A 115,343-nucleotide genomic window follows, 5' to 3' on the forward strand; every position below is an offset into this window, starting at 1 on the left:
AGTTTGTCTACAGTCTGAAAGCCCACCTATTAGTGGGCTTTTTTATTTGCGCTATTGTTTTTTTAATCTACTCAAAAAAAGATATTCTATATTTGCAAAGCGTCTTCTCATAGCGATAAGGAGGGCGTTTATATGGATAAAGAAATCATTGAGGATTCAGATAGTTTTGAGAAAAATTATAAACTTTCTGAACTTTAGAGCCAATGTAAGACGAAAAATACCTCTCCAACAATAGATTTTGGCATAGAAGGCAAGAGTCTGATTTAATTTCACTGTTTTGCAATAATTGAAGCAAGACACATTGGTTAGTATTCTTGAAATAATCGCTATTGGAAAAAGTGAATTTCTTAACACCAGAGAAGTTTGCAAAAAAATGGTGTAAATTGATATTATCAAGTTTTAAATATACAACATCAAATAAAAACATTTAATCTGAAAATAAAAAATATAGTTAATAATAGTTAACCTATTTCCAATTATTTAAAAAGAGAGTTTATTATAAAAATAGTTAAAGTATAGGAGGTGTTATATATGGAACAAAAGGATCTATTCGAACTTGAGATTACTCGCGAAAACATGGAAGTTGATTTAGCTGAACTAGATGAAGCTTTATCTCCAACTGACTTCGGAGGCTCTATCAATTTGGTTGATAAAGTTTATTAATTTCAATAAACACGGAGATAGATACTCTGTTTACAGAGTATTTCTATCTCTTATTTTTTATCTGATACTAATAATATTTTGTATATTCGAGGTGCAAATATGGACATAGATTATGATGTGGTAATTATAGGTGGAGGACCTGCTGGGCTCTATTCAAGTATTATTTTACAAAGAGGAATACCAACTCAATCAACTTCAGAAAACTTAAAAATTGCAGTATTTGATTCTGGTCCTATGGGTGGATTAGCAAATTTTGCATTTATACAAATTTCAAAAAAGTGGGCTTTTTCGGGTTCAAATGTAAAAATGAGCTTTGTAGAGGAAGCTAAAAGTATTGGGATAGAGTTGCATGAAAATGTTCATATCAACAAAGTTGAAACAATTGATGATGAGAATAATCCACACTTAGCTCTCTATACAGGTACAAAAAAAATTACTGCTAAGTATGTAATCGTAGCAGTAGGTATAATGAACAATCCATTTGTTTTACGAGATCCTAAAGTAGTCATTGGTTTACATACTCCTCAGCACATGGTAGAAGAACTTGAGTTGAAAAGCATGAAGAAAATTATCATCTATGGGCCTTATGAGGCTTCCTTAGTCGAGTTAAAACATTACTTCGAACTAAATGGCTCTTTTGAAAGCGTATTAGTGAGGACAATGGAGAAAGAAGCATCTGATTTGTTAGGTGGCATTAGTAGTAATGAATATGAAAAAGCGGATTGTATTTTATTAGATTATAACTCTTACAAAGTTATTAACGGGGCAACGCAGCTACTAGAATTAGATGATGTTAAATATAAAAACGGATTTATCTTAACAGATGAATTTGGAAAAACCCATAATGATTTAATCTATGCTGCTGGTACAGTATCAGAGCCAACGACGGGGGTATTAATCTCATTATCCTCAGCAATCTTAGCCTCATTGTCAGTAGGTAGAAAATTAAGAAAAGAACTTATTTCTGAACCATCTGGTCGGTTCCCATGGTTCCCTAGAGAAAACGATTGGGAAGCATCTTGGATGCCATATTTAGAGGATTTAGGGGTAAAAAAAGATGATTGAAAAACTTAGAGACAATTCGTTCTTTGAAAAAATAATTAAGCTGAAGGGACCTTCGATTGTTTATAATCTCGATTTTATCAAATTCACAATCGATTCCATACGGGAGGATATTAGTAATTATGTTGAAAATAAATCTAACATAAAGCTATTTTATTCATGCAAAGCTAATACAAATCTTGAGATTTTGACCTTTTTAAACCCATTGGTAGACGGTTTTGATGTGGCCTCTAAACATGAATTCCAAAAAGTTAAAGAATTTAAAAATAATATAAGCTTTACATCCCCTTATATAGAAGTGGAAACACTCCAAGAGGTATATTCCACCAATAATATCTTCGATTTTAATTCGATTAGTCAATTACAACAATTTGCTCCTCATCTAATAAATAAGGAGATTGGATTACGTATAAATGTTGATTTAGAAGATTCAAATAAAACGATTTTTGGGAAAAAAAGCAGGTTTGGTATTAATTTTAACGATAGAAGACTAGTTGAAATCATAAAAATTTATGCATTAAAAATTAAAAAAATCCACATTCATACTGGTGAAAAGAATATCTCTATAAGCAGGAATTTAGTTAAGTTAATAGAAGAGATACTATCTAATGAACTCTATAATCAATTGGAGATTATAGATATTGGTGGCGGTTTTTTAAACCTTTATAAGAAAAAGGAAGACGTTGAAACTTTTTGGTGTATGATTAATGATTTTTCTAATAATCATCCTGAATTAGATTTAATCATTGAACCAGGAAATTTAATTCTTGCGTTGAGTGGCTACTTAGTTGGTTCAGTAGGAGATATTAGCTTTATTGAAGCTAATAATCAAATCGCCAATCTTACCTTAAATGTTTCAAGACATAATATCTTTACTTGGAATAAGCCAAACCTTATCTTCCCTCCCAAAACTGTAGAAAATGATACTAATGCGGTTTTATGCAATATTCATGGATCTACCTGTTATGAACTTGATTTCTTTGTTAACAATATTTTCTTGGATAAAAATTATCTAAAAATCAATTCTAATTTTATATTTGGTCCAGTTGGTGCATACTCTAAAGCGAATTCCAAGCATCTGCATGATTATCCTTTTCCTAAAGAATATTATTTTATAGCAGGAGATATCATTGAAAGGGTGAAAATATTTAGTGATGTCTACTTTAGTTGATAAGAAAATTGAATTAGAAATTGAGCTTGATGAATTAATTAAATTAAAGCAGAACTTTAATGTCGATCATGTGGAAATACCTAATAATTTAAACTTTAAGGATTTGTTGAAAGTTGAAACGATTTTAGAAGCGATTGCTAATGAGATTAGATTTGAGTGGAAAAAAAAATGTTTTCTTCACACCGAACATGTTTATAAGTCTCCTTCATATCCTCAAAATTTTTGGACCTTAAACAATAGCATGGTTGATTTTAAATACGAGAGAGTTATCAATTATAGATCTTGGGAAGATAAACATTATATTAATATAAACAACTTTAATGGTTTTTCAATGTTCTTTTCTAGTGGAATGAGTGCCATATTTAATGTTTTACATTTATTGAGAATTATGTTTAAAGGGGAACTAAATGGAGTATTCCTGGGAGATTATTATGAAACAAGAACTTTATTAAAAAATTTATCTATAAAAGATATAAACCATGTACATTTAAATGATACAACTTTATTAAATAGCCTTAACAAGGTTGACTTTCTTATAGTAGAACCGGTTAGGTATAACACTACACTAGGCGTAGTTGTCGAAGAAGATATTATCAGTTTTATAAATCATCATAAATCTGTAAAAGCTATTGTTATTGATTTTACTCTCTTATCTAAATTTTTTAATATAGAAAAATTTTTGGATAAGATTGATAAAAATATATTTATATTCTTTATTAAATCGACCCTAAAACTAGATCAATCTGGATTAGAAATCTCTAATAGTGCTCAATTATCTCTGTATATAGAATCGGGTAATACTATACCAGAATATGTTGAGAAATTACGAACTTTATTAGAGGGCCAAAGGGGAGCTTTAGGTAGTTCTCTTTCCTATTATGAGGTTTGTCAGTTAGATTACCCAATGTTTAATACAGATATAAACTATATTAATGAGGTATTAGATAATGTAACATTCTTTGTAAGCTGTTTGAAGAATAGCAATTTAGAAGTTATACATCCTTCTCTATTAAATCCAAAATATAAATCACCATTCTTATTTGTTAAGACAGAAAGTAATGATTACTTTTATAAATTTATGGAGTACCTTGATTCATACTTAGAAAATAATCATATTCATATTCCAACACGTAACAGCTTTGGCTTTCGAAATATTTCTATGGAGGTTGTTCAAATGAATAAAACCGATAATATACTAAAAATTGCTCCAGGTAAAATAGACGGAATAAAGCAACATACCTTAATCGAAGGAATTTTGAAATTTAACAAAAAATAAGAAAATTGAAGGTTTTAGATATGATTATAAATAAGAATTTTTCAAACCTACTTTTTGGTAGGGTTTTTGTTAATATGGGAGATAGTTTATATTTTATTACTATTATGTGGCTAGTTTTTGAATTAACTCGAAATACATTATTTACTGGAATAGCAGGGGCATTATTTATGTTGCCGGAAGTCTTTTCATTTTTTTACGGACCTATTATTGACAGATGTAATAAAAAGAGATTTTTAATTATTTTCACTTTATTACAGGCTTTATTAATGTTAATTTTATATTTACTGTATTCTTCTGGTGGAGATACTGTGGTCTACATTATTTTATTTATTATCCCATTTCTTGCTTTTCTTTCAGAATTTACTTATCCTATTGAAAACTCATTAATTCCTAGATTTGTGGAAAATAAGGATTTAACAAAAGCTAACTCCATTATGGCGATTGCTGCCGATGGGATAGACTTATTTTTTAATGCAGTATCTGGAATTTTAATTGCAGTTACCTCCGTAACTTCAATTTTATTAGGTAATGCTGTTCTATTTTTACTCGCAGCTTTACTTTTCTTTAGACTCAAAATAAATGGAAATCATCAGTATGCCAAAAAGTCAGAACATGAAGAAGAAAACACATACTTTACAGACCTAAAGGAAGGTTTAAAGTTTGTTAAAAAGAAAGAGATACTAGCGTTGATTATTCCGTTTCTTGTATTAAACCTATTGTTAGCAACCTTTACTGTAAATTTACCAGCAATATCAACAACAATTACGGAATCTGCGATTTCTTATGGATTATTGCTAACAGTTTCCGGGCTAGGAAGTGTGGTAGGGGCGTTTATTAGTAATTTCGTTTCTAAAAAGCTGAAAATTGGTTCAATTATCATAAGTACAGTTTTGTTTTATGGGCTATCATGGCTAATTGGAATTTCGATAGGTGGATTTTTTATTTATATTTTTTCTTTTTTAGCTAGTATATTTATTGGAATCATAAATGTTATTTTTACAGTAATTTTTCAAGAACTTCCTCCTGAAAATATGTTAGGTCGAGTGAATACAACTATCAAAACATTAATTACAATTTTTATGCCAATTGGTGCCTTACTAGGAGGATGGCTACCGACTTTTTTAGGTTTAAAAAGTACGATAATAATGAATGCAAGTTTGATTCTTATTCTAGCGTTAGTACTTCTTTGTATTAGTTCTATAAGAAATATGGTTATAGATATAGAAGAATTAGAGAACTAATGAAATCTATCTTATTATCATTGTTTACAAATAGAGATAAATGAACTTGAGGAAACTTATTTCTCAAGTTTTTTTAGATTTAATTAAAAAGCACGGTACACTTACTTGAACAATTAATTAACTTACAAAACAAAGTTGGTCAATTTGTCTATTCTCACAAGAATATTACATCAGTTAAGAGTGTGAGGTTAAAGCATGAAAACTTCAAGTTTAGAAATTTACTTATATAGGTATTGATATAAATGTTGGTAAAAACGAAAACTATTACCCTGTGCTAGAAAACGTTTTCAATAATACCAATATTTTTATGATGTTTGATCTAATTTCTATCTAGCATTAGGCAATACTGTAAAGTGTTTTTACTTTGTTATAAAAACTGAGACACTGATCTTTTTTTGAATCTAATCCTAAGAAGGCAAACATTTCAGTTATATTTAAAACAGCTTCTTCCTGACACTTGCCACCTATTAAATCTAAGATAGCTGTAAAATATTTTATCATTGCTTGTATGTACATGTTATCTACTACATCTAATTTAATTTTGTTCAATTCAGTTAAATAAAATTTAGCTCTACTAATTTTTTTAGATACTATTTTTATTTCTAAAATATTAAACAACATTAATGCGACTTCATTCCGGTATCGTTTTATATTTTTTAGCATAAGAAGTGTGTTCTTTGCTCGTGAATATACCAAATCAATTAACTCGTTAGAATAGAAACTTAAAGTATTGGTAAATAATGTAACCTCATAGTATCCCCAATTATTACAATTCATTAAATAGTTTTGAATGACATCTAAATCTTCGCGATATTCAGTGGTACCGTTCAGATCATCTATTAGAAGTGATACTAAAGCTTGATAATGTCTAAATTTTTCGTTACCAGTTATCAGATAGTCCTTTTTAGCGTCAATTGTTATTTGTTTTAAAGCAGCTAGATCTTTATTATAGTAAGCCTCTATGTATTTTCGAGTGTAAAGTAAATCCTTGTTTCCATCATTTTTATAAATTACTTCAAATTCTTCTAAGGTGATGTTCAGTACATTTATAATTTCAAAAAATTTTTCTACAGTAGTGTCACTTAACCCCTTCTCAAACTTTGCAATTGCAGGTCTGCTTAATATATTTTTATAAACTTTATTAGAAGGGATATTTTTACTTATTCGAATATCCCTTATTACTTTACCTACATACATTTAAATACCTCCCTCAAAAATGTTAGTTAACTATTATTAACATTCTAACATAATTTATATCATTTTTGGAATAATAGTAATATATTTCTAGAAAGGGGCTGGGTAAGTGTATAAACTGTTTGTATCTTCATATTTATTAATGTCTAATGAATCATTAACTTTGTTTAAACCATTAATCTGGGATTTAATCGGGGGATAAGTCAGTTGTTTTCAACTTTTTAACATACTCGGTAGATTCTGCATATTCACTAGCTTAGCAGCACCTTATTAAAGAATGATTTCAAATTTAAATGAGGGTACTTATCAATGTTAAAGCGATGAATAGCTATCTTAACTCAATAGACGAATGTATTTAAGTAAATTTAAGTATGTACAGCAATGCGGGCTAATCCGTTTAGAGAAATGCACATAAATGTTATGGAAAATATAAAAGTACTACATAGCATTTTTGATAATACAAATAGTGTCAAAATGTATGATGAGTTGAGTAGTGTTACAGAATATAGTGAATAAAAAAACTAGTTTGTAGCTAGAAAAGAAAGCCTTTAAATGAAACGCTTCTCATGAGGATTATCACCGGATTTTAAGACGGAGCTTATTTTACAAATAGGTGGATTAGATAAAATTCATTAATTGAGTAATCTATAACAGTATCAAAACGAAGGAAGTTACGTAATTAATAAAGTTATTGTTTCGTATTGTTAAGCTGAAACCTACTAGCGCTTTAAACGCGAAGTCATCCTAAAATATATTCATCCAATTCATAATAAAATAGCTTGTGGTGAGAATATTACATCCACAGAATTTGAAATAATTAAGTCATTAGCTATTGCTAAGCAGGCGTTCAATTTATTTTGTGGGCGAAAAGCTACTACGAAAATGAAGTGGAATTAGTTACTAGAATATTATTATACATATTTTTTACACAGAGGAGCTTGAAATCAATGTTCCAGAAGTATTTATAAGTACTCTAGGGGCGTAACTAGGTTCAGATAGAATAAGTTTAAATTATTCGAAAAGTGCTTCAAACCTTGGATATCTAGGATTTGAAGCGCTTTTTTTATGGATAAGTTAGAAAATAAAAAGTTGCTTCACATTTTTTTTAGTAGGAGAAGGATCATAGAGACGCCAATTGACGGTTATTGCCCTAAGCTAAAAGGGGTAACTATTTGCATATGATTAGCTAAAGTCCTCATTACACCACTATCTTTGAACCCATTCATCTCTTAATAAAATGAAATGGTAGCAAAGTAGATCTGAATGAAATTATTGAAATTTTAATGAAAAACGGAGAAATTTGTTATGGATCGGCACGAATGATTAATGCTGTACAGAAAAAAATAGAAATGAATGTTATCGAATAAAATACGCTCGGCCTTCTATTAATTAAAATGGGTGAATTTAATAGAAATAGAAAAGATAGAATTACATTTAAAATATCCGGTAAATGCTAATTAAAATACTAACATTTACCGGATATTTTTATGACAAAATTTACTATATTCGGGAATTATTATACGAATTGTCTTTTATGGCATCTATCAACTTGACAGAAATATAAATGGGGAGTACTATCTATTAGTCGCTAAAAAAGCTATTGTGACGTAACATTTTTTTGAATGCAATGCAATACTTATAATCTAAGTTAATATACATCTGGATTTAAATTCAATAAGTAAAAGGTAGGTGCAAGAAATGAAAAATCTAGTAAGTAAAAAAGATGACCTATTGAACAACTTTTTTGGAATATATGTAGTAGCTGTTTTAATGTTATGGATTAAAACATATATCTCTCAACAAACACAATTTGACCTAGGCGTGGAAGGAATCATTCAACAATTCCTTTTACTAATCAATCCACTAGGATCAGCAATGCTATTTCTAGGGTTTTCATTTTTATTTAGAGGAAAGAGAAAATATACATCACTAGTTGTAGTTTACACTTTGATGTCTATTGTTTTATATGCCAATATTGTTTATTATCGATTTTTTAGTGATTTTATAACATTACCTACACTTTCCCAAACGCAGAACTTTGGAGATTTAGGTGGTAGTGTTCTTTCTTTATTAAAACCGTATGATATCTTGTTCTTTGTAGATGTATTTGTAATGTTTTACCTACGATTCTCAAGAAAAATACAAAAAAACACCATTCGATTTGGAAATAAAAAAGCAATGGCAATCATTGCAATTGCATTAGCTATATCAATCCTCAATTTAGGATTAGCTGAAACTAATCGTCCACAACTATTAACGCGAGGTTTTGATAGAAACTATATTGTGAAATATCTAGGAATGTATAACTATACGATTTATGATTCAGTAGAAACGATGAAAGCATCTTCACAGAGAGCTTTAGCAGATAGTAGCGATATTACAGAAGTGACTAACTATACAAAATCTAACTACGCCAATCCTAATGAAGAATATTTTGGTGCAGCAAAAGGAATGAACGTTATCTATTTACATTTAGAATCATTCCAAAACTTCCTTATCGACTATAAATTAAACGGTGAAGAAGTTACACCATTTTTAAATTCTTTAACAAAAGATAAGAATACACTGTATTTTGATAATTTCTTCCATCAAACTGGTCAGGGTAAAACGTCCGATGCAGAATTTATGTTGGAAAACTCTTTATTTGGCTTGCCACAAGGTTCTGCTTATATTACCAAAGCACAAAATACGTATCAGGCAGCGCCTAGTATTTTAAAAGATTATGGTTATACATCTGCTGTATTCCATGGTAATAACGGAAGCTTCTGGAATAGAAATGTGATTTATAAATCCTTTGGTTTTGATAAGTTCTATGATGCTAGTTATTATAATACGGGCACTTCAGGTGACATGGCTGAATATGGACTATTAGATAAACCGTTCTTTGAACAATCTCAAAGTCTTTTAAGTTCCTTACCACAACCGTTTTATACGAAATTAATTACGGTAGGGAATCACTATCCATATAAAATGAGCCAAGATCTAGTAACAATAGATAAAGCTAATACTGGAGATGCAAGTGTAGATAATTATTTCCAAACTGCTCGTTATGCAGATGAGGCAATCGAACAAGTTTTCCATCAATTAAAAGAATCAGGCTTATATGATAATTCGATGATTGTTCTTTATGGTGACCATTATGGTATTTCAGATAATCATAATAAAGCGATGAGTCAAGTGATTGGAAAAGAAATTACACCATATGAAAGTACTAATTTACAACGTGTACCATTATTCATCCATGTTCCTGGAATGCAAGGTGGAACCAACCATAATTACGGTGGCCAAATAGACCTTCTTCCAACGCTATTACATTTACTTGGAATTGATACGCAAAAATTTATTCAATTTGGTTCAGACTTATTGTCAGATGAGCATGATGAAATTGTACCATTTAGAAATGGCGATTTTGTTAGCCCTACGATTTATTCAATTAATGAAAAGTTTTATGATAATAAAACAGGTTTACCACTTGATGATAGTCAATTAGAGTCTGCGAAAACTATCAAAAATGAAGTAGATCGTAAATTGCATTTATCTGATAAAGTCGTGAATGGCGACTTATTGAGATTTTATACGCCAACAGGTTATACGCCAGTTGATCCTTCTCAGTATAAGTACGCCAAAGATGACAATGTAGAATCGAAATAATGTTTGCAATTTGCTAGGCAGTTCAAGAGAAATGTGTTTGATATCAAAGAGTTTATGATTCGATTGCTCTTATGATATTTTACCGTTATCTTGAATTGCCTTTTTTATAGGTTATTTTTGGGTAAGAACTAAAAGTTTACCCCAACATTTATAATGCTGGTGAATCAGCTAAGTAGCATATATAAATTAAGCCTTACAGCCACAACTGTAAGGTTTTTTTAGATGTTAAGATATGTTCACCAGTATGAATAACAGGGGAAGATTAGCTTCGAAGGGTGTTTGTGATTAATTGTTCTGTTTTTATTATGTAAAAAAAGCCACTCAGTTGAGTGACAATTTTTGATAAAATAATGACTATAATTGACTCAAGATAGTCTTTTTGTTAATTGATTAGCCGTACTTTTTCTAACAAAGTAAAGAAAAATTAGTTGAATTAGGACAACAACTATTAAGGCAATACCCAAAATAACGAAGGTTATCATTTTTATTTCAGGTGTTTGAACAACCCCTGCTCCATCAACATTTCTTGCACCAATTAATATTGCTAAAGCACCAAAAATAAATAACCATACAATATTGATTGCCCACCATATTTTCATAGACAAAATAAACACCCTCTTTCAATTTATTTTTCCCTTTTATAATATAATAGTACCAATATTTGTCTATATAAGAAACATACTCTAGGCGGTACTTCCTCTCAGCCTTAAGACCGATTGACAACTTTGCTCAGTTGGAGAGATTTTTTTATACAATTCTTCCCTATATCTACAGCTCAATAGTTCCATATTGTTCAATAATCATTTTTTAAACCTTTCATAGGTAATTATGGTGGGCTTTTCTGTCATAAAATAATTCTTTATCTTTTCATTTTACGAATATATGCTAATTGTCCAATATGGTAAGCATTATGAGTCGCGGCATTCGATATTATAGCCCACCATTCCGCTTCCACTGGATATCCATTTACAGGAGATACAAGTTGCTCTTCCTCAATTAGTTTCTGCCATTGCAGTAGTGTCTCCAACAATCTATCTTTTAACTCCAAAAAAGTAACCTTTTCTCGAACAAGAAAAGTATCCGCATTGCTTTGAGTTTGTGGACTAGCATGTACTTGATTTTCCTTATACCTTAATTGCCAAGTTTCATTCCAGTAAATGAGATGTTGGACAATTTCAGCAATACTATGACTGGAATCATCAGGTTTCCAAAATGCTTCTGTTTCGGATAGACCATCAACTGCTTCATGGAATGAAATATACCAGCTACGATCATTTGCATTAGCTAGAAGTTGATCCAACAATATCGTTTTAGCATTGGCCATTCACTTTTCATCTCCTTAATATTTATTTTTTCTTAATAGTATATCATTTCGATGAATAGACTTAGAATTAATGTTAGGCAGAAAATGGGGAAGAGAGCAAATAGATATGTTAGCTAATAGTAAGCACTTGGGGAACTAATATTCACACAAAAGACGGCGATTGGAAGGTTAGGTTGATGAAAAGGAAAATTGTAGCATAAGTAATTTGTGTATATAGATAATACAAACCTTGTCGCTGACGGTTTTGATGAAGAAAAAGGGGGTGTTTTAGATAGAAAAATCTCGCCTTTATGGTTTCTTGTATGTTTGGGCTACGAGGTAATTTTTAAGTTGCTCAATTACATCCGTACCCCTTCAAACGCATGCTAATATCATCGCTGTATGCTAATAAAAATAATTATAAAATAGTTCCTCTTAAATTAAAATACATCGGCAATGAATCTTCCTACTCCTCTAAACATCCAAAAAATTAATCTGAATGGGAATAAGAACAATTCTGGGAACCAAGATAGCCCATCAAGAAAAAAATCTAAAAGGGAGTTACTATTATTTTTGTTTCTTCTCGTTTTGCTATTCTTACTTTGCCACCATTCCTTCATAGGACAAACCTCTTTTCCGATAATTCAGTTGAATACTATAACTTTTCTTAAGTAAATTTACGTTCTAGATTTTATTTAGTTTCATTTTTGTAGTATCTTCATCCATCACTTTGTTAACTCACCTTATACTGTTTACATTTTTGAAAAATATTTATTCACTTCAATCGACCTTTCATCAAATAAGAGCAGTGTGTGGATATAAGGAGATCTAAAAATGGATTTTCATGCATGCCCTTTAGTAGGTTACTTTTTAGTGCCCATCGTACTTTACGGTGCCCATATTACTTTAAAGTGCGTACTTTTTTTTTGAGTTTAGATGCTCCATAATCAATCTTGTTGGTATTCATTCCTACTGACAAATTAATTTTCAATTAGATTGAGCACAGATATTAGGAGGGTTTATATATGAGAAATATATTGCAAGGAAAACTAGGTTTTGGTACTGCACCGCTAGGTAATATGTACCGTAACATCCCGGAAGAAGAAGCTATCGCAACTGTAGATGCAGCTTGGGAGAGTGGCATTCGTTACTTTGACACAGCTCCACTATATGGGTCTGGCTTAGCAGAGATTCGTCTTGGAGAAGCCTTATCAAAAAGAAACCGCGATGATTACGTTTTAAGTACAAAGGTAGGTCGAATTATTTCGGATGAATTGGAAGATCCATCTGCTCGTGATTTAGGTGAAAAAGGCGGGCTTTTCGAATTCGGTCGAAAAAATAAAATTATCAATGATTATAGTGCAGATGCAACCCTTCGCTCGATCGAACAAAGTATGAAACGTTTACAAACAGATCGTCTAGACTTTGTATATATTCATGATTTAGCGCAAGACTTTTATGGCGATGAATGGATTGCCAAATTTGAAACTGCTCGAACAGGGGCATTTCGTGTTCTAACACGTTTACGTGATGAAGGAGTCATTAAAGGGTGGGGACTTGGAGTAAACAAAGTAGAGTCAATTGAACTCATGCTAGACTTGGAAGAAGCAAAGCCTAATGTTTCCTTGTTGGCTGGTCGTTACACTTTATTAGACCATGAGCGTGCATTACAACGAGTAATGCCTGCAGCTGAAAAACATAACATGGACATTGTTGTTGGTGGACCATATAGTTCAGGTGTACTTGCTGGAGGTACGCACTTCGAATACCAAAAAGCGTCACCAGAAATCATGGCGAAAGTGGCGAGAATTAAAAGTATTGCAGATCGTCATCAAATTAGCATTAAAGCGGCTGCTTTACAATTTTCATTGGCGAATCCCGCGGTTGCTGCTGTCATTCCTGGTGCAAGCAAACCCGAGCGCATTGCAGAAGACAAAGCTGCATTGAACACAGTAATCCCAGCAGCATTCTGGGAAGAAATGCGTGAACAAAAATTAATCGCACCTAATGCACCGCTACCAATCAACATTAAATAAAAGGGAGTGAAAGGTATATGGCACATACTACTACATCTATTAACATTTCAGCATCACCTGAGCAGGTATGGCAATTAATTGGAGGCTTTGATTCACTTCCAGACTGGTTACCTTATATACCAAACAGTAAAGTAAGTGAAGGTGGGCGCGTACGTCATCTAGCTAACCCTGATGGTGATACAATTGTAGAGCGCTTAGAAGTATTTAATGATAAGGAGCACTACTACACATATTCAATTATGAAGGCGCCATTTCCGGTTACTGATTATTTATCTACCATCCACGTTAAGAAAGGTACTGATGGGCAATCATCATTGGTAGAGTGGTCTGGCAGTTTCACACCTGTAGATGTTAGTAATCAAGAGGCTATAGAGCTATTCCATGGCATCTATAAAGATGGCTTAAAGGCATTACAACAAGCATTTTAGTTTTCAGTGCTGTAAGCTCTGAAAAGACTGAATGAAGAATTATTATAAGTCATAAACATAATAGCCAGGTGCTCATAATTTGAGAACCTGGCTATTTTTTATATTAAAATACCAATATCTAATTACTCATAGGATTGGGAATTTATAATGGAATATAGATTTTAATGATATGATCATGATTGTTCATAGCCGTTAGATCTTCCCATTGTTCTATATCGAATAGGCGCGGCGCAACATAGTTATTTTCTTCTAACCATTCATTCATAGCGATGTAGGTACTATCTATATTTTCCTCAGGTCCTCGGTGCTTAAATACTAAAAATTCACCGTTAGGAATGGTATGTGTAATCATAGCATTTGGGACAACAGAAAAATCTTTTACTTCTACTGCAACCATATGTGTATAGGGGGTATCCGGTGTCCATTCTTCTTCTTCATATACTTGAATAAGAAAAATGCTATCATTCAACCTATTTTTTATTAATGGAAGTTGAGTTAAAATTTGTTCTCGGAGATTTTTTACAATATTGAATTGAATATCCTCGTTAAGACTAGCCTTTGTAGAAAATCCTATAAACTTCATTTTTTGTTTATGGACCTTTTCAACATCTTTTAATAACATTTGTTCACTACCCTTTCTGCTTTAGAATAATCTAATAAAAAATAGTGGGTTCATCGTCAAAAAGGTCTGTTCCATCATCTTTATCTACTTACTAAACCGTTCATCGACAATTAACCTTGCACTTTCTTTTTTGTAGTAATTAGTGTAAAGCCCAACGATAAATATAGAATACTAGTCCAAATAATGCTAAACAATAATACCGAGATAGAGGTCGGTGCCCACACATTAATAAATGTCCAATTTAAGCCACCAAGTAATACTTTTGGCCCCATAAAAATCGCTATTAACAGTATGGCAACGAGTAATGTGTGGAAAGTTAATAGGATGATTCTCTTGTAAGTTAACTTTGTAACTTGGCGCTGTTTTTTATAAATGCTTGTGGCAGTTTTGATTAATAGATAACAGAAAATAAGGCTGATTCCTAAGATAATAGCAATTATAGTCGTAACGATTTTATCTAGCTTTTGATAGCTGCTAATATGTTGAGCAGGTGTTGTTTTACCTTCCCACAAATCCATGACTCCTTGTCCAATAGCAGTTGTAAAGCTTGTATTCATATTGGCTAAGATCGCAACTCCTATTTGATCATCAGGCTGCATGATGAAATACGATGTAAAGGTTGGATTTTCTCCAGCATGGTAAATATATTGCTTTTGGTCTTTTTCTACTACTGCCCAACCAGTTGCATAATAAGTATTTGCATCAAAAGGTGCTACCGTTTGGTCTGGACTATGTGATTCTTCAATCATGTTAGTATCAATGGAATAAATTTCACTATTACCTAACTGTAATTTTAGCCATTTCGCGATATCATTTGCGTTACTAATGATATAACCAGCAGGGATATTTCCACGGTAGATGGGTGGTGTAAATGGTTGTTCTTTGGTAAGCCCTATTTTATAACCAGCAGCCATATCAGTGGATTGTACTTGACGAATTCCTACAAACGATTGATACATACCAATAGGTTCTAAAATTTTTTGTTGGACGTATTGATCAAATGGCAGTTTAGATACTTGCTCAATGACTAGTCCTAGCACATCGTAATTAATCGTTGCATATTCAAAGGAGCTTCCAGGTTCGCGGTTTAATGATTGATCCAGTAATGTTTCGACCGTTAGTTCAAGGGCGTTATCAGCTGTGCTTTCTGGAATTCGGACAATAGAATTAGAAGGAATCCCACTTGTATGTGACAATAGCTGCTGAATTGTAATGACTTGTCTGTTTCCATTATAGGTTAATGTTAACCATGGGATATATTTTTGGATATCATCCGACCGTTTAATAATCCTTGTTTTTCCAGTTGAAGAATGGCAAGGCCGGTAAAAGCTTTAGACGTGGAGCCTAGCTCAAAAAGAGTTTCAGAAGTGACTGGTGTCTTTGTCTTCATATCCGCAAAGCCAAACCCTTTTTGATAGACTGTTGTCCCCTTATCAACGATGACTACCGAAAGGCCAGGGATTTTACTAATTGCTTGTTGTTCTTCAATAAAATGTTCAATTTTATTAATCGTTTCATTGGATGTTGCATATGCGAGTTCTGGTAGCATCGTACAAAATACTAGCATTATAGCAATCATCGCAGATTTTTTAATAAATAGTGACATGTTCATATTTCTCCTTAACAAATAAATGGTTTGTTACAACATGGATTACTATAACAAGCAAATTTTGGCCAAACCATCGATTAACATGACTATTTAATGGAGAAAATGACAATTTTGTCATGTAAGAGAAAAGGGCTCCTCCTCATATCAGATAGGAGAGCCCCAAGAAAATTATTTCGTTTGTTCTGGAAGTAAATCAGTACCATGAATAGTTAATTTCGATGCGGAAATCAGGATGTCTTTATTTTGCAAATAATAAGGATCTAAAATTTTATAAAAGGCTTCCCACTGAGCAGCAGCTTTTTCATCTTCACCTTTTTGATCAAGAGCAATTGCTTCCTCGTAGTGCTGTTTTAATTTTGTGTAATCTGATTCGCTAATGTCAAATTCAAAATCTGTCATATATTCTTCAAAGGAAACTGGCTTATAATGTGAACTAAGCATTTCATAGAATTGATCCCATAGCTTAATTGCGAGTTCTTCATTTTTATCTTTATCTGCCTTTTGCGCTTCATCGTAGATTGCTTTAAGCTTTGTGAGTTCCTCTTTTGTTATGTCTACTTCCATATCAGCCATATATTGCTCAAAAGTTAGTGGTGGGTATAGTTCTTGGAAGTATGGCTCAAGAATAGTAAATATTTTATCTATTTTTTCTTGTGCCTCATCGGATTTATCTTCTTTTGTGAATTTTACCCAGTCACTATAAAGTGCTTTAAGCTGTTCTTTATCTTGATTTTTTATAGTAATATTTCCCTCTAAAAAAGCAGCTTCATTAATAAAATCTTCAAAAGGCTCAGGCTGCCAGTTTGCTAATTCATAAGGTCTTGTGATTTTATTCATTGCTTCGAAAATCCGTTCCATTTCCTCATAATTCTCTGTTTTTTCTGCTTTTCTCATGTCAGTAAAGAGCTTTTCCAATTGAACTAATTCTTCTTTTGTGACTTCTTTAGGTAAGCTTTTTTTATACACATCAAAAGTATAGAAATCTGAATAACTTTCTACAATGCTACCTTCAACAGCAATTTCTTGCCCTTCCACTAGCTTCAATTGTTCGATCTGCTTGTCAGAGAATTTGTGTAAGCCAATAAAATAATTTTTGCCATCAGATCCTTTAATAGAAATGCCATCGCCATCAAAGTACTTAATAGTACCTTTTATTTTTTGTTCTATTTGTATAGTGACATGATTAGTTGTATCTACTGATGTTGCACCAGCTTGAAGCGGGGTCATTACGGCCATTCCTAGTGTTAGTGCGGATGCTAAAATCCAAGTTTTCTTAAAAGGTTTTTTCATGTTTATCCATTCTCCTTTAGGTTAACTTCTGTTACCAATTATTAGACGTTTTACCAATCGAAAAAGTTTTAACTTCTTAAGAAAAATTTTTTTTAAAAAGAGGCATCCCTAGTTTTAGGGAATGCCTCTTTTACATCTCATCCTGAAAATAAATTTTATAGAATTTTCGATTCGTAGTCTCATCATAGCCAACTTCAATCAGATCGTCTATTTGATCGATATGCTGAATATTTACTTGAATTTCAATATTGGAATCAAGTTTAATTTTGCGTTTATATTTCTTTTCGGCTTTTTCTAGCGCACTATCAGAAATAACTGTTTCATAAGGTTTGACTGAGTTGACGAGGATATCTTTTTGAGTAGCATCCGCTTTTTCAAATACTGTTTCAATATAATGGTCAACTTGAAACTCCTCTTCATTTCTAAAATAATCTAAGGTTTTATTTAAAAATCCTAGCTTCTCTGTGTTCGAATAATTCTCTTCTTTTAAAATATATTTTTTGCATTCATTCAACGCTAAATCTGTTTTATGATAATGTTCATCTGCTGCTTTAATCTTTAAAAATCGTTCCTGCCAATAAACGATATCCTCTTTTCGTTTTGTTTTTATGAATACAGCAGGGGGATGTTCTTGTCCCATATCAACGATGATGGCCATATTATTAATTTTTTTCACGTTAATGCCATCAACACCATTGATGATCATTTTATTGTTGTCATTTTTAACATCTAGAAACATTTCTTTTTCATCAATTTTGACAATGGCAATGACCTTTTTAGCCTCATTTACTAACAAACAATTTTCAAACATGCCAATAAACAGTTCTCCACTTTTAATATTTGGATGCTGAGATACACTATGTAAGTGCTTCGCCATATTTTGAGATTGTTCTAGGAAGCTACTGTCCTGCTCAAATATTTTCTTCGAATAAGCAAAAACTTCATTCAGCGCAATGTCAGTTTCATGGAAAAACTCATATTGCTGCTCTAGCTCTATTTTACTAAATGCAAGCTGTGTAAAGGCAGCTTCTAGCATGACCTCTGGTTGTGTAAATTCCTCTTCTCCTAAAATAAGTGTATCGCTCAAAAAATGAATACTATATTGTGCTAATTTACTTTCACTAACTTCTAGCATAAATGTCACCTTCTAATTTTTCATAGTAGCTAGTATACCATATCTTATTTCATAGATTTCAATTATCCTAAATAATGATAGGGTAAAAAAGGGGTAGGAGGAAGGGAATGGATAAACAAATTATAGATATACAAATGGTACATTTACGATCGATTACTATTGAAGATTTTCCATTTGTTTTAAAGTGGAGTAAAGATCAAAAGTTTTGCTTAGCGAATGGATGGGGCATAAAAAGAAGTCCTGAAGAACTATTTCAATGGTGGCTCAATTGTGTGAGGAATGCCTCCGGGGAATTTATTCGAATGGGTATCGAATATAATGGGGTCCTTTTAGGTTACGCTGATTTATCAAATATGAAGCAGCATACTGCTGAGTTAGGAGTGGCTATTGGGGATAGCTCCTATTGGGGAAAAGGTATTGGTACCCATGCGGCAAGATGTATGCTGACGTTCGCCTGCGAAAATTTTAATCTTAAACAATTACTAGCAGAGACACACGAAACCAATGTCCGAGCAAGATTCATGTTAGAGAAAATAGGGTTTATAGAAATGAGTAGAATAGGTAATGAAGAATATTTAGGGAATAACTGTAAACTCATCCAATATAGCCTTCAATTATAAAACCCAATGCCAGCACTCAATTTCTTTGAGGCTGGTTATTTGTTATGGAAAGATGTTGACGTTTAGAAGTTTAAAATACGGTTGCTTGGATAATGATAAAAACATATAGAGATTCAATTGTTCGATTGTACTAAAGAGGGTGATCAATATGTGGGAAAATTTAATATCCTACATGCCACATTGGCAAGTTTTTATGCAGGGCTTTGTAGCATTTATTATTCCATTTTTGATTTTCAAATTATTTAATGGGTTATTACTTGAAAAAAAGAAAAATGGCAAGATCGAAATGAAAGAATATACGAACCAACAGGAACCAGATCAGCAATTTAGTCAAGAAACAGTTGACCAGTTTATAGGTGATTTCAACAAAGATTTTGAACGGATGAAAAAAGAACTTGGACATAATTGGGATGTCCACTTTAGAGAGTTTCAAATAGGTGCTACTGATATTCGTGCGGCTATCATTTTTCTTGACGGCCTAGCCGATACAGAGCAAATTAATAAACATATTTTGAAATCAATAATGGAGCGCTTTTCGAATACATCAGCTTCTTTTTTTACAGAAGGTGACAAGCTACAGAGTATTATGAAAAACAATATATCCATCAGGGATGTACTAGAGGAATCGACGGTACAAGGAACAGTAGGCAAAGTATTAACTGGATATACAGCTTTATTTGTGGATGGTATGCCTAATGCTTTAATGCTTTGTACGATAAATGGCAAGACGCGTAATATTGAAGAACCTATTTCAGAAGCAGTTGTTAGAGGGCCAAGAGTAGGCTTTACAGAAAAATTAAGTGACAATACAGCCCTCTTAAGACAGCAAGGTGAAAATCAGCAATTGTCTATCCTTCAGATGGGGGTGGGGAAGCGAGTAAAAAAAAGGTTAGTTATTGCCTATATGGATGAGATAGTAGATCCTGAGTTGGTGGAAGAAGTAAAAAAACGAATCCAAACAATAGACCTTGATAACCTATTAGAATCGGGCTATATAGAGCAACTAATTGAAGATAATTATCTGAGCCCTTTTACACAAGTACAGAACACTGAGCGTCCTGACCGTGTGTATGGGGCATTAATGGAGGGGCGGGTTGCCATACTATTAGATGGCACACCTTTTGCTTTAATTGTACCAGTTACGATTAATATGCTATTACAATCGCCAGAAGATTATTATGAACGTTGGTTACCTAGCTCTCTTATTCGCTTACTTCGTTATCTAGCAGCAGGTATTACTTTGTTTGCTCCATCTTTGTATATTGCTTTTGTGTCATTCCACCAGGGGCTTATCCCAACTAAATTAGCACTGTCAATGATGGCGACAAGGGAAGGGGTACCATTCCCGGCATTAATCGAAGCCCTTATTATGGAGGTAGCTATCGAAATTTTACGGGAAGCGGGTCTTCGCTTGCCTAAGCCAATTGGTCCAACAATGGGTATTGTTGGCGGCCTTGTTATAGGAGAAGCAGCTGTCCAAGCTGGAATAGTGAGTCCGATTATGGTTATTGTCGTCGCGTTAACAGCTATCTCGTCCTTTGCTATTCCTCAATATAACGCAGGAATTACGTTGCGTATGCTACGTTTTGTCGCAATGATTTCTGCTGCTTTATTTGGCCTTTATGGAATTATTCTGTTTTTCCTTTTCCTGTGTAGTCATTTAGTGAAGTTGAAGAGTTTTGGTGTCCCTTATGTTAGCCCAACCGTTCCTTATAGAGCGGGGGATTGGAAAGATTTTATGGTGCGTATGCCATTAATGACGATGAAACGCCGACCGAAATTATTACAGCCAAAAGACTCTGTTCGCAAAGGGGAAATACGAGGAAAGGAAAATAACAGCTATGATCACCAGTCCAAAAGATAAAATCACGACGTCCCAAACAATGGTCATTATTATTAATTATATTCTTGCAACGGGCATTCTCACCTTGCCTCGTGCGTCGGTAGAGAAGGTAAAAACACCAGATGTTTGGATCAGTGTTTTTTTAGGTGGTATTGTCGCAATGATTGCAGGTGTAATCATCGTCAAGCTAAGCCAACAATATCCAGACAAAACATTTTATCAATATAATCAAGACATTGTTGGGAAATGGCTAGGTTGGTTGATTAGTTTGTTTGTCATTGTCTATTTCTTTACCATTTCCGCATTTGAGGTTCGAATAATGGCTGAAGTAACCTCCCTTTTTCTATTGGAGGGAACACCCACATGGGCTATTATTCTCCCTTTTTTATGGGTAGGGCTCTATTTGATAAGTGGTGGAATTAATTCGATTGGTCGTTTATTCGAAATTATTTTCCCCATTACCTTTGTGATTTTTTTACTAGTTGCTTTTTTAAGCATAGGAATCTTCGAGATAGATAATCTTAGACCGGTATTAGGTTTAGGCGTAATGCCGATGCTAAAAGGAATAAAAACGGCTACATTGGCCTTTTTAGGTCCTGAAATTATGCTGTTGCTAGTGGCATTTATGTATCCATCTGATAAAAAGAAAGCGGTCAAAGTCGTTTTAGTTGGCATTGCGATTCCATTACTTTTTTATGTCATAACAGTTGTTATGGTGATAGGCGCTTTATCCATCGAAGGGGTAATGACAAGAACATGGCCAACAATTGAACTGATGCGAAGTTTTGAAATTCCAGGATTAATTTTTGAGCGCTTTGAGTCATTTTTACTTGTTATATGGATTATGCAAATTTTTGCTACCTTTACTATTACCTATTATGCGGCTGCTCTAGGATTAGCTCAGCTTTTTAAGAAAAGCATGCATCCTTTCCTCTATGGTTTATTACCGATTATTTACATTATTGCCATGACGCCGAAAAATATTAATGACCTTTTTAAATTTGGCGATAACATAGGTCATGCTGCCTTATTCTTATTTGGTGCACTACCTATTACCTTACTCCTTATATCAAAACTGAAGGGAAATAAAGCATGAAGCGAACTCATCGATATTTGCATCTTTCACTAGTAATAATGGTTTCTCTACTTCTTTCTGGCTGTTGGAGTAGTAAGGAGATAGAAGATTTAGGACTAATTGTAGGTACGTCATTGGACTTAGAAACGGGAGCCATTTCTTCAGAAGAGCAACGAGAGGCTAGATATGCTAATAGAGAGCTGCTAACGGTCACTAATCAACTTGTCACTTCAGAGACAACTGTTACAGGTACAAAAGACGGCACACCCCATCAAAAAGCCTATAAAAATGTTTCTGAAACAGGAGATGCTGTTTTACCGACTTTACGAAATATGCTTTTAAAGTCTGACAAACATTCATTTGCTGAGCATTCCAAAGTCACGATTATTGGCGAGGATCTTGCCAGCGCCATTAACCTACAACAATTATTGGATTTTTTTCTGAGAGAGCTGGAAATACGACCAAGTGGACTTCTCCTTATTGCTCAAGGGAGAGCAAGCCAGACACTTGAAACAAATGAGCCAACTAAAATTCCTGCCTTTCAATTGGTAGAGATGATGAGTGGGCATGAACGGACAACCAAAATTTTACCGCCTATGACCATTGCTAAATTAGAAGGGAAATTATATTCAGATTCAAGTTTTTTACTACAAAACGTTATCGCTGAAGATGGGGAAGTAAAGTTTGTAGGTGCTGCTGTCATTGATGGGAAAACCAAGAAACTTCGAGGTTTTTTAAATGAAAGCGACTTAGAGGGTATTACTTGGATCACTGGTGAAGGAAAAGGTGGTTTAGTCAAAGCTTTTGATGAAAAATCGGGTTCCCCAATCGTTTATGAAATATTATCTATGAACAGTAAGATTATACCTAATGTAGAAGAAGATCGTATTTCATTTACAATTAAAATAAAATCTGAAGGAAGAATAGCTGAGCATTGGGTACTATCAGACAAAACGTTTAATAATGAATTTTTGAAAAAAGCAGAGAAAATCATTGAGAAAGAAATCGAACGTTTAGTGATGAAGACATTGGAAAAGATTCAGCAAGAATATCAAACAGATGTTGCAGGATTTGGTAATAGAATGAGAATTGATTATCCAAAAGTATGGAAAAATGCAAAAAAAGATTGGGATCAAATATTTAGTGAGGTTCCAATTACATGTGAAGTTAACATATCCATCAAGGATTATGGAACGTCAGGTGATTAATATTGTTAATCACCTTTTTTCTGTCTATTCATCTATACTGGAAATAAATCGTATAGTTAAAAATTGGAAAGGTGGAGGATGATAGGGATGCAATATATAATTCAACCAATTGCTACAGTTAGCAACAGTCGAAAAATGATAAAAGATGATCATTGGGAGAGATTATATCAACAATTGAGCTATCCGAAAATTTGCATGAGGCTTCCTTGAAAGGAATAGGAGATTTTTCTCATTTGGAAATCATTTTTTATTTTGATAAGGTTGCAGACGATCAAATCCAGTAAGGAACAGATATTCATGCTTTACTGTCAGTCGTTTCGAAACCAAATTTTAAGAGGTCCTCTGCATAATAGAATGGTCTGTACACAGTAATATCAAAAAAATACTTCTGCAAAAATACATAAGCTAAATTTAGCTATTTTAGATAAAAAAGAATGGGGCTTTTAAAGGCTATTGCAGGCTTGGACCTAACGATGTGACGGAAAAAGAATCGAGCTTTATTACTGAATTGCCAATATCTATAGGGAAAAAGAGATTCTCTTTGAAGCGGCGCAGGATTTTTGAGGGTGTCACAAGGGGGAGTAGTGTACTCCCCTATTGAATAACTCCTTCTTGATATAGAATGCTGATGGCATGCGTGCGATTTTTTGCATGTAATTTTTTAATGGCGGATTTTACATACTGATTGACTGTTAGTTCACTTAAATTCATAAAATCCGCCATTTCCTTTGTGCTATCTCCTAAAGCAACCTGTCTCATCACCTCTAGTTCCCTCTTACTAAGAATACACTCTTTTTTTTGGTCTCTCGCTTGAATGATAAGCTGTCCGATCACGTTGCCAAAGGCTGTAAAATCATCTAGTAGCTTCTCAGTTATTTTGATGTCAATTTCTATTTGTGTACTACAAATATAACCAAAAACATATTGCCCAATGAAAATAGGGACGATTAAAAAGGCATTGTTTTGAGAGGGGATGGAATATTTAATACTGATATTTTTTAAATAGTCCATTCCTGTACAAAATTTAGCTTTTTTCTCGACAATAGCTGAATAGATTATAGGGAAGCTACGGATTTCCTCTCGAATTTCTCCAATATGACTGCCGCCCTCTCCATTTAAAAAAAGAATACCTTCAGCGACAAAACCTATAGGCGAATACCTCAATAAATAGGCATCTTTGATTGGAAAAGAATCTAGATATACCTGCAAAATGTGAATCAACAGCTCTTCGTGATTGGAATAGTTTTGCACAGTGTCGAAACGTTTTTGAATGGTATATAGATTGGACATGACCTATCCCCTTTTTTAAGTATATACTACGCTTAAAATAAGGAATTTTCAATATTTTCTGTAAATAGTAGTATTTATACTAAGAAAAACTATTTTTTTCTTATTTTTCACTAGGGAATCTATTAGTGAGGGGGAACGTCGTGTGAAAAGTCAACCAATTAAAGAGGTAGATGCAGTTATCCTAGGTGCAGGGTTTGCAGGGTTGTATATGTTAAATCAATTAAGGAGTAAAGGGTTCTCAACCATTGTCTATGAGGCAGGAGACGGTGTAGGGGGTGTTTGGTATTGGAATCGATATCCTGGTGCTAGATGTGACATTGAAAGTATTTATTACAATTATACTTTCTCTAAAGAATTATATGAAGAATGGACTTGGACATCAAGATTTCCTGAGCAAGAAGAAATATTACGGTATTTAAATTATGTGGCAGATCGTTTAAAGTTGCGAGCGAATATTCAATTCAACACGCGCGTCAAAGCTGCTCATTTTGATGAGGAACGGAATAAATGGCTGGTACATCTAGACGATGGACATCAAATTTTAGCAAAGTATTTTATTACAGGAATAGGCTGCCTATCTGCTGCGAATGTTCCAAAGTTTCAGGGGTTAGATCAGTTTAATGGAAAATGGTATCATACCGGGCATTGGCCACATGAAAAAGTTGATTTTGCAGGCAAAAGAGTAGGCGTTATTGGGACAGGCTCTAGTGGTATTCAAGCAATCCCAGTGATTGCTAAAGAGGCAAAACATTTAACCGTCTTTCAACGGACGCCACAATACACAATTCCCGCGCGTAATCATCCATATGATGAGGAATTTATACAAGAAACCAAACAAAATTTTGAAACGCTGAAGCATACGATGAGAAATTCTGTTTCAGGTACACCATTTGTCTACAACCATCAATCTGCCATTGAGGATAGTGACCATCATAGACAGGAAGTTTTTGAGGAAGCTTGGGCACAAGGGGGATTTGCCTTTGCATCGACTTATTATGATTTGTTAACGAATGAACAATCCAATGAAAAAGCGGCTGCATTTATTCGCTCCAAAATACGAGAAACTGTACAAGATCCAATCGTTGCAGAAAAGCTATGTCCGAAGTATATGTATGGCACTAAAAGACAAGTTTTAGATAGCGAATATTTTGAAACCTATAACAGAGAGAATGTTTTGCTGGTGGATGTAAAAGAGACACCAATCGAAAAAATCACTGAAACAGGGATCAAAACATCTAACGAACATTTCGATTTAGATATCATCGTTTTTGCTACTGGCTATGACGGTATGACCGGTCCTTTATTTAAAATAGATATTCGAGGAAGAGCTGGTATGACACTAAAAGACAAATGGGAAAATGGCGCAGCTGTTCAAACCTATCTAGGCCTAACTACAGCAGGTTTTCCAAATTTATTTATGATTACAGGCCCCGAGAGCCCTTCTGTTCTTGTGAATATGCCAATTGCTATTGAGCAACACGTAGAATGGATTGCACAATGTATCGATTACTTACGTGAGTGTGATATTGATGTCATGGAGACAAATGCTGAGGCAGAACAAGCATGGAGTAGACATTGCCGAGAGGTTGCGAATGAAACATTATATGTCAAGGGAGATTCGTGGTATACGGGGGCAAATATTGAAGGTAAACCACAGAGCTTTTTAATCTATCTAGGTGGGTTCGATCATTATACTAAACGTTGTCAGGAAGTTGCTCAAAACAATTATGAAGGCTTTAAGTTATTAAAATTAAAATCTATATCATAGTGTATGAGGGAGGAGCATAAATAATATGGAGCAACAAGTAGTAATTATTACTGGTGCAGGAAGCGGAATAGGTAGAGAAACAGCAAAACTACTAGCGACAAAAGACAAGGCATTAGTATTAGTAGATTTTGATGAAAGGAGTGGTCAGGACACATTAAACGCTGTGAAAGAACATCAACAACAGGCAATTTTTGTTCAAGCAGATGTTTCTAAAAGTCAAGATGTAAAGAAGTATGTGGATGCTGCCAAAGAAGCATTTGGTAGAATCGATGCTTTCATTAATAATGCAGGAATTTTAAGTCCACCCTCGTTACTGGGCGATTTAGATGAGGAGACGTTTGATCGTGTAATTTCTGTGAATCTCAAAGGGGCATTTTTAGGTTTAAAGTATGTGCTAAAAGAGATGGAACAACGCCAATCAGGTGTCATTGTGAATACCGCATCAGCTGCTGGAATACAAGGACAACCCCACATGGGAGGCTATTCGGCAAGTAAGCATGGTGTAATCGGGCTAACCAAGACGGCGGCTATAGAATATGGGCCTAGTGGTGTCCGAGTAAATGCTATATGTCCTGGGGGTGTCATCACAAATATGACGAAGGGATTCGAATCGAGTCCTGAGGAGAATGGACCTCTAAGAAGATTAGCAAACCCTACTGAAATTGCAAATGTAATCGCTTTCTTGATTTCGGAAGAGTCTTCCTATGTTAATGGCGCTGTTGTGACTATTGATGGTGGTCTTACATCGTAAAAATTAAAAGAAAAGAGAGGGTGAAGCTTGATGGAACATCGTATTGATCCAGAACTAAAAGAAATGTTAGCTGTGTTTCCACCTTTAGACTTAGACAATGTACAAGCTACAAGAGATGGGATGGCGGCTGTAGCCGAACCAGCAACAATAGACGAACAGATTTTAGTTACCAATAAAATGATTCAAGGGCCTGAAGAAGATGTAGCACTGCGTATTAGAATCTATCAGCCTAAAGAACAATGTGAAATTTACCCGGCATTGCTGTGGATTCATGGTGGTGGCTATGTTTTAGGCGCTCCAGAGGGCGATGATTTGCTTTGTCAGCGCTTTGTTACTGATGCGAAGTGTGTCGTTGTATCGGTAGATTACAGACTTGCACCTGAGCATCCTTATCCAGTTCCGCTCGAAGATTGTTATACAGCGTTAAAATGGGTGGCAGATCACGCAGATGAATTAAGGATTGATTGTCATCGTATAGGTATTGCTGGGGCAAGTGCTGGTGGTGGACTAACAGCCGCTCTTGCACTACTAGCTCGTGATCGTAATTATCCAAAGCTTAGTTTCCAAATGCCTCTATATCCAATGATAGATGATCGTAATAATACTCTATCTTCATTGGAGATTACTGGGCATATGATCTGGAATCATGCACTCAATCAAAAGGGATGGGAAATGTATTTGAATGGAGAAAATGGCAGTGATAATGTGCCACAATATGCTGCTGCTGCAAGAGCCGATGACTTAACGGGGCTACCCTTCACTTACACATGTGTTGGTCAATTAGATCCGTTCCGTGATGAAACGTTACAATATGTAACGAAGCTCTGTCAGGCTGGTGTCGATGTTGAATTTCACTTATATCCAGGATGCTATCATGGCTTTGAAAGTCTAGTGCCAACAGCCACGGTTAGTCAAAGAGCTGTTACAGAGTATGTAGAAGCCGCTAAATATGTGTTAAATCGAACAATCTCAGTTCCCCTATAAATCACTTACAAAAACTCGAGGTCCATGTCAATCAGGGCTTCGAGTTTTTTATGCTAGATGCGAGAAATAGTTTGTAATTCCTCTTTTTAGGATAGACTTTTATCAAGTGAAAGGAGGAGGCTATAAATTGCTACAGTTTGATTCAAAAATAGTCGGAAAAGAGATAAGCTTTGGGTATTTGAGAGATCATATTATTAATCGAGGTTTTACAATTGGCGGGAATTGGGAGTATCATAAAGGAAGCTTCGACGCGGTACTATGGAAAGAGGGTGGCGAAACGATATATTTACGCGTGCCCTTTATCGTAACAGCGGGAGAACTTGACAATGAAGATGCCCAAATTCGTTTTCAAAAGCCGTTTGTCATTAAACATGTTACAAACGTTGGCTTAGATTATGATGAAGGTTCTTTACTGGATGCTACAGGGGCTAGCCAGTTTCAAACCCCGCTTGATAAGGATGGACATATTCATGATAAAAGTAGATGGATTCAGGCGGGTGAACAAGTTGTAGAAGAAAAAGTACTGCCTTTTTTCATAAACTAATTAGATAAATATATATGTTTTTTCGAGAAATCTTATGTCTTTTATCCTTTCGATCATTGGGAACTTATAATCAAAAATAGGAAATAGAATTGTCGTAAGAATTTTCCAACCATATAATGGTGTTAACCTACACTATTATAAGAGGTGAGTTTATGGATAAAATAGCTATCGATGATTTTTATCATTCCTATCAAAAATTACAGCAAGAACGACTCATCCATCGAAAAGAAGCTTATCTTAAGGTGCTAGAGCAAACAAAAGCATTTGGTGAAATAATTATGTTTGAAAGTATAAAAGTAAGTAAAAGAGACGTCTAGGGCCGGACGTCTTTTTCTATTTTCAAAAAATATCATCATTTTTTCAGGTGAAAAAGAAAAGGGGACAAAAGATGAAACGGATGCTTCCATTTTTGCTGCTAACCATTTTTCTGTTTGTTGCTTGTACGACTCCCAAGGAAAAGGGAGGAAGAGAGACAAAACAAGGGGAACCCCCAAAAGCCACTCAAAACGTTGAAATAATAGCGGAACAATTGCAAGCACCATGGTCTATTGAAAAAAGTGATAACACGTTTTATTTAACAGAAAGACCAGGGAATATTGTGAGGATTACAAAAGGTGTAGTTGAAAGACAACAGGTCAATTTAAAGAAGAAGTTGTCAGCAGCACCTGAAGCTGGTCTATTGGGATTTGTGTTAGCCCTTGATTTTACAGCAACAGGTATTGCCTACGCTTACTATACGTATGAGGAAGGATCAGAACAATTTAATCGGATTGTGACATTAACATTAGCTGATAATAAGTGGCAGGAAACTGATTTATTAATTGATCGAATTCAGAGCGGTACATATCATCATGGCGGTCGCTTAAAAATAGGTCCGGATAGTAAATTGTATGCTACAGTAGGTGATGCCACGGAACCTTCTTTAGCACAAAATTTAGATGCGTTAGAAGGTAAAATTTTACGACTCAATATGGATGGTTCTATACCGGGTGATAATCCTTTTCCTCATTCTTATGTGTATAGCTATGGGCACCGAAATCCTCAGGGATTGGCATGGACAACGGATGGAACGATGTTTGCAAGCGAACATGGCAATGCTGCAAATGACGAAATCAATTTTATTGAAAAAGGGAAGAATTATGGATGGCCGTTCATTGAGGGGACAGACAAACGTCAAGGCATGGTAACATCTCTATTTACTTCAGGCGCTACGAAAACATGGGCACCATCCGGTATTACTATGGCTGATCATCAATTATATGTTGCGGCACTAAGAGGTACGGCTGTGCTAACATTTGATATGAAAAAGCACAATCAAGACGTACTACTATCGGAATTTGGTAGAATTCGAGATGTTTTTTGGGATGATGACTATCTTTACTTTATAAGCAATAATACGGATGGACGTGGCAATCCACAACCTCATGACGATAAGCTATACAGAACACCTTTGTGATATAATATTTGAGAAAACATGGAATGGCATGATGAATGGAGAGGACTAACATGGCTAACTATCTTAAAATCGCAGTAGCAATTGATTTCTCAGAACAATCATTGAAAGCTTTGGAAAGAGCGAGTCAATTAGCAATGCAACATAATGCTACTTTGCAATTAGTGAATGTGATTGATACAAAATCTTTCGGAGCGATTTCTGCATATGACTTAAAATATGCAGAGGAATTGAAGAAAGAAAACGAGATCAAAATGGAAAACTTAGAAAAACAAGTGGTCCAGACAGGTGTTCGAAGCGTAGAGTCAGTAGTAGAAACAGGTTCACCAAAAGGGATTTTAACACAACTGTCGAATGTTGATTTAATCATATGTGGGGCAACAGGGTTAAATCGAATGGAAAAAATGATGTTAGGGTCCGTTGCAGAAAAAGTAGTACGTCATGCTCACTGTGATGTATTAATCGTTCGATAATTGGGGAAGGGGCTTCTTCATATTAATATATCGATAAAAATGAAAACAAACCTGCTTGTACTTAGATGACAAGCAGGTTTGTTTTTTTATTCGATTGTTTGGGCGTTATCAATAATGCTTTGAGGAATATCGATTGTTTTAAGATGATTAAAATCAGTATAAGTAACGACTGATTTTGTATTCATTAACAATTCATCGCCTTCTACTGCCATTTTTAAATCAAAGTTCATATCCATTTTATTCGTATCATAAGTCTCTTTATCGATGTGTAGCACGTAGTTGATTTTTTCAATTGTTAATTGATCCATTGGGTTTTCGTCAAGCCCCATGTCCTGCATGGATTTGTTAATCTCAGAATTAATTAACTCTTTAAATTTATCACCTTTTGCTTCCAATGTAAGGACATACTCATCATCTGATTGTTCAAATGTAAAATCATTAATGAATTTTTTAAGTTGTTCTAGTTGTTCCTTAGCGTCAGCAGAAGCAGCCGTTTGATCTAAAATAGCATCAAAATTCTCATCCGGAAGCTTTAACCAGCTGTCTGTAGTCACATCTTTCATGAAAAGGCCAGCATCTTTTTTCATATACATTTCAATAGGCATGTCCGTTGTTTCTTGGCTTTCACTCATCATATCTGGCATCGACATAGAACCTGATAAATGCATGGCAAGTGGATCAACGATAATGTCCATGTCCATTTTAGAGTTGATAGAGAATTCCATAGCTTCTTCACCAGATCCAACCTTCGTTACCTGTGTCATGTCCATATTGGCGCTGGCACTTTTAATGTCGGCTTGGCGATCCACCGCTTTGTCATACACTTGTTCCAAAGTAAGTTTGCTTGTTTTAGTTGTGTCTTTCGTAGGCGTAGCGCTTGAATTACAAGCGGCAAGTGTCAATGCTAGTGTACCAACTGCTAATACTTTAAAAATTTTCTTCATTACTTTCATCTCCTATTCTTGGTAAAAAACACTATCTACTAATATACGCCCTAGAAAAGGAAAAGTTTCGTTATTTTTTAAAATAAATCTAATTTTTTATTAAAAAACAATAATCTTGCAGGACAACGAACAGTGACAAGCGTGAAAATTATTAAAAGAAATGTGATAAAAAAGCTGTCACCTACCAATCGTTTAAAACGAAAGGTTGGGACAGCTTTTTGAAGAGCTTTTTAACAAGCTCGAAAATATCTAAATGTAATTTACTTAGTAACCCCAGATCATGGCGAACAATGTACCAATGATTGTGACAACACCTACGAATACTGAATATAAAATCGTTGTATATAACGTTTTCTTATCTTCAGATTCACCGATGTGCATGAATAGCACTAATTGTACAGTTGCTTGTGCAAGGGCAGTTACAAGTAAAATAGCGAATGCCATTTTATAACTCATATCAAAAGATACAACGGCTAAAGCGACAAGTGTCAGTAATAATGAGAAGCCGAAGCCCATGACATGTTGTTTTGGGAATAATTCCTTCATCAGCTAATCAGTCCTTTCAAGTAGACGAAGCTGAAGATGAAAATCCAAACAACGTCTAGGAAATGCCAGTACAATGAGAAGATAAACGCTTTGTTCGCTGTTTGTGGATTTAAACCACGTTTAGCTACCTGGATAATGATGCCTAGGCCCCAGAAGAAACCAAATGTTACGTGGGCACCGTGTGTTCCAAGTAAAGTCATTAACGACGACAAGAATGCGCTTGTTTGAATTGTCGCACCTTCATGTACATAAGTGACGAATTCATCAATCTCAATAGCTAAGAAGCCTAAGCCTAGTAAAAGGGTAATGATGAAGAATGTCATCATTGCTTTTTTACGACCAATACGCATTGCATGAACACCCAGACCAATTGTGAAACTACTTGTTAATAATAAGAATGTCTCCCATAGAACTGGAGTTAATTCGAAAATTTCAGCACCATCTGGGCCACTACCTGTACGTGTATGGAGTGTGAAATACACAGTAAATAATGTGGCAAATAACACGATCTCGGCGCCAAGGAAAATCCAGAAACCAAATATTTTCAGCCGATTTTCCTCTGTACTATATTCTAATGGAAGTGAAGAATCGATTTTCATATTATTTATCACCTCTCAAGCTTTTCTCAGTTGCCATAACTTCCTCAACTGAAATGTAACGACCATGATCTTTTTCGAAAGAACGATGGATCATAAAGCCAAATACACCAAGCATACTAATGATGGCTGGAATCCATAGATTAAATACAGCAAAGAATGCTGCAAGGAAGAAGAATCCACTCATCCAGAATGGTGTGCCAGTATTATTTGGCATGTGAATTTTTTCAATTGTACCTGCTGTAATATCGCGACCTTCTTTTTTCGCGAACCAGAACTCATCTAAGCGAGTAACAGTTGGAACTACTGCAAAGTTGTATTCTGGTACTGGTGAATGAGTAGCCCATTCAAGTGTACGACCATCCCAAACATCCGCTTTTTCATTGCGAGGCATATGTTTCCAGCTGTAGTAGATGTTATAAACGATCAACGCAAAGCCGACAGCAAGTCCTAAAGCACCAACGAATGATAACATGTTCAATGGTCCATAGCCAGTTGATTCAGAGTAAGTGTACATACGACGAGCATAACCATCTAAACCTAAAATGAATAATGGGAAGAATGTTACGTTGAAGCTGATTGCAATGAACCAGAACGCAGTTTTCCCTAATTTTTCGTTTAAACGGAAACCGAACATTTTTGGCCACCAATAGTGGTATCCTGCAAGTACACCGAATACTGTACCTGGAATTAAAACATAGTGGAAGTGGGCAACTAAGAACATCGTATTATGATATTGATAGTCAGCACTTGCCATCGCTAGCATTACCCCTGTAACCCCACCAATTGTGAAGATTGGAATAAAGCCAAGAGCATAAAGCATCGGGGTTGTAAATTGAATCTTCCCGTTCCTCATTGTTAGTAGCCAGTTAAAGATTTTAACACCAGTAGGAACGGCGATTGCCATAGTTGTAATAGAGAATACACTATTTACCATTACCCCGTGACCCATTGTATAGAAGTGGTGGGCCCAAACTAAGAATGATAGTAAAGAAATGACAACCATACTCATAACCATTGATTTGTAACCGTATAAGTTTTTACGTGCAAATGTTGCAATGATTTCTGAGAAAATACCGAAAGCAGGCAGAATAACGATATAAACTTCAGGATGTCCCCAAACCCAGAATAGGTTGGCCCAAAGCATATCCATACCGCCGTCTTGCATTGCAAAGAATTTTGTACCGAATTGACGGTCAAACATCATAAGTGCAAGCGCTACAGTTAATACTGGGAATGCGAAAACAATAATTACGTTCGTAATTAAAATCGACCAAGTAAACATTGGCATTTTCATTAATTTCATACCAGGTGCACGCATTTTAATAATTGTCGTGATGAAGTTAACACCTGTCATTAATGTACCAATACCTGATAATTGAAGTGCTAAAGAATAATAGTTATTCCCTACAGTCGGACTAAATTCTGTACTTGCAAGTGGGAAGTAGGCTGTCCAACCAGCATCTGGTGAACCACCGATAATGAATGATAAGTTTAATAAACCGGCACCTGCTGCAAATAGCCAAAAGCTGACAGCATTAAGACGTGGGAAAGCAACGTCACGTGCACCAATTTGAAGTGGGATGACAATGTTCATTAAACCAATAACAAATGGCATTGCCATAAATAAAATCATTAATAAACCGTGTGTTGTGAAAATCTCATTATAATGTTGTGCATCAAGAAGTCCGTTATCCGGAACAGCTGTTTGTGCACGCATTAACAGTGCATCGATACCACCGCGGAATAGCATTAATAATGCTACTGCGATATACATAATCCCGATTTTTTTATGGTCAACAGTTGATAGCCAGTTTTTGTAGAAATAGCCCCATTTTTTGAAAAAAGTAAGGCCAGCTACGATAACCACTGCTCCAACTACGATACTAATAGCTGCCGCTAAAATCATCGGTTCTTGCATTGGATGGAATAATTCTTCCATACTCATTGGATGCGCTCCTTTCAAAATTAAAAATTAATAGCATATTCGTTCAAAGTTAAATTTAAATTAATGACCTGAATGTTCATTATTCATGTCTTCTTCAGACATATCACCATGATCCATGCCACCCATATCCATGTTTTTACCATGTTCCATTGGAGCAGGTCTGAATTCTAAGTGTGTAGATGAGAAGCTTTGGCGACCAACATGCTCAGCCTTTAATAACTCATCAAATTTTTCTTCTGTTAATGGTGCTTCTTTTGCTTTAACATCAGCAACCCATTCATCGAAGTCTTTCTGTGTCATAGATTGTGCTTCGAATTCCATTTCTGCAAATCCACGTCCATTGAAGTTAGAGTTACGTCCCATGAATGAACCCACTTCATCTGCTGCAAGGTGAATAGTTGTTAACATATCACTCATGGCATATTTTTGACCTGCTAATTGAGGAATCCAGAAACTTGTAATTGGACCGAATGAGTATAGTTTAAACTCAATTGGACGATCCACTGGAATATTGACATAGTTTACCGTTTCAACGCCTTCTTCAGGGTAACTAAAGTGCCATTTCCAGTTTGATGAAGATGCATAAATTACTAAAGGTTCTTTATCGTCATATCCTGCTGGCTGAGCCTCTACAGTAGATGTTGTTCTTACAGTCACAACAGCCAAGAATGCAACGATAATAATTGGAATTACTGTCCATGTAATTTCTAGAAGATGGCTACCCTCTTCATGAGGTGGCTCATAATCTGCAGATGCTTTTGATGCACGATATTTAGTTAGCATAAAGGCTAAAAGCACATACACGACTAGTAATATAAAGGCCATTGTAATAATGGATAAAATAATTGTGTTTGATAATGTTTCTGCATTTGGTCCTTTAGGATTGAACACTGTTAATGGTTCACATCCAGCAAGAAGTGCAAGAGCACCCAATGTTACAAACATTAAACTTAATTTTTTCTTCATGTTTGACTCCTTTCTATAGAACGGCTATTCATAAAATTCATGAGTTTTTTTTGTCAGTTCACATTTATAAATAGTGGATACTGAGGTCACCTCTTTTATCTTGGCGTACCAATCAACAACTTAAGAATTTACAATGGCATGGTTCAATATGAAACATAAATCTTGAAGTTGATTGGTCTAATGCAAGCGTTAGCAAAATCAAGGATTTGTGCAATCGTTTCACATACGTACATGTTTATTGACGATTGTCACATCTTGTCGTTGTTTGCACATTGGATTATACGCCCTGTTTTTAAGAAAAAACATAATTTTGTTATGAAATTGATAGTAAAGATACATTGAATTTGAACATTTTTTGAACAAAAATCGTTATTTTAGTATTGGTATTTAAAGGTTTTGTTCATTAAACACTGTGGAAACGTTGAAAATACTGGGTTCTTCATGTTTAACTAAGTAAATAGTTTTTTTTATGAAAAATAGTATTTCACATTTTGGACGCTGTTTTGTAATAAAATCAACATCTAATCGGACGTGATAATATTTTTTATTTGCCTTTTTTAAATAAAAGGAGTAGATACAAAGGTATTTCGTGGAAACATAAGGATGAACTATCAATCAAAGGAATGAGTGACAAGGGAATAAATGGGAGGTATTATTAATTATGTTAATATAATAACCGGTTTTCTTTATTATACATATATTTACATATTTATGTTCTATTTGAAAAACAAAAGCAAACTAAGAATAGTCCTAGTTTGCTAGTATGGTAGAAATTTTTTATGATACTGAGCAAGATGTGTATTGAATAAGCATTTTTCACCTTTAAGTCAGTCACCAAGCTTTAGCCATTTGGCTACTTGTCCATAAATCGTATTTTGTAGTTTAAGGGCTTTATTATTCATTTTTAAAGAAAAATACAATGTTTTCATGAAGTTTAATGTACAAGTACGCCCGCTAAAAAAGCTTTTATTATAACCCTGCGTCATTAAATGCATTTCAAATTTATCGAAGGCCTGTTCAACAAATTCAATCAATGCTTCCTCTGAGTAATTTTGTTGCAATAAAGCATCCACTATGTTGATTAAACGCTCCTCTTCATCATTAACATAAACAGTGTCTTTCCAAGTGACAAGCTTCAGTGCATGTAAAATGGAAGGGGCATATTGTAAATCGAATTTTGGATGTTTAATGGTCATGACAGCTAAATCAGCACCGTGTGAAATACTATGAGCCCATCCTTTATCTTGAACGTAACCTCTTGTATCTTGCTCTAACAATAAATAGCGTCCAATTTTTTTAAAGAACTTCTGCAATTCTTCTTCCTTTAAAACAAGCAACTCAGCATCTTTTGCAAGTAGGCCTGCAACAAGCAATGCAGAAAATGATCTTGTAAAGACGCTGTCTGTTGATGTTTCTCCAATATGTAAATATAAGAATTCCTCACTTGTTGCTGTTTCAAATAAAAATTGTAATTGATGCTTGCTCAATAGATTATCGCTCAATAAATCAATAAACGTACGATAAATTAAATGATCACGTAATTCAGCATCAACTGAACCGATGTATGCTAGCATTTCTTGTAATAGCCATTCTCCTTTGTCCAGCATTAATGTCTGACGTTCATGTAGTGTCATTGTAGAAAAAGATTGTAATGTTTCTTTTAAAATCATGTTTGAGTGAGCCTCCATCATAAGGTTTGTTCTATATATTATAGCTCCTTTTCTTAGCAAATCGACAAATTTGCAACCCTAATGCTTGCTGTATAGACAGCCTTTCTAATTCAATCGATTGTACAAACACTTCATTATTAGGTTGTTGTTATAATATTAATTCCAGAAACTATAGAAAGTTGTTATGATAGAAACGCAACAAAATGGAAAAGCTTATATGTGAGTAACAAAAAAGACATACCGTTAAGTATGTCTATCTCTACCTATATTATGACCGCTGATTTTATACCGATGGGCCATTCAATCAATGAGTGCTGGTTTGTCTTTAGCTCGACGAGAATATTGGTATTTTTTATTGCATCAATGAGCCACTCACTATAATGCTGATTTGGCACAGGATGTTGTAAAATTTGATGCATATCTTTTTTATCAACATGTAACAGCTTGTAATTACATTCGATGTTTACTTTTTGAGGAATGATGGAAAGAGTTTCATTTTGATGTCCAAGTGAAATAGAACCAGGAATTGTTCCATGAATACGTAAAAGATAAGTGCTAGCTTCTTGTGTGTATACGTCTATTTTTGTGCGTGTTAAAAATTCAAATTCGATCGGATTATCTTGAATAGGTCCGTCTGTTGTAGAAAATGAAATGACTTTAATCGATAATGCCTCGAATGCAGGTGAGATACAATGATCAAATTCAGTGATTGTATCTAGTAATTGCATGTATTCCACTCCTTGTTAAGAACTTGATTTTCTTGATGCAGACAACTATGGAGAATGTCTGCAAGTTGTAATAAATTTTAGACTATTGTAATTATAATACAATTTATTACAAAATATGAATGTTAAAGCAAAATTTTTTTGTAAAAAATAAGAAACTTGTGGATTTTTTTAGTAAATGAAATGGAAAATAGAACTGAAGAGGTGAGGGAAATGACAAAGCGTAAGCGTCATGTCATTAAACATGACAATATTGTTGTTTTTCCAGGCGCTGTCCAAACTTTAATACGTGAAGGGCATATGTTTGCTGAAAATTATCAATATGAAAAAGCTGTTGCAAGTTTTGAAAAGGCATTTATATATGAAACTGGCGATGAATTTGCGCTTAGTGCCTATGCCTTTGCTTTATATGAATTAAAGGATTATGACAAAGCAAAAAGCATTTGTGAGCAGCTTTTTGCTATGGGCACGACGATGTATGTTGAAGTCATGGAATTGTACATTACAATATGTATGCAGATGAAGGAATACCATCAAGTAGAAACGTTGATCACAACCCTTCTTGAAGAGAGTGTACTGCCAAGTGATCAAGTTGAAAAATTCGAACGTTTAAAAAGTCTCAATAGAGAAGTATCTAAAAACCTTGAAAAAAAAGAAAATGTGCAACAGCTCATAGAAGAGCAGGAATATGAGCTGACAAACTTTTGTGCACTAACAGCCAATGAGCAATCTATTAAATTACATCGTCTTATGGATACTAATGTAAGACAATTAAAAACTGCGTTGCAAGAAATTATTGAAAGTGCAACGATTCACCCTTTTGTCCAAAGTTTGGCTTTAATTTTATTAGTCGAACAAGAAGTTTCAATTGATATTACGATTTCAAAATTAGGGCACTCAAAAAACATAAACCCTGCTCAACTAGTTTTGCCTAATCAGTTACCGCAATATGGTGAAATAAAAAATCTGGTTGAAAATAAGTTGGCACAAGACCCGACCACGTTGGAAATGGTACAATATTTAATGGCGAAACATGCCATTGTCACATATCCTTTTGAATGGCATCCATTTGAAGCCGAAGATGTAGCCTATAGTTATATAGATTTTGTATTATCAATGCTAGGAAATGTGCAAGAAATGGACTATGAAATCGTAGAGTTTTTACAAATGTTAGAAAAGCTAACAGAACTACATTAGGTATGAAATAAGTTGAAACTATACACATCTATGTTATACTAAAATGGTTGTCAAAATCGTAGTTACGAATGAATTGTCTAACATCATAAACTAACTTGATTATTTATTTGGAGGTATTTATACATGTCAGCAAAATGGGAAAAACAAGAAGGTAATATCGGTACTCTTACAATTGAAGTACCTGCTGTGGAAGTAGATGCAGCAATGGACCAAGCGTTCAAAAAAGTTGTAAAACAAATTAATGTACCAGGTTTCCGTAAAGGTAAAATGCCTCGTAAAATGTTTGAACAACGTTTTGGTATCGAATCTTTATACCAAGATGCATTAGAAATTATCGTTCCAGATTCTTATGCAAAAGCAATTGATGAAGCTGGAATTATGCCAGTTGATTATCCAGAAATCTCTGGTACAGAAAACTTTGTACATGGTCAAGATTTCTCATTCACTGCACAAGTAACAGTGAAACCAGAGCCAAAACTGGGTGACTACAAAGGTCTAGAAGTAGCTAAACTTCCAGTTGAAGTAACTGATGAAGAAGTAGATGCACAAATTCAAGATCAATTAGCTCGTAAAGCTGAACTTGAAATTAAAGAAGACGAAGCAATCGTTGACGGTGATACTGCAGTGATCGATTTCGAAGGTTTCGTTGGTGAAGAAGCTTTTGAAGGTGGTAAAGGTGAAGACTATCCACTAGAAATCGGTTCAGGTTCTTTCATTCCTGGGTTTGAAGAGCAATTAACAGGTGTGAAAGCTGGCGAATCTAAAGATGTAGTTGTTACATTCCCAGAAGAATACCATGCAGCTGAATTAGCAGGTAAAGAAGCTACTTTCAAAGTAACAGTGAAAGAAGTTAAAACAAAAGTTCTTCCTGAGTTAAATGATGAATTCGCAAAAGAATTAGATCCAGAAGTGGAAAGCGTAGAAGCTTTACGCACTAAAATTAAAGAACAAACTGCAGCACAAAAAGTAGCAGAATCTGATGCAGCTCTTCGTGATGAGCTAGTTGAAAAAGCTGCTGAAAATGCTGAATTTGAAGTACCAGCAGGTATGATTAACTCTGAAACTGATCGTATGTTACAAGAGTTTGGTCAACGTCTACAAACTCAAGGTATGAACTTAGATCTTTACTACCAATTCTCAGGTCAATCAGAAGAAGACTTACGTGGTCAAATGAAAGAAGAAGCAGAAAGCCGTGTACGTGTATCTTTAACACTTGAAGCTATTGCTGAAGCTGAAAAAATTGAAGCAACTGAAGCGGATATTGAAGCAGAATTAGAAAAAATGGCTGCTCAATTCAACATGACAAAAGATCAAATTACAGGTGCTTTAGGTGGTACAGCAGTACTAGAAAACGACATCAAAATCCAAAAAACAGTTGAATTTTTAGTAGAAAACGCTAAAATTACTGAATAATATTTTGTGTGTAATTAGATAGCTAAAAGAAAACAAGGTACGGCATTAAACCGTGCCTTGTTTTATCACATCAACTAATCAAATCAGTCCCCTTAAAGTTTAGTACGACTCACTTTATACTTCACTTATACATAGTATTGTTTTTATTTTTACACGATGCTAATTTAACTTCATTCTGTAAGGTCATAATAAGCCATTTACAATAATATATCTTCGAATGAAAAAAGCCTTGGTAGATGAATGTAGTAGATTTATAAATAAAAAGCTATGTAGCTGATCGAGATATCAGTAGTTGATGGCAGCTAGAATCTTATGTGTCAGTAGTGAAGAACCGAGACCTTAGCACAACGAAAGGTTACGAAGCAAATGGGTTCCTGAAAAATATGCTGCAGACGGCAAAAGAAGAAAACAACATGACTTTGCGTTATAATCTACTTGCATGAATGCGAAGGCGTAAATGATGCAGACAATTTATTTGATAAAGGTTCAATAATCTTGTAAGATTGTTGCTTGAATAGGGGTGAAACATATTGTTCAAATTTAATGATGAAAAAGGCAATTTAAAATGCTCTTTCTGTGGAAAACCACAAGAACAAGTACGTAAATTAGTGGCAGGTCCTGGTGTGTATATTTGTGATGAATGTATCGAGCTTTGTTCAGAAATCGTTGTAGAGGAACTTGGTGTAGAAGAGGAAATCGAATTCCAAGATATCCCAAAACCAAAAGAGATCCTAACGATTTTAGATGAGTATGTAATTGGACAAGAGCGTGCTAAAAAAGCATTAGCAGTTGCGGTTTACAATCACTATAAACGCATCAATACAAATAGTAAAATTGATGATGTTGAACTGGCAAAATCGAACATTGTGTTAATCGGCCCAACTGGTAGCGGTAAAACATTATTAGCTCAAACGTTAGCACGTATATTAAATGTTCCATTCGCCATCGCGGATGCTACTTCCTTAACTGAAGCAGGATATGTTGGTGAGGACGTTGAAAATATTTTATTAAAGTTAATCCAATCAGCAGATTATGATATCGAACGCGCTGAAAAAGGTATTATCTATATTGATGAAATCGATAAAGTTGCACGTAAGTCAGAAAATCCATCCATTACACGTGATGTTTCTGGCGAAGGTGTTCAACAAGCACTTCTTAAAATTCTAGAAGGAACAGTTGCGAGTGTTCCGCCACAAGGTGGCCGAAAGCATCCTCATCAAGAGTTTTTACAAATCGATACAACCAATATTCTATTCATTGTTGGTGGAGCATTTGATGGCATTGAATCCATCATTAAACGTCGCCAAGGTGAAAAAATAATTGGATTTGGTTCGGATCCGAATATAGTGGACGTAGATGAAGGTTCTATCATGTCTAAGCTGATTCCTGAGGATTTACTGAAATTTGGTCTAATACCAGAGTTCATTGGTCGATTACCAGTACTTGCGAGTCTAGAGCAATTAAATGAAGCAGCACTAGTACAAATTTTGACGGAGCCTAAAAATGCGCTGGCTAAGCAGTATCAGAAAATGCTTGAACTAGATGGTGTTGAGCTTGAGTTTGATGAAGGTGCTCTTGCAGAAATTGCGAAGGAAGCAATTGAGCGTAAAACAGGTGCACGTGGTCTTCGTTCAATAATTGAGTCAACGATGCTTGATGTAATGTACGAACTGCCTTCACGTGAAGACGTAAAAAAATGTATCATTACTGCAAAAACAATTACGGATAAAGAAAAACCGAAATTGCTTCTTGAAGATGGCACTGAACTCGATGAAGGTAGCGACACAAAAACTTCAGCATAGCGTATAGATTTGGCTGTCTACCGTTATGAGATAAAGAGTAATTAGCTGACTTCGATTGTGCAATTTTCGCACATATCGACAGTCAGCTTTTTATTCATTTTTACATACTAGCCAACTGACTTGTAGAAATTTTTGGCTCGTTTCAATAACTAGTGTGAATCAGTTTTTTAAACACATACTAGTAGCGCGGGATGTGAACATGAAAATTTTGACGGAGGTGAATACCCGCATGGTAACCATACAAAAAACAACAAATGTACCATTATTGCCTTTACGTGGACTTTTAGTATTCCCATCGATGGTGTTACATATTGATGTGGGTAGAAATCGTTCTGTAGCGGCGCTAGAACAGGCAATGTTAGAGGACCAGATGATTTTATTGGTAACACAAAAGGAAATGCACGATGAACAACCAGAAGAACAAGATCTATATGCGATTGGTACAATGGCTTATGTCAAACAAATGTTAAAATTACCAAATGGTACGTTGCGAATTTTAGTTGAAGGAGTTGCTCGTGCTTCTTGGGAAAACTATCGTGCGTTAGAAAATTATACAGTTGTTGATATTGACATTAAAGAAGAGACGATGGATAAAGATGTAGAAACGCAGGCTTTAATGCGTACACTATTAACGTACTTTGAAAAATATGCTAAATCCTCTAATAAAATAACAGCCGAAACCATTAATACTGTAGCGGATATTGAGGAACCAGGACGTTTAGCAGATATTATCGCATCACATTTACCATTTAAAATTGCAGATAAGCAAGAAGTGTTGGAAATGCTCAATGTGAAGAAACGACTCGATCACTTAATTATCCGTTTACATGATGAGCAAGAAGTATTGGATCTTGAAAAAAAGATTAATTCAAAAGTAAAACAATCAATGGAGCGTACGCAAAAGGAATATTATTTACGTGAACAGATGAAGGCTATCCAAACAGAGCTTGGAGACCGTGAAGGGAAAACGGGTGAAGTCGCAGAATTACGTAAACGTATAGACGAAGCTGGTATGCCTGAGTCGACAAAAGAAGTGGCACTGAAAGAATTAGATAGATATGAAAAAATTCCAGGTGCTAGTGCTGAGAGTGGTGTTATTCGGAATTACATCGACTGGCTAATCTCATTACCTTGGACAAATGCAACAGAGGATCGGATGAATATCGATCATGCTGAGAACATTTTGAATCGTGATCATGATGGATTAGAAAAAGTTAAAGAACGGGTTCTTGAATATTTAGCTGTCCGTCAGCTGAAAAATTCGCTCCGTGGACCAATACTTTGCCTAGCGGGACCACCAGGAGTAGGGAAAACCTCATTAGCTCGCTCCATTGCAGAGAGCTTAGACCGTAAGTTTATTCGTATTTCGTTAGGTGGGGTTCGTGATGAATCTGAAATTCGTGGTCACCGTCGTACGTATGTAGGAGCTATGCCAGGTCGTATTATCCAAGGGATGAAAAAAGCTGGTACCATTAATCCGGTATTTTTATTAGATGAAATTGATAAAATGTCTAATGACTTTAGAGGGGATCCTGCTGCAGCAATGCTAGAAGTTTTAGACCCTGCGCAAAACAATACATTTAGTGATCACTATATTGAGGAGTCTTATGATCTATCAAATGTGCTATTTATTGCCACTGCTAATGATTTAAGTAGTATCCCTGGGCCATTATTAGACCGTATGGAAGTTATTTCTATAGCAGGCTATACAGAAATTGAAAAAGCACAAATTACGAATAATCATTTAATTCCTAAGCAACTGAAAGAACATGGTTTGAAAAAAACGCAAGTTATTATTAAGGATGAAGCGGTAATTGATATTATACGTTATTATACACGTGAGGCAGGGGTACGTGGCTTAGAACGTCAAATTGCTACGCTTTGTCGTAAAATTGCTAAGATAATTGTCTCTGGTGAGAAAAAACGAGTAACAGTTAACTCGAAATCATTACAAGAATTACTTGGTAAACATCGTTTCCGCTATGGACAGGCTGAAAAAGAAAATCAAATAGGTGTTGCTACAGGTCTTGCTTATACAACAGTTGGTGGTGACACATTACAAATTGAAGTATCCTTAACACGTGGAAAAGGGAAATTGCAACTAACAGGTAAGTTAGGCGATGTCATGAAGGAATCTGCTCAAACAGCATTATCCTATGTTCGAACAAAAATGGAACAGCTGGAAGTCGATTCAGAATATTTCGATACTCATGATATTCATATTCACGTTCCAGAAGGGGCAGTTCCAAAAGATGGACCATCTGCAGGTATTACAATGGCGACAGCTATTGTTTCCGCTATTCTAAACCGCCCGATTCGCCGTGAAGTGGGGATGACAGGCGAGATCACGTTACGTGGTCGAGTACTACCAATTGGTGGTTTGAAAGAAAAAACATTAAGTGCTCACCGTGCAGGATTAACGACTATTATTTGTCCAAAGGATAATGAACGCGATATAGAAGATATTCCTGACAGTGTCCGTGAGCAACTTACATTTAAACTAGTGTCATCGGCTGATGAAGTATTAGCCTATGCACTGGACGGAGGTATTTAGAAAAATGAAAGTCCATAATGTCGAAATGGTCATTAGTGCGGTAAGGCCAGACCAATATCCAGAAGATGGACTGCCAGAATTTGCATTAGCTGGTCGTTCAAATGTAGGGAAATCTTCCTTCATTAATCGAATGATCGGACGTAAAGCTTTAGCACGTATTTCATCTAAACCTGGTAAAACACAAACCCTTAACTTTTATAAAATCGAAGAGCAATTATTTTTTGTAGACGTTCCGGGTTATGGTTATGCAAAGGTTTCGAAGTCAGAGCGTGAAGCGTGGGGGAAAATGATTGAGCGTTACTTTACAGGGCGTCAAGAACTGAAAGCAGTTGTACAAATTATTGATTTACGTCATCCTCCAACGGCTGATGATCGCATGATGTATGATTTTTTAAAGCATTATAATATTCCTTGCATTGTTATTGCAACGAAGGCAGATAAAATTCCAAAAGGTAAATGGGATAAGCATAAAAAAATTGTCAAAGAGACATTGGAGATGGAAAAAAATGATCCACTTATTGTCTTTTCTTCAGAATCGGGTCTTGGTTTTGAAGAGGCTTGGCGAACTATCGAAAATAGAATGTAAAAAAAGCATCTACTTGTTCTAATGTTTAGGACTGTAGATGCTTTTTATTTTTCAGAATAAAGCTATGTAGAAAATTGGGGAATATGCTTGAGGAATTAAATAATTGGTCGATAAAGTAGATAGGAGGTGGACTGTATGGATATAGCAGCTTTATCAATATCGATGAATCAAGCAACACTTATGCAAAATGTATCACTGGCTGTAACAAAACAAGCAATGGAGATGCAACAGCAAAACACAGAACAATTAGTTGAAATGTTAGATGCTCCACATCCGACAGCTGGACATACAATTGATGTTCAGGTCTGAGCAGACAAGGTAGCTTTAATTGAAAGCTACCTCTATTTTTAAAGTTAGTGATCGTGATAGAAATTGTAACTTTTTGAATGAGAAAAACTACCAATAATACGATATACTATTTATTACTAATATTTAGTAGGGAGGCAGGATTTTTGAAAAAATTTTCATACATATTATTGATTATGTTACTGATGGTTGTAGGTTTTTCCTTTAACCAAACAGCTAAAGCTGCCCAATTAGTGACTGGTACCTTTGTCGATGTAACATATTCGGAATATACAAAGCCAGATGGCACCATAGAAAAGCAGCTTAGTAAGGTGACATTGCAAAATGATCGTGGACGTACTGTAACTTACAATATTAATAAAAACACTCGTTTATTTATTAATAATACGTCCACAACAATAGAAGGTTTTAAAATGGGCATGGAAGTGGAAGCTGAAATCTCTTTAAGAAGTGTGGTGGAACTACGTGGTAATTCCAATTTACCTACAGAAACGAATGTCCCATCAACAGGAGGCAGCGGTTCCACAATTGCTGGTGTCGTAACGAGTATTGATCCTAATGGATTATTTATTATGGTTAAGCCGGATGTTGGTGCAGAAACAACTTATTATATAAATAAAGAAACCAATTATCAAAAAGGATCTTCAGCAACGGATATTAGTGCACTGTATGTTGGAGATCGAATTAAATTGAGTTTGAAAAATAAAAATACCTCAATCGTAACAAAAGTAGCTATAAGTGAAACGGGTACTCTAGTAGAAAACCTTTATAAAGGCGAAATACAAGCAGTTAACCCCAATGCCAATAAATTAACCGTAAAAAACCAACATGCTTTTGTTAACTGGCAATTTGGCTCGCAAACAACTGCAGATCTTTCAACAATGCCTTTTACGTCTAAGGTGCCTATTTATGTAGGGAATACGAAAGTAGAGAAAGGTCAACTAAAAAATTATATTGGTAGTGAAGCATACTACGCGACTGTAAAACAATTTGGAAAAGAAGTTATTGAGAAAATTGTGGTATTGAAAAACAATGAACGAACTTATTACGAACCAATGCTTTCTGTAGATACAGATTACCAACTGTTAAAGCTTAAAACAGCAGGCACAATGTATTTCCATAATGGAACTATTTTAATTCGTAATGGCCGACTAATTGAACCAACAGGGCTCATGGCTTATGGTACAGCATTTGTAATAGCGGATGGTGCTGCTCGTGATCATTATGCGCAGGTAGTGCAAGTGACGAGTGATAGCTTTATGTCACCTAACTTAGCTGGTCATGAATTATATTATGGACGTTTAACGCAAGCTGATGGATACCTTATTGAAATTGACGATGCAATGAAAATTGAATCAAATGTTTTCAAGAAAACCGATCATACTGTTCTGTCAGTTAGTAATTCGACAAAGGCAAAGGTAGATGACGGCAATAAAACATATAGCATCATGCCTGATATTGAACTTTATTTATCGGAAGGCGATTATGGTTACTTCTATGTGAAGGATGGGCATGTACAAGCACTTCATATTTTAGATAATGCGAAACCTGTTGCACCATTAATGCTTACAGGAAAGCTACAGTCTGTGAAATCTACGTACCCAGCTGTCATTAACGTCAAGAGTGTTAGTCAATGGCAAAATGGGCGTTGGTATGAAGCTGGTGAAATGGTTAATATGAATATTGACCAAGCGACACTGATAAAAGCAGGTAAAGTGATTCAAGCTTCTGACTTACAGCCTTCTGATCGTTTAGTTGTATTATCAGATCGATTTGTGAAAGGTCATTTTATTTTAGTAGATTAATGTAAATAACAAACTAAAAATCTGCGAGTCTAATGCGAATGGTATTAGCAAAAAAGCGTTGTAATTAAAATCGGAAGAGGAAGATTACTTCGCGTAGGCGTATGGGCTATATTGTAAATACTCTCGAAAGACAAGCAGATTTTTTGTTTTTTAGAATTTTTTAAAACTAGGTTCATGATGCAATATATGCACAGTGAAAGAGAGGACAAGCGAATGCAAAAACATTTGTCAAAATTAATGGTAGTCGTTCTAGCTATTTTTGTAATAAGTTCGACTATACCATTCAATGCATCGGCTGCTTCATTAGAAACAACAGGTGCCGTAAAAAATGAATATACATATGAGGAAGCCGTATTCCTTTCAGGAGCACCCGTTATTTTTAAAGGGACAAGTAAAGATATTAAAATTTCACAAAAAGAATCAAAGGGCAAACTAACTGAAACGTATAGCATGAAGTTAACTGGAAATAATGGCGCTACATTAACAAGAAACATCGCCTACGAATCAGATGTCGTAGATCATGCAAGTATCGGCCAAAAAACTTCTAATGGCGAAGTTAAGAAATACACTGAAAAAATTACTATTGGATCGATTACTTATTCTTTAGTCGATTATCAATTTTCTCAAGGAACTGTTACAGATAATCGTGCAGCGTCTGATTATTACTCGGGAAATGTTATTTCAAGAAAGACTTATGCCTTTGAAACTGGCAAAGGGAAAAATGCAGTTAAAAACACTGTAACGATTGACACTGATAGTAGACATGCAGGCTATGAAAACTTTTGGGGTGCAACTGAAACACAAATTACAGAGTCTGTTTATTCTTTTAGCGATGGCAAGACGAGCCATGTGAAAAATCGTTTATCTACAAGTAAATCTCGCGTCCTAAATTACGAGGAGAATCTAGGTACTTTAGGAAGCTTTGAAGGTGGATATGCAGTTGTTAGTGAAAAAGATGTTATATCGGAATACACGTATAATTTAGCTTCTGGACAAAAAGGGACACTTGATTTAGATACAGAATATATGCCAACTATTGAGCGTCTCATTATTCCTAAATTCCGTGATTTAACAAGTCATTTCGCTAAAGAAGCAATTGAAAAACTTTATTCACTCGGTATTTATTCGGATTCAAGTAATTTCTTCTCACCTAATACGCCAATGAAACGCCTTGATTTTACTACAGCTATTGGTAAAGCGGTTGATTTACGTGTGTTTGAAGAAAAGAAATCGAAAAAAGCGCCTACTACAAGTGTCTTTAAGGATTTAAAACGTACTGTTAAAGACTATTCCTATATTGAATCAGCTTTAAATAAAGGTATTATTAAAGGCGTTTCTGCCGATCATTTCATGCCTGATGGTGCAATCACAAGAGCACAGGCTGCGACTATTTTCGTTCGTGCCTTAGGACTGGAAAATAGAGCGCCGAACCCTGGATATTTAACGAAGTTTACTGATAACAACCAAATTCCAAACTATGCTAGAGATGGCGTCTATATTGCCAATGAACTTGGATTAATGATTGGCGATTCTGCTGGACGTTTTAATCCAAGTAAACCCCTGACTCGTGCGGAAGCATCAGTTGTCCTTGAACGTTTCTTGAAATATTTAGAAGATGACTTAAAACAAAACTATCGTGATGACATATTGTTCTTTAACTAAGGAAAGGACTGAGCAACAATGACATATGTAAAAAAAGCATTGCTTACTACGCTTTGCTTCATGTTACTTCTGATGACAGCAACACCCGTTATCACTCAAGCAGCCACAACAATTAGAGATGTTCCGACGAATAGCAATAATTATAAGGCTATTTCCTGGGCAGTTGACAATGACTTGATGTCTTTGAACAACGCCAATAACTTTCAACCTAATGAGCAAGTGACAGATCGAGAGCTTGTCCTCATGTTTGCCAAGCTAGATCGTAACTACGCATTATCTTATGTAGATAGTGTTGCCTATAACTTTTATAGCGATTTTTATTTACCGTTTAATGGGACACATGTAAATGCTAATCGATCAAAAGCAGCTACTCGTGGTCAATTTGCACGAATTTATGCTGCTTTTAAAGGCTTGGATTTAGATGAACCACAGGCTGTTCAATATTTATATTCAAATGATTTATCTACAAGCAGTACGGGCAAAAATACATTTGCAAGCTTCAATCCATCAACAAAATTAACACGTGGTGATGTTGCTACATTCTTATACAGAGCTGTTCAAAATGGCAATTTTGCTGTACAAGGGTTAAAGCGTAGTGCAGCTGGTCGTGATAATGATAGCATTACTTTACCTCCAGGATTCATGGGTTCTAGTAGTGCGGATTTCGAAGAGCCAAAAGATAACTCAAATGATTTTACTGGACCTGAGTATGTTAATAATGCATTACAAAGTATTGTCGTGGAAAAACCTGATTTAATTGCGAATGAAGTTGATTCTACACTTGTAACTGTATCGTTAAAGGCTTGTAATGGTGACCCTATTGCGGATGATAAATCTTATACATTCCGTGTGACGTCAACTTACGGCACAATTGTCGATACTTCAGGCGAAGCTGTTAAAACTGTCCAATCTGATGGTTCGACTGTGTCAGCTATAGTTGTTGCGCCAAAGTTAACGAAGTCTGTGCGTGATATAATTTCCTTTGAACTAGTTAATAATACAGATCCAGCAATGAAGTGTCTTGTTGGAGAGAAGTTAAATGCAGAAGTTCGTTATTCACCACAACCAGAATTGCGTATTGATTACCAAGTATATGATCCTACAAATAAGGATGATGATAATGGTAGTGTGACACCGCCGTATGTCCCATATGAAAAATTACCAGAGTTCTTCACACAAAACTTAATTGATGTGTACTCGCCAATTCCTTTTAAATATGATGGAGATAAAAAGTTATTTAGTATAGGGCAGCAAACAAATGTAACGGACGCTTTAGGCAATGTCCAAAATGTCTATTTACGTTACGGAGGATCTGATCCTAAATATCCTGCACTAGGTTATGAAAATGCTATTTTGCAATTTGAAAACTACGATATTTCCGTTTATCTATTTGAGGAACTTTTAAATCGTCGTTTGGATAACTCTGTAACAACGCCAGCCAAAACAGAAATAATGTATATGATTTCTGATGATGGTCGTCCAATTTATCGCGTTCAAGGTATTGATGATGATATCGCCTCGCAGGTAGAGAACATTAATCCAGTTGGCGCTATCATTCAACTTATGAACCATATGCCTGAAGAAAAAAAATTGACACTAGAGCATTATGATAGTGTCATGAAAATTTATTCTATCTTTACAAACCTAAGTAACTATGATCGTACGGTATTATTAAAATATCAAGGTGGGAAGCTACTTGGACAAGTAGAGGCCTATAAAAAACGAGTAGAGGCATTGAAAGAAAGTGCTGATGCTGCATCTAGACCATCTGGGAAAGATCGATATACAAAAGTCATGGTGACTTTAGTTCGCCCTGGTGGAGAACCTGTTACGGATTATCAAGGAACAGTAAAAATTAAGTTTGATGGAGTGGAAAAAACAGCTTCATTTATTACTAATACTTCTGATCCATTAAATAATACAGGTAATCCAGGTACTGCTGTAGCATACTTTGACTCCATTATTTATGGAAAATCAAAAGTAGAAGCAAAACTTGTTAATCCATTAGACCCTCGCTATGCAACGATTTTAAAGGGTTTAAAAGATAAAACAGTGACGAAAGAAATTTTTACTAATCCATACTTCAGTAAAAACTCTTGTTCATTAGCAACAGAAATTGCATATGTAGTGGATTATTCTTCTTCCATGAAGGCAGTCGATCCAACCAATTATCGTGGGAAAAAAATGATTGAATTAATCAATCAATTAAAAGCAAAAAATAACATTGTCATCGAAACCAACACAAATGCAACGATTCTTGGTGAAGGTACAACAGACGCAGTGTTGAAGAAAGATCTATATAAAGCATCTAAAGATAAAGGTGCGACGGATATTTTTACAGGCATTGATATTGCATTAACAAAATTCTCGAATGATACGAAAACATCAAAGGCTATAGTAGTTGTATCTGACGGTAAAACAAGCAAATCCAAAATGACAAAAGTTATAAATGACGCGAAAAAGCAAGGCGTCAAAGTATACACAGTAAGTATGGGCAAAAAATCCCAAGTAAATGATGCTACTTTAATGCAATTGTCTGCAGAAACAGGTGGAGCGTATTATCATGCCATTGATAATTTACAGTTGCATCAAGTATTCCAAAAATTAATTGATGCTATTTTATGTAAAACGCCAGCTTCAAGCTGTATCAATCCTGAGGATTTATTTGAAGAAGCAAGTGTATCGTTACGAAAAGGCTATATTACAATGAGCGCTCGGATTGATGGGAATTGTCCAAACGTTGCGAAGCTTAATGTACGCTATAATTCGATTAGTGGCGATGTACAATTTGATTTGCAAAAACGTAGTGATCATGTATTCATGTTAACGAAAACAGTACAAACTATGCAGGACTTTAAAGTTAATAATGAAATTGAGTTTATAGCATACGATAAAGACGGAAATATTATTGCAATAAAAACTGTCACAATGACAAATTAATGAGAAAAACTGTCTCCTTATATGGGGGCAGTTTTTTAATTTGAAACAAAACGTATAATTTGTTACACTTAGTTTATAATAATTCTAATGTAGATGACGAAAGACAGTTCTTCATGACATGTTCACAAATTATAGATGAACTATTGTCGAACTGTGCTATAATGAGATTTGTGAATTAGAACGTGTGAGGTGTTATTCATGCATACCATCGTAGTAGGCTTGAATTATAAAACAGCGCCTGTTGAAATAAGAGAGAAGTTATCATTCATTGAGAGTGAACTACCTCAAGCAATGGAAGCGCTGCAAAAGCAGAAAAGTATTTTAGAAAATGTTATTGTTTCGACATGTAACCGTACAGAAATTTATGCTGTTGTGGATCAATTGCATACTGGACGTCATTTTGTGAAACAATTTTTAGCTGATTGGTTTGATTTGCCTGTGGAGACATTTTCTTCATATTTAACAATTCGTGAAGAAGATGAGGCAGTCGAACATTTATTTAAAGTGACAGCTGGGATCGATTCAATGGTTCTTGGTGAGACACAAATTTTAGGGCAAGTAAAAAAAAGCTTTTTAAGTGGACAAGAGATTGGTACAACAGGAACAGTTTACAATCAACTATTTAAACAAGCGGTAACATTTGCAAAGCGAGCACATAATGAAACAGCTATCGGCGAGAATGCGGTATCAGTTTCTTATGCAGCAGTAGAGTTAGCAAAGAAAATTTTCGGCTCTTTACAACGCAAGCATGTAGCTATTTTAGGTGCAGGAAAAATGGGGGAGCTTGCGATTGAAAACCTATACGGTAGTGGTGTAGGAAAAGTTACTGTGATTAACCGTACATTTAAAAAAGCGGAAAGCTTAGCCTCAAAATTCCATGGTGAAGCGAAATCGATGAAGGAATTACAGTGTTCTCTTTTAGAAGCAGATATTTTAATTACATCTACAGGTGCAACGGATTATGTTATTGATTATGAGCTAATGCAATTTGTGGAACGTTTACGTAAAGGAAAACCATTATTTATGGTAGATATCGCTGTTCCTCGTGATATCGATCCACGTGTTGGCGATCTGCCAAATGTTTTCTTGTATGATATTGATGATTTACAAGGAATTGTCGAAGCGAATTTAGCTGAGCGTGAACGTGCTGCGGCTGATATTACGGATATGATTGGGAATGAAGTGATACAATTTAAGGATTGGGTGACAACACTTGGTGTAGTACCAGTGATCTCTGCATTACGTAAAAAAGCAAATCGTATTCAAGAAGAGACGATGACTAGTATCGAGAATAAAATGCCAGATTTAACAGAACGTGAACGAAAAATTTTAAGTAAACATACAAAATCAATTATTAATCAATTGTTAAAAGAGCCAATCTTACAAGCTAAAGAGATGGCCAATTCACCAAAAGCAAATGAACAGTTACGTTTATTCCAACAAATTTTTGGTATAGAAGAAGCTGTGGAAGCTGAAGTTCAAGAGATGACGAAGCAAGAGCTTGAGCGCAAAGAACGCTCACAGGCAACTCAAACTTCTGCTGAACCAAAGTATTCTTTCTAAAATATCTAATGCGTTTTTCGTACAATGATGTTGTACGTTTGGTTATGCGCAATTGGATTCTCTACTGATATTACATGAGGCGTTTTCGTATCTGTATGGTAAACTTAGGATACGAAAACGTTTTTTGTTTTCTTATTATAGCTTTACAATTTCACTACAAAGAAGGGATGTCTATTGGCTGATTTGACCATGACGAGGCTTTATGAAGTGATGATCGTCTTGTATGCGATCAGTCTGGTTTTTTACTTTACTGATTATTTTTATAAGCAAGTACGAGCAAGGCGCATTGCTTTTTGGCTTGTTTCATTTGTATGGATGATTCAAAGTGCCATTATAATTTTAACGTTTGTGGAAACAAAACGCTTTCCGATTTTATCCTTGTCTGAGGGGATTCTCTTTTACTCCTGGCTACTCGTGACGTTATCCATCATTTTGCATTGCATTGCAAGAGTAGACTTACCGGTATTTATTATAAATATATTAGGATTTTTGTTCGCTAGTATATTTACGTTTATGCCTAAACGTCCTACAGGAACTGTCGGAGATACATTAATTTCGGAAATGCTTTTTATTCATATATCATTTGCGATATTGTCATATGCAGCGTTCACTTTAACATTTGTGTTTGCCATATTATATCTAGTTTTATATCGTTTACTGAAAAAGAAAAAGTGGTCACATCTTTGGACAAGACTGCCATCTTTACAGCAGACGAGTAACTGGATGAATGTATCATTCTTCATTGGGATTCCGATGTTATTTATAAGTTTAATATTAGGGTTTGAATGGGCATTATTAACATTAGAGAGTCTTTCGATTTTCGATGCGAAGATCATAGGGTCCTTCATTATTTTAATTTTGTACTGCTTTATCTTATATGTGAATCGCAAAAGCAAGCTGATAGGCACAACATATGCATGGGTACATATTTATGCCTATTTATTAGTTGTTGTGAACTTCTTCCTAGGAAGTAGTTTATCGCGATTCCATTTATGGTATTAGAGGAAAGGTTGGAGACTGTTGAGAAAAATTATTGTAGGTTCTAGGAGAAGTAAGCTAGCACTAACGCAAACGAATTGGTTCATTAATGAATTAAAGGCTGCTGGTGCTCCATTTGAATTTGAAGTGAAAGAAATCGTGACAAAAGGTGATCAAATTTTAGATGTTCAGCTTTCGAAGGTAGGGGGAAAAGGATTGTTCGTGAAAGAAATTGAACAAGCCCTTTACGATAAAGAAATTGATTTTGCTGTCCATTCTATGAAAGATATGCCTGCTGTACTGCCGGAAGGTTTAGTAATTGGCTGTATTCCTCCACGTGAAGATGCGCGTGATGCATTTATTTCGAAGGGACATGTTAAATTTGCTGATCTTCCTGCTGGGGCTGTTGTTGGGACAAGTTCTCTACGTCGTAGTGCACAGCTTTTAACAGTACGACCTGATCTTGAAATTAAGTGGATTCGAGGAAACGTTGATACTCGTTTAGCTAAACTTGAGACCGAAGAATACGACGCTATTATTTTAGCAGCAGCCGGATTAAAACGACTTGGTTGGAGTGAGGATGTTGTCACTGAGTTTTTATCAGTGGAAGATTGCTTGCCAGCCGTAGCTCAGGGTTCTCTTGGCATTGAATGCCGTGGAGATGATGCTGAACTATTAGCCGAGTTAGCTAAATTAACAGACCAATTAACATGGCAAGAGGCGCATGCAGAACGTGCATTTTTGGCGGCAATGGATGGTGGCTGTCAAGTACCAATCGCTGGGTATGCCACATCAAGTGGGGCTGAAATTACGTTAACAGGCCTTGTTGCTGCTCCAGATGCATCTGTTGTGTATAAAGAAACTATAGTTGGTACAGACGCACAAAAAATAGGGGAAGAGCTGGCTACAATTTTAACGGAACAAGGTGCTTTCGAATTAATTCAACGTGTGAAGGCAGAGCAAGATGCAAAGTAGTTTACCTTTAGAGGGTAAAACGATACTTTTAACAGGTACATCTAAGACAACAACAATTGTAGATGACATTACAGCTTTAGGCGGCCATGCAGTAATTGCACCATTAATTGGAACTTGTGAACGCATGGACAGCCATGATGAAGAATTATTGAAGAGTGCGCGTCATTTTGATTGGATTATTTTTACGAGTCAAAATGCTGTGGATGCTTTTGCTAATAAGATGGGGAGACACCAAGTAATTGCCCAAAATTTTCAAGGGAAAATTGCTTCCATTGGGACCAAAACAACTACAGCGTTAGAAAAGCTAGGTTTTCAAGTGAGCTTTATGCCTTCAATATTTAGTGCTGATATTTTCGTCAAAGAATTTCCGCATATAGCAGGCGATCATCCAAGTTGTCTGTTTATTCGTGGGGAAAAAGCGAAAAGTACGCTGAAGGATGGACTTCCCTTTGATCTGAAAGAGTGGACAGTTTATGAAACGATTGAACGACATGATCAAACATCAGATATTCTCAATTGCATCCATCATAATCCGGACATCACAGTGATTTTTGCTAGTCCTTCAGCTGTTGATGTGTATGCAAAAGATATAGCGGCACATGTTGGGTGGCAAGCAACAAGGATTGCAGCCATCGGTCATATTACGGAAGCAGCTCTTGAGCAATACGGTGCAACTGTGGATATTATGCCTAGTGTATATACAATGCAAGCAGTCATCGAAGAATTAATGAAAGTAGGGGACAAATCATGACAAAACTACAATTTCAAAGACATCGTCGTTTGCGTGCCAATGCAACAATGCGATCAATGGTAAAAGAAACATACTTACATAAAGAGGATCTGATTTATCCTATTTTTGTAATTGAGGGCGAAAATATTAAAAACGAAGTAAATTCTATGCCTGGTGTTTTTCAGTATTCATTAGACAAGCTAGAAGCAGAAATTGATGAAGTTGTCGCATTAGGAATCCCAGCAGTTATTTTATTTGGTTTACCAGCTGAAAAAGATGCTGTAGGAACTGGTGCGTTCCATGACCACGGAATTGTCCAAGAAGCGACTCGTTTAATTAAAGCGCGTCATCCCGAGCTTTTAGTCATTGCGGATACATGCTTATGTGAGTTTACTGATCATGGACATTGTGGCTTAATTGAAGGCGATCAAATTTTAAATGATCCTTCTTTAGACGTTTTAGCTCGTACGGCAGTATCACAAGCAAAAGCTGGTGCAGATATCATTGCTCCATCCAATATGATGGATGGTTTTGTTGCAGCGATTCGTGCAGGGCTTGATGAAGCGGGCTTTGAGCATATTCCAATCATGTCTTATGCTGTAAAATATGCGTCAAGTTACTATGGTCCATTCCGTGATGCTGCAGATGGTGCTCCACAATTTGGTGATCGTAAATCATACCAAATGGATCCATCAAACAGATTAGAGGCATTCCGTGAGGCAGAATCTGATATCGAAGAAGGAGCAGATTTTTTAATTGTTAAGCCGGCCCTTAGCTATTTAGATATCATCAGAGATATGAAAAATAATTATCCATTACCACTTGTGGCGTATAATGTTTCGGGTGAGTATGCGATGATTAAAGCAGCTGCTATTAATGGTTGGATTGAAGAGAAAAAAGTTGTGCTTGAAACATTATTAGGCATGAAACGTGCAGGCTCTGATTTAATCATTACGTATCATGCAAAAGATGTTGCACGTTGGTTGGAGGAGAAATAAATGACACGTTCTTACGAAAAATCAAAACAAGCCTATGCTGAAGCTGTGCAGTTAATGCCAGGAGGTGTTAGCAGCCCAGTACGAGCATTCAAGTCAGTAAACATGGACCCGATTTTCATGGAATCTGGCCACGGTGCTATCATTAAAGATATTGACGGTAATGAATATATTGATTATGTATTATCTTGGGGACCACTAATTTTAGGACATACACATCCAGAGGTTGTCAAAGCAATTGCTGAAACTGCTGCAAAGGGATCTTCCTTTGGCGCACCAAGCTATACAGAAAATCGTTTAGCTCAATTAGTTTTGGATCGTCTTCCAGGCATGGAAATGATTCGCTTTGTTTCTTCGGGAACAGAAGCTACGATGTCTGCATTACGTGTAGCACGCGGTGTTACAGGTCGTGATAAAATTTTAAAATTTGAAGGTTCTTATCATGGACATGGTGACTCATTATTAATTAAAGCAGGATCTGGAGTTGCCACTTTGGGTCTTCCTGATAGTCCAGGTGTACCAGCAGATATCGCGCGCAATACGTTAACAGTAGCCTATAATGATTTAGAAGGGGCTAAAGCTATTTTCGAAAAATTTGGGGCAGAGCTAGCAGCCGTTATTGTAGAGCCAGTCGCAGGAAATATGGGTGTTGTACCGCCCCAAACAGGTTTCTTAGAAGGTTTGCGCGCACTAACATCTACACATGGTGCGTTATTAATCTTTGATGAGGTTATGACAGGATTCCGTGTTGATTATGGTTGTGCACAAGGTTATTTCGGGGTAACACCTGATATGACTACGTTAGGGAAAGTAATTGGTGGCGGTCTTCCTGTAGGGGCATTTGCTGGAACTAAAAAAATTATGGAGCAAGTTGCACCAGCTGGACCAATTTATCAAGCAGGTACATTATCGGGGAATCCATTAGCCATGACAGCGGGGTATGAAACGTTATCACGTTTAGATCATGGTACTTATGAGTACTTTAAGCAATTAGGCGATCAATTAGAAGCTGGTTTCCGTGAAGCAGCAACGAAATACAATATTCCACACACTGTTAATCGTGCAGGTTCAATGATTGGCTTCTTCTTTACGAATGAAGATGTAATTGATTTTGCAACTGCTAAATCATCAGATTTAGCCTTATTTGCTGAATACTTCCGTTTGATGGCTGAGGAAGGAATTTTCCTACCACCATCTCAGTTTGAAGGGTTATTCATTTCAACAGCTCACACTGAAGAACATATTGCTAAAACAGTAGCAGCATTCCATAAAGTGTTTGCACAATTAGCGAGATAGAATTTGATAGGGCATGCTAGATTTATTTCTAGCATGCCCTTTTTATTTATAAGTTAGAAGTCATTATAGTACTTGAGCAATAAATGAACAAAAGAGAAAATATAGCATATATTAACTACCAAGCACGCTCATCTATACTAGATGAAGGACCTGCTTTTGTCAAAATTATATCTTTCAGCATAGCCAAAATGTGGGCGATATCGTTTATAATATAGCTATTCATAAAAGAAAGTAGTGAATTGATATGGCAACAGGCACACATACAGTCGAAGTACCCGTAGGAATTGATCATGTATGGGATTTCGTCAGTGATATGGAAAAATGGGCAAAGCTTGTCCCAGGTTATAATGCACATGTAATGATTGATGACAAACATTCAACATGGACTTTTAAAGGGAATGTTGGAGTTCTGAAAAAAACAGTAGAAGTTGAAATTATTATTTTAGAGTGGGTAGCACCTTCCAAAGTGACATTTGAACTTAAAGGTCTTTCTGATAATTTCACAGGAAACGGCTATTTCCTTGCAGAAAGCATTGATGCTGAAAACACAAAAATGACAGGCTTCTTAGAAGTAATCGCTGGCGGATTAGCTGGCCCTGTTTTGAATCCAATTTTCAAACCGATCGTACCAAAAGCAACGCAAATGTTAACTGATCGTGTAGCAAATAAAATTAAATTAGTAAATGTTTAATGGATGTAAGAACATCATGAAAATGGCATGCTAGAAGTAATTTTCTAGCATGCCATTTTTCTACTAGTCTACTCTTTTTTATGCTGTTGAACTTGAAGCATTCTAGCATACAATTCCCTGATAAGTCATATGATGCAAAGGGAGGGATTATTATCGAACACAAAACTTGGAATATGAGTGAAACATTTTGTTTTCCTGGCTACGGCTGCCCAACAGAAATAGCAGCTGTGCAAATTAAGCCTCAGTGGCAAGCAATGCAGTTAGAGGATTCACTTCGACTAATGGGCATATATCATATCACCGCACACGTTCGTTTCGATTTTCAAGATATGCAAGCTTTTACAGGCAATGAAGATTTGATTACCATTGATGCCCTCGATGTTCAGGGTGATACAGGTTATTTTGAGTATGCAGTGCCATTACATGTCGATTTACCGAAGGAATCAGACCTTAAAGATATAATGGTCAAAGATATTCGTCCGAGCTTGACGAATCAGAAGTGTCAGCTTGAATGGACAGTAACAAGTATTTTTAACGAATATGATCCGGTTGTTGAAAATGACAATGTGTTAGAAACTCAGTCCTTTACTGCCAATGCCTTTGAACATGAAGAGGCACTTGCTGTGAGGGAAGAAAGTATACAAGTGGAAAAACAATCTTCTGCATTAGTAGCAGTTTCACACCAAGAGAAGTCTACAACTGTTGACCAAAAAACAATTTTGAGAGAATCTTCAAGTCATATTGTTGTACGTGAATCCAGCTCTTGGCATGAGGTGCCTTCAATGATTTGGGATCTAACGGAAGACTATACACCGCTTAAAGTTCGTGTTTCAAATGATGTCTTTCAAAAGTAAATAGCTGAGAAGTAGTAAGAGTAATAAGAAAACTAAATCACCAGATGTTGGAACAATAATGACACGGATAAACTGAAAAGCACAAATCGGAATGATAATCGTTCTACAGTAAAAACGAACTTGCCTTATCCAGGGTGGTAAAAGCCAAGGGTTATACTTGCGTCGACGCATTTGAATATTCACTTCCTTTTCTATTTACTTTACTCTTATTAAAAGATGACTAAATCACTTGAAAAATTACACGTTTTTGCGGTACAATAAGAAAAATCAAATACAGATGCTATGATAGGGAAGAGTAAATTATGTTTACATTTTCAGAGAGGAAACGGTAGCTGAAAAGTTTCTATTTGTACTTAATTGAAAGTAGCCCTTGAGCAGCTTTAGTGAACTAACAGTAGTTAAAGCCGGTTAAACACCGTTACCGAATTGAGAGCCAGTAGGTAAGGCTGAGAAATGTATTCGATAATCATTTCTTTAACCGCTACTGGAATTAAAGGTGGTACCGCGAACTAAAACTCCTTCGTCCTTTTAGACGAGAGGAGTTTTTTTATTGGGAAAAAAATGAACAGCATTTCTTTACCAATAGTCTTCAAACAATAGGAGGAGTCAAGATGACAGAAAACATTTCAATGCCAACTAAGTATGACCCACAGTCCATTGAAGCCGGTCGCTATGAATGGTGGTTACAAGGAAAATTTTTCGAGGCACAGCCTGAAAGTGGGAAGAAGCCCTATTCAATCGTTATTCCGCCACCGAACGTAACAGGTAAATTACACCTTGGTCATGCTTGGGATACAACATTACAAGATATCCTTACACGTATGAAACGTATGCAAGGTTATGATGCCCTTTGGTTACCAGGTATGGACCATGCGGGGATCGCAACACAAGCAAAAGTAGAAGCAAAACTACGTGAGGATAATATTACACGTTATGATTTAGGACGTGAAAAATTCCTTGAAAAAACATGGGAATGGAAAGAAGAATATGCTGGGCATATTCGTGATCAATGGGCAAAGCTTGGCCTTGGTTTAGACTATACACGTGAACGTTTCACACTAGATAAAGGTCTTTCAGATGCGGTTAAAACAGTATTTGTTGAGTTATATGAAAAAGGTTTAATTTACCGCGGGGAACGCATTATCAACTGGGATCCAGCAGCAAAAACAGCATTGTCTGATATTGAGGTAATTTATCAGGATGTGCAAGGTGCCTTTTATCATATGAAATATCCATTAGCTGATGGCTCAGGATATGTAGAGGTTGCCACAACACGTCCCGAAACAATGCTAGGTGACTCTGGGGTAGCAGTTCACCCGAAAGATGAACGCTATCAGCATTTAATTGGTAAAACTGTTATTTTACCGATTGTAGGTCGTGAAATTCCGATTGTAGCTGATGACTATGTTGATATGGAATTTGGAACAGGGGTTGTAAAAATGACACCTGCCCATGATCCGAATGACTTTGAAGTTGGTAATCGTCATAACCTTGAGCGTATCCTTGTAATGAATGAAGATGGCACAATGAACGAACTGGCTGGCAAGTACAACGGCATGGATCGTTTTGAATGTCGTAAGCAAATTGTTGCTGATTTACAAGAAGCAGGCGTGTTAATACGTATCGAAGAACATATGCATTCAGTAGGACACTCTGAACGTTCTGGTGCTGTTGTAGAGCCATATCTTTCAGCACAATGGTTCGTTAAAATGCAGCCGCTTGCTGACACTTCCCTAGAGCTTCAAAAAGACGAAGAAGGGAAAGTAAATTTCGTTCCTGCTCGTTTTGAAAACACATATTCTCGCTGGATGGAGAATATTCGTGATTGGTGTATTTCTCGTCAATTATGGTGGGGCCATCAAATTCCAGCTTGGTACCATAATGAAACAGGCGAAATTTACGTAGGAAAAGAAGCACCAGCTGATACGGAAAATTGGACACAAGATGAAGATGTGCTAGATACATGGTTCTCTTCTGCACTATGGCCGTTCTCTACAATGGGCTGGCCAGACGAGGCAAGTGAAGAATATCAACGTTATTACCCAACAAGCACGTTAGTAACGGGTTATGATATTATTTTCTTCTGGGTATCTCGCATGATTTTCCAAGGTCTTGAATTTACAGGTCAACGTCCATTCAAAGATGTATTAATTCACGGTTTAGTACGTGATGGCGAAGGACGTAAAATGAGTAAATCACTTGGCAATGGTGTAGATCCAATGGATGTTATTGAACAATATGGCGCAGATTCATTACGCTACTTCTTGGCAACAGGTTCATCACCTGGTCAAGATTTACGTTATACTACTGAAAAAGTAGAAGCAGTATGGAACTTTGCAAATAAGATTTGGAATGCATCCCGTTTTGCACTTATGAATATGGATGGTATGACATATGATGAAATTGACTTAACGGGTGAAAAATCAGTTGCTGACAAATGGATTTTAACACGCTTAAATGAAACAATTGAACGTGTAACTTCTCTTGCAGAACGTTATGAATTTGGTGAAGTTGGTCGTGAACTCTACAATTTCATTTGGGATGATTTCTGTTCTTGGTATATTGAAATGGCGAAATTACCACTTTACGGTGATGACGAAGCTGCTAAAAAGACGACTCGTTCTATTTTAGCGTACGTACTTGATCAAACGATGCGTCTATTACATCCATTTATGCCATTCATTACAGAAGAAATTTGGCAGCACTTACCACACGATGGAGAATCTATTACAGTGGCTGCATGGCCAACTGTACGCACGGATCTTCATTTTGCTGACGAAGCAGATAATATGAAGCTCCTAATGGATATTATACGTTCAGTACGTAATATTCGTGCGGAAGTGAACACACCAATGAGCAAAAAAGTACCGTTGTTTATTTCAGCAAAAGATGCTGCAACAGTAGCAGTACTTGAAGCGAATAAAGCATATTTAGAGAAATTCTGTAATCCAGATGGGTTAACAATTGGTGAAAGTTTAGAGGCTCCTGGTCAATCGATGACAGCAGTTGTAACAGGAGCGCAGGTTTTCCTACCTCTTGTTGGGCTCATTAACCTAGAGGAAGAAATCGTACGTCTTGAAAAAGAGTTAGAGAAATGGGCAAAAGAAGTGAAGCTCGTTACAGGTAAGCTCTCCAATGAAAAGTTCGTATCGAAAGCACCTGAGGCATTAGTAAATGTAGAACGTGAAAAATTAGCAGATTATGAAAGCAAGCACGCGGTTGTTTTAAAACGTTTAGAAGAATTAAAAAATATGTAAGAGTAGAGCAATGGATGGCAATAAAGTCATCCATTGCTTTTTTTATATGAAGCAAAAGTTATGCATTGAAATAGGAAAAAATATATAGTAATATTTAGAATAATTAGTCTAATAGATAAAGATTTTTATTCTTATAGTAGGAAACAAAACCTAACGTAATGTTATTTAGTCCAGAAAGATAAAGTGAAAACGGTCTGTTATTGGGCTATGCCAAATGATTGGTAGGTTTATGGTATGAATGGAGATGTGAATATGACAGGTAATATGACAGGTAATATGACAACATTTATTACGAAAGTCAATAAAGCATGTGATGACTTAGATTTTGTAAGTGCAAGGGTGTTGATTGAAACGAATCTATTGAAATTATCAGAAGCAAAATATTATCGTCTATTAAATGCCAGTGGGCGTGTGCTTATTAAACATGTATTAGCAAATAGTCAATCTCAACAGGATCGTACCCAATTATCACGGACAGATTTATTAACGATCAATAAAATAAATGAGTATTGCTCGAATTTTGATATTTCGATGTTAAAAAGAACATTAAAAAACTCCTTTGAATTAGTACAACGTCCAGATGTTTTGCCATTATTAAACAATGATGCAAGAATTATTTTGGACAATATGGGGGCTCTATTAGGTGCTCACCAAGTACATTAACAGAGGGTCATTTATCAAACACTCAGTTGCTAGCTGGGTGTTTTTTTCTAGTGTTTTGTAATTAATTCATGTTATTAAACGTTACTTATACTAAAATAGAGATATTGCAGTAAGAGGGAGTGTTTCTTTTGTTTAACACAATGAACGAATGTACGGAATTTATTTTCACATTAAAAGCCGTTGATCATAAACGTGCACCGCTTGTACTAATGAGAGAAGTACTAGCGCATTTAGGGAATCCTCACAATAAACTTCGCGTGATTCATGTTGCTGGTTCAAATGGGAAGGGCTCCACAGTGAATGTTCTTAGGGAAATGCTACAACATGCTGGGTACCAAGTGGGAGCATTTACATCCCCACATTTAGAACGAGTCAATGAACGGATCACCATAAATGATGACCAAATTTCTGATGGGCAATTTTTATACTATTTCAATAAGCTAGCTAAGATTATAGAAGAACAATACAATGGAGATTTTCCAAGCTTTTTCGAGGTTGTAACACTCATAATGTTTCAATATTTTGCTGATCAGGGAGTTGAACTAGCAGTGATTGAAACAGGACTTGGAGGGCGTCTAGATGCGACGAATGTCGTAACACCGCTACTAGCGATTATTACAACGATTTCACTTGAACATACAGCCTTTTTAGGTGATACATTCGCCAAGGTTGCCTTTGAAAAAGCAGGAATAATAAAAAAGGGTGTTCCAGTTGTTGTGGGGGTTAGCAATGAAGAAGCATTGGCTGTTATAAAAGAAACAGCTGATGCACAACATGCACCATGCTTTATTTTAGGACAAGACTTTACAATTAAGGATATTTTACAAGGAACGGACGGTCAGGGTCAGCAATTTACGTATGAAAAGGGTAATGTTGTGATGACTAATTTAGCTTTAAAAATGGCTGGTCCACATCAAATTAATAATGCAAGTCTTGCCATTACAGCTTTACTCACATTGTGTGAAGAGGGAGCTATTGTCGTTACTGACCAATCGATTCGGCATGGACTGCAATATGCGAATTGGGCTGGCCGCTTTGAACAATGGCCCAATAAAATTGTTTTAGATGGTGCTCATAATTCAGAAGGGACAGTTGCACTTATCCAAACACTCAAAAGTGTATTTCCAAAGGGCAATTACCGTTTTGTGTATGCAGCATTAGCAGATAAGGATCACGCAAATAGCATTGCACTAATGGATGATGTAGCAACGTCCATTTCATTTACACAAATTAACCTGCCAAATGTAATGCCTGCTGAAAGTTTAGAGATGTTATCAACCAATGCCAATAAGCACCATCATGTAGATTGGCTGGAAGCCGTCCAAACTGTATTGTATGAAAGAGCTGAGGAGGATGTTGTTGTGATTACGGGCTCTTTATACTTCATAGCAGGAGTTCGCCAGTGGCTGCAGGAGGAAGGTCGATGATTCCTGGATTTGATTACTATAAAGATAAGTGGCATGTCAATAGCGATGATGTCATAAAACCCGGTCTGGCGGCGATTGAAGAGGCTTTGTCACTAGTAGGAAACCCGCAACAAACCTTACGTGTCGTACATTTAGCCGGCACGAATGGGAAAGGATCCACATTAACTTTCCTTGAGGCTATCGCTAAAGAACATGGATTAAGAGTAGGTAAATTTATGTCACCATGTATAGTCGATGTGCATGACCAAATTCAAATCGATGGTCAACCTATTGCGGAAGCTGATATGGATGCAGTCTTTCAACAAATGCAAGCAGCTGGATTAAGTGGGAAACTAACGGATTTTGAATTATTGACGGTAGCAGCATTTATACATTTTGTGAATAGTGAGGTTGATATCTCGTTAATTGAAGCAGGTATGGGTGGTTTATTAGATAGTACGAATGTGGTAGCGCCAATTGTATCAATTATTCCAAGCATAGCTTTAGAACATACAAAATTTTTAGGCAACACAATCGACAGTATTGCGCGTCATAAAGCGGGAATTATTAAACAAAATCGCCCTGTCATTATTGGCAATTTACCAGACGAAGCGAAGTGTGTTGTTTATGAAGCAGCTGCTCAAAAAAAAGCGACAATTTTTGAATTAGGTCATCATTTTTCAATATATTCATTCGATGATGGAGAATGTTATGTAAATGACGAACAAAATGTCCAAATCTCAAATCTAACACGTTCAATGAAAGGTGCTCATCAGGCCGATAACATGGCACTTGCCATCACAGCATTCCTAGAAGTAGCGGTACACGTAGAAGTGTCTGTGAATAAAAAAGCTATTCGTGAAGCTGTGAAAAAAGCTGCTATTTTAGGCCGTTTTGAAGAAATAATGCCTTTTGTTATTGTTGATGGTGCACATAACCCAGCGAGTGCTGAAAAATTAGTCGAAACGATTAAGTGTGAGTTTCCTGGTGAACGGATCACATTTGTCATGGGAATATTAGCAGATAAAGATGTTCAACAAATTCTTCGACTTTTAGAGCAAGTTAGTGATGAATTTTATTTCGTTGATTTTGACAACCCACGAGCGATGGCTGCACAAAAACTGCTAGAGCTTTCCAATGCAACATCTAAAAACGTCTTAGTGGATTATGCTCAATTCTTACAGGTACAATCAAACAGTAAGCAAAGAACAATAGTATCCGGCTCGTTATATTTATTAACAGCCGTACGAAATAGATTAAAAGTATGGAATGACTAGGACTCCTGATAGGAGGTCCTAGTTTTTTTATTAATGAATGCAATTTTTTCTTTTAGCGCTTATAAATCAAATCTCAATAAATTCGCATTTACACTTCTAATTCTACATATACTTTTATATATTGAAATCTCGTTATTATTGAAACGTATGGATAGTTGGAAGGATGAGGTGATAGATGAATGAAAATTGTAAGTCATGTGATGAAAAAACAAATATTTCGGGCGATGATTATTGGTGGATTTGTTGGTTTATTAGGTGTAGCCATTTTTTTAGGTGTTTTACAAGCCAGTACACAGTTACCTATAAAGAATAATGGTAGTAATGTCGCAACTAATCAATCACAATCAGAGACCATCCCTACTGCTGGTGAGACAACCAGTACATCTAATGCATCTATGTTTTTTGCTACTCAAGCAGGTGTGTATTCGAATTATGAGAGTGCAAGTGCATTTGTTGCCGAGTACCCAGCATTAAAAGAGAGCGCTATTGTTGAGGTTGATGGCAAATTTTATGTTTGGACAAGCATGGTGATTGAAGAAAGTCAGCTTGAATTTTTACAGGAACCTGCAACCTTTAAAAAAGCATTTAGTGTCAGTGGTGAAAGCTGTAAGCAGCCAACGCTTGTGGAACTGCCAGCTGCTTTAGCAGACAAAAATGCCACAAAATTAAATTTTAAGGAAAACGGAAAGGATTCAACTCTACCAGAGGATTGGCAATCGATTGGAGCAGCTGCCTCTACCATTTCCAACGATATCAGCGTCATCCGTTTGCAAGTTTTTGCCCATTATCAAGCTAAAAATACTTGTCTCCAAGTGAAATTTTAAAAGGGAAAGATAGTGAAATCATTATTATCTTGATTTTTTGAAAATTTTCAAATTAAACATTCTTCGGTATCATAAAGGTAAGGAGGAATGGTCAGATCATGTTGAACACAAATCATAAGCTTGTACTTGCCTCAGCTTCACCAAGGCGAAAGGAATTGCTGGAAATGTTAGCACTTCCGTTTGAGGTCATGACAAGTGAAGTTGAAGAAACAAGTGTACAAGCTAGTACAATGCAAGAATATGTAAAAGGAGTAGCTCTCTTAAAAACACGTGATGTAGCTAAAAAAGCATCGAATGCAACAATCATTGGTGCAGATACAATCGTTGTTTACAATAATGAGCTACTACATAAACCAAAATCTCGTGAGGAGGCTATTTCTCACTTACTACGTTTATCAGCCAATAAACATGTCGTGATGACAGCGGTCGCTATTATTGAACCTGATGGGAAGGAAAGCATCTTTGTGGAAGAAACAACAGTTGTTTTTCATCCATTATCACAGGAATTGATTGAAGCCTATGTCGACTCTGGAGACCCCTTTGATAAAGCAGGCGGTTATGGTATTCAGACAATAGGTACACTTTTAGTGAAACGAATTGAAGGAGATTATAACAATGTTGTAGGTTTACCACTCGCAGCGTTGTTTTCGCAATTGGTAGACCTGCAAATAGTCCAATTTGCGAAGGAGTGAGCATTTTTGCTAGATGAGGTTTTGCCAACTTTGATGTTACGTGATGTTCATATGGAAGATCGTCCCCGTGAAAGGTTGCTACGACAAGGGGCAGAAAGTCTATCCAACCAAGAGCTACTTGCTATTTTATTAAGGACAGGTACAAAGGAAGAATCCGTTCTTGTACTCGCGAATAGAGTATTAAATGTTTTTGAACGCCTCCATCATTTGAAGCACGCAACTATCGAAGAAATGGTGGCTATTAAAGGAATCGGTGAGGTAAAGGCTATTCAATTATTAGCCGCCATCGAACTTGGTAGACGACTAGCCCAAAAACAAAATGATGAGAAATTTACAATTCGTTCCCCACAAGATGCTGCTGCTTATTTAATGCCTGATATGACTTCACTTAATCAGGAACATTTTGTAGTTCTCTTTTTAAATATCAAAAATCAAGTTATTCACAAACAGACGATTTTCATTGGTAGTTTAAACGCCTCCATCGTGCATCCTAGGGAAATTTTTAGAGAAGCAGTGAAGCGATCTGCTGCTTCTATCATTTGTGCACATAATCATCCTAGTGGAGTACCGACGCCAAGCTCGGAGGATATTGAGGTGACGAAGAGGATTGAAGAAGCTGGTTATATTATAGGCATCGAATTAATCGATCATGTGATCATCGGAGATCATCAATTTATTAGTTTGAAGGAAAAAGGGCATTTTTAACTCTGCATGCAATTTGCAGAGTTTTTTTTCTTGATTCAGCCTTTGCGGATATCTCATAGGTGTAGAGGAGCTTGTCGAACAAACTCGAAAGATCTGGATAGCATTACATCTGACGCATTATTGATAGGTAATTATAAAATTTTTGTATTTTTTTGTGGTTTACTGGCGAACCTTTTTCATTTTAAATCGTTAATGTATTCTAGAAACTTTATATTTATCTTCACAAAAATTGGTAGCTTAATACACATTGTCTTATGAGAGTAAAAATTATATGCTAATCTATACGTACTATTTTTAGTTTAAGAGGGAATTAAAATAGTATCTTTTCTGTGAGATGAGGTATGTGACACTACAAATTCTTGCGCTTTTCCGTTATAATGAACGGTATGAATTTTATCTTTATTCAGGAAAGACTCCCATTGAAATTGGTGGTGAGCCGAATAAGTGTGTAGTTTTTTCAAGGTGTGAAACACTAGCTGATGAAGATAAAAACTTTGACGGGGTGCTATGGGTTTTGTGGAGGAGTCAATTGTATTTTTATACAATTGAATTTCCTGTACATGCTGTCAAAGATAATGGATGTCAACGAAAGTATGGCTTAAATAGAAAGGGAGTACACAAATTGTTTGGACTAGGAAGCAAAGATGTCGGGATTGACCTCGGCACAGCGAATACATTAGTGTTTATTAAAGGAAAGGGAATCGTTTTACGCGAACCTTCAGTAGTAGCGAAAAATACGAAAACAGGAGATATCGTTGCAGTTGGTAATGATGCTAAAAATATGATTGGTCGTACACCTGGCTCAATCGTAGCAATTCGTCCAATGAAAGATGGCGTTATCGCTGATTTCGATATTACGACGGCAATGATTCAGTATTATTTAAGAGAAGCCTCTAAAAATTCTGGAGGCAATTGGAAAAAACCAAATGTCATGATTTGTGTGCCTTATGGTATTACTTCAGTGGAACAACGTGCGGTTATTGATGCTGCTCGACAAGCAGGTGCGAAAGAAGCTTTCACAATCGAAGAGCCATTTGCAGCGGCGATCGGATCAAATTTACCAGTATGGGATCCAACAGGGTCAATGGTTGTTGATATCGGTGGTGGTACAACAGAGGTAGCAGTGATTTCATTAGGTGGTATTGTAACGAGTGAATCTGTACGTGTTGGTGGAGATGCAATGGATCAATCCATCATTTCATATATCCGTAAAACATATAATTTAACAATTGGTGAACGTACTGCAGAAGCGGTGAAAATGGAAATTGGTACGGCATTAGCTGAAGGACCAGAAGAAAAGATGGATATTAGAGGTCGTGACCTTCTAACAGGTTTACCAAAAACAATTGAGATTTCTTCTCAAGAAATTTCGGAGTCATTACGTGAAGCTGTTGCATCAATTATTGATGGCGTTCGAAAAACTTTAGAACAAACACCTCCTGAATTATCTGCGGATGTTATGGAACGTGGTATCGTGTTAACTGGTGGTGGCGCATTATTAACAAACTTAGATAAAGTTATTAGTAAAGAAACAAATATGCCAGTATTTATTGCAGAAGATCCTTTAGACTGTGTAGCAATTGGTACAGGTAAAGCATTAGATCATATGGACTTAATTCGTCAACAACAAGTTAAAGGGTAAGGAGGTTTAGGCAATGCCACATTTTTTTTTCAATAAGAAAGTAATTTTGCTGCTCGTAGGCATGGTTTTTCTTGTGGCATTGATTAGCTTCTCATTACGTGATCGGACGAATGCTACTTTACCAGAGCAAATTATTAAAGATACTGTCGGCGTCGCACAATCGATTGTTGCGAAGCCGGCGAATTATGTTAATGGTATTTTTAATAATATTGACTCCCTCTTAAACACGTACGAAGAAAATAAACGTTTAAAAGCACGCTTAGAAGATTTTGCAGTTGTACAAGCTGAGGCTACGGATTTAAAATCAGAGAATAAAAAGCTTCGTGAGCTTTTGGATAAAACTGAGAGCTTAAAGGCATTTAATCCAATTCAGGCAACAGTGATTGCTAGAAATCCTGACCAATGGGAAGAGAAAATCATTTTAGACAAAGGATCTTCTCATGGTGTCAGTAAAAATATGGCGGTAATGACAGCGAAAGGGCTAGTTGGAAAAATCATACTAGTGACACCTTTCACTTCTGAGGTAGAGCTTTTAAATACAAATAATCCAAACTATCGTGTTTCTGCGATGGTTTTAGGAGAAAAAGAAGCTTACGGTTTAATCGAGGGCTTTGATGAAGAACGTAATGAACTCATTATGAAGCGAATCGATTCTAGTTTTAAGGTTAAAGAAGGCGAGCAGGTAGTTTCTTCAGGACTAGGTGGTATTTTCCCAAAAGGTGTCCCTATTGGAGAAATTACAGAGGTTAGTACAGATGATCATGGCTTAACGAAAATGGCATATGTCAAACCATCTGCTGATTTTTCAATTTTGGAGCATGTTGTTATTGCTAAGCGTACATCAACAGTCATTGATGGTTCAGATGGCAACTCAATGAACGAAGATTTAACAAATCCGCAAGATACGAATGAAGAGGAGGCGGAATGATGGTTCGTTTTCTCATCCCCTCTGTGGCGGTTTTACTATTCTTACTAGAACCTGAATTTGCGATGCTTTCCCCAATTGAAATCAATGGGGAAGTGTATTTTCTAGTACCGCGATTTTTAATTTTATACCTAATCTTTATATCCATCTATTACAGCCGTAAACGTGCGGTAATGTATGGACTTTTTTTTGGTGTCTTGTATGATGTGTTTTACATTGATATTATTGGATTATATTCAGTTCTATATCCACTTATTTGTTTTTTAGCAGGGTCTATCGTGAAAGTTATACATCAGCACCTAGTAGTAACGACAACTATTTCAGTTGTGTTAGTAGCCATTTTAGAATTTATACTCTATCAATTTTTCTTCTTGATCGATTTTACAGCAATACCTTTAGCGGATTTCTTACGTTCACGACTACTACCAACAATCATTGCTAATGCTTTATTTTTAGTGATTCTTGGTTGGGCCTTCAAGTATCTAATTAATGCGCGTGTCTTACAGAGAGCACGTGAGGTTTCTTAACAAAGAACAACGTGAGGTGAGGCATTCATGAAAAAACAATTAGTTAATATGAAGGGAACGAAGGACGGATTTGTACTGCGTCTCGACGACCAATGTGCTTATAGCGATTTAGTAGAAGAATTAAAGAAAAAAGTGTTAGAAGGCGGTATCGATGGTAAAGTAGATGTACAATTATACTTAGGCTATCGATACTGTACTGATAAACAGATCGATGAACTTATCCATATTGTGCAAGAAACAGAACAACTCATTGTAGCGAATGTACAAAGCGAAGTACTGACTGTCCATGAAAGCAACCAGAAAATGATTGAAGGTCAACAAGATACATATATAGGTGTGGTCAGATCAGGGCAGATTTTACGTTCGTCAGGGGACATTATCATTGTAGGAAATGTGAATCCAAACGGTCGGGTTGAGGCTGGTGGTAATGTATATGTCTTAGGTAAGCTAAAGGGAATAGCGCACGCGGGTGTGCAGGGCAATAAAGAAGCAATCATTGCCGCCTCTCGATTTGAAGCTACGCATATCATGATTGCTGATCAGGTTGAAGCAATGTCAGATGAGCATGTGAAAGAAATCAACCAAGCAGAAATGACTTGTGCATTTATTGGTTACGATGGACGCATTACGTACGATCAAATTCACGCCTTAAAAAATATACGACCATTGTTAAATGTGTCTAAGGGAGGAAGCTAGTGTGGGAGAAGCGATCGTCATAACTTCAGGTAAAGGCGGTGTCGGAAAAACAACGACAACGGCTAACCTTGGGACTGCATTGGCTCTACAAGGTAAAAAGGTATGTTTAGTTGATACAGATATTGGCCTGCGTAATTTAGATGTTATTTTGGGCCTAGAAAATCGTATTATTTATGACTTAGTTGATGTAGTGGAAGGGCGCTGTAAAATTCATCAAGCATTGATCAAAGATAAGCGCGTGGATGATAAACTATTTTTATTACCTGCTGCTCAAACGACAGATAAAAATGCTGTTACCCCTGAGCAAATGAAGAGCTTAGTAGAGGAATTAAAAAGGGACTATGATTATGTATTAATAGATTGTCCTGCTGGTATTGAACAAGGCTATCGTAATGCCGTTGCAGGTGCAGATCATGCGATAGTTGTCACAACACCTGAAATTTCCGCTGTTCGAGATGCAGATCGTATTATTGGTTTATTAGAACAGGAAGAAATAACGGCTCCTAAACTCATCATTAATCGTATTCGACAACATATGATGAAGAGTGGTGACACTTTGGATGTCAATGAAATTACAACACATTTGTCTATTGACCTATTAGGGATTATTGTAGATAGTGAAGGTGTTATTTCATCCTCCAATAAAGGGGAACCAATTGTTATGGACCCTGCTAATAAAGCATCATTGGGCTATCGAAATATTGCCCGTCGTATTCTTGGAGAGTCAGTTCCATTAATGGCAATTCAAGACGAGCAAAGAGGTATGTTTTCAAAACTTAAAGCATTATTTTCAAGATAATTTAAAACCTTTTCGTACATTTGTACGAGAAGGTTTTTTTGCATGTTTGGACATGCAATCACATATAGTGTGGAAAAAAGGATGAGGGCTTGCTTAAAAAATGGAAATGGTTCGTCACGGTGCTACTTGTGGCAGCAACTATGCTTGTAATTCGTTTGGAAGATCAAGGTGTAGTCGATACCCCTGTTCGAAAGCTGGTGACAACCTCTGCAGATTTAACTTACTTAAGTGAACTGGGACAAAGTTGGTTCGATAAGGAAAAAGAGACCATTACGGTATCTAGTGATGTGGGGCAAGCAGATCTTTTAACATTTGCCAATGCCCAAGTTTTTAAAGAGGGATATTTACTGCAGTATGATGTAGGTTTACCAGTTTATGCAGGGCAGAATGGTTTAGTCGTTTTTACAGGCCATACAAAATATACTGGTAAGACTATGACCATTAGTTATGATGATGGTACAACCGTCTCTTATGGAATGCTAGATAGCTTAGCACAGCTACCCTATACATCCATTCAGGCAAATGACTTGATTGGCATGAAAGAAGCTGGGCAACTTTATCTTTCCATTGAAAAGGGAGATGCCCATTACGATTTAGAGCAAATTGTACAATGGTTGGAAACGATGGAGACCGATGAAGATTAAATTACATCTTCTCTGCATTCCTCTCGTATTTGTCATGATTTTTAGTGGGCAACTCGCTTACTACGCTATTATCTTTTTTTCGCTATTGTGGCATGAAGCAGGTCACTTATTAGCAGCTTTATTGTGCGGAGTAAGGGTGAAATCATGTGTTATTACACCATACGGGGGGGAAATTCAATTTGAAAATCCGGCGGTTGTGCAAACTTCGTCACTCCTATGGATTGCATTGGGAGGACCAATCGCTACTATTATGGGGATTGGCCTCGCTTTTTTTATGCCTGAACAACTTGCCACTAAGCTTATTACTGTTCAACTTGTGTTATTATTAGTAAACATTATGCCTATCCTACCATTAGATGGTGGAAGGATATTATTAGCATGGTTATTTTTAAATTATCCAAATGCCCGTGTGGTGGAAATGTATTATTGGCTGTCCTTTATGGTTGCCACTACGCTATTTCTGATAACATTAAATTTCCTACCACAATCTATTTTTCTAGCAATCATTTGTTTATTCATCTGGCTTCAAGTTTTAAAAGAATGGCGTTATCGAAAGTATCGTATAGCTTTTGAAAAATATGTTATGAATAGATTGACTTAAAAAAAGTCATGTGGTAATATTTTAATGTTATTGTTTGTAGCACCCGTGCTACTACAACCGCTCTGGAAAGGTTTAAGTATCTTACATAAGATCACCTTTGTTAAACAGGCGAGTCTGAGTCTAAGAGGAGGTGCAGTAAAATGTACGCAATTATTGAAACTGGTGGTAAACAAATCAAAGTAGAAGCTGGTCAAGAAATCTATGTTGAAAAATTAGGCGTAGAAGCTGACGAGGTTGTAACTTTTGATAAAGTTTTATTCGTAGGTGGCGAAAACGTTAAAGTTGGTGCTCCATTCGTAGATGGCGCTACTGTAACAGCTAAAGTTGTTAAAGAAGGCCGTGCGAAAAAAATCGTTGTTTTCAAATTGAAAGCTAAAAAGAACTACCGTCGTAAACAAGGTCACCGTCAACCTTACACAAAATTAGTTGTTGAAACAATCAACGCTTAATAGTGAGGTGTAGCGAATGATACAGGTTACGATTCATCACGATGAAAATAGACATGTGTCAGCATTCGAATTTTCAGGACATGCTGGGTACGATGAATCTGGTAAAGATTTAGTATGTGCAGGAGCATCTACCATTGCCATTGGTACAGTAAATGCTATTTATGCATTACTACAAATTCAACCAGAAATCGAACAAGCTGCTGAAGGTGGAGGCTACCTTAAGGTAGATCTACCGTCATATTTAGAGCCTGAAGTGGATGCAAAACTACAGTTAATTGTTCAAGTAATGACTGCCCAAGTGTATTCTATGGTGCAGAATTACGGACAATACATCCAAATCAACTACAACCAAGTAGGAGGTGGAACTCGATGAAATTATTATTAGCTTTAGACCTTCAACTTTTCGCATCGAAAAAAGGGGTAGGTTCTACTAAAAACGGACGTGACTCTGAGTCTAAACGACTTGGTGCTAAACGTGCTGATGGCCAATTCGTAACTGGTGGTTCAATTCTTTACCGTCAACGCGGTACAAAAATTTACCCAGGTACAAACGTAGGTCGTGGTGGTGACGATACACTATTTGCTAAAGTTGACGGCGTTGTTAAATTCGAACGTTTAGGTCGCGATCGCAAACAAGTATCTGTATACCCAGCACCACAAGAAGCTTAATCTTTTATAAGATAACATAAAGCGGAGGACTGCATTTATTGCAGTCCTTTTTTTGGCTAAATTTCAGCCTCTTTCAATAGATGACAAGTTGGATCGAAAACGTAGGAACAGAAGTCTTCTGCGTTTATAGGTGATGAAATACATGCGGTTTTCATTTTCAGTGGTGACCAAACATCCACTGAAATAGAGGAACACCGTCTATAATCGTCGCGACCTGTGGCAACGACTGAATAACCAACATCTTGTTGGCCCAAAACAGACCGATTCCAGACGCAATTATGCCTGGGCATAATTGAATAAAGAATTAAGGGAAAAATACAGCAAAACTTGTTATACTAGTAAAGATAACTTTATTGGAGTGAATGGGATGAACAATCAATCACTAACCATTAGTGAAGTATTACGTTTTGCAAATCATGATTTTGTGAATCAACTGCAACTGATTCGCATGAATTTAGATTTAGGTAGAGTTGATGAATCGAAGGAACTTATTCAGCATTATTCAGAACAGTTAAGAGTGTTTTCTATCCTTAATCGACTACAATTACCACATACAATTGAATGGCTACAAACAGCAGGATGGCGTTATCCTTCCTTAGCATGGAAGATGAGTGGCGAGATAAAAAAGCCTGTGACCAATAAAATTGATCAGGGAATTGTAGATTACTTAAACAAAACAGTTATGCATGTTTATGATACATTAGATCCATTTACAGAGCAGATCCTAACGCTAGATGTACGTGTTGACGATCATACATTTGCCGTGACATTCACGCTAAATGGGTTATGGAGTGCTGATGCATTCACCGAAAAAGGTTTGAAACAATTCGACATTCAAACAATTGAGCAGACAAATACACGCTGGCAATATGTCTTGAGTGCAAATAGGGAGTGAACTAAATGTTTGTCGATCACGTAAAGATTTATGTTAAAGGTGGCGAAGGCGGAGATGGCATGGTTGCCTTTCGCCGAGAAAAATATGTACCGAATGGTGGTCCAGCTGGTGGAGATGGTGGACATGGCGGTAATGTCGTATTTGAAGTAGAGGAAGGCTTACGTACGTTAATGGATTTCCGCTATAAACGCCATTTTAAAGCACCGCGTGGCGAGCATGGTATGAGTAAAGGCATGCATGGTAAAAATGCGGAAGATTTAATTGTTAAGGTACCACCAGGTACAGTGGTTATGAATGAAGAAACAAATGCCGTTATTGCTGATTTAGTCGAGCATGGGCAAAGAGCCGTTATTGCGAAAGCAGGCCGAGGTGGCCGTGGAAATTCTCGCTTTGCTACACCTGCCAACCCAGCGCCAGAACTTTCTGAAAAAGGTGAGCCAGGACAAGAATTAAATGTTATATTAGAGTTAAAAGTTTTAGCAGATGTAGGTTTAGTAGGATTCCCAAGTGTTGGTAAATCAACGCTTTTATCTGTTGTTTCTGCTGCTAAGCCAAAAATTGGTGCTTATCATTTTACGACAATTGTACCGAACTTAGGCATGATTGAAACGGATGATCACCGAAGCTTTGCGATGGCGGATTTACCAGGGTTAATTGAAGGGGCTCATGAAGGGGTAGGATTAGGCCACCAATTTTTACGACATATTGAACGTACACGCGTTATTGTCCACGTTATTGATATGTCAGGAATGGAAGGCCGCGATCCATATGAGGATTATTTAACAATCAATGAAGAGCTAAAACAATATAATCTTCGTTTAACAGAGCGTCCACAAATTATTGTAGCCAATAAAATGGATATGCCCGATGCAGAGGAAAACTTAACAGCATTCCGCCAAAAGGTAGGGGAAGATGTTCAAATTTTCCCAATTTCTGCTGTTTCACGTCAAGGATTAAAAGAGCTGTTGTTTGCTATTGCGGATCTATTAGAAGTAACGCCTGAATTCCTACTATATGATGAGGTAGAGGAACAATCAGACGCAACCGTAATGTACAAGCATGAGGCGAAAGGTGAAGGTTTCGAAATCACTCGTGACGATGATGGTACATTTATTATTACTGGTTATGCCATTGAGCGTTTGTTTAAAATGACGGACTTTAGCCGTGAAGATGGTATACGTCGTTTTGCTCGTCAATTGCGTGCAATGGGTGTGGATGAGGCTCTACGTGAACGTGGAGCACAGGATGGCGATACAGTACGCCTACAAGAGTTTGAATTTGAATTTGTCGATTAAGACATGAGTTTTAGGGGGAAGCGTATGAAGAATGTTGCGAATCAGCGATATTATCTAGTTCGTGAGGATGTTTTAACGGATGCAATGCAAAAAACTTTGGAGGCGAAACACTTATTATCAAGTGGTTCAGTATCTTCCATTTGGGATGCGGTAAAGCAGGTGGATTTATCGCGAAGTGCGTTTTACAAATATCGTGATGCGGTTTTTCCTTTTCATTCAATTGTGCAGGAACGCATTTTAACAGTCTTTTTACAGCTTCAAGACAGAAAAGGAACACTTGCTAAGCTTTTAGAAACTGTGACAATTACACATTGTAACGTATTGACGATTCATCAAACAATCCCAATTCAGGGACGTGCCAATGTTACATTATCACTAGATGTAACAAGTATGACATGTGATCTTGATGACCTAATCCAGCAATTAAAGCGCTTAGATTTTGTTGAGTCAGCGGAAGTCATTAGTTCCGGTGCTCTGTAATCACAGCAAGTTGTTCGATCCTTTAATTTTTGACAAAAATGACAATTATCGTGTTTAATAATCCATATGCTCTTGAAGCACTGGAGTAATAATACGATACCAAAGCTCAAATAAGGAGCTGTCCCTCAGTGATACATCAATCGCTAGGGACTGCTCCTTATTCCATAAAGGAGGTTTTTGCAATGACAAAGCAACAATGGGAAAATCGAATCGCATATCTAGGACCAGAAGCATCATTTACATACTTAGCAACAAAGGCTACTTTTCCAAATGAGTGGCTTGTCCCATGTGCAACGATTCCAGAATGTATTGAGGCAGTAGCAGAAGGAAAGGTAGATTTAGCCGTTGTCCCATTAGAGAATGCCTTAGAAGGTTCTGTGTCACTTACACTAGATTACTTATTCCATGAAGCAACACTATATGTAACAGGTGAGCTGTTGCTTAAAATACAGCAGCATTTAATGGTCAATAAAGCGCAAAAGGATAATTGGCAATCCATTGAAGGAGTCTATTCTCACCCACACGCCCTAGCACAATGCCATAAGTATTTATTTTATCGTTTCAGTCATGTGCCACTTCATCAAACAACTTCAACAGCAGCTGCGGCAAAATATGTATCCGAAAATCCAGATCACTGTATTGCAGCAGTTGGGAATGCAGCCGCCGCAGAAAAATATGGTCTTGAAATAGTAGAGTCCGATATCCATGATTTTCATTTTAATCATACTCGTTTCTTTGTTTTGTCTAAGCAAAATAAACGTTTGCCACAAGAATTATCGGAAGGACAGGCAAAAACCACTTTTATGATTACATTGCCGACTGATCGTTCAGGGGCATTACATCAGGTGCTTTCTGTCTTTGCATGGCGTCAACTGAACTTAAGTAAAATTGAATCACGTCCACTGAAAACGGGCTTAGGTGATTATTTTTTCATGATTGATGTATTAGCAGATGAAAAAGAACCAATGATGCGTGGTGCGATGGAAGAACTTGCTGCACTAGGTTGCAAGGTAAAGTCACTGGGTACATACTTTACTTATCTTACGTCTGACGAGGCAGAATAGCTGTAAGGGGGAAATGTGATGGGTGGGATCATTTTATTTGATGGCATCTGTAACTTTTGTGATAGCACCGTTCAATTTATTATCAAACATGATCAAGTAGGCTATTTTCAATTTGCGTCGTTGCAAAGTGATGTCGGCCAAGCATTCCTCCGACAATTCAATATACCTGAGAATATAGATAGTGTTATCCTCATTGAACATGAGAAAGCATATGTTGAATCTACGGCTGCCTTAAAAATATGCAAAAAATTGGACAAAATTTGGCCTTGCTATTATCTTTTCATCCTTGTGCCTCCAATTTTACGCAATGCGTTATATAGACAATTCGCTAAGCGCCGCTATCATTTATTTGGTCAAAAAAAGGAATGCTCATTGCCTACACCTTCGCAACGACAACGATTTCTCACATAAATGGTTGGGTACCTGCGGAAGACAGTAAAATTCTCAGAAGAAAATAATGAAGCACAGTATATTTTCATACTGTGCTTTTATTTATTGGTCTGTCACCAAATAGCCCTTTTTTTGTAAAGCCTGTTCAATTAATGTTAATACTTCCACTGAAGGGGCTGTAATGACATGAAGATGAATGCCCCCCGTGAGCGCAGATAAGTAATTAGCCTGCGTTGCATTAACCCGTTCGATAAATTGTTTTACCTCATGACGGTTTGACACCATAATGGAGGCTGTTAGTTCGCCATAGATGGGATGTTCAACAATAACATTTTTGACGGTGCCACCACAATCTACAATCGTCATTAGCTCATCTTCTGTTTGTTCAGATGAGTGTATGCATGGTAATGTGCGTTCAACTGTTTGCTGTAATTGTTCCTGATGCATATAAAGGTAACCCTGACTCGTAGCGATAATAGGTTCGTTTCTTGCCTTTAGTAAAGTCATATCATTGACGATAACTTGTCTAGAAACATTGGCGAATTTAGCCAAGTCTGTCCCCGTTATAGGAGCTTTACTTTTTTTTAATTGCGCTAATAGTTGCAGTCGGCGTTCTTCGCCTAACATTTTTTTCATAAGAGATCACCTCTGCCCGTAATAATGGAAACAGTATTCCCTATAGATTAGTGTACCATGAAGCATTTCTAACTTGTTGAAATTTTTGTATCCAAATGAAACATTGAACATATGATACGTAGAGAGGAAGGGAGGAAAAAATTGCGTATTCATATTGTTCAAAAGGGAGACACATTGTGGAAGATTGCGAAAGAGTACGGCATTTCGTTTGAAGATTTGAAGCGGCTCAATGTCCATCTTGCCAACCCAGATTATATTGTCCCGGGCATGGAAATTATTTTGCCTGAAAAAATAAACAAAGAGCAGCATAGAGAGTCACATAAAGAGATGCCGAAAAAGGAAACACAAATGCATAAGGAGACACCTAAAGAAAATCCCAAAAAAGAGGTGCAGAGACCAATGCCTCCGCCACCACCAATTGTACCACCAGCTCCAATGCCAATGCCAGAACCACAAATGATTCCAATACCTATACCGATGCCAATGCCAATGCAGATGCCACAACAGCCGATGTGGGTACCACAGCCTGTAGAAATGAATTGGCACCAACAAGTAGTGATGCCACAAGTAGAGCAAACAGTTATACCACCACCCGTGCAAATACAGCCAGCACCACCACCGCCACCACCACCTGTAGCGAAGCCGATGCCAATGCCGCACCATCCAGCACCACCACCAGTGCATATCATGCCACAAATGCCTGCTGTACCACATTGCTCAAGTTGCCATCAACCAATTTATCATCAAATGTGGTGGCCAATGCCAATGCAGCCACAGGTTGAGCAATATACAATGCCGCAGCAACCGATGTCCTATGAGATGCCAGAAAATAAAGTGGGCGGAATGGAAGACTTCTTAGAGTCTACGTCACCGTTTTTCCCTAATCAACCAATGCAACCACAATATAATATGATGCCTGAGATGAACATGGGGCAATCCTGTGGCTGTGAAGCACAACCGATGCAGATGCCTATGCCTACATGGCAAATGGATCCGTGTCATTGCCCACCGCAACCATGTCCGCCACCACCATGTCCAACTCATTGTCCACCGCCGTGCCCGTCATCAGTAGGACCTTGGATGTCACCGCACTATTTCCCAGGCGGGATGACGCCTTATCGATGGTGAAAAAGCGTATATTGTCGAAGAGGTGAAATCTAATATTTGGAAATATAGGTATCGATCTAATACTTATTTTGTCAAACGAGCAAAGCAATTAGAAATTGCAGAGAAAGTAAGGACGATTCATCGCCAACTAGGGCGAATGGAGCCTACCCTTATCCTACCATTAGTCCAGAGTGACGATGAGCAGTTAATTGTGCAAGAATGGCAAGAAGGAAGTCATGGTGCAAACTTTGCCCATAAAAAGGATCGGAAGGAATCTCTTCAACTACTAATAGCTTTACATGACACACATAAAAAAATTGCTTGGCAACGTTTGCCTGGCTTGCATACCTACTCACAACTTTTAAAATGGCAAATGCGGTATATGCGTTTTAAAAGTAGAAGAAATGAACTTCGGGCTTTTTTAACAAAAGAAGAAGTCGATCAAATTTTGCATTATAGTGATAAATCGCTGCAGCTGATTGCGTTGGAGGATGTAGCTGAAAAAGACATCACACTATTACATGGGGATGTTGTGCATCATAATTTTTTATGGTGCACGGACGGACAATTGCGTTTAATCGATTTTGATTTGGCCCACCTTGGAGAAGCGGATGATGAATATATTTTATGGTTGCATCGAGTATTACCTGCAGTCGATTATGATTTAGGTAAAATTTTCGCTGAGTTACCAGAGTTGAAACGACTAGATAAAAGAAAGCTTCATCGTTTGAAATATCCGAATGAGTTATTACGTGAATGGCTTTTTGCAGTAGATTTACCACTTGAACAGCAGCTAGTATTTTTAGATTATTTAGTACCATTTACTAAACGAGCCCTCACCTATTGGCCAAAACTGTGGTACGATATTGATAGATTTGTGAAGAAATGACCGTCATTTGGCGGTCATTTTTGTCTGTGAACAGCGCTTGTTACACCATTTTTTGTCGAGCATTCGTTCGCTATATGCTATAATCGAAGACGATGATTGTGAGGGATTATAGATGTATGATTATTTAAAAGGACAAATTTCCCGTATTACACCTGAATATATTGTGCTAGAACAACAGGGTATCGGCTGGCAATTAAATACACCCAATCCGTTTGCATTTCGAACATCAGCACTTGAACAACAGATATATGTTCATTTGCATGTGCGAGAGGATGCACAAGTGCTTTACGGTTTTCCAAATCTAGATCAACGCGAGCTATTTCGTAAGCTAATTTTAGTATCTGGAATAGGTCCGAAGGGGGCGCTAGCCATTTTAGCAACTGGCAACCCACAACAGGTAATAAGTGCGATTGAACGTGAAGATGAAGCATTTTTAGTGAAGTTCCCAGGAGTAGGTAAAAAAACTGCACGTCAAATGATATTAGATTTAAAGGGCAAGCTAGGCTCTTTATTAGAGACAATTGAGTTACCAAGTACAGAAGATGAGCTGCCATTGTTTGGTGTAAACCCTTATAAACACGAATTAGAAGAAGCGATACTTGCTTTAATGGCACTTGGTTATTCTGAAAAGGAACTCGAAAAAATTCGCCCACAGCTTGAGGACAACGACAAGCTTGAAACGACAGATTCCTTTATGAAACAAGCGTTACAACTATTACTAAAATTAAAATAAGGAAAGGAGGGAAGGGGCATGTCTGAACGTATGATGGCTAGTGAGGCAAGTAGCTATGATGAACATTTTGAATTATCTTTACGCCCACAAAGGTTAGCCCAGTACATAGGGCAACATAAAGTAAAGGAAAATTTAAAAATTTTCATTGAAGCAGCAAAACTTCGCCAGGAAAGTTTAGACCATGTGCTATTATATGGACCTCCAGGGCTTGGTAAAACGACATTAGCTGCCGTTATTGCTAATGAGATGAATGTCAATGTGCGCATGACAAGTGGTCCTGCGATTGAGCGTCCAGGAGATTTAGCAGCGATTTTAAGTTCACTAGAGCCTGGAGACGTTTTATTTATTGATGAGATTCATCGACTACCTCGTGCAATTGAAGAAGTGTTATATCCAGCAATGGAGGACTTCTGTTTAGATATTGTGGTTGGTAAAGGTCCTGAAGCCCGTTCTGTACGCCTTGATTTACCTCCATTTACCCTTGTAGGTGCTACTACAAGAGCTGGTGCCTTATCAGCCCCTTTAAGGGATCGATTTGGTGTTTTATTACGCTTAGAGTACTATGATGATGTTTCTCTTGCTGAAATTGTTGCTCGAAGTGCCCATTTATTTGAGGTAGAAATTGAGCAAATAGCAGCAATGGAAATGGCAAGACGTTCTCGAGGTACGCCTCGAATAGCCAATCGCCTGTTAAAACGAGTGCGAGATTATGCACAAGTGCTTGGAGATGGTATGATAACGGAGGGTCTTGCAAAGCAAGCGTTAGAATTGTTACAAGTCGATCCTAGAGGCCTTGATCATATTGACCATAAACTTGTCACCAACATGATTGAACGCTTTCGAGGAGGTCCTGTGGGCTTAGATACGCTTGCGGCATCGATTGGTGAGGAACGGGTTACGATAGAAGATGTATATGAACCCTATCTCATGCAAATCGGACTTATTCAACGTACACCACGAGGGAGAGTAGCGACCCATTTAGCCTACGAACATTTTGGATACGAATATCCCCAACAAACATAAAGAAGGAAGTTTTTTTCATGCGTGTAGAAGATTTTGATTTTGAATTACCAGAGGAGCTTATTGCTCAAACACCATTAGTTGATCGTACAGCCAGTCGATTAATGGTCGTGACACCTGGCTCAAATAAAGTAGAGCATCACCATTTTGCTCATGTTTTAGATGAGTTACGTGCTGGGGATTGTCTTGTATTAAATGATACAAGAGTCTTACCTGCTCGCTTAATGGGTGTAAAAGAGGAGACTGGTGCACATATAGAGGTATTGTTATTGAAGCAATTGGCAGGTACAGATGAGTGGGAAACACTTGTAAAACCAGCCAAACGTGTAAAAGTAGGGACAGTCATTACGTTTGGAGATGGGTTGTTGACAGCTACTTGTACAGGTGAGCTTGACCATGGTGGACGAACATTTGAATTTCATTACGATGGAATCTTTTATGAAATATTAGAGCAGCTTGGTGAAATGCCATTACCTCCCTATATTCGAGAGAAATTAGAGGACAAAGATCGATATCAAACCGTCTATGCGAAAGAACGTGGCTCAGCTGCCGCTCCAACGGCGGGTTTACATTTCACGGAAGAGTTATTAGAACAAGTGAAAGCAAAAGGGGTAGAGGTAGTCTTTATAACACTACATGTAGGACTTGGTACATTTCGTCCTGTTAGCGTGGATTCTATTGAAAACCATGAAATGCATGCTGAATTTTATAGTGTTACGGAAGAAGCAGCAGACACGATTAATCGTGTAAAGCGTAATGGTGGTAAGGTGATAGCTGTCGGGACAACCTCTACACGTACATTGGAGACAATTGGCTCTAAATATAATGGCGAGGTGCGTGCAGAACAAGGGTGGACGTCTATTTTCATCTATCCAGGCTATACCTTTACTGTGGTGGATGGTTTAATTACAAACTTCCATTTACCAAAGTCAACCCTTGTGATGCTTGTCAGTACGCTAGCCACTCGGGAAACTATTTTAAGTGCTTATCAGCAAGCTGTAGAAGAAAAATATCGCTTCTTTAGTTTTGGTGATGCTATGTTTATTCGACCAAAAGAATAAAAAAAGATACAATCGGAGTACTGTTTTTACTTCAGATAAGAGAGGATTTTTATTTTTATGACACAACCAGCAATTCGCTATGAATTACTTCATACTTGTAAACAAACGGGAGCACGTCTTGGTATTGTGCATACACCACACGGTTCCTTTGAAACTCCTACATTTATGCCTGTTGGGACACAAGCAACAGTTAAAACAATGTCACCTGAAGAATTAAAAGAAATGAATGCCGGTATTATCTTATCCAACACGTATCATTTATGGCTTCGTCCAGGCAATGATATCGTTAAGGAAGCAGGTGGGCTGCATAAATTTATGAACTGGGATCGTCCAATTTTAACGGATTCAGGCGGTTTCCAAGTATTTTCGCTAAGTCAATTCCGTAAAATTGAGGAGGAAGGCGTTCATTTCCGTAATCACCTTAATGGGGATAAATTATTCCTAAGTCCTGAAAAAGCGATGGAAATTCAAAATGACTTAGGCTCGGATATAATGATGGCCTTCGATGAATGTCCACCATATCCTGCAACACACGACTATATGCTGCAATCAGTGGACCGCACAACACGTTGGGCAAAACGTTGTAAAGAAGCACATAAGCGTCCAGAAGATCAAGGGTTATTCGGCATCATTCAGGGTGGCGAGTACGAGGATTTACGCCGTCGTTCTGCAGAGGCATTAGTGGAGTTAGATTTCCCAGGCTACGCTATAGGAGGATTATCTGTTGGTGAGCCGAAAGATGTAATGAACCGCGTTCTTGAGTTCACGACACCTTTAATGCCAGCCAATAAACCGCGATACTTAATGGGTGTTGGCTCACCGGATTCATTAATCGATGGGGCAATTCGTGGTATTGATATGTTTGACTGTGTGCTGCCAACACGAATTGCGCGTAATGGTACACTGATGACATCAGAAGGTCGTTTAGTAGTAAAGAATGCAAAATATGCTCGTGACTTTGGGCCGATTGATCCGAACTGTGATTGCTATACATGTAAAAACTATTCGCGTGCTTATATTCGTCACTTGATTCGCACAGAAGAAACGTTCGGTATTCGTTTAACGTCTTATCATAATTTACATTTCCTCTTAAAGCTAATGGAGCAAGTGCGTGAGGCAATTCGCCAAGATCGTCTTGGTGATTTCCGAGAAGAATTTTTCGAAAAATACGGCTTTAATGGGCCAGATGCCAAAAACTTCTAATCGATTACTTACACCTGTAGGGTAAGTGGACAAGTCTTTTGTCACTTCTCCTGTATATCAAAATAAAAAAGGACATTAGGAACTCCCTAATGTCCTGAATTACTAGCCATAGTATGGCAAAGTTATTCAAAACTTTGTAAAAAGTGAATATTTCTAGCAAAATATTGTCAATCATAGAAAAAATATTAGTAATTGAGAAAATTTTTGGGCTTGTCCATCGCTTTTTAATGGTGGAATAGTCTATACTAAAAAAGTGAGATTTGGAAAGGGGGCAAGAAGTATTATGGATCAATTATTAGGCTTAGCACCAATATTATTAATGTTCGTAGCTATGTGGTTTATCTTAATCCGTCCAGCTAAAAAGAGACAGCAGGAAACACAAAATATGCAAGGTAGTTTGCAACGTGGGGATAAAGTCATTACAATCGGTGGCATGCATGGTATCATTGATGCAATTGAGGACACAGCAGTGACATTAAAAATCGCTGACAATGTACGTGTGAAATTTGACCGTCAAGCAATCGGACGAATTGAGAAAGACAATAGTATTTAAAGAGAAAAGGCTTACAATAGGCAATAGCTATATTGTAAGCCTTTTCTTATAATTTTGAAGCAGAAGGGGTGTCAACCCTTCTGCTTCCTTCATATTATTTTATTGCATTTATTTTATGAATTAAATCGGCACTCGTATCATTGCCATTTACAGTTATTCTACTCAGCGAGAATAATTCATCGCCCATTTTAACACTTTTATTTTGAATGACAAAGCCCATTTTAAAACCGGCTTCCTGTGCTATCTTAATGGTAGCCACAGACTTTTTACCATAAGGATAGCTAATGGCGATGGGCTCATAGCCTAATTTTTCTTTAATTATTTTTCTGGAGCGAATAAAATCATTTCTAACCCTTTCTTCGTATTGTAGTTGACTTTCTAGTTGTCCATTCAAATAGCTTGGACCGTAAATCGCACCATTTAATTTTCCGTACTTTGATGGTAATTTATAATGTGAGTCCCAAGTATGGCTTTGAATGGTTATATAATCTTGCATTTCTTTTAATTGATCCCAGTTCATCTTGGCAATTTCATTTGGATAAGCATCTTTTTTACTTACATCGACAATTCGACTTGCAATAACGAAAATTTCCGCATGCATGTCATATTTTTTCAAAATAGGATAAGCTTTTTCGTAATTGCTGAGGTAGCCATCATCAAAAGTGACCAATACAGGCTTTTCGGGTAATTTTATCTGGTTATTTAAGTAATCATGTAATTCTTGGACTGAAATAGCATGATAGCCTTCCGCTTTAAGCGTTCTTATCTGATTTTCAAAATTATTGGGTGAAATAACTGTATTATTGTTTATATTATCTGCTAAATGGTGGTACATAAGGACGGGTATTTTCTGTTCTTGGTAGCCATAACTAGGGAAGGAATGAGTGAACAGAACAATATAAACAACAACGGCAACAATTATTTTCCTTATCATTTTCTCACCTTGTTTGCTGTTTATAGTCTTAAGTATTTCGCTCTTTATATTGTGTGCGATCAACTAGGGACTATTCCATAAATGCAATCTTTTTTTCAGCAACTACACACCATAAATCTGTATAAAAAACAAGAAGTAAGGTCACCTTGATACTATGGGGGTGTATTTAGATGGAAGAATATTTCCATATTATTTTTAGAACTTGTTTTTTATATGTGTTTATCATCATTGTTTTTCGATTAATGGGCAAACGAGAAGTCGGTGAACTATCTGTCATCGATCTGGTTGTATTTGTATTAATTGCAGAAGTGGCTGCTTTTGCGCTTGATGACTATAAAAATCCTCTGTTTAATGCCATTTTACCCATTATTATTTTGCTCTTTATACAAATATTAAGTGCTTATTTATCGTTGAAGTTCAAGGGAATACGCGACTTAGTTGATGGTGATCCAGCATTACTAGTGAAAGACGGTGTGATTTTAGAGAGCGAAATGCGTAAGCACCGCTATAATTTAGATGATTTATGTCAGCAATTACGAGAAAATGGTATCGCATCTGTCACCGATGTAGCATTTGCGTATTTAGAACCTTCGGGTAATCTTTCTGTTTTCAAAAAAGATGAAAAAGCCTTTGTTTATCCGTTGATTATTGACGGAGATATTCAAGAAAGACATTTATTAACCATGCATAAAGATGTGGAATGGTTGAAGACTGAACTAGCTAAGAATAATATTACAGATAGTGAAACGGTATTTTTTTGCATTTGGGAAGACGAGCGATTGTATATCCAATTAAAAGAAAGCTAAACTTTCTTTGCTAATTTACGGATATAGCGGAAATCCGTTATACGTAATTGATTCGTAAATAATAAACTCGTAAATAGCAAAAATAATGTGACAAAGCTATTCAAAATAAATGGTAGTGATAGCAATGGTATAAGGAAGTATTGGGCTATACAAACGACTATAAAGCAACTATAGGGTACGACAAACATTCTAAAGCCAGCTCTTAAGTTTTTCCGTTGTCGAACAGTTGCGATATGCAAGAAAGACGTCAATAAAACTCCAAAACCAATAGCTACAACAGCTCCTTTTTCCTGGATACCAGGCTGGGAGGCAAGTACAAACATGACAAATAACTTTCCTAGACCACCATAGATGGAGTTCATCATAGCTGCTCGAGCTTCACCGATTGCCTGTAGTATGGAGTGCAAAGGGCTTTGGATATAATAAAAATAAAAAATAGGTGCTAAAATTTTTACGTAACCACGATTTTCTTCTAAATGGAAAAGCTTCATAGCCAATTCATCGCCATGTACAAAGAAATATGTAGCAGCGAAACAGCCAACTAAAGAAGATAATCTTAAGGAAACCGAAATCCGTTCCTGTAACAAAGGGATGTGCTGACGAGCGACGGCATCACTTACAGCTGGAATAAGAACAATCGATAAAGCTGTTGACACAAAAGCAGGAAATAATAGTAATGGCACCAAAACACCTGAGATGACGCCGTAAAGAATTGTTGCTGCAGATGCAGTTAAACCTGCCACCGTTAAAGCTTTTAAAAAGATAATTGGTTCTAAAAACCAAGTGAAAGAACCAAAAAGCTTACTGCCAGCAGAAGGTAGCGCTATACGAAGCATTGGCGATGCAGGGTAACCTTCGATTTTAGTTTTACGTGCTACTAGTTTCTTTTTGGAGACTATATAATGCAGCCATAAATAGAAGAAAGCTACTACTTCTGCAGCAAGTGTAATACCCATTGCTGCAGCTGCCGTCACAGCAGCATTATTATAGTTTGCCACATAAGGAAGCATTAATGTGATAAAGCTAATACGCACAATTTGTTCAATCATTTGTGCCCAAGCTGTCGGTGTGATTTTAGCCACACCTTGTAAATAAGCGCGTAATAATCCAGATCCCACTGATACTGGTACGGCGAAGAGCGCAATCCATAAGGTGAAAGTTGTATTTTCATTATGTAAGAGCGTCGTAGAAATATATGGTATTGTGAGTGCAACAAGCGGCATAAAAATGATCATGCCAATAAACGACCAAAGAATGGCAGTACGCATGACGCCAAAAATGCTTTCACGTTTATTTTTAGCTAGTAATTCTGCCACAATTTTAGCTACTGCAATAGGTAGTCCAAGTTGAATGAGTGAGATAAAGAAAATAAATGCTGGATAGACGGTCATATAAATGCCGACTGCCTCTTCACCAGCAATGCGCATAAATTGCATTCTATAAAAGAAGCCAAAAAGTTTAGATAAAAAAATCACAAACATTAAAAATAATGTACCTCGTACAAAAGAACTCATGCCATCCGTCCCTTCTCAAGCCGCAAAAATTCATTTACACTATTTGTATGCAAGCATGTCTTACGTTACGACTTTGATTGGAGATGATTCAAAATGAGTATGCAATATGAGCAACTATTTGAAAAAATTCGTCCGGCAATTGATAGTAAGATAGCAGAGTTCAGGTATTTTCAATACGATGCCATAACGGCTGAAGAACTTTGGCGATACTGTGTTGAAAAAAAATGGCGTAAAAAGAAAATAGAACAACTACGCTTATACGAGGTGATCGCTACCATATTCTCAGTATCACCATCTGATATCGTCTCATTTAATCAAGTAGAGTTTTTACAAAGTAATAATTGGTTTGAAGAAGTAAATACAGAAGAATTACAATTACTGCTTGGTCCAGTCAAAACGTAAATAACGATGTGTCAAATCTTGTAATAAATCAAAGAAACCTTAAAGTGTTGAATTGACACCAAGCGCAACCTGTTTCATAATAAGTGTGTTGCGCTTTTTTTATTTTGAATGAGTGTTTACTTACATAAACCACCTAAGCGATTTTACATTTTACTTGCGTTTGGGAAGGTTAGTACCTAATAATACAAAGATAAACTTGCGCGTTATGAACGATTGAAATAAGTGAAGCAACCTTTTTGAGACACAGGTAACATGATTCTAAGGAAAAGGAGGATTAAGCGTTTCAAAAGGTATTGCTAGTTACTTGTTTGGCGTGTAAGGACAACCCTTACACCAATTCGAGGAGGATTTATTGATGAAACTAAAAAGTCGTATAGTTGCATTCCTATTAATTCTTGTGCTTTTTACAGCAGGAATTAGTACGACTGTAAACGGCGTCTTAAAGGACATTAAGCTTGGTCTTGACTTACAAGGCGGGTTTGAAGTGCTTTATGAGGTAAATGCATTAAAAGATGGACAAAAAATCACACCAGAAATTGTTACAGCAACATCGACTGCACTTGGTGAACGTGTAAATACTATGGGGGTTAGTGAACCGAGTATTCAGGTTGAGGACAAAAATCGTATTCGCGTGCAATTAGCTGGTGTTGAGGATCAGGAATCGGCACGTAAGTTATTGTCCACTTCTGCGAATTTAACATTCCGTGATGTTGATGATAATTTATTATTAGATGGAGACGATTTGAAAGCAAACGGTGCTAAAGACTCGTTTGACCAACAAAATCGTCCAATTGTATCCTTAACTTTAAAAGATGCGAAAAAATTTGCTGATATAACAAGTAAAATTGCTGCGAAACCTGCAGGACAAAATTTACTGGTTGTATGGTTAGACTTTGAAGAGGGTGTAGATTCCTTTAAAGCGGAATCACAAAAAGCAAAGCCTCGCTATGCTTCTGCAGCAACAGTTAGTCAAACATTAAATACAACAGATGTTATGATAAGTGGTAATTTCTCTGTTGAAGAAACAAAAAATTTATCGGATATATTAAATGCTGGGGCATTACCTGTTAAACTTGATGAAATCTACTCAACTTCTGTGGGTGCTCAGTTTGGTGATGCAGCGCTGAAAAGTACCATTTTTGCTGGTATTGTCGGCGTAGTCATTATTTTCTTATTTATGCTGTTCTACTATCGTTTACCAGGTTTTATTTCCATCATCACACTTGCTGTATTTACATTCTTAGTATTGGTTGTATTTGATTGGATTAATGCGGTATTAACGCTACCAGGTATCGCGGCCATCGTGCTTGGTATAGGGATGGCTGTAGACGCCAATATTTTAGCAGCAGAACGAATTCGTGAAGAGCTTCGAGTAGGCTATTCTGCTAAACAAGCCTTCCAAATTGGTTCTAAACAATCATTATCAGCCATTGTCGATGCACAGTTGACAACTTTATTAGCTGCAGCAGTATTGTTTCAATGGGGAACAAGCTCTGTTAAAGGATTTGCTACAACATTAATTATTAGTATTTTATTGAGCTTCCTAACAGCAGTTTGGGGTTCTCGTGTCCTATTAGGGCTACTTGTTAACAGTGGTTATTTCAATAATCCAGCATGGTATGGTATTGCAAAATCAAAACAACATAGTCTGGATGAAAATATTGGTGCATTAGATTTAACAACGAAATTTGATCGATTTGATTTTGTTCACAACCGTAAGAAATTCTATACATTCTCATTAGCAATTTTAGTGGCTGGTTTAGTTGTTATTGGTATTTTCCGCCTAAACCTAGGTATTGATTTCTCAAGCGGTACTCGTGTTCAAATTGAATCTGACCAAACTTTAACACAAGAAGAAGTATCCAAGTATCTAGATAGCATCGATTTTTCATCAGAAGATATCATACTCTCAGGTGAGAAAAGTAATGTAGCAGTTATTCGCTATAAAGATGATCTATCACAAGCAGATATTATAAAACTCAAAAAAGAAGCTGGCGAAAAATATGGCCATGAACCGGCTGTAAGTACCGTATCACCTACAGTTGGTAAGGAACTTGTGAAAAATGCCATTAAGGCATTGTCTCTCGCAGCACTAGGTATCATTATTTATGTGGCGATTCGCTTTGAATGGCGCATGGGTATTGGTGCAATTGTTTCATTATTGCATGACGTATTCTTAATCGTCGCTGTCTTTAGCTTCATGCGTTTAGAGGTGGATATTACATTTATTGCGGCTGTTTTAACAATTGTTGGTTACTCCATCAATGATACAATTGTTACATTTGACCGTATGCGTGAAAACTTAGATCGATATGATACAATTAATGACCGTGAAGTATTGGCGAATATTGTGAATAAATCACTACGCCAAACAATGGGACGCTCTGTTAATACAGTATTAACAGTTATTATCGTGGTCGTAGCCCTATTAATTTTCGGCGCACCATCTATTCAAAACTTCTCGATCGCATTATTGATTGGTTTAATTACAGGTATGTATTCTTCGATCTGTATTGCAGCTCAAATCTGGTATTCATTAAAAATTCGTGAAATGAAAAAATCAGATGGACAGCTACACAAGAAAGAGAAAAAACAATGGGGTACAGACGAACCTACTGTATAATTTAAAGAGCAGGGTAGAAAACGAATTATTTTCTATACCCTGCTTTTTTAATGCAAAAAATCTGCTAGCTTTTGTAAAAAGTAGCAGATTTCATATTTTATAGTTTAAATTGCTGAAGCAATGCTTGTAGCTGTTGAGCATTCTGACTTAGTTCCTCAGCGACCGCGTTCACTTGCTGCATTGTCGCCACTTGTTCATCAACAGACTCTGCAATCATTTGTGAGTTACTGGCTGATTGATTTGAAACACTGGCTATTTCCGTGACAGAGGCAGCAACCTGCTCAGCACTGGCAGAAATTTCTTCAGATGTGGCGGAGATTTCTTCAATTTGCTCAGTAAATGCTGTCACTGCTGATGTGATTGAGTAGAATGCATCTCCTGCCTCATGAATTTTATTCACTCCGTCATTTACAGAAGCTAGGCCATTATCAACAGCAGCTGCAACATTGCGTGTATCTGTTAGGATTTCCTTTGTAATGGCAACAATTTGACTTGCGGATTGATTGGATTCCTCAGCAAGTTTACGTACTTCATCAGCTACTACTGCAAACCCTTTTCCGTGTTCTCCAGCTCGCGCTGCTTCGATTGCAGCATTTAGTGCCAGTAAATTTGTTTGTTCTGAAATGGCCGTGATGACAGCAGTAATTTGGCCGATTTCTTCAGACTGTTTACTTAGTTTTTGGGTCAATGTAGCAATTTCAGTGGTAGCAACAGAAATGATCGTCATTTGTTCTTTCGCTGTGGAAATTGTTGTTCCTCCAGTAAGTGCAAGCTGGGTCATACTTTCTGCATTGTGATGAAGACTTTGCGTCGCTTCTGCAATACGTTGGACACCAGTTGCCGTTTCATCCATTGCCACGGCACTTTGCTGTGACGCACTAGCAGAAGAAGCGATATGTGTTGAGTTTTCTTGAATTCGTTGTGCAATATCATCAGAAGTCGCAGTCACTTCCTCTGTACTAGCAGAAAGCTCTTCAGAGACAGCTGATAGATGTGAAGCACTATCTTGGATGTTTGACATTAATCCAGTTAGATTTTGTTTTAATGTATTGACGGCAACTGCTAGTGTGCCAATTTCATCTTTTGATTGATGAGTAAGTTCAGCGATCGTTAAATCTCCTTGTGCTAATGTATCAGCTGCCTCAATGGCCTGACGTAGAGGCTGAATAATCGACCTTTTTACAAAATACATAAAGTACAAGCCAATTACTACGCTAGCCAAAAGTAGTGTGATGGCAATAATGATCGCTCGTGAAACTGTTTGATTAACTTCATCATCAACTTTTTGGAGCTGTGCATCATTATAATCTATTAAATCGGTCGTCAATTTGAAGATTTCCTTATTATTTTTTGTGACATCATTATTTATGTATGCGAGTGCTTTATCCACATTTCCGTTATTGAAGGCTTGAATTGCCTTTTCGGAATTGATAAGTAACTCGTTTTGCAGGGAAGTCAGTTGCTGCATAATATTTTTTGTATAATCAGAGCGAACAACAGCAGATAGTTCTTTCACTGATTCGGGTAATTGCTTTTCATAGTGCTCTAAATTGGCTTTAACTGTATCATCCTTATTATTTAAAATATAAGAACGTAAAAATAAACCTTGTGACGCTAGTTCCTGCCGTATTTTTTCCGTTAATTGGATTTGAACAATGCGATTGTCAAGCACTTCTTCTAGATCATTCTGTGTTGCTTTGAACTGAAGAAAGCTCACAATACTTGAAATAAAGAGTAAACATGTTAACGAAATGAAGCCCAGATTTAGTTTTTTACGAACGGACATAGACGTTCCTACTTTCTTTGATAAAATGAATGTTCTGAAATTACTATAACTTGATATTTTTACAAGGTCAATACGCAGAAAATTTTTAATAGTAGGAGTAGTGTTTCCCTTTTTACGGATCTTTTTAAGGAAAATATACCTATATGGAAGGCTTCTGAAAATTCGTGCTAGCCTCTTTCTCTTCAGAATTAATTGACAATTATTTCAGTTTGGCATAGAATTAAGGCTAACTTTTTGTTCGGTCAAGGTAGAAGACTACGGGAGCGTGGTCAGCCTAAGAACAGATGAGCTGAGTTTAGATGAGAATAGCTGAGAAATTGTTGAATAAGAGTAGTAGCATAAGTGTGCAATTTAGAGAGTCAGTGGCTGGTGAAAACTGATTTGTAGCTTATGTGAATGGACTTATGAGAGTCGCCTTTAAAAAGCGAACGTGATTCCCTACGTTATAGGGAGTGCTTGAACGTAGTGCCCCAGTGATCGAAAGTGTTAGCTGTGGCCTATGACAGGCATTAAAGTGAGAGCAATATGCTCTAATATGAGGTGGCAACGCGGTCATGATCGTCCTCTGCAATTAGGAACAATCCTTTTTGCAGGGGATTTTTTTATTTTCATTCAACAGAATAATTCCTCTTCATCCGTCTAGACATTAGCTAAAGGAATCTTTGAAAAAGGAGATTGAAAGCTATGCAAACAACGAGTTCGAGAACAAAAATGAAAACCATCAATGGCGATTCTTTAACACCGATTTTAATTTTTAGACGCTTACAGGGGAAGCATAAATTTTTGCTGGAGAGTTCAGCTCAACATGAGGGGGCAGGAAGGTTTTCTTTTATTGGTGCCAATCCAAGAAAAACGTATAAAGGGAGTGGGCAAGAAATTCAGGAGTATTCCTATCAAACAGGAAAAACCTATGTCCATAAAGGTGAACGTTTTGACCTACTTAAACGACTCATGCCACGCATCTGCAATACGACAAAATTTCCGTTCTCTGGCGGTGCTGTTGGATATATAAGTCATGGAAGAACGTCGATGATGCAAAACGATGAAATGGATTTCCCAGATGTTCATTTTCATGTGTATGAAACAATCGTTGTTTTTGATCATTTAACTGATGAAGTGACCTTGATCCATACAAATATAGAGGCGGAAAAACGAGAACCCGACTTGGAGGAACTGGCACAACAGTTGTTAAACGGGCATGCAAGTAAAGAAACAACTTACATTTATCAACCGTTTGCTACTTCCGTACAGGATCAATTTGCCGTAGCCCTAAAGAACATTCAAGCTAATTTGGATGAGGAAATGACAAGAGTGGTATTACCGAAGCGTTCTATTGCTGCATTTCAAGGAGACGCTTTTTCCTTATACAGACAGCTACGAAAAAAAAAGCCAGCTGCCTATATGTATTATGTAGAATTTGAAGATCATGTGGTAGTAGGAACTTCTCCTGAAAGTCTAATACAGGTAAAAGGCGAGCGAGTGATTGCAACCCCAACAGAGGGAATATACCCAAGAGGGGAAACTAAAAGCGATGATTTAGAAAATGAAAGAAAACTATACGACCATGTGGAGATTAGAAAATCACATGCCATTCTTGTTAGCGTAGTACAACAAGCGTTACAGTCTGTTTGTTTTCGGGGCTCCATTCAGGTGATCGATGCTAGGCGAATCGAGAGGTCAAAGCAAGCTTTACACATGACTTCAACGGTAGAAGGACGGCTTTTATCTATGCTTCACGCTCTTGATGTATTGGCAGCAACGTTACCACTACTTTCAACAACAGAGATACCTAAGGATCAGGCACCGCATTATTTAGAAAAATGGCATCATTCTGCTGGTATTTTTGGTGGAGCTCTCGGCTTCATTGGCTTTAATGGGCATTTGGATTTTGCTTTAACAGGGCAATCAATTGTTGTGGAACAAGCAACTATGCATATGCAATCGACCATCACGGTCACAAAATATACGGATGTACTAGAGATTTTACAACAGATGCAAAAGGAAGATCGAGCATATTTACAGTTATTGGCCAATAATGGAGGGCGAAAAGAATGAAACAATTACGGCAGAAAGTGTTGCAAGGGGAGCATTTGATGTATGAAGAAATGCTAGAGGTGGCCCAATGGATATTTCGGGATGATACGCCTAAAGAAGAAATCTCCAGCTTTTTAACAGCCTTAGCTGTGAAAGGGGAGACTGCTCATGAGGTAGCGGCATTAGCAACAACTATGCGCTCATTTGCCCGTGATGTCCCTGCAAAGGAAGGGCATTATATGGACAATTGCGGTACTGGTGGTGATGGCCTTCATACATTTAATATCAGTACAGCCTCTGCATTTGTGCTAGCTGGAGCTGGTGTAAAAATCGCTAAGCATGGCAATCGTAAAATTTCGTCTTCATCTGGCAGTTCGGATGTTTTGGAGGCATTAGGCATTCATACAGAGATTACAATTTCACAAACTGTAGAGCTGCTGGAAAGAGAAGGTATTGCTTTTATATATGCACCGAATGTTCATCCTAAATTAAGGCGGATTGGTGAGGTGCGTCGTTCACTTGGTCGACCAACTATCTTTAATCTAGTTGGCCCTTTAACAAATCCAATATCCCTTTTATCACAATTTACAGGCATTAATCGTCCCCATTTTGTTATGGAATATGCCTCTGTCCTACAAATGTTGGGACGTGAAAGAGCAATTGTTGTTTCAGGTCCTCACGGGCTTGACGAGGCTTCCTTAGCAGGACAAAATACATTGGTTTTATTAGATAAAGGCGATCTGATTCCATTTTCATTGACAGCAGAGGATGTTGGTCTTCGCTCTGCACCATTAGAGGACATTCGCGGTGGCAATGCAGATGAAAATGCAGTGATTATGCAAAATTTATTGGCTGGGAAGCAGAGTGCCTATTTGGATACAGTATTGTTAAATTCTGGTATTGGCTTATTCGGGCATGGTCAAGCAGAAACGATTCAAGAGGGAGTGGCCATGGCGAAGGAAAGTATTGTAAGTGGGCGAGCACTACAAAAATTAGAAGCAGTTGTAGCCTATAGCGAGCAATTAAAAGAAGTGGAGGTAGGACAATGAATATTCTGCATAAAATTCTTCAACAAAAGAGGATAGAAGTAGGAGCATTACTAGAACAGCCAGATCCTTTAGCGGGTTTTACAGAAAAGCCACGCCCATCGCTGTTTCAATCGTTGCGTCAAGCAAATACATTGCAGGTCATTGCTGAAATGAAACGTGCTTCACCTTCTAAGGGGTTAATTGCAGGTGGGGCAGACCCAGTTGCTCAGGCACAAGTCTATGCACAAGCAGGAGCAGTAGCTATTTCTATATTAACAGACAAGGAATTTTTTAAAGGCTCCTTTGAAGATTTAGCAGCAGTTGCTCGTGTTGTGAATATGCCTCTTCTTTGTAAGGATTTTATGATTGATCGAGTGCAAATTCGATTTGCAAAAGCAGCGGGTGCATCCATCATTTTATTGATCGTGGCTGCATTAACGGATGAAGCATTACGTAATTTATATAGCTATGCAACGAGCTTAGGCTTAGAGGTTTTAGTCGAAGTGCATGATAGAGAGGAGCTCGAACGGGCCCTTGCAGTAGATGCGAAACTGATTGGTGTTAATAATCGAGATTTACGTTCCTTTGAGGTTAGTCTACAACGGACACAAGAGATTGCAGAAGCTTTTCCATTTGATGAGGAGCATGTATTAATTAGTGAAAGCGGTATTTGGTCGCAGGAAGATGCGACTCAAGTAATGGCTATGGGCGCTAGAGGGGTTCTTGTAGGGGAAGCATTAATGCGGAGCGGTAACGCAAAACTAGCACTCCGACGTTTACAAGTACAAAAAGAGGAGACTTCAGTATGACAAAAGTTAAAATTTGTGGATTACAAGAACAAGAACATGTCAAAACAGCTATTCATGCTGGTGCGGATGCTATTGGCTTTGTATTTGCACCAAGTAAACGTCGTGTATCCATTGAGCAAGCCCAACTGTTAGCGAAGCAAGTACCACAAGGTGTTTTGAAAATAGGTGTCTTTGTCAATCCAACACCAGCTGAATTACAGGAAGCGGTAGAACGAGTGCCTTTAGACTATGTGCAATACCACGGGGAGGAAACAGCAGCATTTATTAAAGATCAAGGTTATCCAGCTATTAAAGCATTGTCTGTACGTACAAAAGAGGATGTGCAAGCTGCTACTAATTATCAGGTGGACTACTATTTATTTGATGCCCCTGGAACTGATTTTAAAGGTGGTAGTGGTCAAACTTTTGATTGGACTCTTCTCGATGAAGTGGGAATTCCGCGGGAAAGATTAATACTAGCTGGTGGACTCAAGATGGACAATATTGAAGGCGCCATTACAAATGTAGCCCCTTACATGGTAGATGTGTCAAGCGGTGTAGAAACAGATGGCATCAAGGATCATAAAAAAATACGCACATTTTTACAAACGGCAAAGAGGGGGCATATATAATGACATTTTCGATCGCAAATAGTGTACCAACAAAAGAAGGACGATTCGGTCAATTTGGCGGACAGTTCGTACCAGAAACATTAATGACTGCCTTGCTAGAATTAGAAACTGCCTACGAGGAGGCAGTAAAAGATTCAGTGTTTACAGAGGAGCTGTCCTATTATTTGCAGGATTATGTTGGACGTGAAACCCCGCTCTATTACGCAGAAAATTTAACGAAGAAGCTTGGAGGAGCCAAAATCTATTTAAAGCGCGAAGACTTAAATCATACAGGTGCACATAAAATTAATAACGCGATTGGCCAAGCGCTTCTTGCCAAACGCATGGGTAAAAGGAAGATTGTTGCCGAGACAGGTGCCGGGCAGCATGGTGTAGCAACGGCTACCGCATGTGCATTGTTAAACCTGGACTGTGTTGTATTTATGGGCGCAGAAGATATCAAACGTCAGCAGTTAAATGTTTTTCGTATGGAATTACTTGGCACGAAGGTCCAATCGGTGGAAAGTGGTTCACAAACATTAAAAGATGCTGTGAATGCTGCTTTGCGCTATTGGGTGGCAAATGTGGAGGATACGCATTATATTTTAGGCTCTGCCTTAGGCCCTCATCCATTTCCTAGAATCGTTCGAGACTTTCAGCGTGTTATCGGGGTAGAAACGAGAAAGCAAATTGTGCAAAAGGAAGGTCGTTTACCAGATGCAGTTGTTGCTTGTATTGGCGGCGGCAGTAACGCGATCGGTATGTTTCATCCGTTCGTTGATGATGAATCAGTTGCCTTATACGGTGTAGAGGCAGCAGGGAGTGGTCTTGAAACTGGGAAGCATGCAGCCGCAATTGCAGGTGGACAATTGGGCGTATTGCATGGTGCCTACATGTATTTATTACAGGATGAAAACGGCTTTGTCCAAGAAGCTCACTCTATTTCAGCTGGGTTAGACTATCCGGGGAAAGGACCAGAGCTTTGTTATTTACATGATATTGGTCGAGCACAATTTGATTCCATCACAGATGCTGAAGCATTAGAAGGCTTACAATTATTAAGTCGAACAGAGGGTATACTTCCAGCGCTTGAAAGTTCCCATGCTATAGCTTATACAGCAAAGCTTGCTAAAACAATGCCGAGTGACAACGTTATTGTTGTGTGCTTATCAGGTCGAGGTGATAAAGACGTACACACAGTTCGTGCAGTACTAGGAGGGGAAATTAAATGATGACTTTACAACAAGCGATTGGCCAGGAAAAGATTGCTGGACATAAAGCTTTTATACCGTATATCATGGCGGGTGATGGAGGACTAGAAACGATCAAGCCAACGATCTTAACACTACAGCAACTAGGTGTGACAGCTATTGAAGTAGGTATTCCGTTTACAGATCCTGTTGCAGATGGTCCAACAATTGAACGGGCTGGGGAACGTGCGTTGGCAGCTGGTGTAACGTTGAAGAAAGTGTTACAAGCTCTCGCTTCGTTTAGAGATGAAATAACGGTACCTTTAGTGGTAATGACTTATTTTAATCCTGTATTAGCTTATGGATTAGATGCTTTTGCTCAAGCTTGTGTAGCTGGAGGCGTGAAGGGAATAATCGTACCAGATGTGCCGTTAGAGGAAAGTAAGATTTTACGGGAGGCCTTAAATCCATACAACATTGATGTTGTCCAACTTGTATCTTTAACAAGTCCTCCTGAGCGTATTGCACGAATTGCTACTGCAAGCCAAGGATTTGTTTATGCAGTGACTGTTAACGGAATTACAGGCGAACGGACTAATTTTGCTACTAATTTAGAACATCATTTTGCACGCTTGTGTCAGGTTAGTCCAATTCCAGTTATGGCAGGCTTCGGCATTTCGACACCTGAGCAAGTGAAAAGGATGGGGGAATTGGGAGATGGGGTCATTGTCGGAAGTGCCATCGTTACGGCCTTGCATGAAGGTGAGATGGCAAGAGTTGAAGCACTAATAGAAGCTTCGAAAGGCGTGTACGCGAAGTCTACTCTATAAAAGAGTAGACTTTTTTGCTGTGAGAAGGATAGAATGCTGAAATTGACGGATAGATAAGGAAAAGTGACGGGTAGCTATTTCAAATCGATGGATAAAACTATCAATCTAACGGATAGTGCGTATCCTACAGAATTTCGGTATAATAGCTTTCGTAAGGAAGTGAGAAGATGATTCTATCGAAAAAAAGATGGCAAGTGGAGCGACCAGACATAAAACTTGTACAAGCATTACAAAATGACTTACAACTTTCTGCGATTGCAGCAAAAATTTTAGCAGCACGGGGCTGTGAAACAACAGCTGATGCAGAAAGCTTATTAAATATGACAGAAGCGAATGTTCATGACCCATTTCTTATGCATGGTATGGCAGAAGCGGTGGCACGAATTGAGCAGGCATTAGATAATGGAGAGAAAATTTTAGTCTACGGTGATTATGATGCTGATGGTGTAACAAGCACGACCGTTATGCTAAATGTCTTACTGGATCTTGGTGCTGATGTATCGTTTAAAATTCCAAATCGATTTATTCATGGCTATGGGCCACACGAGGCTCTATTTCGTGAAGCTTATGATGAAGGTGTGCAGTTAATTATTACAGTAGATAATGGGATATCAGGTATTGAACCTATTCGTGTGGCGAAGGAACTTGGCTTAGATGTCATCGTGACCGATCACCATGAACCAGGTGAGGAACTACCACCGGCTGATATCATATTACACCCACGTTTACCAGAGGGGCATTATCCTTTTGGGGAGCTTGCTGGTGTAGGTGTAGCCTTTAAGCTTGCACACGCTCTATATGGAGAACTGCCAACTCATTTAATAGAATATGTAGCGATTGGAACGGTAGCCGATTTAGTGCCGTTAGTGGATGAAAATCGTTACCTCGTTAAACGAGGCATAGAGGAAATGCGTCTTTCCCTAAGTCCGTGGGTACAAGCCATGTGCGACATTGCGAGTACAGAGCAGGCAAAAATTAATGAAGAAACAATTGGATTTTATTTTGGTCCTCGCTTAAATGCAGTTGGTCGACTCGGCGAAGCATCTCCTGGAGTTGATTTATTGATGGCTGAGGATAATGCAAAGGCAACAGCATTGGCTAAACAGCTAAATGCCTGCAATACAGAGCGCAAGGATATTGTGAAGAGTATTACAGATGAAGCCATTGCTTTAATTGAAGCAGATAAGAAAATTAGTGATTCTTTAGTTCTTGTTGTAGCAGGGGAAGGATGGAATGCAGGGGTTGTGGGGATCGTTGCTTCACGTCTTGTTGAGCAATACTATCGTCCAACAATTGTCCTTTCACTTGACCCTGATAAAGGTACAGCAAAAGGCTCTGCACGAAGTATTGAAGGCTTCCATTTATATAACGAACTGGCCAAAAACCGGGATATTTTACCTCACTTTGGGGGGCATCCTATGGCAGCAGGCATGACTTTATCCATCGAACATGTGGATGAACTACGATCACGCTTGGATGCACAGGCAAGAGCATGTTTAACAGAAGAACATTTAACACCAGTAGTTCACATTGATATTCCGCTAAGTATAGATGAAATTTCAGCGGATGCTATTGAAGAAGTCTCAACGCTCGGACCGTTTGGCACAGATTTTCCAAAGCCTATTTATGTGCTTGAGGATGTTGAAATTTCCTCTATGCGAAAAATTGGAGCGGCTGAGAACCATATAAAAATGGAATTAACGAACGGCTATGACAAATTGGATAGTGTCGGTTTTCATAAAGGACATTTACATGATGAATTAACCTATGGTATAAAAGTATCTTTTATTGGTGATTTGCAAATTAACGAGTGGCAAGGTCGTAAAAAAGCTCAATTTATGATTGAAGATGTTCAAACAACAGAATGGCAGCTTTTTGATATCCGTGGTATCCGTCAAACAGCTCGCTGGCTGAATACTGTACCAAAGGAAAAGGCGATATTTATAGCCTTTCGTCCAGCAACGATGACCTATTATCAAACATTGATTGATGTTCCTATTACAGTAGTTGACCCTACTCTTTCAAACATCGGACAAAGTGATTATATCGTGCTCTTAGATTTGCCACAAAATATGCAAAGACTAGAAGCGGTTTTACAGAAAACGAGCCCTTCTCGCATTTATGCGCACTTTTATATGCCTGATTCACAATATTTTAATGTTTTACCTACGCGAGAGCAATTTTCTTGGTATTATAAATTTTTGAAAAATCGACCAGCATTTCCGCTTGATATGCATTTAGCAGACCTAGCCAAGCATACTGGATGGCCATTAGATACATTAAAATTTATGACACAGGTGTTTTTTGAGCTTGATTTTGTTAAAATGGAGGGTGGACTGACGACTGTCAACGCGAATGCCCCAAAACAAGCATTAACGGAGGCACCGTCTTACAAACAACGTTCAGAACAGATTGAGATGGAGCAAATGCTTGTCTATGCCCCTTATATAGAATTAAAACAATGGTTTGATGAACGAATACATGACTAGACGATAAACGTTTCGTAGGAGGAGCAATAACATGGATTTAAAGCAATACGTTACAACGGTTGAAGACTGGCCGAAAGAGGGTATTACATTCAGAGATATTACTACAATTATGGATCATGGACCTGCATACAAATATGCAACAGATCAAATTGTAGAATATGCAAAAGAATTGGGTGCAGAAATTATAGTGGGTCCTGAAGCTCGTGGTTTTATTATTGGATGCCCAGTTGCCTATGCCCTTGAAATCGGCTTTGCCCCTGTCCGCAAACCAGGAAAATTACCACGCGAGGTTATTAGTGCAGACTATGGTCTTGAATATGGCAAAGATACATTAACAATGCATAATGATGCGATTAAGCCTGGCCAAAAAGTATTAATCTGCGATGATTTACTAGCAACTGGCGGTACGGTAGAAGCCACTGTTCGTCTAGTGGAACAATTAGGCGGCCAGGTAGTAGGTTGTGCCTTCCTTATTGAACTTTTAGAATTAAATGGTCGTGCAAAGCTTGGCGACTTAAATATTAAAACACTTATTCAATATTAAGAGCATTGAAAAAAGCGCCCATTGTAGTGGCGCTTTTTTTATTCTTCCTCGTAGGATTGAATGATTTTTTGCATTGTTCGCAAAGTATCGTAGAAATCGGCATATTTTTCGACACCGATATCATCAATAATTCGATCTTGAATCGTTTGCCATATAGGGGCAGCTTCATGTAACTTTTCTAGCCCTTTATCTGTGAGTGTAATGATTTTAGAGCGAGCGTCATGCGCATCACGCTTTAATTCTACATAGCCATATTGCTTTAATAGATTGATATTACGTGTCACTGTGGTTTGATCGAGCAACAAAATTTCACCTAAACGGCTAATCGACACAGCTTGCTGAAGGTCGATGTGGGCAAGCATAGAATATTGAGTCACTTTTAATCCTGTAGGTTGAAGTAACTTATCATATAATTGCGTCACTACTCTTGTTTTTTTTCGAAGATTTGCACAAACACATATTTGTGTATAATCGATATTATTAAGTTGATTCTTCATGGTCAGTACTCCTTTAACGGGATTCTACTAATTGTAAGTATACACCTAAGGGCTAGAAATTACTTCTTGACAGCTTTATAATTTAATGGTTATTATCACTATACATGTATATACATATAAATGAGCGAATATACTCTGATATATGTATATACATGTTTTATGGGAGAGTCTTACAAGAAATGTAGGTGGTAAAATGAAGCGTATTCATTACAGTTGGTTTATTTTAGTAGTCACATTTTTCTCCATTATAGTAGCAGGAATTACTATGTCATCATCTGGTGTTTTTATTGATCCTCTAGAAACGGAATTTCAATGGGATCGATCGATGATTGCACTAGCATTTGCTATAAGTTTATTTTTATATGGAATTTCTGGACCATTCATGGCAGCTTTGCTTGAAGTCATTGGTTTAAAGAAGATGATGATTAGTGCAATGGCTACTTTAGTGTTTGGGATGTCTTTAACATTTTTCATGAGTCAATCATGGCAGTTAATCATTATTTGGGGAGGTATCATTGGCCTTGGAGCTAGCCTCTTTTTAACGGTGCTCAGTCCTTATGTAGCCAATCATTGGTTTGTAAAAAGGAGAGGATTAGCGGTTGGTATTCTAACGGCTAGTACGGCCACAGGTCAACTCATTTTACTGCCAGTTCTAGCTATTATCATTGACCACTATTCTTGGAGATGGGCAATCGGTTTGATTCTTCTTCTGAGTATAATTATGTTGGTATTAATTTCTATTTTTATAAAAAATAAGCCTCGGGATTTGGGATTAACACCTTATGGACAAGAAGTGATGGTTGAAAATCAGCAAGTGCAGCTGAAGAAAAATCCAATTAGTATTGCCTTCAATGGCTTATTAGAGGCGGTAAAGGTCAAAACATTTTGGCTATTAGCAGGGAGCTTTTTTATTTGTGGTCTTTCAACGAGTGGATTAATTGGTACTCATTTCGTCTCTTACTGTATTAGCTTTGGTATACCTTTAGTAACTGCTGCGTCGCTCCTCTCTTTTATGGGTGTGTTTAATTTACTAGGTACTACTGCATCTGGCTGGCTATCAGATCGTTTTGATAATCGTTGGTTATTATTCTGGTATTACTTGCTAAGAGGAGCATCTCTTTTACTACTCCCTTATGCATTGGCACAAGGTTCCTTTGTTTTAATGACTATTTTTTCCGTCTTTTATGGACTGGATTGGATTGCTACAGTGCCACCAACAATCAGTATCACTCGACAAATTTTCGGTGTGCAAAAAAGCAGTATTATTTATGGATGGATATTTGCCTCTCATCAAGCGGGAGCGGCAGTTGCTGCGTATGGAGGCGGTTTGATTTATAAATATTTCAATTCTTATACATGGGCTTTTTTCCTTGCAGGAATGTTTTGTGCATTGGCCAGTTTATTCGTTATCATTGTCAAAAAACAAACTTCTCAGGAAGCACAAGCAAACTAATCATGAAAAGTTGAACCTCGATATGACGGGGTTCAACTTTTTTATTGAATTTTATTTTGACAGAATACAAACAAAAGTTTATAATGTAAACAAATATAATAAAAGGTGATGCTATGAATGAAAGAGAACAGGCGGTGCTAGCTTTAATTCGCCAAAATCCGTTTATGTCTCAGCAAGAAATGGCAGATGCAATGAATCTGTCTCGACCAGTGCTTGCTAATTTAGTGTCTAGTTTGACGAAGGAAGGAAAAATTGTCGGTCGTGCTTATATTTTACCCGAAGAAAATGAAATTATTTGCATCGGTGGAGCTAATCTAGACCGAAAATTCCATGTGAAGGGCAATGTTCAATTAGGAACATCTAACCCTGCTAGTTCTTCCTTTAGTGTAGGTGGTGTTGGTCGAAACATTGCTGAAAACTTAGGCCGATTAAACCATCAAGTGACGTTGCTTACAACGGCTGGTAAAGATGCTGATTGGCAAGTGATCCAAGATGTTTCAGAATCCTTTATGAATCTGCGATATGTGGAGCAGTTACCAGGAGCTTCAACTGGCTCCTATACGGCCATTATGGATGAACAAGGAGAGCTAGCTTTAGCTGTAGCCAATATGGAGGTATATGACCTACTATTGCCTAGCTTGTTAAAAAAGCATGAAACAATGCTCGTGAATGCTGGCTGCTTTATTTTGGATTTAAATTGCCCTAAAGAAACAGTGGCTTATCTACAGCAAGTAGCAATTGCTCGTGATATTCCACTTGTCATTGTGCCAGTATCTTCGCCGAAAATGAATCGACTACCTGAAACATTACAAGGCGTAACATGGTTTATTTGTAACACAGATGAGGCAGAAACAATTGTTGGGCATAAAATTGAAAACGCTGTCCATTATGAAAAAGCATTACAACAGCTCCTAGAATTAGGTGCTGAGCATGTGATTATCACAGCTGGCAGTAAGGGTGTATATGCAGCTTCGAGTACGATTGCACCTAGTCATTTTACTGCCAAAGTGATTGACAAAATTGAAGATGTTACAGGTGCTGGAGATGCCTTTGTCAGCGCTGTAATTCATGGCTGGTTGACAGGGCAATCCTTTGCAACATGTGTTGATGCAGGGTTAACCAATGCTAAAAATACATTGGCATCTCCTTATACAGTTAGACCTGAATTATCAGTAGAAATGTTAAAAAGTGAAATGGAGGAATAATAACATGAAAGAATTCATCGTATTATCAGAAGAAGTAAAAGAAGGACAAGCAAAAGGTCTACCAATCGTTGCTTTAGAATCAACTATTATTTCACACGGTATGCCATACCCACAAAACGTGCAAACTGCACGTGAGGTAGAGCAAATTATTCGCGATAATGGTGCTGTACCTGCAACAATTGCATTAATTGATGGAAAAATTAAAATTGGTTTATCAGATGAAGAGCTTGAAATGTTCGGTAATGCAAAAGGTGTTGCTAAAGCTTCACGCCGTGACCTAGGTTACTTACTTGCTACGAAAAAACTAGGTGCTACAACAGTTGCTGCTACTATGATCTCTGCAGAACTTGCAGGAATTGAAATCTTTGTTACAGGTGGTATTGGTGGTGTTCACCGCGGTGCTGAAACAACAATGGATATCTCTGCTGACTTAGAAGAATTAGCACAAACAAATGTTGCTGTTATCTGTGCGGGTGCAAAATCTATTTTAGATATCGGACTTACACTAGAATACCTTGAAACAAAAGGTGTGCCAGTAGTTGGCTATGGTACGGATGAACTACCAGCATTCTACACACGTCAAAGTGGTTTTGATGTAAACTTCCAGCTTGATACACCAGAGGAAATTGCAGAAATGCTAAGTGCGAAATGGAAATTAGGCTTAAAAGGTGGCGCTGTTATTGCTAATCCAATTCCAGAAGCTGAAGCATTAGAACATGCGTTTATTACAAATATTATTGAAAAAGCTTTAGTAGAGGCTGAAGAGAATGGTATTCAAGGTAAAAATGTGACACCATTCTTACTAGGAAAAGTAAAAGAACTAACAGAAGGTAAAAGCCTTGATGCGAACATTGCATTAGTGAAAAACAATGCAGTGATTGGCGCGAAAATTGCTGTAGCTTTCAATCAATTACATTAATTCCTTTGTCGAAACAAAGACTCTTTGTGACATAACGTCGCAGAGGGTCTTTTTCATTAAAAAGAAGAATATTTTTTCCATTTATTAAACTGTTCACGAGATTAACTAAACTAAATGACACAGTCTCTTTACAATAGGCTACAAAATTTTATACAATTAAGTTTATATCTAATCTGAAAAATTTGACGAGCAAGGTGGACATGTTATGGCGAAAGAGCAAATTTTGACTCCTGAGGACGTTTTTGAGTTAGTCAAATCCTACATGAATGATGAAAATGTCGCATTCGTGAAAAAAGCATATGAATTAGCAAGGGATGCCCATATTGAGCAATTCCGTAGCTCTGGTGAACCGTATATTATTCACCCAGTACAAGTAGCGGGTATTCTAGCTGAATTACAAATGGACCCAGAAACTGTAGCGGCAGGTTTTTTACATGATGTTGTCGAAGATACAGATTTTACGCGGGATGATTTGGTACGGGAATTTGGCGAAGAAGTAGCGGTACTTGTGGATGGAGTTACAAAATTAGGGAAAATTAAATATTTATCAAAAGAGGCACAGCAAGCAGAAAATCATCGAAAAATGTTTGTAGCCATGGCGCAGGATATCCGTGTCATCTTAATAAAGCTAGCCGACCGTCTCCACAATATGCGTACGCTAAAGCATTTGCCGGCTGAAAAGCAACGACGTATTTCAAAAGAGACATTAGAGATTTTTGCACCACTTGCACATCGTCTTGGAATATCAACTGTCAAATGGGAGCTTGAAGATACAGCCCTTCGCTATTTAAACCCACAGCAATATTATCGTATAGTCAGTTTGATGAAGAAAAAAAGAGACGAACGTGAGGCTTATTTAGACAATGTCATGGCTGAGATGAAGTCACAGCTGAATGAGGTTGAAATTGATGCAGATGTATATGGTCGTCCAAAGCATATTTACAGTATTTATCGAAAAATGGTGCTGCAAAAGAAACAGTTTAATGAAATTTATGATTTATTAGCCATTCGTGTACTTGTCGATAGTATTAAAGATTGCTATGCGGTTTTAGGGATTGTGCATACGTTGTGGAAACCAATGCCAGGTCGTTTTAAAGATTATATTGCTATGCCAAAGCAAAACCTGTATCAATCCTTACACACGACCGTTATTGGACCTTATGGGGATCCATTAGAGGTACAGATTCGTACGAAGGAAATGCACAAAATTGCAGAGTACGGGATTGCGGCTCACTGGGCGTATAAAGAAGGTAAAAACGTTGATCATCAAAAGCAAAATGTCGATCAAAAATTAACGTGGTTCCGTGAAATATTAGAATTCCAAAATGAATCTTCCAACGCAGAAGAGTTCATGGAGTCCTTAAAATTTGATCTGTTTTCTGATATGGTTTACGTATTTACACCTGAAGGCGATGTCATTGAATTACCTGCGGGTTCTGTGCCAATTGATTTCGCTTATCGTGTCCATTCTGAGGTCGGAAATCGTACGATTGGTGCGAAAATCAATGGGAAAATGGTGCCACTTGATACACCACTGAAAACGGGCGATATCATTGAAATTTTAACATCTAAGCAATCCTTTGGTCCGAGTCGTGATTGGTTAAAAATAGCCCAATCCTCACAGGCGAAAAATAAAATAAAGCAATTCTTTAAACGTCACTTACGTGAGGAGAATATTGTCAAAGGCAAAGAGATGATTGAAAAAGAAATTCGCGCGCAGGATTTCGATTTAAAGGAAACAATGTCACCAGAAAATCTCAAACGAGTGTGTGATAAATTTAATTATACGAATGAAGAAGACTTGTATGCAGCTGTTGGTATGAACGGAATAACTGCTCAACAGGTTGTTAATCGTTTAGCTGAAAAACGCCGAAAAGAGCGTGAACAGGAAGAAGCTTTAGAGAAAATCGAACAAAAAATGAAAAATCCGATTCCACAAAAACGCACAGAATCAGGAGTCATTGTCAAGGGCATTGATAATATGCTCATTCGACTTTCACGTTGCTGTACGCCTGTTCCAGGAGATGATATCGTTGGCTTCATTACAAAAGGTCGTGGCGTATCCGTGCATCGTGCCGACTGTCCTAATATCCAAATTGAGGATGAGCAGGAGCGACTAATTGAAGTCGAATGGGAGCATGGTGTCATCCCTGAGAAAAAAGAATACCCAGTTGATATCGAAGTATCTGCTTTTGATCGTCCTGGGATTTTAAATGAAATCATGCAAATTGTTAGTGAAACTAAAACAAATATTTTAGCGGTAAGCGGTCGTGCTGATCGTGATAAAATGGCCACGATTCATTTAACGATTTCTATTTCAAATATTTCACATTTGCATAAAGTTGTGGAACGAATTAAACAAACACCTGATATTTATTCGGTGCAACGAGTTATCAATTAAGCAACAGTTAGAATTGGGGTTATTTACGTATGAAGGTAGTATTACAACGCAGTAAAACGGCTTCTGTAACAGTAGACGGAACTGTCACAGGAGCAATTGAAAGTGGCTACATTCTTCTGGTAGGCATTACACATGAGGATACGATGGAAGATGTTGTTTACTTAGCAAAAAAAGTAGCCAATTTACGCCTTTGGGAAGATACAGATGGAAAAATGAATCATTCTATTTTGGAACACGGAGGCGCTATTTTATCCGTCTCACAATTTACGTTGTATGGGGATGCAAAAAAAGGGAATCGTCCAAGTTTCACAAGTGCTGCAAGACCAGAAGTAGCAGAGCCGCTGTGGGAAGCTTTTAACCAAGCATTACGTGAACACGGTTTACATGTGGAGACAGGTATTTTTGGTGCAATGATGGACGTTGCACTCATTAATGATGGTCCAGTGACAATACTTCTAGAGTCAAAATAATGGTACATTTCCTATAATTCCTTCATATACTAAAAAGTATGGTTAGTTTTATAGGAGGGAGTGTCAAGAACATGGCTCAGATGGGGAGTATATCCAATCCATATTTATACGAAACGCTAAAAATGATGATTGGTCAGGCAATTGTAGTGCAAACCGAAAAAAATATTCAGCAAGGTATTTTACTTTCGATACTACCTGACCATATTATTTTAGAGATTCGTCGTACGCCGTTTTTCATACAGCTGGAGGAAATTGTATGGGTTACATTGGAAACAACAAAAAAATGAGTAAGTATGAACCTTCGAATCATGGCAGATGATAGAAGGTTCTTTTTTGATTCATATACGGTATAATGAATGCGTTTAATTATTAGAATATTTGATTTATTAGAGAGGTTGAAACTAAATGCAAACGATAGCGATTCTAGGTTCATTGTTTTTTTGGAATAATATAAAGGAGCATTTCGCAGCGTTTCCTCAAGTACAATTTATTCATTTTTCATACACGCACCCTGTGCAGTGTGTGGAACTTATTGACGAAGCAGCATCGCGATCGGATATTGTATTATTTGCTGGCTCAATTCCATATTTTTATTGCTATGAAAAAATAAAGGAATCTCGTATACATGCGACATATCTTCCTTTCGATGAATTGACATTAGCACTTTCATTATTATCATTACACCATCATGAAAGAGTGGAACTTAGCGAATTATCGATTGATTTACCTAAAAAGGATAGCTTTTATCAAGTGATGAAGGAGGCAGGGATTTCATCCGCAGGTGTTTATGTAATGGATTATGCATCTGTACATGAAAAACCTGAAAAAATAGCAGAACTAAATATGACTGATTATGTCCTTTATCATAAGGAATTATATAAAGCCGGAAAGACTAAATTAGCCCTTACTAGTCTACATGCCGTTTTTATAGAGTTACAGCAATTAGGGATACCCGCGAAGTATATGGTTGAAAGCAAACAAACTTTTACAGCGGCCATTAGCAGAGCACTAGATACGTATAATAATAAATTGTTGACGTCCTCGCAAATTGCTGTTGTGTCTATTTGTAGCAAAGAAAATTTATCGCACGATCATCCAGTATTTTTGAATACTTTAGAAAAATTAAGCGAACGTTTACAAGCAAGAGTCATGCCATCACAACAGGAGCCATATTTAATTATTTCAACTAGAGGGGTGATTGAAAAGCTTGAGCCCACTTATTTACAATCAATAAAAGAACAATTCGAACAACAATTTGGAGCTTTTTTTCAAGTGGGAGTTGGTTACGGTTATTCTTTACATGAAGCAGAAGCGCATTCGTCCCAGGCTTTATTTTTTACAACCAAATTTAGAGAGGCCTCTACGGTAATGTGTTTGGTGGATGAACATAATCGATTACATGGACCATTATTTGAAAATAATAAAAAGGTTGCCTTAAGCAATAATAATAAAAATATTTTAGAGATCGCTGAAAATGTAAAAATGAGTGCTAAAAATTTAAATGTAATGAAGCAGTTCATGTTGGTAACAAATAATCGCCCCTTTTCGGCTGCTGAATTAGCGAACTATATGAATCTGTCACGTAGATCTGCTGAGCGCATTATTAATCGATTAATTGAACATAACTATTTTATGTTAGCAGGAGAGGAACACCCTTATCATCAAGGCCGTCCAAGAAAGCTTTATAAGACAACGACGAAATGGAATATCTGAAATAATAGAAAATTAATACTTTACAATAAATTTGAACTAATGTATATTTATTTTCAATTAACGACATATAGCGACAAAGAAGAAAGGAGGATTTCGACAGAATTTGCTAATGTCTAAAACTATCAATAGGTTGGTGATATTTTGGAAAATGAACAGCGTGTAAAAAAGAAGAGTTGGCTGAAAGTACCTCATACATATACCATAATTTTTGCTATTATTTTTCTAGCAGGTATTGCAAGCTATATTATTCCAGCAGGTGAGTTTGACAGATTAGAAGATCCGGAAGGACGAATGCTCGTTGTAGATGGAAGCTATCATCATATCGAAAGTAATCCAGTTTCCATTTTTGAAATGTTTACAGCAATTCCAATGGGTCTTGAAAAAGGTGCCCAAATTATTTTCTACATTTTCTTAGTTAGTGGTGTATTTGGTATTATTCATTCTACAGGCGCCATTGAAGCTGGCGTTTATAAAGGTGTAAAGGCTTTAGAGGGTAGAGAGAAGCTATTAATTCCTTTATCCATGATTCTATTCTCTGTTGGCGGGTTTACAATGGGGATGGCTGAAGAAACGATTATTTTCGTACCGATTGGCGTAGCAATTGCTCGAGCTATGGGCTTTGATGCAGTAACAGGAACAGCCATGATTACACTAGGAGCAGCCAGCGGATTTTTTGGGGGAATGCTTAATCCCTTTACCGTCGGTGTTGCACAATCACTAGCGGATGTACCATTATTTTCCGGTATCGGTTTCCGTGCGGTTGTCTATATTTTTGTGTTAAGCTTTGCTATTTTCTATGTATCTCGCTATGCCTTTAAGGTGAAAAAGAATCCACAAGCAAGTGTTATTTACGATATTGAACAACAGGCTAAATCTAATGTGTCTGCGATTGATATTCCTCCATTAACAGGGAAACATAAATTGGTATTTATTGTGATGGCTTGTGGGATCGGATTTAATATTTATGGTGTATTTAATTGGGACTGGTTTTTAACACAATTAACAGCGTCCTTCTTAATCATGGGCTTAATTGCAGGACTAATTGGTGGTTTAAAGCCTGGCACTATTTTTGATTCCTTTATTGATGGGGCAAAGGCTGTAACATTTGGTGCTCTCATCGTCGGTTTTGCCCGTGCTATTACAGTAGTTTTAGAGCAAGGGAAAATCATTGATACGATTGTTTATGCAGCATCAGAGACAATTGGGCATTTACCGCATGCTATAAGTGCAATCGGTATGTTATTTATTCAAGCCCTTTTGAATTTATTTATTTCATCTGGTAGTGGACAGGCGGCAGCAACAATGCCGATTATGATTCCAATTACTGATTTATTAGGTTTAGAACGACAAGTTGCGGTTTTAGCATTCCAATATGGAGATTCATTAACAAACTCGATAATTCCTACTTCATCTGCATTAATGGCGTATTTAGCCGTAGCAGGTATTCCTTATGAAAAGTGGATTAAATTCATATGGAAGATGATTCTTGGCTGGGTAGTAATAGCATGTTTGGCGTTAATCGCTGCGGTCGCATTAGGCATCTCCTAAAACATGAAAGAAGCTGTGGAAAGT

The 115,343-nt window shown here is 37.0% G+C and carries 105 protein-coding genes, 1 pseudogene and 3 other annotated features; of the genes and pseudogenes, 84 read left to right on the forward strand and 22 right to left on the reverse strand.

The window, feature by feature from the left end; translation table 11 throughout:
* The first annotated feature begins 531 nt into the window (after positions 1-531).
* From AO843_RS25320 to AO843_RS00020, 5 genes are all read left to right on the forward strand, one after another.
* Positions 532-663, forward strand: coding sequence for a hypothetical protein (locus AO843_RS25320; RefSeq protein WP_255350359.1), 132 nt, complete (start codon positions 532-534; stop codon positions 661-663).
* A 99-nt stretch (positions 664-762) separates the two neighbouring features.
* Positions 763-1,728: an FAD-dependent oxidoreductase gene (locus AO843_RS00005; RefSeq protein ID WP_054609122.1), complete on the forward strand. Its 966-nt coding sequence runs from the start codon at positions 763-765 to the stop codon at positions 1,726-1,728.
* Entirely contained in the window at positions 1,721-2,896 is a 1,176-nt protein-coding gene (locus AO843_RS00010) for a hypothetical protein (RefSeq protein WP_054609123.1), read from the forward strand. Before AO843_RS00005 ends, AO843_RS00010 begins: the two co-directional genes overlap by 8 nt.
* Complete coding sequence (locus tag AO843_RS00015) at positions 2,880-4,172, forward strand: hypothetical protein (protein ID WP_054609124.1); 1,293 nt, start codon at positions 2,880-2,882, stop codon at positions 4,170-4,172. Before AO843_RS00010 ends, AO843_RS00015 begins: the two co-directional genes overlap by 17 nt.
* A gap of 20 nt (positions 4,173-4,192) precedes the next feature.
* The gene (locus tag AO843_RS00020; RefSeq protein WP_054609125.1) at positions 4,193-5,413 is read left to right on the forward strand and encodes an MFS transporter; all 1,221 of its coding nucleotides are present in this window, start codon (positions 4,193-4,195) and stop codon (positions 5,411-5,413) included.
* Positions 5,414-5,749: 336 nt separating this feature from the next.
* Here AO843_RS00020 and AO843_RS00025 read toward each other — a convergent pair whose 3' ends face one another.
* Positions 5,750-6,610 carry a helix-turn-helix domain-containing protein gene (locus AO843_RS00025; protein WP_054609126.1) on the reverse strand — a complete coding sequence of 287 codons (861 nt, stop codon included), beginning with the start codon at positions 6,608-6,610 and terminating at the stop codon, positions 5,750-5,752.
* A 1,695-nt stretch (positions 6,611-8,305) separates the two neighbouring features.
* Here AO843_RS00025 and AO843_RS00030 point away from each other — a divergent pair.
* Positions 8,306-10,258, forward strand: a complete 1,953-nt coding sequence (locus AO843_RS00030; protein WP_054609127.1) for a lipoteichoic acid synthase — start codon at positions 8,306-8,308, stop codon at positions 10,256-10,258.
* A 365-nt stretch (positions 10,259-10,623) separates the two neighbouring features.
* On the opposite strand, the gene AO843_RS00035 is transcribed toward AO843_RS00030, so the two are convergent.
* From AO843_RS00035 to AO843_RS00045, 3 genes are all read right to left on the reverse strand, one after another.
* Positions 10,624-10,857 carry a DUF3923 family protein gene (locus tag AO843_RS00035; RefSeq protein WP_054609382.1) on the reverse strand — a complete coding sequence of 78 codons (234 nt, stop codon included), beginning with the start codon at positions 10,855-10,857 and terminating at the stop codon, positions 10,624-10,626.
* A gap of 260 nt (positions 10,858-11,117) precedes the next feature.
* A complete protein-coding gene (locus AO843_RS00040; RefSeq protein ID WP_054609128.1) occupies positions 11,118-11,582 on the reverse strand; it encodes a DinB family protein in 465 nt (154 codons plus the stop codon).
* Positions 11,583-12,001: 419 nt separating this feature from the next.
* Positions 12,002-12,181 carry a hypothetical protein gene (locus AO843_RS00045; protein ID WP_054609129.1) on the reverse strand — a complete coding sequence of 60 codons (180 nt, stop codon included), beginning with the start codon at positions 12,179-12,181 and terminating at the stop codon, positions 12,002-12,004.
* Between the two features lie 405 nt (positions 12,182-12,586).
* On the opposite strand from AO843_RS00045, the gene AO843_RS00050 reads away from it, so the two are divergent.
* The gene (locus AO843_RS00050) at positions 12,587-13,597 is read left to right on the forward strand and encodes an aldo/keto reductase (RefSeq protein WP_054609130.1); all 1,011 of its coding nucleotides are present in this window, start codon (positions 12,587-12,589) and stop codon (positions 13,595-13,597) included.
* A 17-nt stretch (positions 13,598-13,614) separates the two neighbouring features.
* Positions 13,615-14,025, forward strand: coding sequence for an SRPBCC family protein (locus AO843_RS00055; RefSeq protein ID WP_054609131.1), 411 nt, complete (start codon positions 13,615-13,617; stop codon positions 14,023-14,025).
* Positions 14,026-14,167: 142 nt separating this feature from the next.
* Here the strand turns inward: AO843_RS00055 and AO843_RS00060 are convergent, their stop codons facing one another.
* The 4 genes and pseudogenes from AO843_RS00060 to AO843_RS00075 all read right to left on the reverse strand — a co-directional run bounded on the left by AO843_RS00060 (position 14,168) and on the right by AO843_RS00075 (position 18,681).
* Entirely contained in the window at positions 14,168-14,647 is a 480-nt protein-coding gene (locus AO843_RS00060) for a GyrI-like domain-containing protein (protein ID WP_054609132.1), read from the reverse strand.
* Between the two features lie 110 nt (positions 14,648-14,757).
* Positions 14,758-16,253, reverse strand: a pseudogene (locus AO843_RS00065) (serine hydrolase domain-containing protein).
* Positions 16,254-16,424: 171 nt separating this feature from the next.
* Positions 16,425-17,546 (reverse strand): P-loop NTPase family protein, encoded by a 1,122-nt coding sequence (locus AO843_RS00070; protein ID WP_054609133.1) that lies wholly within the window; start codon positions 17,544-17,546, stop codon positions 16,425-16,427.
* A gap of 130 nt (positions 17,547-17,676) precedes the next feature.
* Positions 17,677-18,681 (reverse strand): nucleoid-associated protein, encoded by a 1,005-nt coding sequence (locus AO843_RS00075; RefSeq protein WP_054609134.1) that lies wholly within the window; start codon positions 18,679-18,681, stop codon positions 17,677-17,679.
* A 107-nt stretch (positions 18,682-18,788) separates the two neighbouring features.
* On the opposite strand from AO843_RS00075, the gene AO843_RS00080 reads away from it, so the two are divergent.
* The 4 genes from AO843_RS00080 to AO843_RS00095 all read left to right on the forward strand — a co-directional run bounded on the left by AO843_RS00080 (position 18,789) and on the right by AO843_RS00095 (position 23,427).
* Positions 18,789-19,301: a GNAT family N-acetyltransferase gene (locus AO843_RS00080; RefSeq protein ID WP_054609135.1), complete on the forward strand. Its 513-nt coding sequence runs from the start codon at positions 18,789-18,791 to the stop codon at positions 19,299-19,301.
* A gap of 193 nt (positions 19,302-19,494) precedes the next feature.
* Entirely contained in the window at positions 19,495-21,165 is a 1,671-nt protein-coding gene (locus AO843_RS00085; RefSeq protein WP_082389359.1) for a spore germination protein, read from the forward strand.
* Complete coding sequence (locus AO843_RS00090) at positions 21,143-22,240, forward strand: spore germination protein (protein WP_054609137.1); 1,098 nt, start codon at positions 21,143-21,145, stop codon at positions 22,238-22,240. The genes AO843_RS00085 and AO843_RS00090 overlap by 23 nt, the downstream gene beginning before the upstream one ends.
* On the forward strand, positions 22,237-23,427 hold the full coding sequence (locus AO843_RS00095; RefSeq protein ID WP_054609138.1) for a Ger(x)C family spore germination protein: 1,191 nt from the start codon (positions 22,237-22,239) through the stop codon (positions 23,425-23,427). Before AO843_RS00090 ends, AO843_RS00095 begins: the two co-directional genes overlap by 4 nt.
* A gap of 594 nt (positions 23,428-24,021) precedes the next feature.
* Here the strand turns inward: AO843_RS00095 and AO843_RS00105 are convergent.
* The gene (locus AO843_RS00105; protein ID WP_054609139.1) at positions 24,022-24,717 is read right to left on the reverse strand and encodes a response regulator transcription factor; all 696 of its coding nucleotides are present in this window, start codon (positions 24,715-24,717) and stop codon (positions 24,022-24,024) included.
* Positions 24,718-24,859: 142 nt separating this feature from the next.
* On the opposite strand from AO843_RS00105, the gene AO843_RS00110 reads away from it, so the two are divergent.
* From AO843_RS00110 to AO843_RS00135, 7 genes are all read left to right on the forward strand, one after another.
* Positions 24,860-26,485 carry a flavin-containing monooxygenase gene (locus AO843_RS00110; RefSeq protein ID WP_082389344.1) on the forward strand — a complete coding sequence of 542 codons (1,626 nt, stop codon included), beginning with the start codon at positions 24,860-24,862 and terminating at the stop codon, positions 26,483-26,485.
* 25 nt (positions 26,486-26,510) lie between these two features.
* The gene (locus AO843_RS00115; RefSeq protein ID WP_054609140.1) at positions 26,511-27,236 is read left to right on the forward strand and encodes an SDR family NAD(P)-dependent oxidoreductase; all 726 of its coding nucleotides are present in this window, start codon (positions 26,511-26,513) and stop codon (positions 27,234-27,236) included.
* 30 nt (positions 27,237-27,266) lie between these two features.
* Positions 27,267-28,220 (forward strand): alpha/beta hydrolase, encoded by a 954-nt coding sequence (locus AO843_RS00120; RefSeq protein ID WP_054609141.1) that lies wholly within the window; start codon positions 27,267-27,269, stop codon positions 28,218-28,220.
* 127 nt (positions 28,221-28,347) lie between these two features.
* Positions 28,348-28,764 (forward strand): YugN family protein, encoded by a 417-nt coding sequence (locus AO843_RS00125; protein ID WP_054609142.1) that lies wholly within the window; start codon positions 28,348-28,350, stop codon positions 28,762-28,764.
* Between the two features lie 152 nt (positions 28,765-28,916).
* The gene (locus tag AO843_RS24775) at positions 28,917-29,081 is read left to right on the forward strand and encodes a hypothetical protein (protein ID WP_197278841.1); all 165 of its coding nucleotides are present in this window, start codon (positions 28,917-28,919) and stop codon (positions 29,079-29,081) included.
* A gap of 71 nt (positions 29,082-29,152) precedes the next feature.
* Positions 29,153-30,220 (forward strand): PQQ-dependent sugar dehydrogenase, encoded by a 1,068-nt coding sequence (locus tag AO843_RS00130; RefSeq protein ID WP_054609143.1) that lies wholly within the window; start codon positions 29,153-29,155, stop codon positions 30,218-30,220.
* Positions 30,221-30,270: 50 nt separating this feature from the next.
* Positions 30,271-30,690, forward strand: a complete 420-nt coding sequence (locus tag AO843_RS00135; protein ID WP_054609144.1) for a universal stress protein — start codon at positions 30,271-30,273, stop codon at positions 30,688-30,690.
* A gap of 86 nt (positions 30,691-30,776) precedes the next feature.
* On the opposite strand, the gene AO843_RS00140 is transcribed toward AO843_RS00135, so the two are convergent.
* The 7 genes from AO843_RS00140 to AO843_RS00170 form a co-directional block, all read right to left on the reverse strand.
* On the reverse strand, positions 30,777-31,634 hold the full coding sequence (locus tag AO843_RS00140; RefSeq protein WP_054609145.1) for a DUF6612 family protein: 858 nt from the start codon (positions 31,632-31,634) through the stop codon (positions 30,777-30,779).
* A gap of 264 nt (positions 31,635-31,898) precedes the next feature.
* Positions 31,899-32,180, reverse strand: a complete 282-nt coding sequence (gene qoxD, locus AO843_RS00145) for a cytochrome aa3 quinol oxidase subunit IV (RefSeq protein WP_054609146.1) — start codon at positions 32,178-32,180, stop codon at positions 31,899-31,901.
* On the reverse strand, positions 32,180-32,779 hold the full coding sequence (qoxC, locus tag AO843_RS00150; RefSeq protein ID WP_054609147.1) for a cytochrome aa3 quinol oxidase subunit III: 600 nt from the start codon (positions 32,777-32,779) through the stop codon (positions 32,180-32,182). Before qoxC ends, qoxD begins: the two co-directional genes overlap by 1 nt.
* A gap of 1 nt (position 32,780) precedes the next feature.
* The gene (gene qoxB / locus AO843_RS00155) at positions 32,781-34,724 is read right to left on the reverse strand and encodes a cytochrome aa3 quinol oxidase subunit I (protein ID WP_054609148.1); all 1,944 of its coding nucleotides are present in this window, start codon (positions 34,722-34,724) and stop codon (positions 32,781-32,783) included.
* 60 nt (positions 34,725-34,784) lie between these two features.
* On the reverse strand, positions 34,785-35,690 hold the full coding sequence (qoxA, locus tag AO843_RS00160) for a cytochrome aa3 quinol oxidase subunit II (protein ID WP_054609149.1): 906 nt from the start codon (positions 35,688-35,690) through the stop codon (positions 34,785-34,787).
* Positions 35,691-36,517: 827 nt separating this feature from the next.
* On the reverse strand, positions 36,518-37,360 hold the full coding sequence (locus AO843_RS00165; RefSeq protein ID WP_054609150.1) for a DUF2785 domain-containing protein: 843 nt from the start codon (positions 37,358-37,360) through the stop codon (positions 36,518-36,520).
* A 263-nt stretch (positions 37,361-37,623) separates the two neighbouring features.
* Complete coding sequence (locus AO843_RS00170; RefSeq protein WP_054609151.1) at positions 37,624-38,088, reverse strand: hypothetical protein; 465 nt, start codon at positions 38,086-38,088, stop codon at positions 37,624-37,626.
* Positions 38,089-38,298: 210 nt separating this feature from the next.
* Between AO843_RS00170 and AO843_RS00175 the strand changes: the two genes are divergently transcribed.
* The 34 genes from AO843_RS00175 to rpmA all read left to right on the forward strand — a co-directional run bounded on the left by AO843_RS00175 (position 38,299) and on the right by rpmA (position 76,208).
* The gene (locus tag AO843_RS00175) at positions 38,299-39,282 is read left to right on the forward strand and encodes a hypothetical protein (protein ID WP_054609152.1); all 984 of its coding nucleotides are present in this window, start codon (positions 38,299-38,301) and stop codon (positions 39,280-39,282) included.
* Positions 39,283-39,405: 123 nt separating this feature from the next.
* Complete coding sequence (gene tig / locus AO843_RS00180) at positions 39,406-40,695, forward strand: trigger factor (protein WP_054609153.1); 1,290 nt, start codon at positions 39,406-39,408, stop codon at positions 40,693-40,695.
* 530 nt (positions 40,696-41,225) lie between these two features.
* The gene (gene clpX, locus AO843_RS00185) at positions 41,226-42,497 is read left to right on the forward strand and encodes an ATP-dependent protease ATP-binding subunit ClpX (protein WP_008180649.1); all 1,272 of its coding nucleotides are present in this window, start codon (positions 41,226-41,228) and stop codon (positions 42,495-42,497) included.
* Positions 42,498-42,726: 229 nt separating this feature from the next.
* Positions 42,727-45,051, forward strand: a complete 2,325-nt coding sequence (lon, locus tag AO843_RS00190; RefSeq protein ID WP_054609154.1) for an endopeptidase La — start codon at positions 42,727-42,729, stop codon at positions 45,049-45,051.
* 4 nt (positions 45,052-45,055) lie between these two features.
* Positions 45,056-45,637, forward strand: a complete 582-nt coding sequence (gene yihA / locus AO843_RS00195) for a ribosome biogenesis GTP-binding protein YihA/YsxC (protein WP_054609155.1) — start codon at positions 45,056-45,058, stop codon at positions 45,635-45,637.
* A 135-nt stretch (positions 45,638-45,772) separates the two neighbouring features.
* A complete protein-coding gene (locus AO843_RS23850; RefSeq protein WP_082389345.1) occupies positions 45,773-45,946 on the forward strand; it encodes a YjfB family protein in 174 nt (57 codons plus the stop codon).
* A 143-nt stretch (positions 45,947-46,089) separates the two neighbouring features.
* Positions 46,090-47,748: a hypothetical protein gene (locus AO843_RS00200; protein ID WP_054609156.1), complete on the forward strand. Its 1,659-nt coding sequence runs from the start codon at positions 46,090-46,092 to the stop codon at positions 47,746-47,748.
* A 213-nt stretch (positions 47,749-47,961) separates the two neighbouring features.
* A complete protein-coding gene (locus AO843_RS00205; RefSeq protein ID WP_054609157.1) occupies positions 47,962-49,410 on the forward strand; it encodes an S-layer homology domain-containing protein in 1,449 nt (482 codons plus the stop codon).
* Positions 49,411-49,428: 18 nt separating this feature from the next.
* Positions 49,429-52,350, forward strand: coding sequence for a VWA domain-containing protein (locus tag AO843_RS00210; protein ID WP_054609158.1), 2,922 nt, complete (start codon positions 49,429-49,431; stop codon positions 52,348-52,350).
* A gap of 198 nt (positions 52,351-52,548) precedes the next feature.
* A complete protein-coding gene (hemA, locus tag AO843_RS00215) occupies positions 52,549-53,913 on the forward strand; it encodes a glutamyl-tRNA reductase (RefSeq protein WP_054609159.1) in 1,365 nt (454 codons plus the stop codon).
* 174 nt (positions 53,914-54,087) lie between these two features.
* Positions 54,088-54,915 carry a cytochrome C assembly family protein gene (locus tag AO843_RS00220; protein ID WP_036119291.1) on the forward strand — a complete coding sequence of 276 codons (828 nt, stop codon included), beginning with the start codon at positions 54,088-54,090 and terminating at the stop codon, positions 54,913-54,915.
* Positions 54,916-54,933: 18 nt separating this feature from the next.
* Positions 54,934-55,866, forward strand: a complete 933-nt coding sequence (gene hemC / locus AO843_RS00225) for a hydroxymethylbilane synthase (RefSeq protein WP_054609160.1) — start codon at positions 54,934-54,936, stop codon at positions 55,864-55,866.
* Positions 55,856-56,617 carry a uroporphyrinogen-III synthase gene (locus AO843_RS00230; RefSeq protein ID WP_054609161.1) on the forward strand — a complete coding sequence of 254 codons (762 nt, stop codon included), beginning with the start codon at positions 55,856-55,858 and terminating at the stop codon, positions 56,615-56,617. The genes hemC and AO843_RS00230 overlap by 11 nt, the downstream gene beginning before the upstream one ends.
* Positions 56,614-57,594 carry a porphobilinogen synthase gene (hemB, locus tag AO843_RS00235; RefSeq protein ID WP_054609162.1) on the forward strand — a complete coding sequence of 327 codons (981 nt, stop codon included), beginning with the start codon at positions 56,614-56,616 and terminating at the stop codon, positions 57,592-57,594. The genes AO843_RS00230 and hemB overlap by 4 nt, the downstream gene beginning before the upstream one ends.
* Positions 57,595-58,887, forward strand: coding sequence for a glutamate-1-semialdehyde 2,1-aminomutase (gene hemL / locus AO843_RS00240; RefSeq protein WP_054609163.1), 1,293 nt, complete (start codon positions 57,595-57,597; stop codon positions 58,885-58,887).
* Between the two features lie 244 nt (positions 58,888-59,131).
* Complete coding sequence (locus AO843_RS00245; protein WP_054609164.1) at positions 59,132-59,578, forward strand: CoxG family protein; 447 nt, start codon at positions 59,132-59,134, stop codon at positions 59,576-59,578.
* 92 nt (positions 59,579-59,670) lie between these two features.
* Complete coding sequence (locus tag AO843_RS00250; protein ID WP_231630030.1) at positions 59,671-60,432, forward strand: valyl-tRNA synthetase; 762 nt, start codon at positions 59,671-59,673, stop codon at positions 60,430-60,432.
* Between the two features lie 273 nt (positions 60,433-60,705).
* Positions 60,706-60,963: a binding site (T-box leader), on the forward strand.
* 80 nt (positions 60,964-61,043) lie between these two features.
* Positions 61,044-63,689, forward strand: a complete 2,646-nt coding sequence (locus AO843_RS00255; RefSeq protein ID WP_054609166.1) for a valine--tRNA ligase — start codon at positions 61,044-61,046, stop codon at positions 63,687-63,689.
* A gap of 234 nt (positions 63,690-63,923) precedes the next feature.
* Positions 63,924-64,352, forward strand: a complete 429-nt coding sequence (locus tag AO843_RS00260) for a hypothetical protein (RefSeq protein WP_231630031.1) — start codon at positions 63,924-63,926, stop codon at positions 64,350-64,352.
* Between the two features lie 119 nt (positions 64,353-64,471).
* Positions 64,472-65,779 carry a bifunctional folylpolyglutamate synthase/dihydrofolate synthase gene (locus tag AO843_RS00265; protein WP_231630032.1) on the forward strand — a complete coding sequence of 436 codons (1,308 nt, stop codon included), beginning with the start codon at positions 64,472-64,474 and terminating at the stop codon, positions 65,777-65,779.
* On the forward strand, positions 65,776-67,035 hold the full coding sequence (locus AO843_RS00270; RefSeq protein WP_054609168.1) for a bifunctional folylpolyglutamate synthase/dihydrofolate synthase: 1,260 nt from the start codon (positions 65,776-65,778) through the stop codon (positions 67,033-67,035). The genes AO843_RS00265 and AO843_RS00270 overlap by 4 nt, the downstream gene beginning before the upstream one ends.
* A 179-nt stretch (positions 67,036-67,214) precedes the next feature.
* The gene (locus tag AO843_RS00275; protein ID WP_054609169.1) at positions 67,215-67,859 is read left to right on the forward strand and encodes a hypothetical protein; all 645 of its coding nucleotides are present in this window, start codon (positions 67,215-67,217) and stop codon (positions 67,857-67,859) included.
* A 98-nt stretch (positions 67,860-67,957) separates the two neighbouring features.
* Positions 67,958-68,551 carry a Maf family protein gene (locus tag AO843_RS00280; RefSeq protein WP_054609170.1) on the forward strand — a complete coding sequence of 198 codons (594 nt, stop codon included), beginning with the start codon at positions 67,958-67,960 and terminating at the stop codon, positions 68,549-68,551.
* A gap of 33 nt (positions 68,552-68,584) precedes the next feature.
* A complete protein-coding gene (gene radC / locus AO843_RS00285; protein ID WP_197278847.1) occupies positions 68,585-69,256 on the forward strand; it encodes a RadC family protein in 672 nt (223 codons plus the stop codon).
* A 622-nt stretch (positions 69,257-69,878) separates the two neighbouring features.
* Positions 69,879-70,898, forward strand: coding sequence for a rod shape-determining protein (locus tag AO843_RS00290; RefSeq protein WP_054609385.1), 1,020 nt, complete (start codon positions 69,879-69,881; stop codon positions 70,896-70,898).
* 13 nt (positions 70,899-70,911) lie between these two features.
* On the forward strand, positions 70,912-71,826 hold the full coding sequence (gene mreC / locus AO843_RS00295; RefSeq protein ID WP_054609172.1) for a rod shape-determining protein MreC: 915 nt from the start codon (positions 70,912-70,914) through the stop codon (positions 71,824-71,826).
* Positions 71,826-72,350: a rod shape-determining protein MreD gene (gene mreD / locus AO843_RS00300; RefSeq protein WP_082389347.1), complete on the forward strand. Its 525-nt coding sequence runs from the start codon at positions 71,826-71,828 to the stop codon at positions 72,348-72,350. Before mreC ends, mreD begins: the two co-directional genes overlap by 1 nt.
* A 27-nt stretch (positions 72,351-72,377) precedes the next feature.
* Positions 72,378-73,046 carry a septum site-determining protein MinC gene (gene minC / locus AO843_RS00305; protein ID WP_054609174.1) on the forward strand — a complete coding sequence of 223 codons (669 nt, stop codon included), beginning with the start codon at positions 72,378-72,380 and terminating at the stop codon, positions 73,044-73,046.
* Between the two features lies 1 nt (position 73,047).
* Positions 73,048-73,845, forward strand: coding sequence for a septum site-determining protein MinD (gene minD, locus AO843_RS00310; RefSeq protein WP_054609175.1), 798 nt, complete (start codon positions 73,048-73,050; stop codon positions 73,843-73,845).
* 89 nt (positions 73,846-73,934) lie between these two features.
* Positions 73,935-74,489, forward strand: coding sequence for a M23 family metallopeptidase (locus tag AO843_RS00315; RefSeq protein ID WP_054609176.1), 555 nt, complete (start codon positions 73,935-73,937; stop codon positions 74,487-74,489).
* On the forward strand, positions 74,479-75,090 hold the full coding sequence (locus AO843_RS00320; protein ID WP_054609177.1) for a zinc metalloprotease: 612 nt from the start codon (positions 74,479-74,481) through the stop codon (positions 75,088-75,090). Before AO843_RS00315 ends, AO843_RS00320 begins: the two co-directional genes overlap by 11 nt.
* 45 nt (positions 75,091-75,135) lie before the next feature.
* Positions 75,136-75,216: a sequence feature (ribosomal protein L21 leader region), on the forward strand.
* A gap of 14 nt (positions 75,217-75,230) precedes the next feature.
* Positions 75,231-75,539 carry a 50S ribosomal protein L21 gene (gene rplU, locus AO843_RS00325; RefSeq protein WP_054609178.1) on the forward strand — a complete coding sequence of 103 codons (309 nt, stop codon included), beginning with the start codon at positions 75,231-75,233 and terminating at the stop codon, positions 75,537-75,539.
* 16 nt (positions 75,540-75,555) lie between these two features.
* Positions 75,556-75,912, forward strand: coding sequence for a ribosomal-processing cysteine protease Prp (locus AO843_RS00330; protein WP_054609179.1), 357 nt, complete (start codon positions 75,556-75,558; stop codon positions 75,910-75,912).
* Positions 75,909-76,208: a 50S ribosomal protein L27 gene (gene rpmA, locus AO843_RS00335; protein ID WP_004226673.1), complete on the forward strand. Its 300-nt coding sequence runs from the start codon at positions 75,909-75,911 to the stop codon at positions 76,206-76,208. The genes AO843_RS00330 and rpmA overlap by 4 nt, the downstream gene beginning before the upstream one ends.
* A 56-nt stretch (positions 76,209-76,264) precedes the next feature.
* On the opposite strand, the gene AO843_RS24410 is transcribed toward rpmA, so the two are convergent.
* Complete coding sequence (locus AO843_RS24410) at positions 76,265-76,462, reverse strand: hypothetical protein (protein WP_156313914.1); 198 nt, start codon at positions 76,460-76,462, stop codon at positions 76,265-76,267.
* A gap of 113 nt (positions 76,463-76,575) precedes the next feature.
* On the opposite strand from AO843_RS24410, the gene AO843_RS00340 reads away from it, so the two are divergent.
* The 5 genes from AO843_RS00340 (at position 76,576) to AO843_RS00360 (ending at position 80,353) form a co-directional block, all read left to right on the forward strand.
* Positions 76,576-77,103 (forward strand): Spo0B domain-containing protein, encoded by a 528-nt coding sequence (locus AO843_RS00340; RefSeq protein WP_054609180.1) that lies wholly within the window; start codon positions 76,576-76,578, stop codon positions 77,101-77,103.
* Between the two features lie 5 nt (positions 77,104-77,108).
* The gene (gene obgE, locus AO843_RS00345; RefSeq protein ID WP_054609181.1) at positions 77,109-78,398 is read left to right on the forward strand and encodes a GTPase ObgE; all 1,290 of its coding nucleotides are present in this window, start codon (positions 77,109-77,111) and stop codon (positions 78,396-78,398) included.
* 24 nt (positions 78,399-78,422) lie between these two features.
* Positions 78,423-78,878: an ACT domain-containing protein gene (locus AO843_RS00350; protein ID WP_004226679.1), complete on the forward strand. Its 456-nt coding sequence runs from the start codon at positions 78,423-78,425 to the stop codon at positions 78,876-78,878.
* 182 nt (positions 78,879-79,060) lie between these two features.
* The gene (gene pheA, locus AO843_RS00355) at positions 79,061-79,942 is read left to right on the forward strand and encodes a prephenate dehydratase (protein WP_054609182.1); all 882 of its coding nucleotides are present in this window, start codon (positions 79,061-79,063) and stop codon (positions 79,940-79,942) included.
* Between the two features lie 18 nt (positions 79,943-79,960).
* Positions 79,961-80,353 (forward strand): thiol-disulfide oxidoreductase DCC family protein, encoded by a 393-nt coding sequence (locus AO843_RS00360; RefSeq protein ID WP_054609183.1) that lies wholly within the window; start codon positions 79,961-79,963, stop codon positions 80,351-80,353.
* Positions 80,354-80,434: 81 nt separating this feature from the next.
* Here the strand turns inward: AO843_RS00360 and AO843_RS00365 are convergent, their stop codons facing one another.
* Positions 80,435-80,968, reverse strand: coding sequence for a transcription repressor NadR (locus AO843_RS00365; protein WP_054609184.1), 534 nt, complete (start codon positions 80,966-80,968; stop codon positions 80,435-80,437).
* 141 nt (positions 80,969-81,109) lie between these two features.
* Here AO843_RS00365 and AO843_RS00370 point away from each other — a divergent pair, with 141 nt between their 5' ends.
* The 7 genes from AO843_RS00370 (at position 81,110) to yajC (ending at position 87,534) form a co-directional block, all read left to right on the forward strand.
* Positions 81,110-82,096 (forward strand): LysM peptidoglycan-binding domain-containing protein, encoded by a 987-nt coding sequence (locus AO843_RS00370; RefSeq protein ID WP_054609185.1) that lies wholly within the window; start codon positions 81,110-81,112, stop codon positions 82,094-82,096.
* 22 nt (positions 82,097-82,118) lie between these two features.
* Entirely contained in the window at positions 82,119-82,964 is an 846-nt protein-coding gene (locus tag AO843_RS00375; RefSeq protein ID WP_231630033.1) for a phosphotransferase, read from the forward strand.
* Positions 82,965-83,076: 112 nt separating this feature from the next.
* Entirely contained in the window at positions 83,077-83,697 is a 621-nt protein-coding gene (gene ruvA, locus AO843_RS00380) for a Holliday junction branch migration protein RuvA (protein ID WP_054609186.1), read from the forward strand.
* Between the two features lie 18 nt (positions 83,698-83,715).
* Positions 83,716-84,720 carry a Holliday junction branch migration DNA helicase RuvB gene (gene ruvB, locus AO843_RS00385; protein ID WP_054609187.1) on the forward strand — a complete coding sequence of 335 codons (1,005 nt, stop codon included), beginning with the start codon at positions 83,716-83,718 and terminating at the stop codon, positions 84,718-84,720.
* A 17-nt stretch (positions 84,721-84,737) separates the two neighbouring features.
* Positions 84,738-85,778, forward strand: a complete 1,041-nt coding sequence (gene queA, locus AO843_RS00390) for a tRNA preQ1(34) S-adenosylmethionine ribosyltransferase-isomerase QueA (protein ID WP_054609188.1) — start codon at positions 84,738-84,740, stop codon at positions 85,776-85,778.
* A gap of 57 nt (positions 85,779-85,835) precedes the next feature.
* Complete coding sequence (gene tgt, locus AO843_RS00395; RefSeq protein ID WP_054609189.1) at positions 85,836-86,981, forward strand: tRNA guanosine(34) transglycosylase Tgt; 1,146 nt, start codon at positions 85,836-85,838, stop codon at positions 86,979-86,981.
* A gap of 283 nt (positions 86,982-87,264) precedes the next feature.
* On the forward strand, positions 87,265-87,534 hold the full coding sequence (yajC, locus tag AO843_RS00400; protein WP_054609190.1) for a preprotein translocase subunit YajC: 270 nt from the start codon (positions 87,265-87,267) through the stop codon (positions 87,532-87,534).
* 94 nt (positions 87,535-87,628) lie between these two features.
* Here the strand turns inward: yajC and AO843_RS00405 are convergent, their stop codons facing one another.
* A complete protein-coding gene (locus AO843_RS00405; RefSeq protein ID WP_054609387.1) occupies positions 87,629-88,468 on the reverse strand; it encodes a polysaccharide deacetylase family protein in 840 nt (279 codons plus the stop codon).
* Between the two features lie 170 nt (positions 88,469-88,638).
* On the opposite strand from AO843_RS00405, the gene AO843_RS00410 reads away from it, so the two are divergent.
* Positions 88,639-89,274 (forward strand): DUF421 domain-containing protein, encoded by a 636-nt coding sequence (locus tag AO843_RS00410; RefSeq protein ID WP_054609191.1) that lies wholly within the window; start codon positions 88,639-88,641, stop codon positions 89,272-89,274.
* Here the strand turns inward: AO843_RS00410 and AO843_RS00415 are convergent.
* On the reverse strand, positions 89,271-90,788 hold the full coding sequence (locus tag AO843_RS00415) for a putative polysaccharide biosynthesis protein (protein WP_054609192.1): 1,518 nt from the start codon (positions 90,786-90,788) through the stop codon (positions 89,271-89,273). The genes AO843_RS00410 and AO843_RS00415 overlap by 4 nt on opposite strands.
* A 93-nt stretch (positions 90,789-90,881) precedes the next feature.
* On the opposite strand from AO843_RS00415, the gene AO843_RS00420 reads away from it, so the two are divergent.
* Together AO843_RS00420 and secDF are read left to right on the forward strand one after the other, a co-directional pair.
* The gene (locus tag AO843_RS00420) at positions 90,882-91,190 is read left to right on the forward strand and encodes a post-transcriptional regulator (RefSeq protein ID WP_054609193.1); all 309 of its coding nucleotides are present in this window, start codon (positions 90,882-90,884) and stop codon (positions 91,188-91,190) included.
* 355 nt (positions 91,191-91,545) lie between these two features.
* On the forward strand, positions 91,546-93,813 hold the full coding sequence (secDF, locus tag AO843_RS00425; RefSeq protein WP_054609194.1) for a protein translocase subunit SecDF: 2,268 nt from the start codon (positions 91,546-91,548) through the stop codon (positions 93,811-93,813).
* Between the two features lie 97 nt (positions 93,814-93,910).
* On the opposite strand, the gene AO843_RS00430 is transcribed toward secDF, so the two are convergent.
* On the reverse strand, positions 93,911-95,599 hold the full coding sequence (locus tag AO843_RS00430; RefSeq protein WP_054609195.1) for a methyl-accepting chemotaxis protein: 1,689 nt from the start codon (positions 95,597-95,599) through the stop codon (positions 93,911-93,913).
* A 311-nt stretch (positions 95,600-95,910) separates the two neighbouring features.
* Positions 95,911-96,168, forward strand: a binding site (T-box leader).
* A 115-nt stretch (positions 96,169-96,283) separates the two neighbouring features.
* On the opposite strand from AO843_RS00430, the gene AO843_RS00435 reads away from it, so the two are divergent.
* The 8 genes from AO843_RS00435 to AO843_RS00470 all read left to right on the forward strand — a co-directional run bounded on the left by AO843_RS00435 (position 96,284) and on the right by AO843_RS00470 (position 105,113).
* Positions 96,284-97,654, forward strand: coding sequence for a chorismate-binding protein (locus tag AO843_RS00435; protein ID WP_054609196.1), 1,371 nt, complete (start codon positions 96,284-96,286; stop codon positions 97,652-97,654).
* The gene (trpD, locus tag AO843_RS00440) at positions 97,651-98,682 is read left to right on the forward strand and encodes an anthranilate phosphoribosyltransferase (protein WP_054609197.1); all 1,032 of its coding nucleotides are present in this window, start codon (positions 97,651-97,653) and stop codon (positions 98,680-98,682) included. The genes AO843_RS00435 and trpD overlap by 4 nt, the downstream gene beginning before the upstream one ends.
* On the forward strand, positions 98,679-99,470 hold the full coding sequence (trpC, locus tag AO843_RS00445) for an indole-3-glycerol phosphate synthase TrpC (RefSeq protein WP_054609198.1): 792 nt from the start codon (positions 98,679-98,681) through the stop codon (positions 99,468-99,470). The genes trpD and trpC overlap by 4 nt, the downstream gene beginning before the upstream one ends.
* Positions 99,467-100,081 carry a phosphoribosylanthranilate isomerase gene (locus tag AO843_RS00450; protein ID WP_054609199.1) on the forward strand — a complete coding sequence of 205 codons (615 nt, stop codon included), beginning with the start codon at positions 99,467-99,469 and terminating at the stop codon, positions 100,079-100,081. Before trpC ends, AO843_RS00450 begins: the two co-directional genes overlap by 4 nt.
* Positions 100,081-101,292 carry a tryptophan synthase subunit beta gene (gene trpB / locus AO843_RS00455; protein ID WP_054609200.1) on the forward strand — a complete coding sequence of 404 codons (1,212 nt, stop codon included), beginning with the start codon at positions 100,081-100,083 and terminating at the stop codon, positions 101,290-101,292. The genes AO843_RS00450 and trpB overlap by 1 nt, the downstream gene beginning before the upstream one ends.
* Positions 101,289-102,080 (forward strand): tryptophan synthase subunit alpha, encoded by a 792-nt coding sequence (gene trpA, locus AO843_RS00460; RefSeq protein ID WP_082389348.1) that lies wholly within the window; start codon positions 101,289-101,291, stop codon positions 102,078-102,080. The genes trpB and trpA overlap by 4 nt, the downstream gene beginning before the upstream one ends.
* A 167-nt stretch (positions 102,081-102,247) precedes the next feature.
* A complete protein-coding gene (recJ, locus tag AO843_RS00465) occupies positions 102,248-104,569 on the forward strand; it encodes a single-stranded-DNA-specific exonuclease RecJ (RefSeq protein WP_054609201.1) in 2,322 nt (773 codons plus the stop codon).
* A 31-nt stretch (positions 104,570-104,600) separates the two neighbouring features.
* Positions 104,601-105,113: an adenine phosphoribosyltransferase gene (locus AO843_RS00470; protein ID WP_054609202.1), complete on the forward strand. Its 513-nt coding sequence runs from the start codon at positions 104,601-104,603 to the stop codon at positions 105,111-105,113.
* Between the two features lie 38 nt (positions 105,114-105,151).
* Here the strand turns inward: AO843_RS00470 and AO843_RS00475 are convergent, their stop codons facing one another.
* Positions 105,152-105,610 carry a MarR family winged helix-turn-helix transcriptional regulator gene (locus AO843_RS00475; RefSeq protein ID WP_054609203.1) on the reverse strand — a complete coding sequence of 153 codons (459 nt, stop codon included), beginning with the start codon at positions 105,608-105,610 and terminating at the stop codon, positions 105,152-105,154.
* A 193-nt stretch (positions 105,611-105,803) separates the two neighbouring features.
* Here AO843_RS00475 and AO843_RS00480 point away from each other — a divergent pair, with 193 nt between their 5' ends.
* From AO843_RS00480 to AO843_RS00515, 8 genes are all read left to right on the forward strand, one after another.
* Positions 105,804-107,063 carry an MFS transporter gene (locus tag AO843_RS00480; protein WP_054609204.1) on the forward strand — a complete coding sequence of 420 codons (1,260 nt, stop codon included), beginning with the start codon at positions 105,804-105,806 and terminating at the stop codon, positions 107,061-107,063.
* A gap of 113 nt (positions 107,064-107,176) precedes the next feature.
* The gene (locus AO843_RS00485; protein WP_054609205.1) at positions 107,177-108,268 is read left to right on the forward strand and encodes a carbohydrate kinase; all 1,092 of its coding nucleotides are present in this window, start codon (positions 107,177-107,179) and stop codon (positions 108,266-108,268) included.
* A 4-nt stretch (positions 108,269-108,272) separates the two neighbouring features.
* On the forward strand, positions 108,273-109,187 hold the full coding sequence (locus AO843_RS00490; RefSeq protein WP_054609206.1) for a pseudouridine-5'-phosphate glycosidase: 915 nt from the start codon (positions 108,273-108,275) through the stop codon (positions 109,185-109,187).
* Positions 109,188-109,392: 205 nt separating this feature from the next.
* A complete protein-coding gene (locus AO843_RS00495; protein WP_054609207.1) occupies positions 109,393-111,588 on the forward strand; it encodes a RelA/SpoT family protein in 2,196 nt (731 codons plus the stop codon).
* Positions 111,589-111,617: 29 nt separating this feature from the next.
* Complete coding sequence (gene dtd / locus AO843_RS00500) at positions 111,618-112,058, forward strand: D-aminoacyl-tRNA deacylase (RefSeq protein ID WP_054609208.1); 441 nt, start codon at positions 111,618-111,620, stop codon at positions 112,056-112,058.
* 71 nt (positions 112,059-112,129) lie between these two features.
* A complete protein-coding gene (locus AO843_RS00505; protein WP_054609209.1) occupies positions 112,130-112,345 on the forward strand; it encodes a DUF2642 domain-containing protein in 216 nt (71 codons plus the stop codon).
* Between the two features lie 118 nt (positions 112,346-112,463).
* Positions 112,464-113,771, forward strand: coding sequence for a MarR family transcriptional regulator (locus AO843_RS00510; RefSeq protein WP_231630034.1), 1,308 nt, complete (start codon positions 112,464-112,466; stop codon positions 113,769-113,771).
* 141 nt (positions 113,772-113,912) lie between these two features.
* Positions 113,913-115,319, forward strand: a complete 1,407-nt coding sequence (locus AO843_RS00515; RefSeq protein WP_054609210.1) for a YfcC family protein — start codon at positions 113,913-113,915, stop codon at positions 115,317-115,319.
* The last annotated feature ends 24 nt before the right edge of the window (positions 115,320-115,343 follow it).

The organism is Lysinibacillus sp. ZYM-1, from assembly GCF_001308875.1.
Taxonomy (GTDB): Bacteria; Bacillota; Bacilli; order Bacillales_A; family Planococcaceae; genus Lysinibacillus.

Bases quoted from the DNA above. Each gene is read 5' to 3' on its own strand.
- yihA (WP_054609155.1), top strand. From the start codon at position 45,056: ATGAAAGTCCATAATGTCGAAATGGTCATTAGTGCGGTAAGGCCAGAC.
- AO843_RS00060 (WP_054609132.1), bottom strand. From the start codon at position 14,647: ATGTTATTAAAAGATGTTGAAAAGGTCCATAAACAAAAAATGAAGTTT.
- AO843_RS00360 (WP_054609183.1), top strand. From the start codon at position 79,961: ATGGGTGGGATCATTTTATTTGATGGCATCTGTAACTTTTGTGATAGC.
- AO843_RS00245 (WP_054609164.1), top strand. From the start codon at position 59,132: ATGGCAACAGGCACACATACAGTCGAAGTACCCGTAGGAATTGATCAT.
- AO843_RS00035 (WP_054609382.1), bottom strand. From the start codon at position 10,857: ATGAAAATATGGTGGGCAATCAATATTGTATGGTTATTTATTTTTGGT.
- AO843_RS00165 (WP_054609150.1), bottom strand. From the start codon at position 37,360: ATGATTTTAAAAGAAACATTACAATCTTTTTCTACAATGACACTACAT.
- AO843_RS00415 (WP_054609192.1), bottom strand. From the start codon at position 90,788: ATGAGTTCTTTTGTACGAGGTACATTATTTTTAATGTTTGTGATTTTT.
- AO843_RS00260 (WP_231630031.1), top strand. From the start codon at position 63,924: ATGAATGGAGATGTGAATATGACAGGTAATATGACAGGTAATATGACA.
- AO843_RS00280 (WP_054609170.1), top strand. From the start codon at position 67,958: ATGTTGAACACAAATCATAAGCTTGTACTTGCCTCAGCTTCACCAAGG.
- AO843_RS00435 (WP_054609196.1), top strand. From the start codon at position 96,284: ATGCAAACAACGAGTTCGAGAACAAAAATGAAAACCATCAATGGCGAT.
- AO843_RS00070 (WP_054609133.1), bottom strand. From the start codon at position 17,546: ATGAAAAAACCTTTTAAGAAAACTTGGATTTTAGCATCCGCACTAACA.
- AO843_RS00410 (WP_054609191.1), top strand. From the start codon at position 88,639: ATGGAAGAATATTTCCATATTATTTTTAGAACTTGTTTTTTATATGTG.
- ruvA (WP_054609186.1), top strand. From the start codon at position 83,077: ATGTATGATTATTTAAAAGGACAAATTTCCCGTATTACACCTGAATAT.
- tig (WP_054609153.1), top strand. From the start codon at position 39,406: ATGTCAGCAAAATGGGAAAAACAAGAAGGTAATATCGGTACTCTTACA.
- AO843_RS00210 (WP_054609158.1), top strand. From the start codon at position 49,429: ATGACATATGTAAAAAAAGCATTGCTTACTACGCTTTGCTTCATGTTA.
- qoxA (WP_054609149.1), bottom strand. From the start codon at position 35,690: ATGAAGAAAAAATTAAGTTTAATGTTTGTAACATTGGGTGCTCTTGCA.
- AO843_RS00480 (WP_054609204.1), top strand. From the start codon at position 105,804: ATGAAGCGTATTCATTACAGTTGGTTTATTTTAGTAGTCACATTTTTC.
- AO843_RS00030 (WP_054609127.1), top strand. From the start codon at position 8,306: ATGAAAAATCTAGTAAGTAAAAAAGATGACCTATTGAACAACTTTTTT.
- AO843_RS00075 (WP_054609134.1), bottom strand. From the start codon at position 18,681: ATGCTAGAAGTTAGTGAAAGTAAATTAGCACAATATAGTATTCATTTT.
- AO843_RS00340 (WP_054609180.1), top strand. From the start codon at position 76,576: ATGAACAATCAATCACTAACCATTAGTGAAGTATTACGTTTTGCAAAT.
- hemL (WP_054609163.1), top strand. From the start codon at position 57,595: ATGACACGTTCTTACGAAAAATCAAAACAAGCCTATGCTGAAGCTGTG.
- AO843_RS00450 (WP_054609199.1), top strand. From the start codon at position 99,467: ATGACAAAAGTTAAAATTTGTGGATTACAAGAACAAGAACATGTCAAA.
- tgt (WP_054609189.1), top strand. From the start codon at position 85,836: ATGACACAACCAGCAATTCGCTATGAATTACTTCATACTTGTAAACAA.
- trpA (WP_082389348.1), top strand. From the start codon at position 101,289: ATGATGACTTTACAACAAGCGATTGGCCAGGAAAAGATTGCTGGACAT.
- AO843_RS00170 (WP_054609151.1), bottom strand. From the start codon at position 38,088: ATGCAATTACTAGATACAATCACTGAATTTGATCATTGTATCTCACCT.
- AO843_RS00495 (WP_054609207.1), top strand. From the start codon at position 109,393: ATGGCGAAAGAGCAAATTTTGACTCCTGAGGACGTTTTTGAGTTAGTC.
- secDF (WP_054609194.1), top strand. From the start codon at position 91,546: ATGAAACTAAAAAGTCGTATAGTTGCATTCCTATTAATTCTTGTGCTT.
- AO843_RS00350 (WP_004226679.1), top strand. From the start codon at position 78,423: ATGAAGAATGTTGCGAATCAGCGATATTATCTAGTTCGTGAGGATGTT.
- AO843_RS00205 (WP_054609157.1), top strand. From the start codon at position 47,962: ATGCAAAAACATTTGTCAAAATTAATGGTAGTCGTTCTAGCTATTTTT.
- AO843_RS00090 (WP_054609137.1), top strand. From the start codon at position 21,143: ATGATCACCAGTCCAAAAGATAAAATCACGACGTCCCAAACAATGGTC.
- trpD (WP_054609197.1), top strand. From the start codon at position 97,651: ATGAAACAATTACGGCAGAAAGTGTTGCAAGGGGAGCATTTGATGTAT.
- AO843_RS00140 (WP_054609145.1), bottom strand. From the start codon at position 31,634: ATGAAGAAAATTTTTAAAGTATTAGCAGTTGGTACACTAGCATTGACA.
- AO843_RS00330 (WP_054609179.1), top strand. From the start codon at position 75,556: ATGATACAGGTTACGATTCATCACGATGAAAATAGACATGTGTCAGCA.
- qoxC (WP_054609147.1), bottom strand. From the start codon at position 32,779: ATGAAAATCGATTCTTCACTTCCATTAGAATATAGTACAGAGGAAAAT.
- AO843_RS00045 (WP_054609129.1), bottom strand. From the start codon at position 12,181: ATGAAGGAATGGTGGCAAAGTAAGAATAGCAAAACGAGAAGAAACAAA.
- AO843_RS24775 (WP_197278841.1), top strand. From the start codon at position 28,917: ATGGATAAAATAGCTATCGATGATTTTTATCATTCCTATCAAAAATTA.
- AO843_RS00020 (WP_054609125.1), top strand. From the start codon at position 4,193: ATGATTATAAATAAGAATTTTTCAAACCTACTTTTTGGTAGGGTTTTT.
- qoxD (WP_054609146.1), bottom strand. From the start codon at position 32,180: ATGAAGGAATTATTCCCAAAACAACATGTCATGGGCTTCGGCTTCTCA.
- AO843_RS00175 (WP_054609152.1), top strand. From the start codon at position 38,299: ATGACAAAGCGTAAGCGTCATGTCATTAAACATGACAATATTGTTGTT.
- AO843_RS00115 (WP_054609140.1), top strand. From the start codon at position 26,511: ATGGAGCAACAAGTAGTAATTATTACTGGTGCAGGAAGCGGAATAGGT.
- trpB (WP_054609200.1), top strand. From the start codon at position 100,081: ATGACATTTTCGATCGCAAATAGTGTACCAACAAAAGAAGGACGATTC.
- AO843_RS00015 (WP_054609124.1), top strand. From the start codon at position 2,880: ATGTCTACTTTAGTTGATAAGAAAATTGAATTAGAAATTGAGCTTGAT.
- dtd (WP_054609208.1), top strand. From the start codon at position 111,618: ATGAAGGTAGTATTACAACGCAGTAAAACGGCTTCTGTAACAGTAGAC.
- mreC (WP_054609172.1), top strand. From the start codon at position 70,912: ATGCCACATTTTTTTTTCAATAAGAAAGTAATTTTGCTGCTCGTAGGC.
- AO843_RS00485 (WP_054609205.1), top strand. From the start codon at position 107,177: ATGAATGAAAGAGAACAGGCGGTGCTAGCTTTAATTCGCCAAAATCCG.
- lon (WP_054609154.1), top strand. From the start codon at position 42,727: ATGGTAACCATACAAAAAACAACAAATGTACCATTATTGCCTTTACGT.
- AO843_RS00095 (WP_054609138.1), top strand. From the start codon at position 22,237: ATGAAGCGAACTCATCGATATTTGCATCTTTCACTAGTAATAATGGTT.
- qoxB (WP_054609148.1), bottom strand. From the start codon at position 34,724: ATGAGTATGGAAGAATTATTCCATCCAATGCAAGAACCGATGATTTTA.
- AO843_RS00005 (WP_054609122.1), top strand. From the start codon at position 763: ATGGACATAGATTATGATGTGGTAATTATAGGTGGAGGACCTGCTGGG.
- AO843_RS00430 (WP_054609195.1), bottom strand. From the start codon at position 95,599: ATGTCCGTTCGTAAAAAACTAAATCTGGGCTTCATTTCGTTAACATGT.
- AO843_RS00055 (WP_054609131.1), top strand. From the start codon at position 13,615: ATGGCACATACTACTACATCTATTAACATTTCAGCATCACCTGAGCAG.
- AO843_RS00255 (WP_054609166.1), top strand. From the start codon at position 61,044: ATGACAGAAAACATTTCAATGCCAACTAAGTATGACCCACAGTCCATT.
- AO843_RS23850 (WP_082389345.1), top strand. From the start codon at position 45,773: ATGGATATAGCAGCTTTATCAATATCGATGAATCAAGCAACACTTATG.
- AO843_RS00105 (WP_054609139.1), bottom strand. From the start codon at position 24,717: ATGTCCAATCTATATACCATTCAAAAACGTTTCGACACTGTGCAAAAC.
- ruvB (WP_054609187.1), top strand. From the start codon at position 83,716: ATGTCTGAACGTATGATGGCTAGTGAGGCAAGTAGCTATGATGAACAT.
- AO843_RS00050 (WP_054609130.1), top strand. From the start codon at position 12,587: ATGAGAAATATATTGCAAGGAAAACTAGGTTTTGGTACTGCACCGCTA.
- AO843_RS00510 (WP_231630034.1), top strand. From the start codon at position 112,464: ATGCAAACGATAGCGATTCTAGGTTCATTGTTTTTTTGGAATAATATA.
- queA (WP_054609188.1), top strand. From the start codon at position 84,738: ATGCGTGTAGAAGATTTTGATTTTGAATTACCAGAGGAGCTTATTGCT.
- AO843_RS00275 (WP_054609169.1), top strand. From the start codon at position 67,215: ATGAAAATTGTAAGTCATGTGATGAAAAAACAAATATTTCGGGCGATG.
- pheA (WP_054609182.1), top strand. From the start codon at position 79,061: ATGACAAAGCAACAATGGGAAAATCGAATCGCATATCTAGGACCAGAA.
- hemB (WP_054609162.1), top strand. From the start codon at position 56,614: ATGACAAAACTACAATTTCAAAGACATCGTCGTTTGCGTGCCAATGCA.
- radC (WP_197278847.1), top strand. From the start codon at position 68,585: ATGTTACGTGATGTTCATATGGAAGATCGTCCCCGTGAAAGGTTGCTA.
- AO843_RS00505 (WP_054609209.1), top strand. From the start codon at position 112,130: ATGGCTCAGATGGGGAGTATATCCAATCCATATTTATACGAAACGCTA.
- minC (WP_054609174.1), top strand. From the start codon at position 72,378: ATGAAAAAACAATTAGTTAATATGAAGGGAACGAAGGACGGATTTGTA.
- AO843_RS00365 (WP_054609184.1), bottom strand. From the start codon at position 80,968: ATGAAAAAAATGTTAGGCGAAGAACGCCGACTGCAACTATTAGCGCAA.
- AO843_RS00270 (WP_054609168.1), top strand. From the start codon at position 65,776: ATGATTCCTGGATTTGATTACTATAAAGATAAGTGGCATGTCAATAGC.
- AO843_RS25320 (WP_255350359.1), top strand. From the start codon at position 532: ATGGAACAAAAGGATCTATTCGAACTTGAGATTACTCGCGAAAACATG.
- yajC (WP_054609190.1), top strand. From the start codon at position 87,265: ATGGATCAATTATTAGGCTTAGCACCAATATTATTAATGTTCGTAGCT.
- mreD (WP_082389347.1), top strand. From the start codon at position 71,826: ATGGTTCGTTTTCTCATCCCCTCTGTGGCGGTTTTACTATTCTTACTA.
- AO843_RS00010 (WP_054609123.1), top strand. From the start codon at position 1,721: ATGATTGAAAAACTTAGAGACAATTCGTTCTTTGAAAAAATAATTAAG.
- obgE (WP_054609181.1), top strand. From the start codon at position 77,109: ATGTTTGTCGATCACGTAAAGATTTATGTTAAAGGTGGCGAAGGCGGA.
- AO843_RS00040 (WP_054609128.1), bottom strand. From the start codon at position 11,582: ATGGCCAATGCTAAAACGATATTGTTGGATCAACTTCTAGCTAATGCA.
- AO843_RS00470 (WP_054609202.1), top strand. From the start codon at position 104,601: ATGGATTTAAAGCAATACGTTACAACGGTTGAAGACTGGCCGAAAGAG.
- recJ (WP_054609201.1), top strand. From the start codon at position 102,248: ATGATTCTATCGAAAAAAAGATGGCAAGTGGAGCGACCAGACATAAAA.
- trpC (WP_054609198.1), top strand. From the start codon at position 98,679: ATGAATATTCTGCATAAAATTCTTCAACAAAAGAGGATAGAAGTAGGA.
- AO843_RS00085 (WP_082389359.1), top strand. From the start codon at position 19,495: ATGCAGGGCTTTGTAGCATTTATTATTCCATTTTTGATTTTCAAATTA.
- AO843_RS00025 (WP_054609126.1), bottom strand. From the start codon at position 6,610: ATGTATGTAGGTAAAGTAATAAGGGATATTCGAATAAGTAAAAATATC.
- AO843_RS00135 (WP_054609144.1), top strand. From the start codon at position 30,271: ATGGCTAACTATCTTAAAATCGCAGTAGCAATTGATTTCTCAGAACAA.
- AO843_RS00320 (WP_054609177.1), top strand. From the start codon at position 74,479: ATGAAGATTAAATTACATCTTCTCTGCATTCCTCTCGTATTTGTCATG.
- AO843_RS00120 (WP_054609141.1), top strand. From the start codon at position 27,267: ATGGAACATCGTATTGATCCAGAACTAAAAGAAATGTTAGCTGTGTTT.
- rplU (WP_054609178.1), top strand. From the start codon at position 75,231: ATGTACGCAATTATTGAAACTGGTGGTAAACAAATCAAAGTAGAAGCT.
- AO843_RS00230 (WP_054609161.1), top strand. From the start codon at position 55,856: ATGCAAAGTAGTTTACCTTTAGAGGGTAAAACGATACTTTTAACAGGT.
- AO843_RS00490 (WP_054609206.1), top strand. From the start codon at position 108,273: ATGAAAGAATTCATCGTATTATCAGAAGAAGTAAAAGAAGGACAAGCA.
- hemA (WP_054609159.1), top strand. From the start codon at position 52,549: ATGCATACCATCGTAGTAGGCTTGAATTATAAAACAGCGCCTGTTGAA.
- AO843_RS00080 (WP_054609135.1), top strand. From the start codon at position 18,789: ATGGATAAACAAATTATAGATATACAAATGGTACATTTACGATCGATT.
- rpmA (WP_004226673.1), top strand. From the start codon at position 75,909: ATGAAATTATTATTAGCTTTAGACCTTCAACTTTTCGCATCGAAAAAA.
- AO843_RS00475 (WP_054609203.1), bottom strand. From the start codon at position 105,610: ATGAAGAATCAACTTAATAATATCGATTATACACAAATATGTGTTTGT.
- AO843_RS00420 (WP_054609193.1), top strand. From the start codon at position 90,882: ATGAGTATGCAATATGAGCAACTATTTGAAAAAATTCGTCCGGCAATT.
- AO843_RS00130 (WP_054609143.1), top strand. From the start codon at position 29,153: ATGAAACGGATGCTTCCATTTTTGCTGCTAACCATTTTTCTGTTTGTT.
- AO843_RS00405 (WP_054609387.1), bottom strand. From the start codon at position 88,468: ATGATAAGGAAAATAATTGTTGCCGTTGTTGTTTATATTGTTCTGTTC.